Genomic DNA, 94,102 nt, shown 5'->3' on the forward strand with positions numbered 1-94,102 from the left:
CTTATAGCTACAGTCCTGAAGGCCGCTATGAACAGCTTGTCCACACTTTATCCACTAACGAATGTGGATAATCGAACGGTTGTTCTTTTTTTAGTTATCTGATAAGTTTAAAACAAGCCGCTTTCCTCGTAATTGGGGAAAATGAATAAAACATTGCCGGAAGAAGGTGTCGTGCTTGTGAACAGACTCCCCGATGACCTGCTCATCCTATCTTATGTAAAAGCCATGGAACTAGAACTCAGTTCTGAGTTTATTCACCTTCTCAAATGTGAAGTGGATAAACGCAGTTTACTTTGTTTCCTTCATTGACATGTCGCAATAGCCAAACCTTTCAAGGAAAGCGGCGTAAGTGTACTACCTATATCTATCGAAAAATCAGCTGCCACCATTCAGACAGCTGATTTTTCAACGTCCAGGAACAGGCGTTTTTGATACGGAGTGACTTTGCATTCAATGAAAAAAGCCCCCTTGCCCACGTTTGTGGACAAAAGGACTTCCAGTTCTCTGTTATACAGTGAACTGCTGAATCATTTCTTGTAAGTCTACCGCCTTATTGCTCAAATCTTGAGCCACTGCATTGATTTCCTCGATTGTTGCCATTTGTTCTTCCATCGCCGCTGCGTTCTGTTCTGTTTGGGCAGAGGCGCTGGTTGCTTGACCTGAAATTTCATTCACAGAAGCTGAAACTTCTTCAGCGCTTGCAGAAATCTGCTCTGTTGATGCGGAAATCTCTGCGATTTGACTCGACATGATCTCAACAGCTTTTACAATCTCAAGGAACGTACGGCCCGCATTTTCAATGACGTGTACACCTTGCTCCACATTCACCATGCTATCCGTGACGGATTGTTCGACGTTCTTTGTATCGGTTTGGATAGCCACCGTCAACTCGACAATCTGACTCGCGGACTTCTTCGATTCCTCTGCCAATTTGCGGACTTCATCCGCAACGACTGCAAACCCTTTACCATGCTCTCCAGCACGTGCGGCTTCAATGGCGGCATTGAGTGCCAACAAATTGGTTTGTTCAGTAATTCCTGTTATCACTTTGGTAATGCTTTCAATTTCTTCAGACTGTCGACTCAACCGTTTGATAAGCTCGGATGTCTGGTTGGATGACTGATAAATGATATCCATTTGTTCTTTCGCTGTTTCGATTGTTTGACCACTCTCAACAGCGATATTCTTTGTTTTTTCAGCACTGTCGTTCAGTTCGGCAGCCGATTCCGCAATCCGTTGGACACCTACAGCTGTTTCATCCATTGCAATTGAACTTTCACTCGCAGCAGAGGCAGATAATTGCGCACCTTGGGCAACAGAGTCGATCGACTTGGCCATCTCTTCAGAGGATTGGGATACCTCATACGTACTTGCAGACAGCTCTTCCGCAGAAGCTGTCAAATGCAAAGCGTTATCATTCACTCCGCCAATGAGTGTTCGAAGACTTTGTTTCATTCCATTGAAAGATTTTGCAAGATCATTCAGCTCATCTTTGGATTTCAGATGAATGTCCTCATCTGATAAGTTTCCAGATGCGACAACAGAAACTGCTTTGGACAGACGAATGACAGGTTTTGAGATACTACGTGTAATTGTTGTGGAAATGAGTCCAGCTAAGACTAATGCAATCACACTTGCGCCTAGTAAACCCAACTTTGCGTTTTTCGCAGTTTTAAGTGCATTCTCATTTCCTATGTTCAATTGTTCATTTTGATAAGTAGTCATCTCTGTTACAGTTTCCCTAAGTCCATTATTGATGGGGCTCATTTTAGAATCCAACAAGTTAAGTGCCCTTTCTGAGTCACCCGCTTTTTTCAATTGGACGATTTCTTGGGATGTTGCATATAATTCCGAGTTTAATTTTTCTGTCTTATCAAGCAGCCCCTTCATCTTATCTGATTTGGCAAGTTGACGGATTCCTGCGATGGATTGATTGATTGTCTCATAATGTTCGTCGAATTTATCCAAATCTTCCTGCTTCCCTAATAACAAATAGGAGCGGATATAGGAGCCTTCCAAGCCACTAGCTGCTTGGATGTTTTTCGCAAGAATCGTTTGTGCTACACGACTCTCCAGTAAAAACTTGTACTCATTTTCAATTTTAGCAATTTGATTGAAACTATATAACGATGAAAGTAGAATCACAATTAAAACAATAGCAAATCCTCCATATAACTTCTTTCCAATCGACATTGGCCATCTCTCATTTCTATAATTAGTAAAAGCATACTGTTAATTTCGGTTCCTAAAGTCGATTGTTTATATTAAAAGCATTAAGTTTGTGACATAATTATGATTTTAAAATTATATTGAAATAACTAATACTGTTCCTCTCTGCACACACACTATTTTAAAAATCCGTAAAAAAAAGGGCTGGAAATGAATTTGTTTTCCAGCTCTTTTGTCTTTTTGCATCGTTGCCTTTGAAAATGAAGGATAACAGGCAGTTGATCTCCGTTCCGGACGAGCGCTTTCCGGGGGCTTGCCCTCAGCCTCCTCGTCGCTTCGCTTCTGCGGGGTCTTCGCGCTGCGCTGATCCCCAGGAGTCGCAGTCCTGCACTTCAATCAACTGAATTTCCCATGAGACATTCAGATCTTTCAAGCAAAGAACGTAGTTGACGGACTCCTAATCTAGCAAGTATAACTAGATATAACCGAAGACTTGAGAAACTGATATGAAATCAAAGAAGTCTATGGATATGAAAAGATACAGTTGAACGCGTCTTTGCCGATGCTAAGGAGAAGCATAGTACGCGATGGATAATCCAAAACGCGCTTGCGGAGAGCGGCGACTCCAGAGGGATCAGTGAAAGCTGTCACAAAGAACAGCTTTTGCGAGTAAATGCGAAGCGTTAGGAGCACGTGTTTTCGAAGACCCTGGACGGAGCAAAGCGAGGGAGATGAGTGCTGGCTTAATTTCAGCAAAGTTCGCTAAAATACGGCAAATCGAACTCTTCGTGGTTCGATTGGCTGAGAGCAAGCCCCTCGGAAAGCGTCCGATCGCAGCGGAACTCAAATTTTCATTGTTAATTCTATTGTAAAAGAAAAAGACTATAGGCAAACCCAAGATTTCTGGAGTTTGTCTATAGTCTGAAAAGACACTGTGAGTGCGTCTCTTCTCTTATTACTTCAATTCATACTTCGCATACCCATCTTTCGTTGGTCCCACATACTGAATGCGGCTATCATCACCAAGATGCTGTTTCCCTTTTTCAGATGTTTCGAAGATCATATTCGCTCCACTCACGGATTGAATCGACCAGTTGCCATCTGCAGAAGGATCGATTGGATCTACCGCTTTCATGTAATCGACAATTGCTTCACGGTTTTCGTATTGATACGAAATCGTATCTGTCGCGTTACGTACTCCAGGGAATTCACCGCTCGCACGATAGTTGTTCGTCACTACGATGAACTTCTGGTTCGGATCAATCGGCTTGCCGTCAAACATGAGATTTTTCACTCGGTTTGCACCTTCGTTGACGACTTTTCCTGCACCGTCATATTTATTCGGCTGCGTCACGTCATACTCATATGTGACCCCATCAATAACGTCAAACAAGTACGAACGGTAGTTTTCATTCAACACATTTTGTTCACCAGATTTACTTGGATCGATCTGGTTAAATTGACCAGCTGACATTTCAAGCCATTCCTTCACATCAGCTCCTGTCATGACTAATCCTGTAATCGTGTTGTCGAACACATATAGATCTGCCATGTTTTTGATGGCAATATCTCCAGCAGGGATGTCCGTATAATAGTCGGAGCCATATCTTCCGCCTGCTTTAAATGGTGCCCCTACTGATAATATCGGCAGGTCTGCGTACTCTGTACCTGGAATTTGAGATGCAACATAACGCTTCTGCGCTTCCGTCACAATTTGAATCGATGGATCATCTTTCACAAGTGCGAAATAACTTGTGATCGGTGCTGTTGTTTTAGAAACCGGTGTACGGATATAGCTCAAGGTCCCCTCATGGGCTTCCTTGACTGCATTCATGACACGTTGGTTAACATCTTCTGAATCTTTGTGGACTGCACGGAGCGATCCTTTTCCAGAGATGACTTTCCACTTGCCGTTTTCCATCTTCAACTCGTAATCGAGCAATCCAAGGTGGGTGCCGAACTTACCTGGCATCACGACAGGAGTTCCATTCACTGTCCCTTGTGACTGATCCGCATTTTTCACGTCAGTAAAATCACCTGGGAACACTCCGTGGTTATGTCCTGTGAGAACGCCGTCGATGCCGTCAATTTCAGAAATCTGCCATGTAACGTCATCTTCGCCTTTTTCATGGACTTCATCGCCCATACCTGAGTGAGAGAGGACGAATACGACATCAGCTCCTGCCTTTTGGATTTCCGGCAAGAATTTCTTAACTGAATCTGCCCCATCTTCTACAGTGACCTTCCCTTCAAGAAGCGCGCCATCCCAACGCACGATTCCAGGTGCAACAATTCCGATAACACCGACTTTCAATTTGTGTTTCGCACCTTTGGAATCAGTTACTTCCTTATCCATGACAATGTACGGATTGTAGCGGTTTTTACCTGTTTTCGCATCGTATACGTTTGCATTAAGAACCGGGAAACCAGACTGATCGATTACTTGGTCCAGATATTCCAGTCCGTAGTTGAACTCGTGGTTTCCTAGAGTCATCGCATCATAGCCAAGTGCTTGCATGGCAGCAAATGCAGGGTGTACTTCACCCTTTTCCAACGGATCCACACTCACTTTATACGTGCCGAGTGGAGTTCCTTGGATTAAATCCCCATTGTCGAACATAAGCGTGTTTTTCGATTCCGCACGTGCTTCATCAACCAACACACCTACTTTCGAAAGTCCGTAATCTTCTACCTTCATATCCTGATAGTAGTCATAGTTCACGAGGTTCATGTGAAGATCTGAAGTCCCCATTACACGAAGGGATACTGTCGCTTCGTCAGTCCCTGGGTATTGTTGACTCACTTTTACTAAACGATTTATAATTGCACGCATTTCATTTTTCATTACTGCTTGTTTCGGTTTTGCTGTGCGGTCTGAATATCCTTTCATCAGACCTAAGCCGATGCTTTGCGCCATTTCCGGACGCAACGAAGCCCCGAAGTCACGCTTGTCCTTAAAGCGGTCAAGGAGGGACATCGGATACGTTTGTTCTGTTTTTGCAGCGCGTGCTGAAATGACAAACGCCTGTTCACGTGTCAGTGAACCGTTTGTGTCGAACTTTGTAGTTGAGCGGCCTTGAACCAGACCTGCTTTCACTGCAGCTTCCACATAAGGTGCCAGCTGTTTGTCCACATCTTTGAATGTGAGTGATGCTCCATCGTGGGTCGGTAAGTTAAGCGCTGTCACAACTTGTTTAACAAACTCCCCACGTGTTGCTTCGTCCGATTTCGCTGCACTTGCTCCTTGAGGTATTACCAAACTGCCAAGTGTCAGTAATAGGACAAGAAAACTGAATCCTACTTTTTTCAGCAAAGACATTCTTCATCTCCCTTTCAATTCATAGTTTTCATTCATTTTAAACATACCACAGTTTTCAATTAGTTCAAATCTATCAATAAGGTTTAGCGAAACTATTACATTGTATTTACAATTCACTTGTTGTTGAATGGACGCCGGTAATGGGTCCCGGTATTGAGAAACTTCGCTGAGTGTCCGAGAAACAGCTCGTTGTGTCGGACAACTCTCTTTATCTGATCGAGAATCCACCTTATTTGTCCGAGAACTTCCTAATCTGATCGACTATGTTAAAAGGACGACGCCCGCAAGCGTCGTCCTCCGCTCAAGACCTATTCAGCTCGCTACACCATGCCACGGCCATCGAATTCCAGGTTTTGTCAACTTACGACCGAAGCGGTCATAGAACTCAACATTTTCAGCGCTTGCACCGTTCACATAGCTAATCTTCAACACGTTCTCAGCTCCATAAATACGAAGCGGATTCGTTCCATCCACAACGACATTGCCTTGAACTGTCCACTTCGTATCAACAGTTAGGCCTTTTTCAGTCGGCTTCAAAATGAGTTTGTTATTCGCAAAGCCCAGTCCGCTAAGAATTGCATACTGACCAGTCAACGTAATCCCATTCGTTACGCGCGAGCGATAATCCATCGTAATGGAAGACCCCTTCGCATCGACTGTCAGACTCGGCTTCTTATAATTCAATAAGAAGTAGTACTTGGTAACCGGGACATCTTCCCACTCGAATCCATCCGGATCACTCTTCGTCTTCAACGCTAGCTGCACAAGCACCGGATCGTGGTCACTTGCTCTGCCCGCCATATCCGTATAATCCGCGTTCACATGCAGCATATCGATTTCAGCAGCATCTGCCAAATTGTTCGACACGAGTATATGGTCGAGCACTTGAGAATTCCCTTGATATACATACGAATAGCGGTCCGATTCTTCGACTTTATTGACAAGATTCGTCATCCGTTCCCCTTCGTGGATCTTCAACGCATCTGTAAACTGGAAGTCATTGAAATCGCCAAGCGATACAATATTCGCATCCGGGTTTTTCGTCTTCACATCATCAATGAAGTTATACACAAGTTGTGCAATTTGCTTACGCTGGATTTCACTTTTATACACAGGCGGCTGGACTGAACCGAACAATGGCGTGTCCCCACCTTTGGAATTCCAATGGTTGGCAATGACGATGACATCTTCACCTTGGAATGTGAACTCTGCCGCCAGCGGCTTTCGGCTGCTCTTGAATGCTTCATTTTCGGGTTCGATCCGTCCTGGGTTGACTGTCAAACTTCCATTTTCATACCCGACTGCTGTAACAGCATCCCCATGCGGTGCACCTGTCTTCAATGAAACACGCTCGGGATTGTACAGGAATCCAACTCGGATATTTGCATTCGGCTGCCCTCCGTCTTGGTTATTCACGGGGTCAATATTGACATACTCATACTTCACACCGCCTGCATCGACAATCGCTTGAATCAGGCGTTCGTAACTTTGATTGGCTTCAGGATCGCCTGCGTCCGGGCCGTTATTATCTTGAACTTCAGTCACCCCGACAATATCAGGACTTTGCATATCTACCGCGAAAGCACGCGCTAGTTTCTTCGCCTTATCCGCAGAAGTTGTCTTTGTATTGTTAGAGAAGTTCTCCAGGTTGTACGAAGCAATCGTCAACTTTTCGGTATCCTTCACAATCGTTGTCGTTTCAGGGACCGCTTTTCCTTTTACAAACTTCGCTTTCATATCATCTAACCCAACGTAAATCTTGTAGTTCTGGTAGGAATACCCGACGACTCCAACTGTCGGTCCTTTGAACATATCCCCTGTGGCCACTTCGAAATCGCGTGCTGGACCATTTGGTTCCATACGGAATTGTACGAGATCTGCATTCGGAGCGTCTTTCTTCAACAAGATGCCGCCGTTTTTCGTTTCTGTCTTACGAGTTTCCAACACTGTTGCAAGATCACCGTTCTGCTGAGGCGCGACAGCTTTCACATTGCCCACTTCCACGAGCATCGCTTCACGGCTCTCCCAGAAATCGCCTGCATATTCAGCTGGATCAAATTTTTTTAACCCTTCACTGAGAATTTTTTCTTTCGGCAGATTGGATTCATCTATAACGAACGGTGTAGGAAGTTCAACATTACGATCCACAACTGTCACGACACCTCCGCGATCTTCACGAACGTTGATTTGCGTCGTTTTCAGGTCCGTTTGCTGACGGTCGGAGAATCCATCGATCGCGTACTCACTCACTTGTCCAGTGACAGAGACGAAATCGCCTTTCTGTAAATTCCATGCATCGCGTCCACTGTACAGCACAATAGCCTCAGACGTTTTCAAATCACCATCCCGCTTGTTATCCGGTGATTGGATATGATAATACGTGGAGCCTTGCAATTCGTATTTGTATGTCACAATCCCTTGCACGCCGTCAACCACTTGGTTTGCAAATGGTGACTCATGACCCGCTCCTTGAATGTCGTGGATCTGCAGTGCATCCGTGATGGTATAGTCGAACGTTTGAACAGCACTTGCCCGTCCATCGTCCGTTTTCGCAACGGCTTTCAACTGAACGGTATCCGTGATTTTCAATGGGGTTGCATAGGTTGCGCCATTCTCGATCGGATCCGTTCCGTCCAATGTATATAAAATTTCTGCATCGACGGTTCCAGAAGTCAACGTCACATCCACGCTTTCAACGAAGGTCCCGCTTCCCGGGTTCGCTGCTACAGGCTGCACGACTGACGCGTCCTCCACAATATCCTTGGATCCCCGTGGAATCACTTGGTAGACATCGTCAAATTGCTGAACGATTCCTGTGATGGAGTCATATGTCATGCCTGACTGCAATCCAAGACTGTCGTTTTCATCCCGAACTGTGAATTCAGTTCCATCTGTGGCAATGAAGTTCGCCCAGCCGGGTCCTGCTTCCTTGTCGGATAGTGTCACATTATTCACTGTGACGAGCTGGGATTCAACCGCTTCCCCGATCGCTGCCCCTGTCACCAGTTTTGCAGTAGGCTCTGTTCCTGTAACTTTTTCAACGAGTGTCGCACCGTCCAATTGCAAGAGTCCCCGATAGTCGACAATCTTGCCTGTAACGGTCACTTCATCTCCCACGTTTGCTGCTAAACTCGTTGGACGCAGCGCAATCCCGCCAGTTTCGTCCTGGATCGAAATGGTGTTTTTCAGTTTCGCAGCGACAATGCCTTTCACTGTAGCGTTTGTTCCAGCTGGCAATGCACGTGCGTCTTTAATGGATACAACGTCTGCTGGTGCTTCAGGCTCTTCCGGGTCTGTTGGATTGGATCCGTCCAGCTCATGCGAACCTAATTTCGAAAACGTATCTTTAGGATACACTGTCCATTCTTTTGTCAGGTCAAATGCGTCATCAATGACAACGTCGCCTTTTGTAACATTGGAATTTCGAACGAGTGTCACATCCGTCCCCCAATTGTCACGGGCACCGACTTGTCCAAAAGAATCGATTGCTGCATCGCCCTTTTTTAAGACGATGGCGTCATCGCCGTTAAAATTTGTGACGCTGCCGATTTCCAAATCCGCCTTAGCTTTCAAGTCAGCGCCTGCTTGGTTATGCACAATAACATACGTTTTTCCGTTTTCCAGCGTACCCGTCAGTTCGAGTTTGTTCGAAGGTGCAACTACTCCATTCGCGTAGAGTTCTACAGAATAACCACTTAAGTCGATTGAAGCACCCGTCCCATTGTATAGTTCAATCGCTTTGTTGAAACCGGAGCCTTCCACATACTCGGAAATCAGTAAGTCTGCTGTCTTGACTGTTGCCCCTTCCACTGCGTAAACCGGAACTGCTGGTGCTATCACACTTGCTACCAGCGTTGTTGCCATTATTGAATTCAACCATTTCTTCCCCGCTCGACCGTGCATTGCCTCACACTCCTCGTTGGAATGAATCCATTCAATAGGTGAGTCTCCTCATCTATTTACAGAATTCTAGTTTCAATTCAAGCCTATCATTCCGTTGCAGAAGCGACTATGCGTCTTTGTAGGAATATTCCTAGATTTCAAGCAGGACCTGCGCTCTATTTTCGGATAGTTCAGTATAGTTATTAAGGCATAGAAAAAACAGCCTTATATGCAGACTGTTAGGGAGAAGTTCCATTATTGGATCTTTGTTATTCTATTCGCGGATACACAACAGTTCGATCATTCTCCACAATCGGCATCGCACCCCACTTTCCAAGTTCATGGGAGACCAACTCGCCCGTACCATCACTTTTCGGCACAATGTGGATAACATTCCAATCATGAACTGCAAGCCAATTGCTGATGATCAATCGATGACAACGCGCAGGGTGCCGTTCTGAACAGCAATACGCTGTACGTTTTTCAGAAGCGATTTCAGTCAGCCTCTTCACACCTTCTTGGAAACAGTTCGATAATGTATAATCCGCATAGTTATGAAAGGACTGATTTTGCCAGCCCTCATTTAGCAAAGGAGAGATAAGTTGCGATGGCTGGCGTCTGCCGCCAAGTTCTTCGATATGTTCATAATCGCTCCCTGCTTCAGGTAACCATTCAGCCATCTTGTCTTTCGCAAACCAAGGGAACTTTCGGCTGCCTGGGAAAGCCCGTACATCAATGAGTACTTCAATTCCAGCTTGTTTCAGGAGCTCGATGAATTCTTCTTGTGTGTGCGAATAGTGTCCGATCGTATAGATGTCCATTCGTGTCATCCTTTACTGGTGTTTCTTACTCTTGTGCCCTTGAGACTGGTAGTTGAAACATTGTGTGAAGTCACAGTGAAAGAATCATATTACCGTATAACCGGTAGTTTTGTCCCTTTAGCCCAATCTAGGATAAACGATTTCTGTCTCAAATTTATATTCTCCGGTAAATTATGTGACGCAAAGAAACGATGCTCCCTGCTTTCATCGCCTTTTTGCAGCAACTCTCCGGAAATTGAATGTGCACTAAAAATCACTTGAACACTGTAGACTTGGTCTCCATTGTTGTATTCGGCATAACAATCTTTTCCGGAATAGATTCCAAACAGTTCCAACCGATTGACTGACAATCCTGTTTCCTCAAGCGCTTCCCGTTTAGCAGCTTCTTCAAAGGTTTCTCCTAATTCCATGACTCCTCCAGGAATACACCAGCTATCCTCATCAATGCGGTGTTGCAATAGCAGTTGGTCGTTCTGGACAATCATTACGCCACATCCAACGGTAAAGAGCGTTTCGTGTCCGATCAACTTGCGCATATTTTGTATGTATTCCATTGGTTCTCCTCCTTAGAGACGATTGCCTGTTCTTGATAATCTGGCTGTCGGCATCATTCACCGTCCACTACATACTCCATCAACCAGCAATCCCTATACTCACCTTCGTGCCACTCACGTTCAGGAAGTAATTTCACTTTCCGAAACCCGCATTTCTCATAACAATGAATGGCCCTCCCATTCCAGGTTTGAGGATCCAACACGATACGACTTGCTTGTTTCTCCTGAATTAGCCGCTTAATCATTAGCTTAACAATCTGGGTACCGATACCTCTATTCCAATACTCAGGCTCGCCAATGAATTGATCCATCCCGAAAATAACCTCTTTTAAATCGCTACATCCATAAATCTTTCGTTCCTCTTCACCAATTTCATAAAATTGACTATACCCAATCGGTTGGTTCTCATGTAGGATTATGCATCTGGTTTCCTCCGGATTTTCATCAAAAAAGGCAGCTTCCACTTTTGATACAGAAAATGGATTGTCTCTTCCTTCATAAAATTGAAGAACTTGCGGATTGGACAACCATCTTGCAAGAATGTATTTGTCTTCCTCCATCAATTCCCGAAGTTCAATTGAATGTTTTTTCATCATCTTTCCTTCTTTCCTAGAAATGGACGCATCCATTCTTAAAAACCTAGCCTTCCGATAACAGCAAATAGCTGCGAGTTTCTTCATCCACTTCAACTAGTATGTACTCATCGCCTTCATTCGTTGAATACATTATAGAACCTATTGGTAACTTCGAAGCTATACCATCCTGAAACTCTTCTGACATCTGAGTGTTGTAAAGGATCTCCCCTATACGTTCCTTCTTTGTCAACTCCAACTCTTGAACCCATTCCACACCCGCTTGATAAATTGCTCCATCCCATTGAAGGATGTCCGCATCTGGCTCCAGTGTCAACACTTCCTTCGCATCGGGTGGTTTACTAGTTGACGTGGAAATCAGAACAATACCTGGTTCGCAACTTGTTAAGAAAAACAGGCAAAGAATGATTCCGCACCCTATAATAATGTTCTCTCCTTTTAGTGAGTAGACTACATTTCCCCGTAAACGTTACACAAAAATAGAGTGAAACTTAAATTTTGGGGAATCCGATCACTTACGCTTCCTTTTTCAACGTATATCGGCACTTCGGAAAAGCGCTACACCCTACAAATTCGCCAAACTTCCCTTTACGTTCAACGAGTTCACGAGTACATCGAGGGCAATATCCTAGGGAACCCACTTGAGATACTGTACGGATCGAGGGATTCAATTCCACAACGGATTCTATTTTTTCGCTCACACTTTTATTCAGTTTAAAATCAACTTTTGGTTGGTTAGGACGATCAGGTTTCTGCCCGGATTGTTTACTTTTCACAGATTTCAAATGCGCTGTCTTCACTCTGCGTTTTTGCTTTTTATCTGTGAAGCTCAGTTGTTCAAGTGACACATTGATATCCTTTAGTTCTGCTTCACTCAAAACGATATCCACATATTTTTTTATCACATTTTTCAACTTGTTCACCTTGATCACATGCGCAGTCTCAAATGGCTCTTTAAATTTAAGCGTCGCATCGCTTGAAAACGCGATAATCGATTGCATCTCCAGTTCTTCAATTTCTAAGTAAGTTTTCAAGGACTGGATGTGACCGAAGTTCTGCCAGATCGGATTGTACATTTTCTCTTTACGTTTATAGATCACTTGCGTCCAGTTTTTCTGACGCTCCCTCCCAAAAATCCATCCGCTATAATGCTTCGTCTCAATTACGAAAATCCCGTATGGGGAAGTCACGATATGGTCGACTTGTGTATGACCACCCTCCCTATCAGGCACATACATATCTGCAAAAACACGGTATTCGTCACCAAGCTTCGCGAGTCTTCGATTCACTCTCCACTCGCCAAAAGCTCCTCGAATAGCTGGTCGTTTGACTCGATACAGTACACGCAAAACCAACAAACCAATCAACAAGTAAAATAATGGTGACTTGGTATACATCCCTATTCCGATTAAAAAACCATCAAAAAATCCAGTCATACAAATCCCCTCTTTCTATTGCCAATTCAAATTTATTCATATTTTTTTATTTTGTAATCAATTTCCATTACTTCAATCATAAAGATTTTGAAAATAAAGTCCAGACAAATTTTAGGTTATATCTGAGATTTTAGATTTCTTGAGTTATAGAGTTTTTCATACATAGCCCACTCTCTATTGATGGAACTGTTCTGAACAACTTAGTAGAGTTAGTGGCATTCTGGGCTTTCGTCTTATTATTTTCCGGACTTTATATTTCTAACATCAACTAATCTTAAGACAAAAAAAGGAAGCCACTCCACCGAGTAGGCTTCCTTTTTTTATTCGTAAATCACTTAGATATCGTCACTACTTGGTCCCTAAAACTTTTACTTCTGAATAGGACTTGGTCTTTCCTCCATGTATTTTTAAAACGTTGACTATGTTTACTTACATTCAAGTCATATTGTAAATTGGAGTTGTATATTTCTTAATAATTCTTACGGCGATAACAATACAAAAGACAGTAACAGCAAGTATGTATGCTCAATGAACTGCCTCAACTCTTATTAATTCCTAATCTAACTGCAAGCTTCTACAAACGCATTGAATAGCCGATTAGATGGTACGTCTCCTGCACAGGCTGTATTTTCCGGATGCCATTGAACACCTATTACAAACTTATGCTTCTCACTCTCAATCGCTTCAATCACACCATCGCTCGCTGTACCGCCCACTGTAAAACCATCGCTGACATCTTTTACCGCTTGGTGGTGAAAGGAATTTACAAGGATGTTCGTTGTACCAAAAATTGTTGATATCTTGGAGTTCTCCACCAGCTCAACGCGATGTGACAAGTGATCCCTTCTCGCATTCTGAACATGCTGGAGGATGTCGCCATCCATTAGTGCGTGAATGTCTTGATACATGGTACCTCCTTGTGCGACATTCAAAACTTGGTGACCACGGCATATCCCTAAAACAGGTTTATCCGCTTGAAGGAAGGCTCGAACCAACTCCATCTCATTATCGTCTCTGCCCGGCGAAATCTCTCCAAGTTCTTTGATTGGTTCCTCATCGTAAAATAATGGATTTATGTCAAATCCACCTGACAGCAAGAGACCGTCCAAGCGCTCTACCAGACTACCTACATCATTCTTTAATCCCATAGCAAGCAATAGTGGAATCCCGCCAGCCTCAGTTACGGATTGGACATACGAATGATTAAGTAAATATTGATATTCAAAATTATGATGGCATGTAATTCCTATTAAAGGCTTCATTTACAAATCCCCTTCCCCTTCTGCTATTTCACTGAACTGAATTAGCAATCATTATGGCCCCCCGAATGAGGCGATAACAATGCAACCAATCGTCGTTTGTAAAACTTACCGTTAGTGGATTACTCCGTTCATATATAGGCACGATTTCAACCGCATCTGCATATCCGGTATTCAAAAATTCTATTTCGACTGCAAAGGGTCCATCCATCGCAAATGGAATTTGACCTCCAATATGTTCTAATGATCGCTTAGCTCCTTGCTGAATTCGCGCTTTGGCTTCCGAGGGGCTTAGATTCAAGGCTGCTGTTCGCGAAATCGTTTCTTTTACAATGACCGTCTCAATTTCCGGAATGACGGCCTTGGCTTCCTCCGCCAGTAAATTACAGCCGGACACAAAAACCGTTGGTACATCATAATAACCGGCGACTAAGGCATTTAGTCCGAATTCTCCCATCTCCACTGAATTGACCCGGATTGTTCGAATGACTTTGCCGCTAAAAGTATGATTCAGAATACCATTGCTTCCCGCTCTAGTATGATAGCCCACGAAAAGTGCGGCATCATAATCAGATGTGATACCTTCCATCATGGCAAGCTTTTTAGGCGATCCCATTAACAACCTTGCTTCACTATGTAACTGTTCAGGATAAATGTTGCGCATCGTTCCGTGTGAATCATTGACTACAATTTCAACCGCTCCTGCTTCCAGAGCCCCGCGGATGCATGCATTCACTTCGTCGGTCATTAGTTTACGGGCGTAGTCGTGCTCTTTTCCATCGCGCAATGTATGCTCGGCATGCACGACTCCGGCCACTCCCTCAATATCTGCGGAAATGTAAATCTTCATGATCCACCGCCTTTTATTCTGTTGTGCTCATGAAATACTCTAGAAATGCTTCCCCTTTTTCTGAAATACGGGTTCCTCCGCGTCCTATCCGAGCATGGATCAGCTGTTCCTCTTGCATAATCTCAAGTCGTAAACGCAATTGCTGATCAGATAATGTGATTCCTTTGGCAACCAGCCGTTCCTTGACCTTCGCTCTACCTAACAGCTCATACGATTCTTTCCCATCTTTATATATAGTCAGAATCACCAAACTTTCATCTAGGAATCCATGGGTTTCAATTTTATTCTTAATCGCCTCAATGTCACTCGAGTTAAGTGTAAAGAAAGGTTCTTTTTGTTTTTCAACAATTACTCTATGGTCATGTGCCGGTTCCGTCTCGTTCTCATTGGATGCTGACTTCTGTTTCATCGCCACGGTTACTTGTGATTTGAAGTACCGGTTCATCAGAACAATTTCAGACATAGAGGTGTTAAGCGCAGACTCAACGTGCTGGATTGTTAAAAAATCCAACGTACGTGGACCAATGTCAATTACATTCGTAAAAGCTGCCGGGACCAATTCCATCTCTCCAGGTGTGACAATCCAGTCAATGTCCGTAGGAACAGCATTCATCGGATCGTAGGTTCTATAGTGGTGTTCGTAATAGATTTTTTTTAAAGAGCTGGCTGTTTCAACTGCATGCTCGACCGTATCGTTGATAATCAGTATACGCTGGCCTTTAGAAAGCGATGATAGTTTTTCTGTTGCAGCAATGTTTACTTCTCGATTGGCTACTAGGACAAGACATGATGATGGAATGAAAGAAGCTGTTATCCCTCTCAGGACTTCCTTCGACAGCAGCACTAAATCTCCCTCAGCTACCGTTTCCATTGTAAGTTCCTGTAGTGTAATCGGATATAACTTCACTTGATCACCAAAAATATCAAATAGTTGATAGGCGACGATGTTTAAATATTCTTTTTGAATCGAGATGATATGAAGTTTTTTCATGTTAATTAATCTCAAGCTCCTCAGCATAGTGGCACGCCACGTAATGACCGGTTTCCAGTTCACGGAATTCCGGCACTTGAATTTTACACGTTTCTTGCGCAAATGGACAGCGCGTATGGAACGTGCATCCTGAAGGCGGGTTAGCCGGACTTGGAATATCGCCTTTTAAAATGATCCGTTCACGCTTAACCGTAGGATCAGGTATCGGTACTGCGCTCAATAAGGCTTTCGTATAAGGATGCAACGGTCTTCCAAAAAGTTCGTCACGCGTAGCCAGTTCAACAAGTCTTCCTAAATACATCACTCCCACCCGATCGGAAATGTGCTCAACAACACTTAAATCGTGGGCAATGAAGACATACGTCAAACCGAATTCCTCTTGCAGATCCTTCAGCAAATTCAACACTTGCGATTGAATTGACACATCCAATGCGGAAACAGGTTCGTCAGCAATAATGAGTTTCGGATTCACTGCAAGTGCTCTTGCTATCCCGATGCGTTGGCGCTGTCCTCCACTGAATTCATGAGGATACCGGTCAGCATGGTATTTATTGAGCCCCACCACTTCAAGAAGTTCCGTTACCCGCTGACTGCGGTTCGACTTATTTACATTGTGCACAATGAGAGGCTCTTCCAAGGTCTCTTTAATCGTTAACCTCGGATTCAGAGAAGCATATGGATCTTGAAACACCATCTGAAATTCTTTTCGCAGCGGACGGATCTGATCGTCCGTCATATCAGTGATGTCTTGCCCTTCAAAAATCACTTTCCCTTCAGTTATATCGAGTAATTTCATAATCATTCTGCCTGTTGTAGACTTTCCGCATCCGCTTTCCCCAACAATACTTAGTGTTTCACCTTTGTTCACTGTAAACGAAACACCGTCTACCGCTTTGACGAATTCCTTCTTTTTACTGAACAGTTTAGAAGGTAGAGGGAAATACTTTTTAATGTTTTGAACTTCCAACAAAGTTTGGTTCATCTGTCGGCACCTCCTCATGCAGCCAGCAGCGTACGGAATGATTATCGGTTAACTTATCAAATGCAGGTTCCTTTTCCCAACAGATATCCATTGCGTGAGGACATCTGGGTGCAAACTTGCAGCCCATCGGCATATGCGCAGGAATCGGTACATTTCCTGGAATCGATGAAAGCCGATCGACTCGGTCTCCGATTTTAGGAATGGATTCCAGTAGACCTTGGGTGTAAGGATGTTTAGGATTAGTGAAAATAGATACAACGTCGCTTTCTTCTACTGCTCTGCCTCCATACATGACCACAACGCGGTCACACATTTCTGCCACCACACCCAGGTCATGGGTAATCAGCAATATCGCTGTGTCCGTCGTAGTTGTCAAACTTTTCATCAGTTCAAGAATCTGAGCCTGAATCGTTACATCTAAAGCTGTCGTCGGTTCATCTGCAATGAGTACTTTCGGATTACACGCCATCGCCATGGCGATCATCACGCGCTGTCTCATTCCTCCGGAAAGCTGATGAGGAAATTCAAAAACGATCTTTTCCGGTCTTGAAATCCCGACTGCATTCAACATTTGAATGGAACGTTCACGTGCCGCCTTTTTCGAGACCTTCATATGCAAAATGATCGATTCTTCCAATTGCCGTCCGATTTTATAGACAGGGTTCAGTGATGTCATCGGCTCCTGAAAAATCATTGCGATTTCGTTGCCGCGGATCTTCCTCATTTCACGTTCGCTGATCTTGGTCAAATCCCTGCCCTCATATAGAATTTCACCGCCTGCAATTTCCCCTGGCGTGTCTTTCAACAGTCTCATGATGGATAGTGAGGTCACACTCTTTCCGCTACCGGATTCCCCAACAATACCTAATGTCTCGCCTTTTCCTACTTCAAACGATACGCCGTCCACTGCTTTGACAACCCCGGAATCGCTAGTGAAGTGTGTCTGTAAATTTCTCACCTGAAGAATCTTCTCTTCCATTCTGTGCTCCTCCTTCCACAAAACAATTACTCTTTAATCTTCGGATCAAGTGCGTCTCTCAGTCCATCTCCGAGTAAGTTGAATGCTAGTACTGTTACAAAAATCGCAATCCCCGGAAATATCGTTACGTGGGGAGCAATATTCAAATAATCACGACCGCCACTCAACATCGCTCCCCATTCCGGAGATGGTGGCTGTGCACCAAGTCCGAGGAAACTCAAACTTGCAGCTGTTAAAATGGCTGAACCGATCCGCATTGTGAAATAGACGATGATACTGGAAACCGTCCCAGGGAAAATGTGCTTCCAAATGATACGTCTCGGTCTTGTGCCGATGGATTTTGTTGCTTCAATATAGAGGGTGGACTTTACCGCAAGTGTGGAACTCCTTACAATTCGCGCAAACATCGGAACACTGAAAATCGCCACTGCAATAATGACGTTTCCTAGCCCTGGCCCGAGAATAGCGATAATCCCGATCGCCAGCAAAATCCCGGGAAATGCAAGCAGTACATCACAAATCCGCATAATAATGGAATCGATTCTTTTGCCATAGTACCCTGCAACGATCCCGAGGAACGTTCCTCCGATTGCTCCAAGTAAAACGGATGTCAATCCTACATAGAGAGATATCTGCGTTCCAGCGAGCACCCTGCTAAAGATATCCCGGCCATAGGCATCTGTTCCTGCCCAGTGCTGTGCTGACGGACCGGATAACACATTTTCATAATCAGGTTCCGTAATATCATATGGAGTGATAAAAGGTCCTATAAATGCCAGCAAAATGAGTGCCGCGACAAAGAAAAATGCGACCAATGCGAGTTTTTGCTTTTTGAACTTTCTCCAAAACTCGGAAAATGGCGTTTTGGATGGGAAGTTTTCTAAAGTCTGTTGATAGTAGGCTTCTTTATTTGATAACTTGATTTCTACCACAAAGTACCCTCCTATTCATAACGAATTTGCGGATTCAAGATTCCATAGAGTAAGTCAACAACTAAGTTAATGAGGATGAATTCCAGTGCGAAAATAAGCATCTCAGCTTGAATGACCGGATAGTCCCGATACGCGACCGAATCGATTAATAGCTTGCCTAATCCGGGCCAACTAAAAACGGATTCAATGACGACAGATCCGCCTAGTAGAAATCCGAACTGCAGGCCTGTCATTGTTACGACCGGAATCATTGCGTTCCGCAACCCATGTCCCCATGTAATTCTTCGTTCGTTCAACCCTTTAGAGCGACCCGTTCGGATATAGTCCTCCTTCAATACGTCCATCAGAGAAGATCTAGTGAAACGGGCAACAACAGCTGCCACTCCTGTCCCTAATGTGAAAGCAGGCAAGATATAGCTTTTCCAAGATTCCATACCGCCGCTCGGCAGCCACCCCAATGTCACCGCAAACAGTTGTATGAGCATTAGCCCTAGCCAGAAAGAGGGGAGAGACAGTCCTGAAACGGCTCCGAACATCCCTAAATAATCTTGCCATTTATTCCTTTTTGTCGCAGATACCACTCCGATTATCAACCCGGCGACTACCGCCCAGGACATACTCCATACTGTTAGCCAGAACGTCGGCATGAAGCGTTCCCCAATCTCGTAACTAACATCCCGATTGGTCTTCAACGACTTCCCAAAATCCCCTTGAAACAGATTTTTCATGTACGTAATGTATTGTTCCGTAATTGGTTTATCGAGACCTAGTTCTTTACGGACAAGTTCCACATCCTCAATAGTGGCGTCTTCACCCGCCACAAGTCTTGCAGGATCGCCAGGTATCATATGTACAAAAAGAAAAATGAAAATCGAAACCAATATGAGAATCGGTATAATCTGCAGTAATCGTTTTCCGAGAAATCGTAACATTCATAAGCCCCCTCTTTAGATAAAGAAGAGGCGCTCAATCAAGCGCCCCTGTATCCATCTCTTACTCGATTTCAGCTTCAGAAACACTTAGCGAACCGTCAGGCAATAAATAAACACCTTTTAGATAGTTTTTCTTTCCAGCCAACGTGTTGTCCGCAGATAAGAACACCCACGGCGCGTCATCCCAGAGTACTTTCTGAACATCTGCATATGCTTGTGCACGTTTGCCTTCGTCCGCAGTTTGTAACCCTGCACTGATCAATTTGTTAGCTTCATCATTATCATAGTAAGACACGTTATAAGATTTTGGAGGGAAGGCCTCTGCACCACCAAGCAATGGGCGAATTCCCCAGTCCGCATCTCCAGTGGATGGTGACCATCCGCCATAATACAGCTCGAGTTCAGCGTCTTCAACATTTTGCACTGACCAGATTTTATCGGACAATGTACCTGATTCCATGGGCACCACTTCAACTTCAATCCCTACCGCTGCTAGCTGTTGTTGCAAGAATTCCATTGCTTTCACTGTGCTTGAGCTATTACCGCCCCACAGTTTCGCTTTCAATCCTTCTTTAACTCCAGCTTCTTTCAATAGATCTTTCGCTTTTTCAAGGTTGAATTCATAAAGCTCTTGCTGAGAGTAGAACTGGACGTCCGGTGCAATGACCGAATCCAGTTTTTCTCCTTGCCCGTTCATCACGACCTTGATGAACGCATCTTTATTGATCGCATAATTCAAAGCTTGACGCACTTTCACATCATCATAAGGCTTTTTCATTGTGTTCATCGCCATATAGCGAACGACAATGGATGGTTTGCTGTCTACTTCAATACCATTCTTTCCATCTACTCCTTCCACTTGTTCTGTCGGAACTGGGTAGATGAAGTCCGCTTCACCAGTTTGAAGCATCGCAATACGCGATCCATTTTCTGAAACCGGTTTAAATGTAATAGAATCCACTTTCGGGAATCCTTCGTTCCAGTACTCATCGTTCTTTACAATTTTCAATCCTTCACTAGGTTTCCACTCAACAAACTTGAATGGTCCTGTACCGACAGGATTCTTACCGACTTCGTCACCGAACTCTTCAAGCGCTTTAGGACTATGGATAAGAGCTGCAGGGTGTGCGAATGTATTGATCATCGCCCCGAATGGTTCAGATAACGTGAATTTCACTTCGTAATCACTAAGTACTTCCGTCGATTTGATCAATGAGAAAAGACTGTGACGCTTTAAGCCGCTCTCCGGATCAGCTAACCGATCGAAGTTCACTTTAACAGCCTCTGCATTGAACGGAGTGCCATCGTGGAACTTCACATTTTCACGGAGCTTAAACGTGAACTCGGTTGCTTCCTCATTAGCCTCATATTCTTCAGCAAGTAATGGAACCACATTCATCTTCTCATCAAAGCCTAGAAGACCTTCCATCATTGTTTTTTCGGCAGAATTGGAAAGTGTATCATTCGTATCATGTGGATCGAGAGTGGTAAAGTTGTCCGCAACCGCAATCACTAAGTCTTTACCTTCTTTAGTAGCTTTTTTTCCGTCGCCTTCTTTTTCAGCAGCTCCTTCTTTAGATCCAGAGTCGCTGCATCCCGCTAACACAAGCAACAAGACTAATACAAATGCTGAAAGCCAACCATAGGTCTTCTTCATCTTCTTCTCCCCTTTTTGTTAGACTCGTTTATGATAAAATGCAAGACGCACTTTTCATCGAAAATACAGGTTTCAAGTGACCGATTATTTCATCGCGCGCATTTTTCAAAGCAGGCTCATGATAGGAAGATAACTGTTCCAATTGATCACCTGTTAGCAACTCCAATTGCTTAAGGACTTCTACAGCTGCCGGATAGACCGCTCTACCATTCCCATCTTCTATCTTTACCGCGATTCCTAATCCAGTTTCAAGGTCGCCGATACAATACACACCTTCCGCTCCCGCTTTCCCAAACATCCGACCTGCCATGACTTTCATGAAGTCGGTACAGAAACGATCCGTACCACCCACCATTTCAGGTTCAGCCATCATAGATGAAGTCACCGTTTCAATCGCCTGTTTCCTCTTTTCAGGAAAGCTTCCGGGCTTTGACATTTTTGCAAAGCTAAGTGCCAACCGGTCAAGCGGAATTCCGTGAACAGGAACCCCACATCCGTCAATGCCTATTTCAATCTCATCAATAGGAACTTCTGACAAATCACTGATCACTTCAAGAATACGTTGCTGTACAGGGTGGTCAATTTGGTAATAGTCATCTGTCGACTCATTCATATGCTTGGCAGTTGTCAGCATCCCACTATGTTTACCTGAGCAGTTATTGTAGACAGGAGTAATCGGCGTATCCGTTTTAATAACATTTTCATATGCAGCAGTCCATCTAGGTGGATGTGTGCCACACTTCAGATCGTCTACTTCGAGTTCCAGACGATGCAGAATATCTTTCACTCTGATCGTATGTTGGTCTTCCCCATTGTGAGAAGCGCATGCAAGTGAAATATCGGCAGCTTGCATTTTATAGTGTTCTGCAGCTCCGGTTTCAATGATAGGAATGGCTTGAAGCGGTTTCATGGAAGATCGTGCAAAAGTATGGCGTTTTGGATCTCCGCAACTGTAGAGCAACCTCCCTTTCGAATCCACTACTGCAATATGTCCGGTATGGCCGCTCTCTACGTACCCACCCCGTACCACGTCTACTAATCTTTCAGCTGGCACACGATCACTCTCCTACTATTCAATATTTTCTAATACTTTACATCATGTTACATCACATTACAACACTAATTCTGATTTTCTTAAAAATATTGTTAACTAAATGTTTTAATACGTTCTTTTAGGTTGAATTTTTAAAAGTTAATCATTTCTTTAAGTAAAGATTCTGAACGTAAAAATAGCTGGATACAGGTGAAAAACCTGCAGCCAGCTATTCTCCTACTTTTTATCAATCCAGCTTCACTCTCAACACATTCCCCGTATTCGCATCCACTTTCACTTCGTACTTCTGTCCATCGTGAGTGCGGATTTCGATTTCATAAATGACGGTTCCCTGATCGTATTCCAATTCCGCTTTCACCACATGCCCCGGCACTTGTTGCAAGGCAACCATCATGGCTTCCTCGATGGAAATTAGACGATATTGAGGATTTTGCCAATGATTTGCCCAATGGGGATTCGGTTCCACCCAATTCTGATTCGTCAATCCATCTCCTCCAGTTCCCGTTCTCTATGACAGTGTATTCATAGCTGGGCAATGTGTGCGGAAGATAGGATTACAAATTCATTTCCGAAAACACATATGCGCCATAAATTGCCGGAATGAGCAATGCGATTGCAAGACAGACGACAGCGGCAATTTTCGATTGCTGCGCAAGTCGCTCATCCTTCATTTTAAGATGCTGGAAGAAGGAAAGGATAAAATACAAACAACCGATAACGGACATAGCAGATACAACATTCAACCAATTAGCCGCACCGAACATAGTGATATTTTCCACCCCTATCACTTCACTCTCTTATGTTTTCACTCTTTATTCAGGATCGCTCCATTTGCTTTTCAATGAAATTTTTCAACACTTGCACTCCAATGACACAGTCACTTAAGTCTGTCCATTCTTCCGGATTATGGCTGATTCCCTTTTTACTTTGGACAAACAGCATAGCAGCGGGGACTTCGCGGCCGATCACCATGGCGTCATGACCGGCGCCACTCATCAGTTCCATCGGTTCCATCCCGAATTCACTGATGGACTCCTTCAGATCAGAGAGTAGTTCTTCGTTAACCAACATCGGTTGTACAGCTAACGTCTTTCGGCAGGTGACGCCGACATTGTGGTCTACTCCTGATTGTTCGGCCGCCTCTATAATAGCTTGCACTAAAGCGTCACGTGGGTCTTCGTGGATATCTCGAATATCTACCGTCAGCTCGACTTTCTGAGGAATTACATTCAACCCATTTGGAAAGACATTCAACTTACCGATCGTGGCAACAGACGTTTCACTGAATTGACGAGGCAATGACGAAACCGTGTGGATGAAATGACCCGCAGCTACCATGGAATCCCGTCGATCATCCATCGGTGTATTCCCTGCATGCCCTGCTTCTCCTTCGAACGTGACATTCATCCATACCGGTCCTGCAATCCCCTTCACTGCTCCGACTGAACAACCGTTTTTCTCCAATAGCTTTCCTTGCTCGATATGTAATTCAACAAACAATTCGATTTCGCCCATATTCCGTTTTGCGCGCCATACAGCCGGAAGCGAACTACCGTATTCTTCAATTACGGTTTCAAATGACTTGCCTTCTTTGTCCACCTTCAAGTTGGTCTCTTCTTCCGTTAACTGTCCGGTCATCGCATGACTGCCTGTTAGACCTGCACCGAATCGAGTTCCCTCTTCGTCTGAGAAAATAACGACTTCATACGCCTTACGTGGGTGATATCCAGTCTCTTTCCACGCTTCTGCCACTTCCAACGCTGCAATTACTCCAAGAGGGCCGTCAAAATCCCCGCCATTCGGAACGCTATCCACATGAGAGCCGGACATGATTGCATTTCCACTCTCCATTCCCTCCAATCGACCAATGACGTTTCCAGCTCCGTCTTCAAACACTTGCAAACCGGCTTGTTCCATCCAGGATTTCACAACTTGTTTGGCGTGCTTTTCTTCAGGAGAATAGCCAGGGCGGGTCACTCCACCTTCAGGCGATGCACCAATCATCGATAATTCACTCAATCGTTGTGCAATTCTCCCTCCATCGACACCTCCACGTGAAAGGGATTCATCATATCCGGCCGTTAATTTTGTAAACAAGCTTTCTGTTGCAGTCATCGGTTCCACTCCTATTTCCACCATTTTTTGAATTTCAATAATACGTAGACTATATCACAAAACATCCTGCTTCAAGTTGAAACCACAAATCATTCGTCCATTTTAAACAATCCGTATTCCAACCTGTAATCAGGTGTATACTAGTAATTACTAGATGATATAGACTTTTCAGAAAAGAATAGAATCTCTAGAAACTCTTTAAATTTTCCTCAACAATTCATACAGTTAGTACTATTCACCTATATATTGAAATAATAGATGTACGATACTAAATGTATTCATAGTTTGTAAATATAAGTGGTATAATTTCTACTGCAATTACAATCAGATAGAGTAACAAACACCTAAGATTTTGCCTATTCACCTCTTTAGACTTTAATATATAAGTATAAAGAATGAGACATTTGAATTTTCCTTAGATTATTTATGGGTACACATATATAAGTTATCTCTATGAAGATGAGGAGGAGATTGAATAAATGACAGATCCCCACTATATTATTGCTTCCAATAAGATGTGTAGAGAAGCAGGGATGGATCCAACGGAACTCGCTGCCCCCAAGAACTTTTTAAGCAAGGCGGAGTTTGACGAAAAGAGGAAAGCGTATAGCGAAATCCTGTCGGTTGTCAGTTTCTTCTCGAAGAAATTGCTGAACTCCTTGAAAGGCACACCCATTCTAGTCGTTGTTTCAGATGAAAACGGCTATCTGCTTTCGTCTGAGGGCGATGAGACGATAAAATCGACGAGCGACCAATTCGGCATTAAACTCGGCGCACAATTCACCTTGGAAGACACCGGAACCAATGTAGTGAGTCTTTCATTGCAACAGATGCAGCCCATCAGTCTTATTGGAGATCAACATTATCATACTCCTCTCCACGAAATCGCATGTTACGGGACCGCTTTCCACAACACAGAAGAAGATAACTTATTGGGCAGTATCTCGATCATGATGCCCATCGGCTTTCAGAATCCGCTCTATCTTTCAATGCTTGTCCAAGTGGTGGACTCAATTGAACGGGAGCTGCTTCTTCGTAAACAGAACCGTAAACTTAATATCTTGAACCAGATCATGCTGCAGAGGACAAGGAACGGGATTGTCATTACGGATGAAAACGGCATTACTACAGAGTTCAATAAGTTCGCTGAAAACATATCGAATAATAGCAGAGAGTCTGTTATAGGCAGAAACATTTGCGATTCACCGATCACAGGAGAGTATTTCAAGAAAGTTTTACATGAAGGAAAAACCTTTAACAATGAAGAGATTAAATTCAAAGACAGTAATGGCAAACAAGTCGTCTGCTTGTTTGATGCTCAGCCTATTTTCGAAGACAACAAAATGGTGGGAGCTTTCGGTCAGTTCCGAGACATCTCGAATCGATACAGCATGCAAGAAAAATATAATTACTTAGCTTACCACGATGATTTAACTCAACTTCCTAACAGAAGGTACATTCAAAATGCAATGGAAACCGCCATCGATGAAATCAATGCAGGTCATAACCGTCAACTGGCTCTGCTTTTCATCGATCTGGATCGCTTTAAAATCATTAATGATAACTTCGGTCATTCATATGGGGATGAACTGCTTCGCAAGGTCAGTGAACGGTTATCCAGCTGTCTAGGAGAAAACGACACGCTTGCCCGGATGGGGGGAGACGAATTCATTTTTCTTCTCACTGACTTTGACAGTCCTAGCTACGTCATACAAAAAGCGGAAGAGATTCTTAATCTGTTCACTGAATCTTTTCTCGTGAACAAAAAAGAATTACACACGACTGCTAGCATCGGGGTCGCAATCTATCCTGACCATCCCCTTTCCATGGAAAAGTTTTTGGTGTATGCGGATAACGCCATGTATCAGGCAAAAGCTCAAGGGAAAAATCAATTCGTCATTCATACGAGTGACTTATCAGACGAAATGATCTCGGAATCCGTTCTCGAAATCGAATTGCGGAATGCGCTTGAGAATGATGAATTCGTCTTGCACTATCAACCACAAATCCATACTGTATCCAAGGAACTGATTGGATTTGAAGCACTGATCCGATGGCAGCATCCCCGACTCGGTATGCTTGAACCTGGACGTTTCATAAGACTTGCTGAAGAAAACGGACTGATCACGCAAATAGGCGAATGGGTCATTAACGAAGCTTGTTTGCAAAACAAAAAATGGCAACATGCAGGCATGACGCCCGTCAAAATCTCCGTAAACTTGTCGACTCAGCAATTTTTGACTCGTAATCTCATTTCCTATGTAGAGGAAGTACTCGATCGCACTGCCCTGAATCCGAAGTACCTTGTTGTAGAAATCACAGAAAATATGGCGATGGAATATGAATACTCGATTTATGTATTGAAAGAACTGAAGAAACTTGGCATCGGTATCAGTATCGATGATTTCGGAACAGGATATAGCTCTCTGAACTATCTTAAAAATTTCCCGATCGATTATATTAAAATCGACAAGTCATTCGTCAGTGAACTGATGAACGATGAGAATGATGCAATCATCGTGGTTGCTACGATAACTCTCGCCCACAACCTTCACAAAGAAGTGATTGCAGAAGGTGTAGAAACACAAGAACAACTGGAATTCCTGAAAAAACATAACTGCGATATCATACAAGGGTATTTCTTTAGCAAGCCATTGTCTGCTTGTGAAATCGAGAAGGTTTACTTGTTACATTAACTAGGACAGGGAGCGAATCGCGGATGAAGAAGGTTGCATCAGTTTTAGTTGAGAATTTTAAACATTGGGGGATTCATCATGTTTTCGGTATTCCCGGTAAAGCCGTCTCCCCCATTCTTTTTGAACTCCTAAGTTATAAAATGGAATTCGTCCTTAGTAAACATGAAGGTGCAGCAGGATATGAAGCCGCGGGGTATTCACTAATGAATGACACGATCGGTGTCGCAGTAGGTACATCCGGACCCGGTGGCACTAATTTACTTTCTGCTGCCGGACAAGCGAAAGCATCCAATATTCCCCTGCTGCTCATCACGGGACATCCTTCGATGAAAGATACGGGGAAAGCAATGGGACAAGACTCCAGTATCTTCGGAACCGACCTGACAGACATGTTTCAATCGGTGACCAAGTTCAGTGCCCGGGTGGAGCGCGGAGATATGCTGAAACCATTCTTACAGCATGCGCTGGAAAAAGCAGTCGCGGGAGTTAAAGGACCTGTTCATCTCTCCATTCCGTTTGATATTTTACTGGAAGAGATCGAACCGTTTCTACTCGATTTCCCGATTTCCTATGAGCTGATTTCACCAAAAACGAGTGAAGTGGCTGGACTGCTGAATGACGCAAAACGCCCCCTACTATTCGTTGGGAAAGGCGTTCATTCCAGCAAATCTTACGATGAAGTCCAGCATCTCGCTGAGCACTGGAAGATTCCTGTCATTACGACTCCCGGCGGGAAAGGCACGTTCCCTTCCCATCACAAGCTATCATTAGGCGCATTTGGATTGGGCGGGACTCCAGAAGCATCAGCGTATCTCAGTGACGGAGTCGATTTGCTCATCGTCATCGGTTCCCAGCTTAGCGACATGTCAATAGCTGGTCTATCTGAATCCATGTATCCTGAGCATATTCTTCACTTCGACTACAATCCCACGTTCATCGGAAAATCGATTCCAGTTGAAACGACACCGATCCTCGGGGATATCAAATCGAATTTGACGGCAATCTTGAAAGACATTCCGAAAACAGATCACGATGAGTTCCTATTGGAAATCGAGAAGAGCCCGTTGGTTGAAAACACTCCAGGAAAGCGCATGTCGGCAGTCCAAGTACTGAAAGCGATGCGGAATACACTGCCAGAGGAGACCATTGTTTTCGGGGATGATGGCAGTCACTCGTTCTATGGCATCCAACACTTTGACATCTACAAACCCGGTACATTCTTCTTTGACGATATCTTTGGCGCGATGGGAAACGGCATCGGCTACGCAATCGGCGCAAAACTGGCGGCACCTGAGAAACTGGTTGTCTGCTTAGTCGGAGACGGATGCATGTTCATGCATGGCACGGAGATTTCCACTGCTTACAACTATGACTCCGCTGTGTTGTTTATCGTCGTCAATAATGGCCGATTGGATATGGTCGAAAAAGGAATGCGCAAGATGATCGGGACATCCATTGGTGGCATTTATGAAACTCCCCTGGATACAACCAAATTTGCCGAATCGATGGGCTTGGAAGCAATCACATGCTCTACACCGACAGAAATTTCCCAGTCGATTAAGCATGCATTAGTACGGATTCAAGAAACGAATAAACCATTTGTCATCGAAGCTTTGGTCGATGAACACGAAATACCACCAACTATGGGGAGACAATGATATGGAAAACAATGAGCGCTACGAAAAAGGAATACACGCTATGGAAGAATTATTTTCCGAAGAGGTACGAACAGGTATGCGACACATCCAAAAGATCTCACCTGATTTCTGGGATATGATCGTATCATCCGGTTTCGGAGATCTGTATGCACGAAACACACTTACAATGGAGCAACGTGAATACATCACACTCACGACACTGATTACTCAAGGAGCGTTTGACCAGCTCGGAGTTCATGTCCAAGCTGCCTTGAACATTGGCATGTCACAAGAAGAAATCATCGAAATCATCATTCATTGCTCAGGTTATGTCGGATTCCCTAAAGCCATTCAAGCAATGGGGATTGCTGGGGAGATTTTTAAGAATCATGATGACGCTAGCAGAAAGGATTAAGAAGTGAAAGTTGATTAAGATGTAATAAGTTACATTTCCCCAGTGGATTGGTATTTTTCAATCATTGGAGCCGGTTCGTCATCCGACATCCTATTATAGTGATTTTAATTAGAATACGAATGTTCGAAATATTCTACTTAACTGACGCAAAGAAGGTGAAACCGTTTGAGAGCGGTTTCACCTTCTATTTTAAATTCATATGGGCATTGCATGCAGTATCTAATTAAATCATTATGTTCATAGAATAACTAGTTCCTTCGTAGAAGGTGATAATACTTCACAGCTATCTTCTGTGATCAGTAGCATGTCTTCAATACGAGCTCCACCTATTTCAGGTAAATAGATTCCCGGCTCAATCGTAATGACCATGCCTGGCAGAAGAAACTTTTCAGAGTCTACAGAAAATAGTGGTTTTTCGTGAACTTCTAAACCAATCCCATGACCTGTACCAGTTCCAGAATATTGATTATAGCCAGTTTCAATTAAGATATCTCTCATATATTTATCGACTTCTTGATCCGTCAACCCTGGTTTAATATGAGTTGCACAGTTGGTGAACGATCGAAGAACAGCTTGGTGTACTTCCAACATTTTTTCGTTCGGCTGTCCTATCGATACGACACGGGAAATATCCGACCAATAACCATTGTAGTTTGTTCCGAAATCGATTGTAATCATGTCCCCATTTTCAATGACTTTGTCACTTGCTCGTCCATGGGGAAGCGATGCTCGTTTTCCGGAAGCAACAATAGGACTGAACGTAGAAGTAATGCCTCCTCTCTTTTTGATGAAGCTCTCTAATTCTCCCGCGACTTCCAATTCTGTCATGCCAGGTCGAATGATATCTAAGATATTCACAAATGCATCATCCGTAATTTCAGTAGATGTTCGAATGTTATCGATTTCTTCTTGCGACTTCACCATACGCAAGTTTTCTACTACATCATACGTAGGAATCATTTCACAACTAGCTAACTCCTTCAATTTAGAATAGTTTCCGAAATTCAGATGCTGTTGTTCGAACCCAAGACGTTTAATGCCCATCCTATTAATCTGCTTAGATACTTCATCATAAATCTTGTGCTTATGTCCTGTATGCTCAGCATGCAACACCACATGTAACCCCGATTGTTTTTTTGCTTGTTCAAAATAACGGTAGTCCGTTATAAGAAGTGCATCATCTTTGGTAATTAACACGACACCATTACTCCCCGTAAATCCAGTTACATATCTCCGGTTCCAGTCACCGTTAATCATAAATCCATCAATTTTCAGTTCATCAAGTTGGTTTTGAAGTTTCGTTATTCTACTCATTTTTTCTCCTCCATTGTCAGATTCAATAGCATTGAATTTTATTGTTAACTATTACAATAGATATACAGGAAACACTGTTGTAATAATGATTATAGAAATCCCTGCAAACAAAACAGCATGTGGAATAGCAGCATTTTTAGAAGATGACGTTGCAAACTCATTATGGTTATTTACTTCTGATACATACTGTTCCACTTTCGAAGAGGACTTTAAGAACTTATTAAAACTATAAAAAAAGAAGTCGAAAATACCTTTTTTCAACAAAAGAAGTACTCCTCCTACCATGAATACAACTAATCCAAAGAGAAAGAAGACGTCCCAGTAAACATTTTTTACATCTAGCATAAGAAATACCACCGCAATCAAACAACTACCAACCATAGTCACAAGAAAATTTTTCATCGTCTCAAACAGTCCTTTTTAAAGTTTTTAAACTAAAACAGCTGGAGCTTCTGACTTTGTTCTATATGAATCTACCTGGTCTATCGTACACGCAACCCAATGTCGATCAGTTATTTCTCTGAGTTGACAACCTTCAGAGTCGATAGCCCATTCGCCTTTAGGTATTCGGATTCTCTTCTTCTCAACCTCTGGATCTGGAACAGGTATTGCAGACAACAATGATTTAGTGTAAGGGTGTAAAGGATTGGCATACAGCTCATCACTATCTGCCACTTCAACCAGTTTCCCCTGATACATGACGCCTACGCGATCACTTATATACTTCACCATTGAGAGATCGTGGGCAATAAATAAATACGTTAAATTTTTCTCTTTTTGAAGTTTCTTAAGTAAATTCGTGATTTGTGCTTGAATAGAGACATCTAAAGCTGAAATCGGCTCGTCTGCAATGATGAATTTCGGATCTACAGCAAGAGCACGAGCGAAACCAATCCGCTGTCTTTGACCCCCACTAAACTCGTGTGGATATCGGTTCGCATGTTCTTCAGAAAGGCCTACTGTCTTTAACAATTCATATACCTTTTCCATACGATCGGCTTTAGATGTATATAACCCATGAATATCCATTCCTTCAGCTATTATGTCCGATACAGTCCATCTTGGATTCAGCGAGGAATACGGGTCCTGAAAAATCATTTGGATATCCTTGTTTAAGTTCAATGTGTTATTTTTATGAATATCCACCCCTTTAAAATAGACCTCCCCGGACGTCGCATCATATAAACGAACTAAAGTTCTTCCCGTAGTTGACTTTCCGCATCCTGATTCTCCAACAAGACCGAACGTCTCCCCTTCATATATATCAAAAGAAAGACCATCGACTGCTTTAATAACTGAGTTTTTCCCGCTTTTAAAGTATTGCTTCAAGTTTTTAACTTCAAGTATTTTTTCTTTTCCTCTATCTTTTATCGGGACTTTATCGTTGATTACTGTTTCTACACGTTGTTTTCCATCTAACATTTTTTTAGCTTTGGATGCCTTTTCATGCAATAGCCACGTTGCGGCAGAATGCGTTTCTGTTACTTTAAACATTGGTGGATCACGCAAGAAGTCTATTTTCAGAGCATGTTCGTTCCGTAAAGCAAATGCATCACCAGGCGGTGGATGTAGCAAATTCGGTGGCGAACCAGGAATGGTTTGCAGCTCTTCCTGGTCAATCGTCAAGTCAGGCATCGCGGCTAATAGGCCTTTCGTATACGGATGTTGTGGGTTATAAAACACCTCGTCCGTCTTCCCGATTTCTATTACTTTCCCTGCGTACATGACGGCTACACGATCTGCAATATTAGCAACTACACCTAAATCATGTGTGATAAAAATGATAGATGTATCCATCTTCTTTTGGATGTCTTTTAGCAATTCTAAAACTTGAGCCTGCACTGTTACATCCAGAGCGGTTGTCGGTTCATCCGCTATTAAAATTGCTGGGTTACAGGCCAATGCCATCGCAATCATTACACGTTGCTGCATGCCTCCTGAAAATTGGTGTGGGTATTGCTTCACACGTTCGAAAGCATTTGTAATTCCAACTAGTTCAAGCAAAGAGATCACTTTTTTCTCCGCTTCTTTTCTCGGTATTTTTTGATGAGCAAGGATACCTTCTATAATTTGATTGTTAATCGTCATTGTTGGATTTAGCGAGGTCATTGGATCCTGAAAAATGATGGAAATTTCAGATCCACGAAGTCCTCTTAATTCACTGCTTGAAATTTTAGTAATATCACGATTTTGGTACGTAATTGTGCCTTTGACAACCCTGCCTGAAGGTTTTGGAATTAGTCCCATTATGCTCTTTGACATAACTGACTTTCCTGACCCCGACTCCCCCACCACGGCTAACGTTTCTCCTTTGTACAAATCGAACGTAACTCCTCGGACAGCACGGACTTCCCCGTCATACGTATCGAAAGAGATATGTAAATCATCAACCGATAAGATTTTCTCCATCTTTATTCACCTCTATTTCTTCATTTTTGGATCAAACGAATCCCGAAGACCATCGCCAAGTAAATTGAAACTAATCATAATCACACTGATAATGACAGAAGAAAACATAAGCATATGCGGATATATTTTCAACATTTTGAAGCCATCGTTTACAATCATTCCTAGTGAAGCGATTGGCGGTTGGAGACCTAATCCGATAAAACTCAGAAATGCTTCAGTGAAAATCGCAGTCGGAATGGTAAACATTGTTGTAATAATGATGGGTCCTAAAGAGTTAGGGATCAGATGGCCCCAAATTAGGTTTTTATCTCTAGCACCTAATGTCCGTGAAGCTAATACAAATTCCTGGCCTTTCAATTTCAAAACCTGTCCTCTCACGATTCTTGCCATACTTACCCATCCTGTAATGACCATTGCTAATGTGATCGAGAGAATCCCCGGTTTCAATATTAAGATTAAAAGAATGACAACAATAAGGTTTGGTATCCCCATTAACACTTCAATAATCCGCTGCATCGCATTATCTATTCGTCCGCCATAATATGCAGAAATACTTCCGTAAGCTACGCCAATCACGAGGTCTAATGTTGCTGCTAAAAATGCGATGTATAATGAGATTCTCGTACCTTGCCATATCCTCGTCCATAAATCTCTTCCTAAATCATCCGTGCCGAACCAATAATACTCCGTTACATCTTTTGCTGCGTATTGGTCAGTTCCACGAATATCAACGCCGTTTACTCCTAGGAACGACAAATTCTCCAATACGGGTATTTTAGGCGGCAGATTCGTTCTCGTTAAATCTTGTTCATCAAAACCGTGTGAATTCATGTACGGACCGAATACCGAAAGAAGCATTATTAAAATAATGAGCACCAATCCTGTAAACGCACCTTTGTTCTTTCTTAAACGAATCCAAGAATCTTTCATGAATGTGGATGATGGGCGATCCGTAATACTTTTCTCTTCAAATACTTTGCCTGACTCCTCAAATAGGTCATCTGTTAAGTCAAATTCATTTACTTTCACGACGTCCACCTCCTGAAAGACGAATTCTCGGATCAATGACACCATACAAAAGATCTACAATGAGTATGACAATGATGAATAAGAAACTGTAAAATAATGTAACACCCATAATAACCGGATAGTCATTTGTTAATATGGATTTGACGAATTGTTCTCCCAATCCAGGTACACTGAATATTTTTTCAACAACCAATGTACCCGTCATCAATGACACGGTTAAGGGACCTAAAATCGTAATGATTGGGATCATCGCATTCCGCAAACCATGCTTCATTATTACCGTATATTCCTTTATTCCTTTTGCTCTTGCTGTCGTAATATATTCATTGCCAAGTACATCTAACATTTCAGTTCTCATAAATCGAGCCATAGTAGCAACTACGAATGCTGCAAGTGCAATCGTTGGAAGGATGGAGTACTCAAAACCTTCCCAGAATGCTACTGGCAACCATCCAAGTCGAACACCTACCCAGTATTGTAAGAGTCCTGCTAGTACAAAATTCGGGATGGATAATCCAAGGACGGCTACCACCATGGCTCCGTAATCAATGAATGTGTTGTGCCTCAAGGCTGCAATAATTCCTAAGAAAAGTCCGATCATCATACCCGCTACTAAGGATTGCGCACCTAATATAGCAGAAACACCTATTCGTTCGCCTATGATACTGCTAACCGACCTCCCATCGAATTGAAAGGACACACCAAAATCACCTTTGGTAATATTCCCTAGATACTTGAAATATTGAACAGATAATGGTTCATTCAATCCGTATCGCTCATTCAATACCTCTTTTTGTGTCGCAGATAATCGTTCGTCATTAAAAGGAGATCCTGGTAGCGTTTGCATTAAGAAAAATGTAAACGTCGCAATGATTAGAAAAGTGAACAACATATACCCGACTCTGCTAGCTATATATTTTTTCATGCAAGTCACCACCTATATCATAAGAATTTATCTGCCGTACCTCTCCAAGCAATCTCCTCTTGAAGAGATACAGCAGATTGTTCAGTAAACTTAATTGTCGATTGTTACCCATTGGTAAGAATACGTAGAATTCGCATGAGCAGTGAACCCTTTTACATGTGGTTTAATAAGTCGGGCAGAGCCCGCTTGATACATTGGGGAAATCGCAGCTTCTTCTCCAATCAGAATCTGCTCCGCATCCTGTAATTCAGCGAAACGTTTATCAAGATCAGTGAAATCAACCATTGCCTGTTTCACATTTTTGTCGTATTGATCGTTCTTGAATGCCTGCCAATTATAGGCACCGTCCGATAGGAATACGGATAGGAACTCAACCGGATCTGCAACATCATTTCTCCAGCCCGAGTAGGATAAGTCATAATCCAAAGCATCTTCCAATGCTAACTTCTGCTTGTTCGGCTGCTGGTTAATGGTAATGCTCAAGCCAGGCAGATTAGTCTCCAATTGGTTTTTCATGTACTCAGCTACAGACTTTCGCTGACCATCGTCGTAGCTTAGGAAGTCGAGTTTGACCTCTGTTACACCCAGTTCTTCAAGTCCTTTGTTCCAAAGCTCTTTCGCTTCTTCCGCCGTCCCTTTGTTCAAGTCACCGTAACGTTCACGGAACTCTTCACCATCCTGCGATTCCACAAAGTCCGGGAATACTAGCCAATAAGCGGGTTTCGAGCCGTTTTTCAATATCGACTCTGCTGCTTGTTCTTTATCCCACCCCATATCAATGGCTTTACGGATATTCGTATTACTCAAAAATTCGTTTTTCTGGTTCATCCGCAAAAAGTAAACTTCAGATTTTAAAGAAGTGGTATATTCTTCGTGATCTTTATATACATCGACAAATTCAGATGAGAGATTCGCTACATCGATTGTATCTGTTTCATATAGATTCACTTCAGTAGAAGTGTCCTTTGCCACTTTGAAGTTGACTTCATCCACTTTCACATCTTCTGCATTCCAGTAGTCTTCATTCTTTTTCAACGTCCACTTCTGATCGTGGTCCCATGAATCTAGTGTGAATGGACCGTTGAATACAAGATTTTCTACTTCAAGCGCATAGTTATCTTGTTGTTCTTCAGCAAACTTTTCGTTTTGTGGATAGAAAACTGGATTCGTTAGAAGTTCAGTAAAGTAAGGTACGTCATTATTCAATTCCACTTCTAAAGTGAAATCGTTCGGGGCCGTGACACCAAGTTCGTCAACTTTTCCGTACATATCATGTTCAGGATTTTGAATGTCTGCAGCACCTTTCACTGCATCCATCAAGTAAGCGTGTGGAGAAACAGTATCTGGATGTAATGCTTTTTTCCATGCGTAGATAAAGTCTGTCGCCTTAGTTGGTTCGCCATTGCTCCATAATGCGTCTTCTCTTAAATGGAACGTATATTTCAAACCGTCCTCACTCACGTCATACGTTTCTACAAGTCCTTCACTAACTTTGTCATCTGCATCTATTCTGAAAAGACCTTCAAAAATATTCTGGATCATTGTTTGAGAGAGCCCATCCATAGCACCGTTCGTTTTCAGTGTTGGGATTTCACCAGCTACCGCTAAATGGAGTACACTTTCCTCTTCCTTCCCACCAGTTGGAGAGTCACCAGATTTCGCAGATTCTTGTGTGCTCTCCCCTCCATAACAGCCTGCCAACAAAACTAGACTCCCAAAAATCATCATGTAGAACCATAGGGATTTCTTTTTCATCTTTTTCGCCTCCTAATAATGTGTATATACTTTCAAGCATGTTTAAATTCCTATACAGATCTTTGAGTAAATAATTGCTTAGTGTCCAATTACTTTTAAAAACCTAGTCTAGAAAGCTTTGAAGTTAATAATTTTTACACTTAATCTCTTATTGATTCAATAAAATGACAATAATTTCTAATTATTCTGTCTTTTCGTTCTAACGTTCTTCCGATAAAACCTCATTACTCTTCTTATAGATAAAAAACGTAATACTGACTTCTCCTTTTAAAACCTAAACAGAAAGTTATTCACTTCCCCTCTCGTCATTTAATTCTTGTACACTTTCTACAAGTACATAAAATAGTATTGCAATTTCTATGCCAATCCTTTCTAGCCATCTTGAATATTTGAATTTTCCGTCGAATTTGATAAGTCCCTATGGTATAATTAGCTCTATATTTAAAGTGTCCATTCGGTTGTATGCTTGTCAAGAGACGATTTAAATAACGGAACAAAGCATTCTATCTTAATATTGAATTGAAGCAAAAAAACTTAGATATTTCTCTTTGTTTACAAGTATTGTACCGAGCAAATAGAATACTTTAAATCTAAAACCTAGGAGGGAATAGTCATGGAGCTGGGACTTCAACAACGTCAGGAACTCAATTTATTGATGACTGCTGAACTTAGGCAAGCCATAGAGCTACTCCAATACTCCACCTATGAACTCGAGCAGTATATTCGCGAGCAAGAGCTGGAAAACCCACTAATTCAACTTAAGGAAAAAGAAGGGAAGCCTGCCTATGAAGAACGGTTGCATCGCAGATCCTTCACTTACGGGGATTCCGAACTGCCATTGGATGCAGTGCAGTGCGCAGAAGAAAATAAGCGGGAGGAATTACTGAAACAAGCAAAATTCATGTATCCGGACGCTCCAACGCAAAGTTTGTTAAAGTATCTAATCTACAATCTGGACGATAATGGATTTTTACAACTTAATGACCGTTTTTCTAAAAATGATTTGCCGTTCAATGAAGGTCAAATCGAAACAGGAATCCATCTCCTTCAAGAGCTAGGGCCAATTGGAATGGGTGCGAGAGATTTAAAGGAATGTTTGTTACTACAAATTATGTATAACTATCCAGAGAACAAATTAGCTGCCCGTTTAGTGGAGAATCATCTGACCTTGGTTGCCGATCGCAAGTGGAACGAAATCGCTTCAAGAATGGGTATTACCATGGCAGAAGTGAAAACTCTTTTTGATTTCATCCAGACGTTGAATCCGAGACCTTGCTTCTTCATGTCTGATGATTCAACAAAATATCTAACACCTGACATTATCGTTGATAGGAATGGAAATGGTTTTACTTTTCACCTGAATGACGGATATCTACCAGGGATACATATGAACAAGAACTATTCACAGTATCTTACAAACAAAAGTGATGCATCCAAATTCGTTCAGTCTCAATACAAAAATTTCCAGTGGCTTCTGAATAGTATTGAGCAACGTCGTAATACCATTATTAAAATTGTGAGTGTTCTATTGGAAAAACAGGAACAGTTTTTTAAGAACGGTTTCGATTCCATAAAACCCCTGACTCTTAAAGAAGTGGCCGATGAAATTGGAATGCATGAGTCCACGGTTAGCCGGGCGACTTCAAATAAGGTTGTACAAACGTCTTTCGGTTCCTTTGAGCTTCGACTACTATTTACGTCAAAGTTGGAAACGTCAGATGGAACTACTGTCTCCCAAACAAAAGTAAAACAATTGCTGAGAGATATTATCGCAAAAGAGAATAAGTTCAAGCCATATTCAGATCAAAAAATAGCAGAGTATTTCAAGATCGAAAAAGGAATTGAAATTTCCAGAAGAACCATTAGCAAGTATCGGGAAGAGTTACGGATCCCCTCTTCTAGCAGGCGCAAGGATATTCAAATATAGAGAACTGCAAAATAGGAGGAAGGGGCATGTAGATATCCCCTTCCTCCTATTTTTTCAACCTATTTGGATTATTCTACCGAAAAGTGACCAAACCAGTATCTATTATAACCGATAATTGCCCCACTTAATAAAATCATATACATTCCAGAAGTTTTTTCCAATGCACAGAACAATGCCGAGAGAATAGCAATCGCAAAAACAAGAGAACCTGCGTTTTTGATTATCGGCGATACTTTTTGCCGAAAGGTTAATGACAGTACTTTTTCACCGATCCACATGAGTAGTGATGTCACCATAATAGCGCTTACCATTAGTACCAAAAAATACGTTAGTCCCATAGTTCAGCTCCTTTTTTGAAAGACATTCATTTATCATAGTATATACTAAATATCGCACTAAAATCCACGCTATTCTGAAAAAACAACCTAGTCTTTCTTTAGAAAAATACTCTTGGAGAAAAATCCAAGACCATTTCGTCTGTAAGAAACTATTGTTTAATATTCACAAATACACTCTTCACTTCTGTGTAGTTAGCTAAACCGTATTCTCCGCCCATTTCACGGCCGATTCCCGATTGTTTGTAGCCACCGAATGGCATGGTTTCGATTTCGATGCCGAAGTCATTGATCCAGACAGTGCCCGCCTTTAGTTTTTTTGCTATATAATGTCCCGTTTTGATGTTCTCTGTCCAGACGCTAGCAGCCAACCCATAAATACTATCATTTGCACGTTGAATCACTTCTTCTACCGTGTCAAAAACAAATACCGATAGAACTGGTCCAAAGATTTCTTCACGCGCAATTGTCATGTCGTCTTCTACATCTACGAATATTGTCGGTTGAACGTAGAAACCTGTATCGAACGCTTTGCTGCCACCTGCGACTAGACGTGCGCCTTCTTCTTTACCTTTCTCGATGAAATCGAGGACGGTCTGCTGCTGTTTCGCTGAAACGAGTGGTCCCATGTCAGTTTCCGGATCCATTCCAGGTCCTAGTTTCAATGCGTTTGCTCGTTCTACCAATCCATTTACGACTTCCTCATGGAGTGAACGGTGAACGTAGACCCGTGTACACGCGCTGCAGTTTTGTCCGTGGTTATACATTGTGCCGTTAAAAGCCCCTTCAATGGCTTCATCCAGATCCGCATCTTCACAAATGATGCTCGGGGATTTACCGCCAAGTTCCAGCGTGACACTTTTGAGCTGATCTGCTACTTTATGCATGATCCCTTTACCGACAGCTGTCGAACCTGTAAACGCGACTTTATCTACGTCTGGATGCGTTACAATCGCATCTCCTGCTAATCTGCCGGCACCGGGTACAACATTGACAACTCCGTCGGGGAATCCCGCATCTTTGAATAACTTCGCTACGTATAAAAGCGATAATGGTGTTTCACTTGCAGGTTTGATAACGACTGTACAACCGACCGCAAGTGCGGATCCAAGTTTCCATGCAGCCATAGCTAGTGGGAAGTTCCAAGGGATGATCTGCCCCACTACACCGACAGCTTCGTGGACCGTGTAATTCAAATAATCATTGGACACGGGGATCGTTTGGCCAACCATTTTTGTCGCCCAACCTGAATAATATCTGAAATGCTGAACGGTGCCATCTACATCGTCTGCTAGTGCGACTTCGTAAGGTTTACCATTATCCAAAGCTTCCAATTGTGCAAGCTCTTCACGGTTTTCTTCCAATAGATCTGCAAACTTATAAATGAGATGGGAGCGCTCTGCCGTTTCCATCTTTGTCCATTCACCTTCATCAAACGCTTTTCTCGCGGCTGCTACTGCAACATCGATATCTTCAGGCTGCGCTTCACTGACTTGCGCAATCACTTCTTCCGTCGCCGGATTAATGACATTGAATGTTTTCCCGCTAATTGCCGGTCTGTAGTCACCGTCAATATAAAGTCCTTTTACTCCCTGCAGGAATTCTTCAACTTTCGGCTTCAGTTTATAGTCAGTCACTTTCATTCCTCATTCGCCTCCTTCTTTCAGTTAGTTACGATTTCCAAGCTTTGCAGAAGTTCTTTCAATGTTGCTTCCTCTTCATCGTTCAGTGGAAGTCTTGGTCTGCGGCAAGGTCCGCCTGCCAGACCCTGGAGATCCATTGCCCTTTTAACTATTTGAACGTATTTCCCTGATCCTTCAAGGAATGCACAAAGTGGCAGAAGCCTGTCATATAGTGCCCACGCTTCATCCATTTCATTGTTTTGAACGTGATTATACATATCAGTCACAAGACGTGGTGCAATGTTTCCGGACACGCAAATCCATCCTGTTGCCCCAACTAGGAATGATTCAATTGCAAGATCCTCGGAACCACAGAATACTTCAATGAACCCTTCACCTTGGCGTGCGATATCCCGGGTTTTACCGATTCCACCGCTGGATTCCTTGACGTGTGTAATATTTTTCACATCACGGCCCACTTTTAAAATCGTTTCCGTGCTAATGTCGACCCCTGACGTGAATGGGTTATTGTAAATCATTACTGGAAATTCCACAGATTCCGCAACTGCTTTAAAATGCTCATAGATTTCGTTCTCTTTCGGATGCGCATAGTACGAGTTGATGAGCAATGCAGCGTCTGCACTTGCTTTTTCGGCCTGTTGTGTATATTCGATTGCGTCAGCTGTTGTTTCAGCCGCAGTACCGACGATGAGAGGAATCCGGCCATTCACTTGAGCAACTGCGACTTCAACTGCTTGATAGCGCTCCTCTTTAGATAAACTCACAAACTCACCTGTACTGCCGTTAATTGCAAGACCTGCAACTCCTGAATCGATGAAGTGTTCAATGTTGTTTTTAAATCCTTCCCAATCGATTTCCTTTTCGTTGACCATTGGTGTAATGAGTACCGGGAATACTCCTTCAATTTTTACCATTATAAATTCCTCCTAATTTTTGTTTTATTATTTTGAATAACTTCCAACCGGTGTTCGTTGTTCCTTTGTTCTATTTAGCTCTTCAAGTCCTTCAATATTCTCTGATGACGATTCATCGGGTTCCGTATACCATATAAATTTGTTCGTAAATCCGTAAATGACTGAAATCAGGAGCACCAGTATGTTGAACCATAGGAACGGTAAATAACTCATTGTCGAGACTCCGAGTGCTGCAGCCATGAATACGCCGCCATCCGACCACGGGACCATCGGAGTCGTCACTGTTCCGCCCGCCTCGGTGTTTCTGGAAAGTACTCGGCGATCGATATGCTGACGATCATAGTTATCTCCAGTGATTTTACTAGCCGTGATGATGGATACATATGCGCCACCGAATAGATTTCCTAGAAAACCAGCAAGAAGAGTAGACACCGTTGTTTTACCAGGATTGTTTGCCCACTTCGCTAAGTAGTTTCCGATCGCACGTAAGACACCAATTCTCTCCATCAAACCGCCGACACCCAGTGCAAAGATGATTAGTGCGATGACATCAAGCATGAACACAATTCCACCGCGATTCAACAAGTTGTCGATGAAGGCAACGCCTGATTCAATTGTATTACCGGCGTACATAACATTGAATGCCTGTAAAAACGTTGCTCCCTGGAATAAGTAAGCCCAGATCGTCCCTAAAAATGCCCCGAATAATATAACAGGAATGGACGGCATTTTGAAAGCCAGTAACCCAATAACGACAATCGCCGGAATCAGCATATACCAACTAATGCTGAAATACTCATTCAACGAAGCCATCGTGGACGTTGCAGCACTTAAATCACCGTTTCCATTGAAGAAGAATCCAGTTACCAGGAACAATACTGCCGCTATCAACCATGCAGGCAGACTAACCGTGAGCATGGATTTGATATGCTCTATCAAGTCCACTTTCGATAGCGAAGCCGTCATCACTGTCGTATCAGATAAAGGAGATAACTTATCCCCTACGTAACAGCCTGAAATGACTGCGCCTGCAACAAGTGGTAATGGAAATCCGAAACTTGCGCCGATCGCCATCATTGCAATGCCTGCTGTCCCTGCTGAACCAAAAGAAGTTCCTGTTGCAATCGAAGTTACCGTACAGATGATGAACGCCGCCATTAAAAAGATATTAGGATCAATAATCGCAAGGCCATAGTAAATTATGGACGGTACGACCCCCCCAGAGATCCAAGTTCCTATTAAAGCGCCGACGGAAAGCAAGACGAGAACCGCTTCCAGTCCGTCACTCACACCATTCAAAAGACCTTGCTGCATTTCTTTGTAGTTATAACCGATTTTCAACCCGACCAGAATGATCAAGAACCACGTCGTCAACAGTGCTAAATGAATTGAAATATCGAACTTGAGAATGAACGTCGTCATAATCAATCCGAAACCGATTAAGACAAATAGTGTTTCGCCTAAACTAGGTAATCTTTTGTCAGTTTGCATACCGTTCCCCCCTACTTTCGTTCCCGTGTCCATCCCCTACCATTTCTTCACAATAAATTTAATCCATTTCACTTCATCCTCCCTATACCAATAAAAACCCCTCCTTCAATGGATCCTCTTGGTCAAAGATGAATTCATGGCTGCCAGTGATAAACGCTTTCGTTTCGATCGAGAATTGAGGCTTGTCATTCACGATTCTTTTTCCAATCAGCGAACTTCCGAAAACACTATAATTCTCGATTTCAGATATGCTGGAATCCTTCTGTTCAAATGCTGCTAGAATTGCAAATGTGCTGTCCACTCCAGGAGAACGCAAGATATAGCCATCTTTTTCAAACGTTACAGATCGAATCTTCCCCGGTGCAGGTGATACGGATTCGACAACGACAACTCCAACATATTCAATGTTTTCATTCGCCAATTCTGTTATCCGTTCCAATCCCCATCGATTCAATTCAGCCAGATGCTCCAATTCAATGCCGGGAATTGAATCCGGTAGCGCATAGAGCAAGTAGTTACGATCATTGTCAACGCGTATCAATGTGCGGTCCGCATTGGCTTCGATTTCATAACACGACTCGTTTTCAATAGTAACGGAAGTAACTTCCTGGTTTTTTATAAGCGCTTTCACCTTATAGATGCCTTTTATGGTTTCCACTCGATAAAGCCCTTCTACAGAAGGAGTCAAATTCCCTGTCTCAAGCAATGCCGTCACTGTCGCTAGTATCCCTTCATATTTGAAGTTACTCACGCCCTGATGATTGAAAAATAGTAACGAGAAATCGGCCACTCGAGATGGAACAACAACACATCCATGTATGCCACGATGTCCGCGCGGCTCGTTCAATAACAAATTCTTTTCGTTTGAGAAGTTATTGTTCAGCTCATCGTGTTGCGCTTGTATGCCATCTCCACACAACCTGATCGGTGATTGGGTCAATATCCTAAATGCTTCACCTGCTACATGCGTATCTATTGTGCTGTACATCTTTTCATAGTTCATGAAGACACCTCTTTCACGGACTCATGTTCCATAGGCGGGATGAGCAGATACCCTTCACGCAGTGGGTCTTTTTCGTTGTAGAAGTATCGATGATTGCCCATGATCCACGCAGAACCGGTCACTTCTGTAATGACGGCATCCAGCTCTTTCACTTTCGTTTCTTCTAGCACTTTCGCTTTGAATAATGTACCGACGATACTTTCATGGACGAATAATTCATCCATTCCAATTTCTTTGTTCTTATACAACGTTGCGAGTTTCGCAGACGTACCCGTGCCGCATGGGGATCGGTCAATCCCTCCTGGCGGCACAATGACTGTGTTTTTCATATCCGCCTCAGGATGAACGGGATCTGTGTAAAATTCGATATGCGTCAACCCCGCTATGAACGGAAACTCCGGATGCACTACTTCCTCAGTTGCATTGATGGCATTCCGGATGTCGATCGCCTGATTAATGATCGTTGTTGCATTGTTTTCTACCAATGCCAGATTCAGTTTACGCGCATCGATAATGCCATAGAAATTCCCGCCATACGCAATATCGCATTCCACATGTCCGATTCCTTCAACGTCAATTTCGACGGTCTTCAATAGGAAGGCAGGTACATTATTGAACGTCACCTCTTCGGCTTTACCGTTTTTGACCTTGATTTTGACTGCAATCAGACCAGCAGGCGTATCTATATTGATATTCGTAAACGGTTCATGGACTTCGATGAGACCTGCTTCAACAAGTGCTGTGCAGAATCCGATTGTGTCATGTCCGCACATCGGCAAATAGCCGCCTGTTTCAATGTAAATGACACCGACATCGGCATCAGGATGACACGGTTCTGTCCATAACGCTCCTGACATCACTCCATGCCCCCGCGGTTCATTCATCAAAAACTTTCGAATCCAGTCATAGTTTTCTTCCATATACAACATCTTTTCCGACATCGTTTTCCCAACTAAAGGAGGCAACCCGCTAATCAGTGTTCGAGTCGGATTTCCTCCCGTATGTGTATCAATCGTTGTAAACAGTCGCTGATAATTCATCAGATTGTCACCCTTTCTTTAAACCGGCTCAGCTGAAGCGGCTCGATTGGAATGCACGTTTCTTTGTCACTCAGCATTTCCTCAATCAGCTTACCTGTCACAGCCGCAAGACTGATTCCATCCCCTTCATGACCCGCCGCTATGAAATAGCCTGGTATTTCCTCAACTCGTGAAATGATCGGCAAGTGGTCTTCCGTCCACGGCCGCAATCCCGCATAGGTCCGGATCACTGTCATATCAGCAATTTTCGGATAAAACCGGATCGCCCGTTTCGCAATGAGTTTCGTCACTTCTTGATTCACTTTCGTATCGAAGCCACCGAATTCCCGGCTGCTTCCAATTAGGAAGTTTTGGCTTTCAGTAGGTTCGAAAACAAGAGCGACGCCGTATTTTTCCGTTTCGTCATCTACAATTCGCTCCCCGCCAAATTTCGATATGAGATACCCGAACTCCATCACTTTTCTCAAACCTACAGGTTGCTGACGTGAAGCGACAATAAGCTGACCTTTTCTAGGAAGGATCGGAATGTCGAGTCCAACCATAGCTCCTAGTTTCGGGGCCCATACCCCCCCGGCATTGACTACCTTTTTGGCGGTATACGTTCCATTATCCGTTTCAATCACAAACTGACCTGTTTCATTTTTTGATACATTTTTCACTTCTGTATTCGTATGTATTTTCGCACCGTTCTTTTCGGCACTATGAAACATGGAATACGTCATCATATATGGATTCACAGTTGAATCCGTCTTACATTCCAAGCCACCATACAAGTCATCTGCAAAGTACTTGGATTCATTGCGCAAGTCTTCACGGTCCAGCATTTTAAACTCCAGACCCGCTTCTTGCTGCTTCTTAACCCACTGATTCGCTGCTTCCATTTCAGCATCGTTTTCACATACTAAGATACTTCCTGGATTACGGTATTCAAAAGACACTTCAAGTTCTTTGTCCAATTCATGGACAAGCATCTGACTTTTCAAAGACATTTGACTATCAAAACCTGGATCTTTATCGATTGCAAGTATGTTTCCATCACATCTGGAGGAGGTACCGCTTGCTAACTCTTTCTTTTCAAGGACGGTAATATCAAGACCCGCTTTCGAACCATAATAGGCAATCGATGCCCCAATGATTCCGCCGCCAATGACGACCACATCTCGATGTTTCATATTCACTACATTTATCCCCCTTTCGCTCGCTTGTTTATATCTATTGCAAGTTGCATGCCAAAATTGAAATCCCTAGCATATTATCAATCTCTATTGAAAATTCTAATAACTAGTGTAAAATTATTTATACGTTTAAAATATTTTGACACTTGAGGTGTGTAATCTTATGAAACTTTCACAAAAACTACTCAGCAGACTAGTGAATACAGATTTTGTCATCATTGAATCAGGGGTACCCAAGAAGAAGTTATTAGAACGAGTTGCGAAAGAAATGCCCAAGAACGTATTTCGGAATACAGATGCGGGACCACAATGGGTAAAAATCGGTGATTCCTCAGACGAAGTTTCCTTTGTCCCTTGCAAGACACTGTCGGTAAACAGTACTATTGAAGATTTCCACGAGATACTTAGAACTGATGATATCGCCCTTATTTTGAATACTTCCAATGAGTACGCAGGTTTCCTGACGTACGAAGTATTTTCTAAACACTTATTCACGGAATACCAACGAGCACAAGCCTATTTGAAAACTATATTAGATACGATTGACGAATCCTGCACAGTCATTGACCAAGATGCGAATGTGATCTATTGGACAAAAGGCGCTGAAGAGATATTTTCTGTAAAAGAAAAAGACATCATCGGTCAGCCCATTACCAACTTCTTCAGTCCCGAAAGGTTGGAAATATTGAATGCGCTAAAAGATGGCAAGTCCGTTCACCATAGACAGCATCATGCCCGTCAAGATCTCGTCGTCATGATCAATTCCAAACCTGTCTATTTGAACGAAGAAATCATCGGCGCAGTCGTTTCCGAAACAGATATTACGAGTCAGATTCTATTAAATAACGAACTTTACAATACATCTGAAAAACTCTTCATCCTGGAAGAAGAAGTTAGAAAGACGTCCCCTTCGGTGAATCCATTTTCATATATAAAAGGAAACAGTCCTGCCATTAAACAAACATTGGAGATTGCCCGCAAAGCAGCCACTTCAGATGCAGCTGTTCTCATTTACGGCGAAAGCGGCGTAGGAAAAGAATTGTTTGCTAAAGCGATCCATAACTTACGGGAGCCTGAAAGTTCGCCATTCGTTGCGATAAACTGCGGGGCGATTCCGAGCGGATTATTTGAAAGTGAAATCTTCGGATACGAAAAAGGAGCGTTCTCAGGAGCTAATCAGAAAGGGAAAAAAGGAAAAGTGGAACTTGCGAAGAACGGTACTCTGTTCTTAGATGAAATCGGAGAAATGCCTCTGGAGATGCAGGTGAAAATCCTCAGGCTTCTACAAGAGAAAAAGTTTTATACAGTCGGGGGTACAAAAGAGATTGAAGTGGATTTCCGAGTCGTTGCGGCAACCAATCGTGATTTGAAGGAATTGATAAAGGAAGGGAAATTCAGAGAAGATCTCTACTACCGGTTAAATGTCGTCAACTTCAAAGTTCCTCCGCTGCGAGAACGGCCTGAAGATATCATTGAGCTGACGCACTACTTCCTGTACGAATTATCCGTGAAGTATAATCGGCCAATCCATGGAATTTCGCAAGCTGTCATGCAGGCATTGCTACAACATGCATGGCCAGGCAACATTCGTGAACTGAAGAATGCCATCGAGCGACTCGTTGCGTTTTCAGAGAACGGGGAAATTCGTGTCGATGATCTCCCGAGCGAAATGGAGAGGATTCCACAGTCCACTGCAACTGAACAGATTGTCCTCACCTCCTGCCAGTCGAGTCCTACTGAAAAGCTTTCACTGCAAGAACAATTACAATTCTATGAAAAAGACATCATCTTAAAGGAACTAAGTAAAGTCAATGGCAACAAACTTCTTTGCGCCAAAAACTTAGAAATCACGAGAGCCACTCTCTATAATCGTATGAATAAGTTAGGGATCCACTTATAGAATCCAAAACTTGGCCTCATTCTTGCATATGATTTCTGTATGCGTATACACAAAGTATAAGAATGAGGTGAGGGACTTGTCGGAAAAAGAAATGATCATTTGCAGATGCGAAGAAGTTACTTATGGTGAATTGAAGAAGACAGCTGAAACGTATAATTGCTCCGCACGAGAACTGAAACTACGCACACGTGCGGGCATGGGGTATTGCGGAGGAAGAACGTGCCGATCGATGGTGGACAGCATCGCTCATGCTTCTGTCGGAAGGGATCTTACACAAGTGACCTTAAAATATCAGCCGCCGATTCGACCGGTGAGTTTCGGCAGTTTAGGGGGAATTACAAAATGACGAGTAGAATCATTAACCATCCAGTATTGGATAAGGTAGACGATACCGATATGGTTTCTTTCAAATTTAACGATACGGTATTACATGGGTTAAGGAACGAGTCACTTGCCGCTGCATTGCTTGCGAATAATATCCGGACGTTACGTGTTCATGAAGAAAGCGGCACACCTCGTGGAATCTATTGTAATATCGGGCACTGTTTCGAATGCCGTGTCAATGTAAATGGACAGCAAGGCGTAAGAGCTTGTTTGACTCCTGTGCAAGAAGGCATGTCGGTATCGAGCGGCGAAAAATTCCTGACATCTGTGAAAGACTGGAGGTCGAATAATGAATAGAGTCATTGTAATCGGAGCGGGACCCGCAGGCTTGTCCGCCGCCATCACTGTCGCAGAAAACGGGTACGAAGTTCTAATTCTGGATGAATATATGCTGGCAGGCGGACGATTATTAGGTCAGCTCTATGAAGAAGAAAACGGTAAATGGTGGAATGGAATCATTGAATCCAAAAGTCTCTATGACAAAGCCGTTGCACTGGGCATTGAAATTCGGTTAGGCACCCCCGTTTCTAATATTGAAAAGTTAAACGGATCCTGGGTGATTTATACAGATGAAGAAACATACTATACTTCTCATTTATTGCTCGCAACAGGTGCAGCTGAAGTACCACTTCCAATACCAGGCTGGACGCTTCCAGGAGTTATGTCCGTAGGAGCTGCTCAAGTGATGACGAATGTACATAGAGTCAAACCCGGAAATCGCGGAGTGATCATTGGTGTCAACGTACTGTCATCCGCTATCGCAATGGAACTGAAGCTGGCTGATGTCGACGTTGCCTGCATCACGTTGCCGAAGATGAATCAAGTGACCAAGGAATCCGGTAATCCAATGGATGTCATGAATTCACTGCTACACGTTTCACATATGGCTCCTTCAGCTTTCGTAAAGTTCGGGAGCAAGTTGATGAAGAATGACTTCATGAAAAAAATGGGGATTACGTTTTTCCCCAAAAAAGGCGTGAAGATGTGGGACATTCCAATTATGCTGCGAAAAGCAGTCATTAATATTTACGGAAACGGAGCTGTAGAAGGCGTGACCATTGCGACGATTAGCATGTCAGGTGAAGTAATTCCTGGAACTGAAGAGAATATCAGCGCAGACTTCGTTTGCATATCTGGCGGATTGTATCCATTGGCGGAGTTGGCGGCAGTTGCTGGTTGTCCATTCTTTTATATCGAAGAATTAGGTGGATACGTTCCTCTTCACAATGAGCGAATGGAGACAGTGTTAGATGGACTCTATGTAGCTGGGAACATTACGGGAGTTGAAGGAGCTAAAGTGGCAATTAGCCAAGGCGTTACTGCGGGCCTTTCGATTACGAACAGCATGAGCGGAGGCAAACAGGAGGTTGAAATCAAGGAAGCAATTAAGAAGATTGAACATACTCGTGACAATGCGTTCATTCAATTCCATCCTGCCGTCAAAGAAGGTAAACAAAAGCTCCAACAATATTGGGAGGAATATAATCAACAAGCTAAAGTGGAAGTTCATAGTTAAAAATGCTTAATATTGAAGATGCCCTGTAAGTCTGTAAAACGACTTTCAGGGCATTTGTTTTTCTTATTATGATTTTTACGTACAGAGTATAAAAGTAATGTCCAAGTCCCTATGAACTCTTCCCTTATAACACTTTAGATTGTTACATGCTGTCCTAGTTTTTGTTCTTTTGCTGTTTCGTATACTCCGATTGCCACGGCTAGGTCGAAGTAAGCTGCCCCGACGCATTTAAAGAATGAGATTTCGTGTTCGTTTTCGCGTGCTGTTATTGTCCCTACGTAGGCGTCTTTTAGCTCTCCATGAATGTCATCATATGACCAGTCACTTTGAGCGTTTGCATAAATCAGCTCCCCTGCTTCTTCAGTGGCGCCATGGAAATCATCCACAATGACTTTGTCTGCAAGACGAATGAATGTATGATCCACTTCCCTCATATGCGGCAAATAGGAGCCTACTCCGTTCACATGTGTCCCTGGTTGAATATCATCACCATCGAATACAGGTACCTCCGATCTTGTGCTGCAATTGATGATTTGTGATTGTTTCACAACCTTAGATTTTTGTTCTTCTTGAATGACTTCGATGTTAATGCATGATGGGATTCCAAATTCTATTAACTTCTCTTTAAACTTTTCTGCATTGGAAGTAGTCCGGTTTACCAGGTTGATGGTCTTGATATTTCGTACTTCCAATACACCAAGCACTTGTTCAAAAGCCATGCCTCCTGTCCCGATGCATGTTAAAGTTTTTGCATTTTCCACAGCATATAAATCGGTTGCAATCGCGCTTAGCGCCCCTGTCCTTAAGCGTGTTAAATAGGACGCGTTGACGAGTGAGACGTGTTCACCAGTTTTCGCGTCAGACACCAGTGTCACTCCTTGAGTAGTTCTGCCTCCTGACTCCCGGTTGTGCGGGAAAATCGTCACTGCCTTCATCGCCATCAGTTCCTTATCCAAGTCCGCACTCGGCATATATAAGACGCTTGCTTCATGTTTTTTAAATTCAATTACTGTCCGTAAAGGATTTTCAACTTGATCCGCCACTTTCGCTTTTAACAGGTGTTTTAAATCTTCAACTGCCTTGTCCATTTTATACATGCTTTGGATTGTTTTTTCATCGAGTACGATCAAAACTATCAACCCTTTCTTTTATCGTATTTGAATATGTGATATACCTTATATAGTCAAAGAATTTTAGAGGAGAGTGTTTGTGATGGATCATTCCATAGGTGAAAGAATCCGTGTTATTCGGAAAGAAAACAAAATGACCTTAAAAGAGGTGGCAGATCGGACAGGGTTTTCAATTAGCTTCCTTTCACAATTGGAAAGAGGTAAAAGTAATGCCACGTTAGAATCTTTAAAAAAACTCTCATTAGCTCTAAATGTAAGTCCCGCTATATTCTTCGATGAAGGAAATGCACAAGCTAATAACGAGGCATCATCAGAAACTGAAAAATTGAATCATCATAATATCATGTACAAAAGTTTGCACCACTCATTGGAAGACTATGCTTTCCAACCTCTACTCATCAACTTGAAACCAGGACAAAACGAAGGGAATGCATTTACACATAATGGACAGGAATTCCTCTTTGTCTTAAAAGGAGTACTTACAGTTTTATTGAATAATAAAAAAATCGAATTGAAGAAACACGAATCCATCATGTTCGATTCAAATCAAACGCATTATTGGTACAACTACACAGACGAAGAAGTCATCTTCCTGTGTGTTTCTTATGACTTTCAATAATAGCCGAGGAGACAAATTATTCTCATCGGCCATCGCTTTATAATTCCTTTAATTTTTCACCATACTTAGAGTGAACGATTGCAGTTCCTGTTAAATCACCTGCAATATTATTCGTCGTGTTTCCTGCATCAACTAATGGCGAAACAGCTGCGTAAATAGCTACAATTTCTAACGGCAACCCCAATGATGTCATCAATATGGCCATCATTACAATATCCGCTCCCCTAGCCCCCGCTGTACCCATCGAAAGAGCCAGTCCCAGAAAAACAAACTGAACCAACAAGCCAAATGTTATTGGTATGTCATACAAGTTCGCTGCAAAGATCGCAGTGACACCAAATGTTACCGCCAAACCATCCATATTGATTGTCGCACCTAGGGGTAATGTGAAGCCATAAATCTTATCTGACACACCCAGCTTCTTTGATACATTCATGGAAGCTGGTAAAGTAGCATTACTAGAAGACGTTGCCGCAGCCAGCATCAATGCCGGGCTTATCGTACGTAAAAATTCCAAAGGCTTAAATTTCGTGAACAGCGCGATGAATGTCGGGTAGACAATGAATAATAATATCGCCAAGCCTATAAGAGCACTAAGCACATAGTACAATGCAGAAGAGATGATCGACATATCTGTCGTCCCTACTAATTTGGCTATAAGCGCTAGTACACCAAGAGGTGCGAGGACCATGATCATGTCTGTGACCTTCAACATTAAGGCCGCTCCTTCTTGAAAGAACAGCCGTACTGTTTTAGCCTTATCTCCCATACTAAGAAGAGCAACGCCGATAATAATAGCACCGATAATAATCTGCAACATATTCATTTCAACGAAACCACCGAATAGATTATTAGGGGTCCAGGAGACCAAGTTGTCTACGAAGTTGAATTCTTCCGGAGATATCGTTTCCCCGTCTGTCAGCATCCCTACAGAATTTTTACCTGGATTCATAACTAAGGCAACGCCTATGCCGATGGATGAAGCTATAACAGTAGTCGCCATATAATAGACTATCGTTACGCCACCTATCGATCGCAATGACTTAACACTAGGAAGATTCGTTATTCCATCTATTAATACTAGAAAAGTTAAAGGGACGATGAGCCATTGAAGCAATCTAATAAATATATCTCCGATTGGAGCAATATAGCTCACATTCTCTTTCAGAATGATTCCTAGCACAATACCGATAACCGCACCGATTGCAACTTGAACGAATAGATGCTGCTTTTTCCACCATCCCATTTAGTATCCCATCCCGTCTAATTCACTTGTCTTCCAACAAGAACCCCGTTGGTAATTCATCTTCAGGATCTGTCACAAACTGATGGAAACCGGTAATATATGCAGTCCCTTCAACTTGAGGTACAACACCTGGAATGCCTGCAATCGTCGCTTCTCCAATGATGTCCCCTTTAAATTGGCCATCCGTAATACACTCATGGATAAAGGAATCCCCATTTTTCATTTTTCCATGGGTATATAAAGTTGCTAGCCTAGCAGACGTGCCCGTGCCACAAGGAGAACGATCGACTTGCTCATCTGCAAATATTGTTACGTTTCGTAAATCCGAGTCTCCTTTTACAGGGGAGTCGGAATAGATCACTCCATAAATCCCTTTTAACCCTGGCTCATCAGGATGTACCACGTTATAGTTCGCCTCGACATAATGCTTGATTTTCGTACCCCACTTTTGTAAGTGTGGAAGATCCTTCTTGGATACTTTAAAGTTCAATTGGTTCGAATCCATAATTACATAGAATGCACCACCGAAAGCGATATCGGCGACTAAATCTTTTCCTTCGATTGTCATTTCAATCGATTTTTCCAAAACGAATGAAGGCACATTTTCAAAAGACACAGACTTCACTCTATTTCCTTCCACATTGGCATACGCGATTACTTCACCAGCCGGACTATCGATCACGAATCTTGGTCGCTCTTCAGTAACCTCGAAACGCCCTGTTTCAATCCCCATCGTGACAACGGCGATAATTCCGTGCCCACACATTGTACTCCAGCCTTCATTGTGCATGAACAGCACTCCAAAGTCTGAATCCTCTTTTGCGGGTGGTGTGATGATACATCCATACATACCGTGATGACCTCGAGGTTCATACATCAAAACTTTTCTAAACTCATCTAGATGTTCCATACAATACTCTCTACGTTCTAATTGCGTGTTTCCTTTAATCTCCGGAAAACCATCCGTAATAATTCGTAAAGGTTCACCAGACACATGCATATCCACCGTTGAAATCATCTTATTAATAATCATTTTTCCATCTCCTTATTGAATTCACTCCATTATTGAAGTGGTACTTAAATTCAGTATAATCGAAATATATCAAACTAGTCAATTTAAAATTTCATGAGTTTATGTTTATCACTTATCAATTACAGCCCAAACTTTTGTCCACTTTCCTACAAGATAGCCATTCGAATACATCTAAACCTTTTATTTGTGCTTCTTAAGATTCACTCTTGAGTCAGTTTTCACTAAAGCAAAAAATGTCACGTCCTCAATTAGGGGAATCCCAATTGAGTGCGTGACATTTTCGATTGATTACTTAATTCCTATCTTATATGACAGCATCTATAAACCCATTGAACATTGACTTTTATGCCATTCTTCAAAAGCTGGATAGAAATCCAATTATCATTCACACTCTTCATAAATTCAAAAAGAGATTGTTAAACTATTTTCCCGACTGTTTAGAATAGATTTAAATTATTCCTTGGAACCGTAAAATGAGTTCTGCAATCACTGCGGAACCGAGAAATGTCCCCAGCATAACTAATGTCGCAACAACAATTGTTTTCCACCCTAGTTTCACAAAGTCGGTCAATGAACGCCCAATTGCGATACCTGCGTATGCTAAAATCGGTGTCGCAAGTGCTAGTAGTTGGACTTCAGTCGTCCATTCCACCACTTTCTCGGATCCAGGGAACCACGGCATAGAAACGAGAACACCGATAAGGGAAATGTAAGCGATACTTGGGAAGTTCACAGGGATTAGTTCTCTTAGGATGAATCCTGCTAAACAGATGACAATGAGCGTAATCATTCCCGGAATCGCTGCAAGTGGCAGTATATCATATCCTGCCCAGTTTCCAACGAGGGCGGTGATGCCAAATATCCCAAGCAATAGTACCCATTCTTGAATGTTTTTCAGCATCAGTATCCCTCCCTGTTACGAGTCATGCGCGCATAGATTTTTTCAGTTAATGGAAGTCCGATGAAGATACTCACCCATAACCCTGTTGAAAGTGACAGCAAATTACTCGCCCCTGAAAAAGCAACGATTTGCGATTCCAATTCAGGGAATGCGGCTATTAGCGAGCCACTTGCTGCCGCCATCATACTTCCACTCCCTACACCTGACGCCATCGCAAATGATAGCGGACTTAATGGTGTTAACGTCGCAAGCAACCCAGAGATAAGTCCAAGGAATACGGCTCCGAATACTGTACCAAAGATATACATTGCCATCACTCCGCGGCCTTCAGGAGAATTGATTCCGAATTTGTCCATAATGAGTCCGACGTTCGGTTCGCGACCGATCGAGTGCGTCATTCCGACCGCTTCACGCTTCATCCCTAACCAAATTGCAACAGGTAGCGCGATTAAGATCGTCCCTAAGTTCCCGAGTTCCTGTAATAGTAATGCTGGGCCAGCAGCAATGACTTCGGGTAAAGATGGACCAATAATGACTCCGATTTTCGCGAGCAATAACGAAACACCTAGTACGATAATCGGCTCAGCATTTTTAGATTGCTTCTCTTTAACGACTGGTGAAAAAAATAGTCCTAGACCAATTACGAGTGCATACAACATCGGAAGCAACAAAATTACACCCGGTCCTACAGGAATCTTAAACGTGCCAATCAGTTCAGTAACAATAACAATCCCAAGTACGATTGCATGTAACCGCCAATCTTTCCAAATCCCAGCAAGTGAATTCTCGTTTCCATCCATCCCAATCCCCCCTTATTCTTCCCCTTACTTGCGATGAGTCAACGCCGTATTTCATGGGCAAGCAATTCTGCAACAGCGGTTGCGTCTCGCCTGTTGTCACCTTCTGAGCTCGCACGTGTAAACAACTGGAATGCTGCATCACTAATTGCAGTCGGTAGCCCTTCCGATTTCGCTAAGTTTCGATAGAGCGACAAATCTTTCCGCATATTAGCCATTGAAAACGTCACATCGTCAAAAGTTTCGTTAATAATTGTCGGTCCGAATACTTCCATAACTCTCGTTTGCCCTGACCCTTTTTGAAAGAGCTCTGCCAGCTTTTCTTTTGACACTCCTGCACGTTCCCCAGTTAACAAAGCTTCACTTAACAAGGAGATGATGCCACCGACAACCATGTTATTACATAACTTGACGATTTGTCCGGCACCACTGGATCCTATATACTCAACGTGACCGCCCATCGCTTGGAGCACAGAAGAGACTTGTGAAAACTTCTCTTCAGATCCTCCAACCATAATGGTAAGTGAGCCTGTAATTGCGCCGTCTGGTCCACCACTCACTGGACAGTCGAAATACGAGACGCCAATGACACCGGCAGCTTCCTCTAATAATCTCGTCCTTGCAACGTCATTCGTACTCATATCGAGCACGGCACTTCCGTACTTCATGTGTGGCAACGCGCCTTCTTTTCCATCCACTAACACTTTTTCGACTAACTCGGTGGATGGTAGTGATAAAATTAATACGTCACTCCACCTCGCTAGCTCCGGAACCGAAGAAGCTCCATCCGCCCCTTCATCCACTACACGTTTTACCGCTTCCGGATTCGTATCGTACACTTTGACTACATATCCTTTACGGACTAGATTCGTCGCGATTCCGTACCCCATGAGTCCGCATCCAACAATACCGATTGTTTGCACAGGATCCCCTCCTATCATTCTACCTATTTGATGGATCGCTCAGTATTTACGGTCGGATATAAACCGTTTTATAATCCGTCCAGAAATCCAACGTTGTCGAGCCTTGCTCACGTGGACCGATGCTGGACGCTTTTTTTCCACCAAATGGATACTGATTCTCAAAATAATTGGACGGGATATTCACATGGGTCACACCCGATTCAATATTGCGGATGAAGTGAAATGCCTTGTTCAAGTCGTTCGTATAGATCGTTGAAGACAACCCGAATTCGCTATCATTTGCGAGCTCCAATGCTTCTTCATACGAATCGACTACGGTCATCGCCATCACTGGACCAAATATCTCTTCTTTAAAAATAGTCATATCCTGTGTCACTCCACTGAATAACGTCGGAGCCACAAAGTAACCTTTATCCAATCCATTTTCCTTTAACTGTTCTCCGCCGCATTCGAGAGTAGCGCCCTCATCAATTGCTGTTTTTACGTAATGCAAATAAGTTTTCAACTGACTGTCATCGACAACAGGACCGTTATCCACGTTTTCAGCGAATCCATCCCCTATTTTCAACTTTCGAGTCCGCGCGACCAGTTTCTTCGTCAAATCTTCAGCAATGGAACGAAGGACAATCAGGCGACTTGTACCTGTACACCGTTGACCATTATCCAAAAAACCACTAATAACTAGGTTTTCCACGGTTTCATCGAGATCTGCATCTTCTAATACAATCGATGGGTTTTTACCTCCCATCTCGGCTTGCATTTTGGCACCTCGCGCGCTCACTGCTTTGCCGAGTGCAAGCCCTACTTGTGTAGACCCCGTAAACGACACCGCTTTAATCTTTTCATGACTGCCGATTGCGTTTCCAATCACACCACCGGGCCCAGTCACCATATTAATGACTCCCGCAGGCACGCCCGCTTGTTCGAACAACTCCATAATTTTGATGCTGATCAAAGAAGTATTGCTTGCTGGCTTGAAAATCACTGTATTTCCCGCAATAATAGCCGGAGCAATCTTCCAAATTCCAATACCGAGCGGGAAATTATACGGAGCAATTACCCCCACTACCCCAAGCGGTTCCCGAATTGTATATGCGAAAATCCCTGAATCGTGCGAAGGAACCGTTTCTCCTGTCATCCGGGTTGCTTCACCACTGAACTGTTTCATCGCTTCAATCGTTTTCCGCACTTCACCATTTGCTTCCCTGAACGACTTTCCGACTTCTTTCGTAATAATCGTCGCTAATTCCTCTTGTTGCGCTTCCAGCAATCGAATGAGTGAAAACAACACATCACCACGAGTGGGTGCGGCCGTAGTTGCCCAACTTGGAAACGCTTCTTCTGCTGCTTGAATCGCCCGCTCTACATCGGCTTCATTCGACTTCTGAAAATATCCTAATACATCTTGGTTCGCTGGATTCAGACTTGCATACGTTTCATTCGTAATCGATGAGACCCATTCCCCATTAATATAGTTATGATAAGTAGAACTCATGCATACATCCCCTTTACATATATATCTATTTATTATAATAAATCAGAATTTAAAATAGATATATGTGGGTAGCAACAAAGATTGCATTCACTTTTCGTTGAGCTCCACATAAATCCGGAAAGCAACCACAAAGTCAATCCAATCTTTTTCATTAGAAAAGTCGATCTCCAGTAATTCCTCCACCTTTTTCAAACGATAGTAAAGCGTGTTCGGATGGACATGCAGCTCTTTAGCCGTCTGCTTCTGGTTTCTATTCGACCAGATGAACTGTTTAAGCGTATGGATCAACGTGGAATCAGCGGATTGCAATCGATGTAACTTATCATTCATAAACCGTTCCAACAGTTCTTGATCCAACTCATACAGCAATCGTTCAAGTCCGAGCATTGAATACTCTACAACAGGAATTTGATAGCGTTTCGCGTATCCAACAGATCGTATTGCCTCTTTATACGATACTGACAATTCCTGAACTGACGTTTCCCGACCAATTCCATAAACGATGTCAAGATTTGCGAGTCGCAATTGACGAATGCTGGAAAGCAGCTCTTGTACTGTTTGTTCCGGACTCGCTGGTAGAATAATAATCAGTTGAAAAGCACGCGTAAAGATCAACGGATCCACTCGTTCCGACCGAAGCATTTGTTCCACAGACTTTATCAACTTCTCTTTCTCCATCAGTTGTTCCACTTGCCATAATGGCTTCTGATTTCCTTCAATAATCACACACTGTACACGCGTATCGGTTCGCCAATTCACATAATGTAGTGCCGCCTCCAATTCCCTTCCGGATAACCCCTCTAACAGATGGTTAAATACTTGCTCTCGGAAGTGAATCTCTTTTTCATACAAGGCATTTTCTTTAATGAGTTCGAGCGCAATCGACAAACTCGCTTGCTCGATTATAATTTTCTCCATTTCACTGAACTGCATAAATGGCTTTGTTAATGAAAGATAACCTAATGTATCCATACCTCTCCGAATCGGAAAGGTATGCATATTTTCCTCCACATCGAGATAACTGTGATACCGCACTGTGGAGGTAGAACTAATCATTCTTTCAAGCAGTGAGATAACAGTTTCAATTCCACGTCCTTCGATAATTAGTTGGTAGAACGTTTTGTGAATGGACATCGATTTTTCCAACAACACGTTCTTTTGTTGCAAATGCTCGTACACCTTAGCGTTATCAATTGCAATTGCACTCTGTCCTGCAACGACTTCGATCACATTCATATCTTCCGCAGTGAAAATACTGTCCCGATTATAATTATTGACTACGACAACACCCAAACAACGATTTTTATTTAAAATGGGCACACAGAACGTACTTTTCACACGACGCTGTTGAACCCCTTCGTAGTAATGCCGAGCATTTTCCTCTGTCATATTTTCCATATGTTCTTCAATTTCCAAACGAGAGGTAAACAACTTCGACTGCTGATGAACAAACACTTTCCCTGTGATCGACTCTCCTGGAGCAAATTCAACACGTGCCAATGCCTCTTCATTTACTCCTTGCCCCTTCGCAAATCGAAGCAAATTTGTCTCTTCATCATACAAATAAATGAGAATTACATCCGCCACTTCCACCAATTCGCAAGCCGCCTGAACAACATTGTGTAAAATTTCGTTCAGTTGTAAAGTCTGTGTCAGCATCTTATTGATTTCCAACAGCCTATTCGCTTTGTATAAATCCATTTCAATTTCTTTTGACATTGTCCCACCTCTTTGTAAAATGTCCGTTACCATAATCATCGGTCATTTTAATAGTTATCGCAAAAGTCTAAGCTCTTTTTATAGTAAAGAGCCTCCCAACCGATTACTCAGTTAGAAGACCCTTTCACTTCGAATCTATTACCTTTTATCAGCTGACACCAATTGCCACAGCTACAACAAGTCCGATTGCTGCAATCCCGATCCATATCAACACAAGTTTCCATATGAATTTCAGCCACCGATCATAGGGAATGCCTGCAACTGCCAAGTATCCCATAAGCGCCGCCGAAGTTGGAATTGCAGAGTTACTGATGGCATCCCCATATTGGAATGCAAGAACAGCGATTTGGCGCTCCATACCAAGCAAGTCTGCAAGAGGTACCATCAAAGGCATTGTAGTTGCTGCTTGCCCACTCCCTGAAGGAATGAAAAAATTCAGAACCACTTGGAATAGAAACATTCCCAAAACAGTCAATGTCGCTGGCAATTCAGAGATAACACCTACCAGAGAGTGGATGACCGTGTCGATGATCACTCCGTTTTCCATCACGACTAGGATCGTCCGTGCAAAACCAACAATTAAAGCACCGAATGCAACCAACTTCATACCGTCGACATAAGAAGCAAACGTCTTATTAATGCCAAGACCACCAATAATTCCGCTGATCAAACCAATCATTATGAACGAGGCAGCCAATTCATTCAAGAACCAACCCCAATTCAATACGCCATACATATTGATGGCAATTCCAGACCCTAATGTAAGTAGGACTAAAATATGTCGTTTAGTGAACGGACCGCTATCTTTGATTGAATCCGGATCCTCAGCAGGCAATTCCAGCTCCAAATCATACATGACTGAATTTGCTCGATCTTGCTTCACTTTACTCGCATAACGCATCACGTAAAACATTGCTGCAGTCAGAATGAATACATAAACGACGGAGCGGAATAAGAATCCAGAGAAAATCGGAATTTCCGCGATACCTTGTGCAACTCCTACTGTGAAAGGGTTCATCATCCCGCCGATGAATCCACTCGCAGCTCCAAGTGAAATCATCGCTGTACCAACGATAGCGTCGTATCCGAGCGCCCGCGCAATCGCAATCCCGATCGGCACAAAGATAATCGATTCTTCTGCCATTCCGGTTGTAAACCCTAGAATGGAGAATACAAACATCACAACGGGAATCAGTAGCTTCTCATTGTTCCCTAACTTCCGGACTAACTTATTAATACCTGCGTCAATCGCACCCGTAGCTTGAATCGCACCGAATGCACCACCCACCAGGAAAATATAAAAGATAATGGTTGCGCCTTTTTCCATCCCCAGTGGAATTGACTTAAAGATTTCAAAAATCGAGACTGGGTCTTGTTCGACAGAGTGATAACTCCCATCGACTACCACTTCTCGGCCGTTCACTTCCTCCCGCTCATATTCACCTGCCGGGATTAAATATGTTGCGGCTGCCATTAAGAGAATAATGGAAAAAATGATGGCATACGTATGCGGAATAACAAACTTTCGCTTCTTGCTTTCTGGCATCTCACGTTCCCCTTTAACTATGTATTCATTATTCGTCCAGTTGTCGCTTAATGGACGCTAATAGTCTAAAAATACAGGAGATGCATTATCGAGTCAATGTGATAAATCAAAAATAATGAATCATATTAAATTTCTAACAATATTTTGCAAACCGATAGCTTTTAAATTCCGTTTTTATCCTTTGACCTTTTAGTCATTAGCTCCTATGAGTTATAGTGAGATGATTGTCGAGCACGATTCGATGTGGATGTAGAAAATTTTACTTCTTAAATAAACTGCCTAAATAAAATCTACCTGGTCTAACAACAGCTCGCTGAACTTATACGAGTTAATTGGCGGGCATACTTGGCTTTAACTGTGGAAAGCTGCTATGATTCGCTTATTATCTGCCTTCATGTGATCTACTACATTTCAATCACAATCCATTGAAAAATCACGATTAACGCAAGTAAAAAAGCCCTCCAGCTTTTTAATCGGCTAGAAGGCTCCCATATATTACAGCCATAACGTTGTATCTATGGGACGATGCAATAAGTCCACACCATCAAACTCTCAAGAATTCTTACACTTGCACCAATGTATTCTCAACTTCAGAGGATACCTCTTCTGCTGACACTTCAGCAGTTTGGTCCATATAATCCAAGTATTCCAGATAATAGCGCAAAGGAATGGGATAATGCTGCAGCCCATTTTTATATTGTTGTTCAATTTGCTGTAAAATTTCATCCGTGACTTCACGCTCATCTGTATAAATGCCTCGGCGTTGAAGATTGTGGAACCGATTCACATACTGTTCAATTGTCACTTCGGAAAGCTTCTTGGAGTTCTCGACCAGCTCATGCCGGGCGGATAAGTATTCTTCAAAATTCATAACTGTCTCCTCCTTCCATTTTCAGTTATTCAAGTATAAATACCCCTATGTGAGTCATATCGGCTACAAAGCGAAATTATAAAGTTCTTAAAATAATATATTTTATGCAAATATTATTTTATGTATGAAGACTCCCCAAAACTCTTCTATTTCGGACAGGCAATGGGTCCTATATGAACTGGGAGTGAAAGACTTCCTGAACGCTGACTTTTCCTCGATGTACCGCACAATTCCTTGCACCACAACTAACTATCCTTTTCATAAATATAGATGGCATGCTCTTAAAACTAACGATAGATTGCTTCGTAGTCCTTCCATCGTTGAATAATCGTTACCTGATAATCGACCTAATACTTCACTTTCTTCTGCTATGTGACAATATCATTCGCATTCACTTTAGAAATGGGATCGGTAGAGTCTGCTTATATTTCTTCCACCACGGTGCTTTCCCTAACCACGAACTCAACTAAGGGCTCAAATATATGAAATCGAGCTCAGGTTTAACTTGATAGTGGTAAATAAAATCATTTGAATTCTTCTCTAGTCGAAAAATCCTCTCTTTTATTGCGTTCTCAATGTGTTCATTGGATGATTTTCTACCTTGCCCCTTCAACATTTGAGTTTAACTCATCCAAGATGGCGATCATTGAAAACATGATATCTTGTTGCAACACCTCATTGGATATTTCTGTTTTTAGATTTTCAAAATCTTATTGTTAAACCATTTTCATACTTTGTATAATATACCATTCGGTGATAGCAATCAATAGTTGATTTAGTTATTTATATTCAAAAACAATGAAATAATATCCTTTTAAGAGTTCTATTTACCTATTTCCTATCCACTATTACTCTACGAAAGTGAGATTCAGAAGAAAATCCGAAACTAGAAATACAGTATATACAAAGAATCCAGTTACCCGTTTTCGTTAGTGCAAACATCTCTATAGAAACTAACCCGAAATTGGTTGACCTCTTATGCATTACCCAAAATATACAAAAAAAACCTCCAGCCAATCGCTTGGCTAGAAGGCTATCCTTCACTTACTTCTTAAATTGTCATTTAAATAGTCTATTTTTGTATAGTATTGTTATTTCCTAAGTTGAAAGCGTTCCAGCAGTAAAGTTTCCTCTTTGGCTCCTTCGTATTTAAATTTGGTGAATGCGTAAAGTTCACCCAATTCCTTTACGTAGACAAGTCGATCGACTCTGCCGTATGCATTCAATGTTGCATATGGATCCAGCGTATCATTGTCATAGACCGAAATGGATTCAGTACGATCCGCGAGATAAAATTTCTTTGCTGCTTCGTTGAACGTCATCGTTCTAAAAGGTGTAGCCAGTTTACCGAGAGGAGCTAAATCCTCTGAAGGCACTGTGCTTAATGCATAAGCTGTCCCATCACCGTTGTACATCACCTTGCCTCCAGGCGTCATTTGAGTGTAACCTCTCAGTTTCATTGTATCAAAATAACGTGGATCCGTCGGTGCGCTCTCGAGTTTCCCACCCGCTAAGCTGAATGTTACAATTCTGCCTGTGTAATGGGAAGTTTCTATGGAATACAATCTATTTTGTGCTGGTGATAGTTCAATGAGTTGCTGTGTAGGTACATTTACGAAAGACAGCTTTTCGGATGTCCTCCAGTTGTACGTTTGAATTTCAGCCTGATAGCCTTGGTCCGAGCCCGATGAAATAAGGAGCGTTTCTGTATCGTCGACTGCGATATCATAAGGATCGATGTTAACGTCCACTTCTTTGATCAACGCAAGGTCATCTGAATCGTATACATTGATAATCCCTTTTTGCGTTTTCATGGAGTTAAATGGGCTTCTACTCTGAATCAGCTGAGTTACAAAAAGTTTACCATTCTTCTCTACAAGCTTTTCCGCTGGATGTCTTAACCCAATCACTTTTTTGTCTCTTGTAGCCAAGTCCAGACGAACAAGTGATTTGGATTTACTATCCAAATAATAGACAACTGGTTTATGAGGGTCTTTCTCCAAGTCAATGATTGACGACTCTACTGGTATGTCCAAGACAGTATGAGCTGGTGAACCAGTGGATGGACGGAAAATCGGCTTCATAATCCGCGCAAGGAATGCAGAAAACTGCGCACGATCGATCGGCTGCTTCGGCTGGAATGTACCATCACTATAGCCCACCGTGATATTGTTTGCTGCTAACGAAGATATGAAAGAAGATGCCCAGTAACCTGTCGAGACGTCTGTGAAACCTGACACATAGACCCCTTTCAATTTAAATGCTTTACTAATGACCTTCGCCATTTCAGCGCGTGTAATATTTCCGTTCGGGTCGAACTGCGTGCTGCTCTTACCGCTGATGATCATCGCAGATGTAGCAACCGCGATTTCGCGATACCCGAATTTGGATGGTCCGACATCATCGAACCCTGGATCTTTAATGAAGCTATTCGACTCTGGCATGCCAATTGCACGCATGATCATGACAACGGCTTGTGCACGTGTAAGTTTTACAGATGGCCGGAAAGTTCCATCATTATATCCATTGATAACCCCTAATTGAGTCAAATAGTCGATCTCTTTCTTGAAACTGGAGACATCCGAAAAACCAGTAGCTTTTGCAGAACCAGTTGGACTTGCAAAAATAACGAGACACAATACTAGAATCATTAAGACATGTAACCTTTTTTTCAATCCGCTCTTCCTCTCTCTTAAACTCAATTCATTATAAAGGCGTAGCTCTTCCAATGCTTGTATCCATTAGCCTATTTTTACACTTTAGACCTGCCTCACTCCATCATTTAGGAAAGAGCGAACATTGTAATTCGAATCCAGTTCCATTTAGTGCGATTCTTGTTGGAACATGATCACTCTCCTGTTTGAGAGACGCACACTTACTAAACTGAAAAACACAAAAAGAAGAGCCTCCATAAAATCGCTAGAGACTCCTCTTTCATCATTTTAACTCAGCTAAAAATTCACCTAGTTTTTTCACACTAGCTGTTTCATCTGTTACGGTTTCATCTAACAGCTTTTTTTGTCGATCAAGAGCACTTGTCAATGTTGTGATTTCGACTGAAACGTCCGCATTGGCTTGCTCTTTTTTCACCTTCAATGAATGGATGGTGTCGAACAGGTCTTCATGACCAACGATTCTACCAGCGCCCCACATAAGTTTTTCTTTTGGAGCTTCCATGACATAGTCTGTGAAGTAATCATATACTTCCTTATCGAAGTCATACGCGTACCAGTTGTTATCGATTTCGTATAAATACTCGTCCAAAGGAGCAGCGATATCGCCTTTCTCCAATGCAGCAATAGATGCTGCTAAGTTCGTGACGTTATTTTGTGCGTGTTCATGAGGAAAAATTGGTTCGTCCTCCCACGTTAACCGGACAAATTGGTCTTCAGCATATTTAAAGGCAGCCAGTAAACCACTGTTCAATTCACGGCTTTCCTCATAGAGTTTCTTTGCTGTATCCGTATCACCTTTTTTGAGTGCAGCTGCGTATTCTTCATTCACTTCAGCTACCTTCGTATTCACCTCTTCTGCAAGTATTGCGACACGATCGATTTCTTCAATCAAACCATCTGAATCGACCGATGCTTGTTTGAATACTGCTGTGTCGACCTTTTCTTTCATCGCGTTCAGACGAGTGGTGAAGTCCAGTGGCACAATTGCCGTCTGGTCGTAATGCATGGTAAGTAATCCATAGAGATTCAAGTGGAATTTCAGCGCCTCTGCATTGAATGCATCTTCACTATCGAATTGGGAGTGATAATGGGAGTGCATGAATTCGCTATCTTGAAAATCATTACGAAGTGCAGGGACACCTGCAATACCGAATGAGAAGTCATCCGACCACGTACGTAATGGAGAGACGACCGAAATTCCATCTTTATACACATCGGAAAGCTTTGGAACTTCCTTTGCAAACTCAGTCAGGTAGTTATTCAGCTCATAGACGGAGCGTATTTCATCTTGAGTCGTATGTTCAAATGCTGGGAGTTCAAAGTTCATATTGGCAAATGTTTTTCCAACCCATTCAGGGTGGATGTTGAAGATTTGGTTGTAAGCTCCTGTGGACCAATCGTATCGGGAGTTCGAAACGCCCCATTCTTCGGCCGCAAGCGCGTTGAAGATGATCGTCTTTTCGGGTTGATAGCCGCTGTCGATCATCCCTTTTGCGATTCCCATCAACAGACCGATTGCCGCGTTGTCATCCTGGAATCCTGCAAAATAAGAATCGTAATGCCCGGATAGGAGGATATAGGAATCGGGATCTTTACCAATGATTTTCCCGTAGTAATTGTACGATTCCCCATCCATTTTCACAGTGGATTTTGCATCGAACTTGACGGTAAGGTTCCCTGTATCACTTGCTTCCAAGGCCTTCTTTAGATTCCCTGCATCTGTTTGGGACATGGAAAACGCAGGCGCATCATCTGGTCCGCAAATATCCTGTGCATTCAACGCATCGGGATCCACTTCGCCATACCCGGCTTCTTGCACTGCAATCACCGCGGCCGCTCCTTTTAGATGAGCTTGGTACGTCGGATAGTTAATCCACCATTCTTCCCGTTGATTGATATCGATCAAAACGAGTTTCCCTTGGATATCGAGCCCTTCCAAATCGGCAGCAGTCCCTTTACCCGCATAGACTACCTCAAGTTCCTTCACACCTTTTGTGTCGAAGTTGACTTGATACCCACCTAGCACAGCAAGATGTTCTTGTCCATCCACGTCTGTAAAGGTCAAATCCGCTTTCTCGAATTCCCAGCTATCGACCTTGAACTTATCTTTTGTCACTTCAACAAGACCGATTTTCTTCATTTCTTCCCCGATTTTTTCACCTATCTTCCGTTCCGCCTCCGATCCGGCAGTACGATAGCCTAATTTCTCATTGGTTTTATATTCTTCCAATCCCTTAGTGAAGTCAAAAGCATACTCTACATCCACTGATGATAAGTACTGTTCCTTTCCATCGGTAACGGGAACCGTCTTTGCATCCTCAACTGACTCCTCCTTCACTTCAGGCGTTTCTTCTTGTGGCGTACACGCTGCAAGTGACATTCCGACAAGCATCGACAACGTCAAGCAGCTCACAATCTTTTTCATGTATCACAGTCCTTTTCGTTTTTTTATGACTAGCTTATTAAACGCTAAGAACAGGTTTTTCGCAAGACTCATTTTTGAAAAAACTAAAAGGTACCTATGCGCGAAACAAACATGAATGGGAAACAAACACGAAAGTTTCTTGCGAAGGTACCTATTAAAGATTCAGCTCTCCAACAAAACCAAATCACCTATTGTAATCTCTTTTTTCAATCCATCACTCAACTGGCTACTGCTCGCAATCGCCATTCTATAGTCGACTTTCCGAGTCATTTCTTTAGCCATCTTCTTAGCCAGACCCGCATTTCCGAAGTGGTCGTCTCTATTTTGATAAATGTCTTGGTAATGTCCATACAGCATATTTTTCGCTTCTATCGTGAGGACATATCCTTGAATATAGAGTTCGGTAATTTCCATGAGTTCTTCAGGCGTATAATCATCAAAATGTAACGTGAGCCCGAAACGGCGGCGGAGTCCTGCGTTGCTGTCCAGGAAACGGGTCATTTCTTTCTCATAGCCTGCCGCGATCAGCAAGAACTCTCCTTGTCGATCGGACATCTGCTTCAGCAATACTTCCACCGCTTTTTTACCGTAGTCATTCTCTCCGCTACCTGCGAGTGTATACGCTTCGTCGATGAACAGCGCACTTCCCATTGCCCGTTCAATCTGATCAGCTGTGCGCTTCTCTGTTTCACCGATATGAGTACCGACTAAATCGCTGCGATCCACTTCAATCAGCTCGCCTCGTTCGAGTAATCCGAGCGCTTGATAGATACCTGCAAGCACGCGGGCGACCTCTGTTTTACCTGTCCCGGGTTTTCCGATCAGCAACGTATGGTTCATCAGCTTTTCGGCTGAATGGTTTTCCCTTTTGTAATACCTCATCAGTTCAATCATTTCATCAATTTCAGCTTTCACTTTTTCCAGACCGATGAACTGATGGAGTTCCGCTCTTTTCTTCGAAAGCAGTTCCTCGTCAATGGGAACCTTGTAACTCTTAACATCCCGCTTTCCTACTGCCTGAAGTACGTCTTCTTCTTCAAAAGTCGTCAATAACTCTTCTGTCCATTGGTCCCGTGAGAACTTGGCAATTCTCAAGGACTGGGCTAGTCCGATTTGATCGTAAAGTGTGCGTGCCATTCGAGCATTACTAAATGTCTGGTCGCGCTTACGATATCGTTCAATGAACTCATTCTGAATCGCACGCTGTGCAGCTTCTGTTACAGAATAACTTCCTTCACAGTTGGATAACACTATTCGCAATAGTTCGTCAGGTGTATAGTCCTCGAAGAAAAGCTTTTCAGTAAATCGATCTTTCAGACCCGGATTGGACGTTAAGAAGCGATCCATATCCTCCGTATAACCTGCAGCAATCACGACAAATTCACCACGATGATTTTCCATCGCAGGCAGCAATGTGTCGATCACTTTTTGTCCATAATCGTTGCTTGAGTTCTTTCCTGCTATAAGGGAGTATGCTTCGTCTATGAATAGTACCCCGCCCATCGCTTCTTGGATTTTCATCTTCGTTAATTCCTCAGAACTCCCTACATGGGTTCCAACAAGATCTTCCCGCTTCACTTCAACGAGATGCCCTTTTTCCAATAGACCGAGCCACTTAAAAACCCCGCCCATGAGTCGTGCAACGGTCGTCTTCCCTGTGCCTGGATTCCCTTGGAAGACCATATGGGGTGCAACCACCTCAATGGTTGGTAACCCTTTTTCTGCTTTGAATTGATTGATTTCCACTAAGTTTTTCATATCGCGAATTTTATCTTTAATCACTTCAAGACCGATATACTCGTCCAGCGCATTCATTAAGACGTTCATCATTTCTTCATTAACAGGTGAATCTTTTGCTTTAGTTTGTTTTGCCAGTGTGCCCACGTTAACTCGTCCATCTTGTCCTGCTGAAACTGCAGGTACCGACAACTCTGTGTTTTTCAGTAATGGGTTACTGTCATCCAGTCTATCCAGATCTCCCGCACGGTTGTTGTCAAAGTGACAATCTTCCAATAGAGGAGCGGATTTCTCTACACGTAATCCCGCCTTTTTTCCATTCATCACCTGCATCGATTTAAAGATAGCCGAAGGGCACTCTTTCAAAACGATTTGGTCATCACGATGCCCGTGCACTCTAGTATCCGTCACTTCAATACGTTCCACCTGACTGAACGACACTCCAGACGAATTGCCTTCGTAAAGCTCGCACTCTGTCAGGGAAACTTCGGCAGATTTCGATGCGCTCACTTGCGGTCTTTTATGATGAAACAGAACCGTCCGCTCCATTGACACGACTGTCCCAGGACCTATGAGCACCCCATTTTTTTCTCCATTTGAAATCCTGCAATCTGCAATTTGTGCTTGAACATCGGAACCTAGTGAAATGTTGGAACCTTTCTGATCAGAGATAATACAGTTGTATACATTCAACGTCGATTCTTTAGCCGACAAGCCCACGCTTTTCCCACTTTTCACTTCAGTTGCAGAAACCGTCAATTCAGAGTGTTCCGAAGCAAAAACCTGAGCGCTCTTATGATGACTCACTCGGGAATCGGAAATCTTCACTTGACTGTCGGCAGCGTAAATCCCTTTGTTTTTTCCTTTCTCAATGTCACAATCGAGAATCGTTAAAACACTTTCGGAAAATGCAGACAGCTGCGTCATCTGGTGGTACTTCACCACGGATTCAATGATCGTACACGTAGAATTCACGCAAACTATCCCCCTGTCTTTCCCTGAGACCAACCGCGTTCGTTTCATCGATACATTGCTTTGTTCAATACAAATTAACTGATCGCTTTTTTGACCTTTGAATAGCGAGTCCGTAATCTCAGCAGAGGAATTGCTGATGCTCACTCCCTCGGATTCTCCGTTTTCGAATGTACTGGACTCGACTTGGAAGTGAGAGTCATTTTTAAGGTCGACATGAGCGAGATGCTGCATGTTGAAGTTACAGTTTTTGATGATTCCTTTTGAATGATCACTAGAAATTCCAGTTGCCTTCCCTAAATAGAAGTTCGTCTGCTCCAAAGCTAAGAAGCTGTCTTCTTCCATGGAAATTTGTGCTCCGCTATTTCCGATGATGGAACTCTTCGTAACCGTGCATCGACTGCCGCCTGTCAGGCTGATTCCCTCTTCTTGTCCACTTAAAATTCCGCAATCCGTCAGGGCAAGTTCCCCTCCATCCTGCACAGCAAGTTGTGCATTCTCGGTTGTTTCTTCTATTATACAATCGAACAGAGCGAGACACCCTGACACTTCAATGCCCTGTATATTTTTTTTGAATCCGGTATGCTCTGCCGACACGTTTGCCTTCTCATCCACTCGCATCGCTTTTCCTTGAATCTTAGAGAAAAGACAGTGATGAAGCGTTACTTGCCCTGACTCGATATGTAGTCCATAGTCAACCGGCGCCGTGCCGTTTCCGACAGTGATCGATTCAATCCGAACTTCATCCGCTGCATCGATATGTATACCGCCTGTTATGCAGACTGACCGTGCGTCCTCACTTGCACTTCGAAGGATAAGCGGCTTATCAATTTGTAAGTATTCATGGTAGATGCCATCTTCAATTTCCACCGTATCTCCGTGCAAAGCTGACTGAATTGCGGATGTGATTGTTGGATAGCTTGAATCGGGACGCACTGAAACGTTTAGGATCGTCATGTATCTTTCCTCCTTTCTTTCGTTAAGTTAACTCAGTCTGGATACACTTTTAGAGAGTACTTTTCTTCAAGTGACATGTCGAACTTTAGCTCGCTACTAGGTAACGAGCAGACATAAAAAAGAAACTGCAAAGAAACAGTCTCCTGACCACTTAATGGTTTTCGATCAATGAATTATATCCCCATTTTAACATACTAGTCAGCAGTGATGCAGTCATTGAGCCACCTGCGATAAGATAAAACACACAGCTTATCCACACAAAAAATAATATTGGATATTAAAACAAATACAACAGTTTTTTGTACTGTTCCTTTCCATTCGTTACATGAGCGTATGTTCCATAGTCACCCACATATACACTTTACTCCCTCACTCCCATAACTCCTCCATCCCCCAACTTCATAATGAATCCCAAGACAATTTCCATGCAAAACAAAAATCCCTAACCCGCTGTGACTTACCAGTGGTTAAGGATTTTGTTTTTCCATTTTCACTATACCTAAATCGTTTTACGCCAATTCAATCAGTGACTTTTTTGCTCTAGAGTCTATCATTCCTGCCTGTTGGCAATCAGCGTGTCTGCACCTTGTGTTAGCCCAAGGTGAGCCGCCTCCGTGATTTGGTTCTTTCGTAATTGCTTATCCAGCAAAGACTTGAACTTATTCAATTCATGAATGACTTTTTCATTTCGCTTCTCTTCATCTTTCTTATCTTTGTCTTTATCTTTATGCTTAGTTGCGGTTTCCTCTATCTTCTTGATCTGTTTTTCTAATTCGCTCCCCGCTTTTTTGTCTAGAATATCACCGGACTCTTCGTATTGTTCAAGTAGAGTCAACAGATCTGCAATTTCAGTGATTGGCAGTGATGCCCCTTTTTCAACAGTGACAGTTGAAGTCTTTATGGCATCTTCAACTCCGTCCTCCGACAAGGTGAATGTGATTTTGTAAGTTCCCGGTAATTGGTTGTCAAAATCCCTAGAGTCGATGACTACCGTTTGCGTCGCATCATTTCCTTTTGAATCTAATGCACGCGTTATCAGTGATCGCAAATCCAATTCTTCTCCCGCTGTGATGGTAGCGTTTTCCACCTCTAATTCAAGAGTCAACGGATTGACTGCCAAATTGTCCAGTGCTGCTGTCAGGTTAGTTACAGCCTGATCCACTTCAGCTTGTGTTGCATCCGGTTTCTGGTTCACTGCTTTCGCTTCGAGCAACGCTTTACTCAATACTTCCCAGCTTTCAGCAGTATAGTCGGCCTGCTCTTTCTTCTCGGCTTCTTCAATGGATGCGGCAAGCGCCTCTTTCGTAACCTTCTCCACGAGATCTTGGTTGTTGGAAATGTTCATCTCATAGATGAGAGGCTGGATATCTCCCCAAGACAATTTGATTTCAAAAATATGGTCATAAGATGAATTGTAGAATGTATTCAGGCTGCTATCGAGTGTCCCTAATTCAACCCATTGTTCCGTACCCACTCTTGCACTGACAGTTGCATTGGAGATATTCTTCGATCCTTGGACAATCGTGATTGCCGTTGCGTCCGTTTTTTCCGATAGACGAACCGTTAATGATCCATCTGTCCGATCCGTCATATTCGGCTTGAAAGCCGTCGTCAAATCTCCATCAAATAACCGGTCCGGACCGAATCCTTCTTCCTCAATCGGATCCGCTGCATACGTCGGGTTATTATCCGTCTTGACGAACTCTCCACCGTTAATCAGAATTTCATTGATATGCGCAAATCGAGTCGGGTAATTGGCTGTATAGATAATCCGGATGTATTTCGCTTCAATACCGCCAATTGCGTCATTTCCGAAATAGTAATTACCTGGATTCACGGAATCATGCGTGTAGCCGTCTCTGATTTTATCTGCGTAATCCGGTTTTCCGCCAGCTAGATTATCCTGCCCATCGCCCAGCGTCGCAACATCCGTCCATGTTTCGTTATCCATCGATACTTGCACTTTGGCATCGCGGATATAGTTCACGTCGTTTTCATCGTTATAGACTCGGAGACTGTTGAAAACCCGTGGCTCTCCTACGGAATAGGTGATGGTTTCACCTTTTCTTTGATAATCAGCAAAAATCGTTTTGGTTCCGTAGTTCTTATCGAACAGATTCAACAACGTGCCTTTCTTTCTGGAATCATTCTCCGAATAAGTAGGCGCAATCCCCATTGTCGTCCCCACGAACTCCGGTCCATGCAGTTCCTTGGAAGTGACATCGAATGCATCCAAGTTGAATGTGACTGCTTCGTCTGTCTCGTTGACTAAGCGTACGTAACGGGCAAGCGTCCCTTCAGCAGGCGTGACCCATTCCACTCCATTAGCTGATGCTTGAAGTGTCAATTTCCTACTAGTTTCAGTCGCAGCAACATTTGCCAACTCTTTGATACGCTCCAGTTTCACACCGATATACTCATTTGACTGTAGTGTGATGTCCTGCGTTGGACTCAAGCTCGTTTTTTCAAGCGTATGCTGAGAAGAGATCCCTTTATACGCTTCATTGTTCGTGTACGTGAACCCGGAGTCCTTCTTTGCAGCTTCCACTTGGATGCCGCTGAATTTCAGCCAGACAGGGACGTCTTTCAGGTTCTTTATCCGGACATATCTTGCTTGGATACCTGTCAGATCCTCTGCGATTTTGTCCATTCCCGACGCTTTCCCTTTATACTCTTTGAATTTTGTATACGTCACATTGTCCGTTGAGTATTCCAGCTGGTAATCCGTCCATTTATCGACGTTGTCTCTGCCGATATCGAAGGAGACTTTGCCCAGCTCTCTGACTTTCAGCAAGTCTACACCGATGTAATCACCGGCAACAGAGGTATCTTTCACAGTACCGGATGGATTGTACCAGACAAACGTCGTGTCGTTCCCGTCGAACAAATTCGCTTCCGTTCCTTGGTAGATTTTGAAATGCTCCGGCACAATTAGTGTGGATTCAAACACTTCAGTTTCGTCCTGTTGTTCGTTGACGACAATATCTTTGACCCCAAACCATGTGCCTTCACGATTTTCGGTCGCAATTAGACGAACGCCTTTTACTTTCAGATTCAAGTTGTCTTCAGCGACCTGTTTGACATGGCCATATACCTTGCCTTCGACATCGACCCACGTATCGCCGTCCACTGTATACTGCAGCTTACTTGCTGTGAAGGTATCGTTGTCATTTCCGATCCTTCCAAGTTCAAAACGTGCTGAATTGAGCGTAAATGACTTCTCATACAAAACGCCGATATACGTGCCTGCGGCGATGGAGCTCGGATTCTTGTATACGACATCCGTATTGGTGTTGTTATCCAATAGATTCTTCAAGTCCCCTGCAGGCGTATCCGTACGGTTCGTAATCACCCTCGCTGTGTTCAAGTCCGGATTCACAATGGATTGGACCTTGGAGGACACATCATTCAATAAGGTTTTGACGAATGGGACGATGTGCTGGACACCGACTTCTGCATATTGGTAATGATCGATATATCTGAATGGGTGATTCTTTGAAGAATCGAAAGCGGCTTGACCTTGACTGTAGTTTTCCCACACTGCTGCCTTATCCCCTTGCTCATGTGCAATCTCGGCTTTCAGCAAAGAAATCGCTGCATTCGCTGTATCCTCAGCACTGTCCAGCCAATAGATGATCTGATCTCTCGTTCTCGCATTTCCAGGATTCTCTCTGTAAGTTCGTGCAGCGTCCCGAATGATTTCAAACTCAGCAATCAATGCCGATGCCTTGTCTGTAATCGGTTCTTTCCCTAATGATGCTTTGAAAGCGTTCAATTTCGGAGCTAATTCAACTGATTCCTCCAACTTTGCGACACGGCTATCCATGTTTTGATTGATCATATGCTTTGACAACTCTTTCAGCGCATTCGAAGCAGCTGTTTCGTTATTGTTGGCGTGATCCACATAGGCGAACGCATCGTTCCAGTTTTGATCTGCTTCTTCAGAGCTGCTCCAAATATTCCAAGCGTAGTCGGCATTTGCAAAAATCGCCACTTTGCTCGGTTCCGATTGCTGCATCGGATTCAACACAATGCCTTCAATGTTTTCAGGATCCACATTTGGCTGAAGGAATACTTCCTGCCCACCCATGATCAGATGCTGCTTGGAATTATCCGTACAAGGCCAATTGATCCACAAATAGGGGCCTCTGCCTGCATTATTTGTAAACGTCGAAGTGAAATTATTGGAAACTTCTCCCCACACCTTCCCGCCTGTCTGAACTAAACTAACAGACTTCGGCAACTTTCTTAGTGTCTGGATTTGTGCGCTTTGCCCCCATCCCATATAGTCATTCGGACAGAAAATCATGTCTGTGACGAGACCATCATAATCGGCTTGTTTCTCCACTAGCCAATTTGTTAAATCGGTCATCAGCCGGACATACGTTTCAGCCCCTTGTGGAGGTACGCCCGCGTCATCTGCTAGAATCCCGAATTTCCTGACTCCCGAATCCATGAGCTGCGTGAACTTTTCTTTAATGATTGCTAAGTCCTGTTGATAATTCTCTTCCGTGTTAAAACGGATTGCATTATTCATGAATGGGTGCAGGGTATATACGAATCTAGTCTTACTGGCATTGCCAGCCTCAGCAAGTTGACTGAGTTTCACTAGCTCTTCTTGTGTATACAACTCTCTCCATTTCCCGTTATGTTTCGGATCGTCCTTCGGTGCATAGATGTACGAGTTCATTTTGAAGTCTCCACCGAACGTCATAAGGTCCGCACGGTCTTCATTTGACCAAGGTTCTCCGTAATATCCTTCGATGAATCCTCTGCCTTTTACATCCGCATAGTCTTTAATTGTGAGTTCTTCAATGGTGCTGTTCTGCATTTGTTTAAAAATATGTTTAAGCGTAGTCACCCCGTAGAAAGCGGAATCGACATCTTTTCCTAATACAGCAATTACGTTCTTTTTAACTGATACGATATTCGCATCCAGCTTCGCCAAGATGGTTTCGTCAGTCAACTGGTTCTCCTTGAAATAGGTGTCAACCGACTCACCTGACTGATGAAGACCGACTAAGAAGTTTGTTTTGTCTGCCACGATTTCTGCAGATTCCGAGAACTTCACTCCTTTCGAGCTCAAAAGTTCCTCTACTCTATTTTTCGTATATTGATCTACTTGCGATTCATATATGACATTCACGGAATCGCTTACATCAAAATGCTGTCCGCTATAGCTGATCTCATACGGATTTGGATAAATTGTATACGGTTTCATATCACCGGCTGGTTCAGCAGCGTGTACCACGTCAATTCCCGTTATCCCGACCGATCCGATAACAGCGCTTACAAACATGATGCAAGCTAGAGTCAAACTCCCAATGGACTTCTTACTTCTCTTCAAAACCCATTCCTCCGTTTCATGATTTTGATGCAGTTCTCAACTGGTATAGACAGCTGGTATATACCAGTTACCTAGCAATATACCATATATGCAGACAGAAAAGAATCACGAATTATAAATAATTCAGAATACACTGACCATTATAGTGATAAGTAACCAGAAATGAAACATACATACAGGTTGAAAGCAACAGTCACTGCACAATAGGAAGAAAATGACACGATTTTCGTAATGAAAAAGAACCGGAATTGCAGTCCGGTACTGAGCAGTTTGTAAACACGCGGACTCGTCGTCTCGTACGCAACCAAAAACGTCGGCTACTCAAACAGCGAAGTGCTTATGGCAGTCATGGTCGCAACAATCATCACCACGATCCTCATCCCGTTCATGGGGAAACTATCCGATAAAGTCGGACGCAAACCACTTTATATTTTCGGAACCATTGCAATGGGATTGAATGCATTCCCTTACTTCTGGATGCTGAACGAAGGTTCGAACTTCATGATGTTCCTCGCGACCATCATCGGCCTTGGCGTCATCTTGGCACCCATCACAGCAGTTCTTGGCACGATGTTCTCAGAGACCTTCGCTCCGGAAGTCCGATATACGGGAATCTCCCTCGGCTATCAGATCGGTGCAGCCTTAGCCGGAGGCACGGCGCCCTTGATCGCCGCCACACTGCTGCTGAAATTCAATGATTCCTATGTACCCGTCGCTCTCTATATCATCTTCACCACACTTATCTCACTGACTGCCATCTGGGCTGTGAAAGACCGGAAGAATCAGGAGTTGGATACAGTTCATACTGCATCTTAAATGGATGAATGAAGGAACAGAAAAAACAGCCATCGGGCAGCGTATAATCCGCTTCTGAATGGCTGTTTCATTGGGCGTTTCAACGCTTTTCACATCATGCATCATGATGTCTCTCATATGTCGGATAGCTGATGACTTCTATTCCGTAAGACTTTCCAATTGCTCGATGAGTGACTGGATTTCATAGTGCACAGTCATAGACACTTTCAGAACAGTCGTGATTGTTTGAACAAACCCGAAGGTTTCTGAAGCCAATGAAATCTTGAGTATATCTTCATTGTAGTGCCATCCATGCTATAATGAGAAGCTTAGGATAATCACTCATAATTGAACGGACGAAATAAGGAGATGTCAGAGAATGCAAAAGCGATGGACAATCGATGAGATTAAGAAGTTTGTTGAGAACAATTCGGAAAGTAAGTTGTTAACGACGGAATATCACGGGTTTTCTCAGAAATTACTGTTTAAATGTGCGTGTGGCAGTAACTTCGAAAAAACATTTACGAAATTCAACAATAAAAACCAACGTAAGTGCGACGTGTGCCAACCACCGAAAGAAGCGCGTTAACCTATAGTAAACAAACGAAGTGCTGATTTCTTTTCCAAGAAATTGGTGCTATTTTTATATTTCCTTTGTTCTTTCGCATCTCCTTTTAAACGCTTTACTTCAAAAAAACTACAGTTCGCGTCAATTAGCGTCCTTCTGTTCTTCAATAGTGCACTAGTGAAAGGTAGCCGCGCACAAAACAAACATGAAAGTTTCTCACGCAGGCACCTAACATACAATTCAGCTTTCATTACTGTCAATTTGTTTTCGTTTCAGTCCTGTAAGCTGTTCGATGCACTTGTGGTACCGCATACGTGTTTTTTTCAAATTTGTAGGAAACGAGCCGTGAAGAGGATGTGGAAGACGCTCTGCAATCGGGTATTCCAATTGACCGTCTTTAGCCATTTGACGGAGAGTCCGTCCCACTTCTTCACTGAGAGGAACAATGAAAGAAGGCTGTACAATCTTCATCTCTTCCACAAAGGAATCGATAAAATGATGTCGAACAGTACGAGGCAGAATATAATAATTCAAGTTCCTGCCGTCACGCATGAAACCATACCAAGAAAGATTGGTCAAATACACAGCATCCTGAAACTCACCGAATTCATATTCCTCAATGATGGACAGCATGAATTGGGCACTTCTCTCCTTATCCTCTTGATCATACCCGGGCATGAGCCGACTAATTCCATGGAAGTCGATGAATGGCACTCCCGTTTTCCCTGCACCATATTGACCGGGATTTATTCCGCAAAAGACGATGCGACGGCCTGTCTTGGAGTAGAACTTTTTGTAATAAGAGCGGATAAGATCCGCCTGCTCTGTAAATCCGGGCAGTATGGAAATGCCCTCTCTCTCCAACTCCAGCAACACGTTCCCCTCTTCAATCAGACGGTCCATAAAAGATAGATGCAAATCGATGATCTTATCCAAGGGTCACCCCTCCTTCTTCCAAACCCCATCATACATCATCAAAACACTTTTCGTTATCTTCTGATTTCTTATGTGGTATTCCCTGTTTATAATGGTACCAAATGTCACTATAAAATGACATGATATTTAAAATACTCTCCACTATTCATTTTTCAAGCTGCAGTATTCACTTGATTAGTAAAGGCGAAGGTGGGGCTATGCTAAGATTTTTCAAAACGGAAGAAAAATTTGAATACTAATCTATCGACAACGTAATTACTAACTTGGTGAAGGAATTAACCTCCGCGGAATCGGTTACTGGGTATTCAGATATCCCTTCCCCAAAAACTGGCTGTTTCTTGAAGACAATTTCACGTTACGGAAAAGAGGTTAATTCAGATAACAGAAGAAATACAAAAGATGCCAGGCTTTCATTGAAGTCCGATTCAATGAAATCTTGGCATCCTTTTTTCATGTCTTCCACCTATTTACGTCTTAATAGGAATAGCCTTTCTGGAAACGATACAACTCAAGCGCAGTACTGAATCATGTGGATCGCAGGAAAGCGTGTTCTGCACAGCGTGACACAATCCACACAAACTCCCATCTCTCACCTAACGATATTTTTCGGTTCGCGTCCCTCTAGAACGTCCACAATCGCCTGGGCATTCAAGTCCATCATTGCAAGTCGTGTTTTAATACTGGCACTCCCGATATGCGGAAGGACTGTAACGTTTGGTAATGAAAGTAGCGGGTTCTCTAGCGGTACCGGTTCTGTTTCGAACACATCCAGCCCTGCTGCCCAAATGGTGTTGTCCGCCAGCGCGTTGTACAAAGCTGTTTCGTCGACGATTCCGCCTCGCGATACGTTAATGAGAACCGCTGTCCGCTTCATCAGTCCCAGCTCCCTTGCACCGATCAGACCTGCTGTTTCTGGTGTATACGGTGTAAGAAGGACAACGAAATCCGCCTCTTCCAATAATCGATCCAGCTCTCTATATTCAAAGCCATGCTCCGCTTCCGCATCAGGTTTGCGATTCCGATTATGGTAAAGGACATCCATGTTGAACCCCTTCGCACGGCGCGCAACCGCTTCACCGATTCGTCCCATACCGACAATACCGAGTGTTGCACCGCCGACATCCATTCCCGTGAACCCCATCGGCGACCAGGACTTCCAATTGCCTTTCCGCAACTCACTTTCAGCAAACGTCAATTGACGTGCAGTCGAAAGAAGAAGAGCAAACGTCAAATCCGCTGTCGTCTCCGTCAAGACATCAGGTGTATTCGTCACTAAAACTCCATGTTCCTTCGCTGATTCCAGATCGATATTATTGTAACCGACCGCCATATTGGCAATAACCCTCAGCTTCTTCCCCGTTTCAATCAGCTCTCGGTCGACCGTATCAGAGATGACCGCCCATAACGCATCTGCGTCCGCCACTTCTCTCAATAAAACTTCACGCGGAACCGGCTCACTTTCCGATTCCCACATCCGAACATCGAACTTTTCTTGAAGCGGGCCTATCACTCGCTCGTCCATTTTTCTCGTTAAAAAGATTTTTGGTTTCATCGAAATCCTCCTATTCTCGCAATTGACAATAGTGTAGCACACTTACATGTTGAAAAAGAGGTTATTCATCACATACGGAGGGGGGATCATTTGCACGTCCCCCTTCTCCAAAAGAATCCGAATTTCTTTGTTCTGCATATTTCACAAGATTTTCTCTTTAAAGTGATCGAAACGAATCTAAATCGTGGGCATTGCGAGACTAGTTGTCTATGATGGGTTCTTTCCTGCAGTTGGGAGTTGTAAGGGTTTCTGCACTCGCTTTAATCCGTTGATACATACTTTCATCCGTATAGCCTTCATATGTATAGAACCACTTAAAAAGGTTGTTGCAAAAGACATCTCTGTCTTTCACAACAACCTGTTCCGTTCATTCACGACAAAGTGTTCGAAAAATCTTTTTTCCGCTTCCAGGAAGCTATGCGAATCCTTTTTTATCGTCTTCACATACTGCATATACGTTTCGTTTACCATAGGCGTCCCACTTAGTAATGCATTCGTACGTGCCGATGAGAGTGGATCTATGACCGGTAATTCATCCATCTCATTCTTCGATATCGTAATCGGCTCGCCAAGAAAGTATTGAGTGGCAATATAATAATGATAAACGCCTGCCAGCACACTCTTATGATTGGCTTTCAGACTGTGTATGTCAATCGACTGATAAAACTTCTTCAGATAATAGGTATTGTCCGTTTCGATGGCACTATAGAATAAGTACATGAGATAAATGGCTAATTCAGGAGTCGATAACTTAGACGCAGAAACACTCGAAGCCTTACTTTGAAGCGTTTTGTCCCATGTAGAAGGATGGCTTTTAGCCAACAGCTTATTTGTCATGCGATAGTAGTTAGTGAACACGGTATTGTTTTTAGCGACTTGAAGGACCGTATATCCATCGGAGAAAAAACCATTCAGTTGGTATGGAAGAGACGTTACCACAAACAACAAAAAACTCGTGGTGCCAATCACTTGAAAGAGAAAGAGATTACTGAAATATAGACTGGAAACAAGTAAACTTGCGAGCGGACCTGCAAGAACGGTATATAAGATTGACTTCTCCAACCGCTGCTCATCGTGCTCGATTTGCACATACCCTGAAACTTGCGTCCAATTTTCAGGCCACGTTACTCTTAGGTTCCCCTGCTCTGTCCGTTGTACCGCTATCACACCCGCTGAGTAAAACATAAGCTTCGATTTTGCAATAACTCCGCCCACTACATGGCCAGCCTCATGCAACGAAATGGCAATCAGTATGCCCAGTCCAGTAAAAAGAACACCCGCAAACAACTCCGATTTTTCCCAATTTATGCATGCACCCACTGTTAGCAATCCTGCAGTCGCTAACATCGTACGTGTAATTGTATTCATTGGACCAATCCCCTTTCTCTATACAATTAGTATAATGAAATTCACCAGATCCGACGTTATTCCATCGTCACCGTATAGTTATTATACGTAATCGTACACACAGATAGCGATTCCACCATTCACGTGGTCTTATCCGTTCAAGCTGTGTTTTAGCTAACCACGCTTGGACATCTCCACTTGCTAAATGGCTAAGTTTTGTTAAAGAATTTTAAATACGTATTACATAAGGATCTATAGGAAATAGCTTAATTCAGACCTTTATACGATGTTTTCAAGTTCGTGTCCCTCTAAAACATCCACAATCGCCTGGGCATTCAAGTCCATCATCGCAAGACGTGTTTTAATACTGGCACTCCGGATATGCGGAAGTGCCCTAACGTTCGGCAATGAAAGAAGCGGGTGCTATGGCGGTACCGGTTCACTTTCCGATTCCCACATGCGGACATCGAACTTCTTCTGAAGCGGCGCTACCACTCGCTCATCCATTTTTCTAGTTATAAAGATTTTCGATTTCTTCGGACTCCTCCTATTCACACAAGTGACACTAGTGTAGCATAGAAGGAAGAATGGTTGGATGGCGGCACAACTGCATGGATAGCCCCCGGTTCTTCCTGATGCAGCTGCATGAAAATAGAGATGTAGTAGTGGATAAAAATGAGGTACATAACTAAGTGAAGGAGGATTAACCTAATGCCATCATCAGTTTTCCCCAGTAGGTATACAGCCGATAACTCGGAAGACATCGTTGTCTTTATCATCGGCATGCGCATCAATAAGAGGCTTTCCATCCACAGATGGCTGCCCGTTTTTCTTGCAATGTCAGGTATGATCAAGGAGCTGTACACGCATAAAAGAGAACTTGGTTTTCAATCCGCAGAAAATCACTTCGGACTGCGTACTACCGCAATGATCCAATATTGGCGTTCCCTTGACGACCTGCTCGCCTATTCGAAAAACGAAAATCATCTGAAAGCTTGGAAAAAGTTCAACCGGATAACCGCCAATAATGATGCAGTCGGTATCTACCACGAAACGTATATTCTTTCCAAAGGACAATACGAATCCGTCTATGTCAACATGCCGCAATATGGACTTGGTAAAGCGACAAAGCACATACCTATTACAATCGATAAACAGACGGCAAAAAAGCGGCTTTCCCGGTAATGGAATGCCGCTTTTTGACGCCTGTGCACTACACAACTTCAAAATGTTCCTGAATCGTTTCTAAATTGCACGGTACATAGGCAATGCTTTTAATATCCATTCAGTTTTTCAACTAAGTTCCCCTGCTACAAGCGCTCCTCTGCGAAAAACAGCTGTCCGTTTTGCACGCCTAGCTACTGCCTCAGCAGAACATGTTGCATCGACTAGAACAAAGTCAGCTAAGTCCCCTTGGGCTGGCCATACTTGCTCTCCGGCGATCGAAAGCGGGGTAATCCCATTCGTTATAAAACGTAAAGATTGAGACAGGGAAAGTTCATTTGTCCAACGATTGATCTCTACCAATCTTCCTAGACGCTCTAAAATATCCCCATTCCCTGTCGGCCACCATGAATCGTAAATATTATCATTGCCAAGCGCCACGTTTACTCCAACCTCATCCAGCAAAGGAACTGGCGGAATGTTTCTGCCAATAGGCACACTGGAGATAATGGACACCCCCGCCTCCTTCAATAATTCTGCCACCTGTCTTGCTTCTGCAGGTGTAACATCCCCTAATCCAAATGCATGGCTGACTGCGACTTTCCCTTGTAATCCCGCTTCCATCGTCAGGGCAGCTAAACGCTTCATCGTGAAGGTTCCTAGATGTCCCGGATCATGCAGATGTAAATCGATTCCGGCATTTCCTTCCACCGCGATATCGATCAATTGAACGAGAGAGGATTCGATATCTAAGTCGACCGTTGCGGGGTCGACTGCTCCCACTAACCCAGCTCCATTGCGGACTGCTTCTCTCAAGAGTTGAACTGTATTTCCACGGAGCAACCCATGCTGAGCAAAAGCTACAATCTCTGAATCCACTTTATGCTCATAATCCGTCAAGGCATTCTGCACACCTGTTAAGTTTGCCAATCCAACTTCCGGATAGATATCGACATGAGTTCTAACCGAAGTCGAACCGTGAGATAGCAGCACATCCAATAAGTTTTTCGCTCTTTCTTCGGTACCCAAATCCATTGACGAAAGAATATTCTTTTCGATTTCGCTTCGCTCGATGACAGAAGAAGCCGGTACACAGGCACGCCAAGGTTCCCCCATATACGTCTTATCAAGATGAACGTGCTGTTCTTTGAAAGAAGGCAAGACAAGCTGCCCCTTCCCATCTATTGTTTCCACATCCAGTGGCAGCTCAGTTTCGATGTCGATGATTTTTGCAATACGCCCCTCTGAAATCTTCAGATGAAACAATTTCGTCTCTGTCGCCTTTACTCGTCCATTTTCTTTGCTGTAACCCGTTTCCAGTAAAATATTTTTTAAGATGAACATATGAATCCTCCTAATTTACGTTCTATCACCTAACAAGTATAGAAGAGATATCCAGCTTGGATACCCCTTCTGTACCTATCACTTTACGGAGACGTTATTGAGTTCCAAATAGCCGGATGGACTGATTTCAAAACCACTCACATCTTTAGAGATCACTGCTACGTTTTCGATAATCCGAACCGGAATATAAACGGCATCTTCCATTTCAATTTCCTGTGCTTTTGCATACATCTCGAGACGCTTCTCGGAATCCGATTCTTTACGGGCATCCTCGACGAGTCTATCTACTTCCGGATTGCTATAGAACGATGTATTACCGCTTGATCCTTTCGAACTTGAATGCATCAGGTTGTACTGGTTGTAGTCCGCATCCCCTGTCACGTTCCTCCAGCTGATCAGGATCATTTCTGTATTGCCTGAGTGCACCGTTTCCACAAACGTTCCATATTCCATCACTTCAATTTTGACTTTGATTCCGATTCCTTTCAGCTGGGACTGTACCACTTCCGCTAAAGCAATTCTTTCCTTACTATCCATAGTCGTCAGCTTAATTTCCAGACCGTCTGAATAACCGGCTTCAGCAAGCAGCCGTTTTGCTTCGGAAAGATTGTAGTCATAGATTTCCAATCCTTCATGGTATCCGAAGACTTTGGTACCTAATAGTGAATTTGCTTCCCCGCCAACATTGTTATATACGCCCTTCCGGATCGCGTCCATTTCAATGGCGTGTGAGACGGCTTTCCTCACTCTCACATCATTAAAAGGTTCTTTCTCAACGTTGAATGTAATATACTCGGTTCCGAATCCTTCACTTTGGTAGACTTCCGAGTTTTGAGAATTATTCACCGCATCCATTTGTGAAATCGACAGTGGTTCTGCAATATGAGCCTCTCCCAATTCAACCATCGATGTACGCGTGGACTCCTCCGGTACGACTTCGAATTCAACTCGGCTTACTTTTGCGGGTGTTCCCCAATAATCATCATTTCGATTCAATACAATTTTCTGACCAGGTGTCCACGATTCAAATTTAAATGGTCCTGTTCCACTTGGTTCCTGTATATCATCGCCGCCAAACTTCTCGATTGCTTTAGGATTAAAAATTCCGCTTTCATGGCTTGCCAGAATCGAAAGCAGTGGAGCATAGGGTTCCGACAATAGGAATTGAACCGTGTACTCGTCGATAACTTTCACTTCTTCCACCATTGAAAACACCCCTGCTTTTGGAGATCCCACTGCTGGATCCAATACACGATCGAAGGTAGTTTTGACCGCATCCGCCGTAAAGTCGGTTCCATCATGGAATACAACATCTTGACGCAACTTAAATTCCCACGTTGTGTCATCGAGCTGTTCCCAGCTTTCTGCTAGCAAAGGTTGAAGTTCCGCATTTTTATCCCGTCCGACCAATCCTTCGTAAATCTTGCCATGAGTGACACTCGCAGCATTAATGGTGGACATGAAATGATGATCCAGACTTTCCGCATCTGAAAGTCTAGCAATCACTAACGTATCTTCTGAACTAGCGCCTGTCCCTTTCGTTTTCCCTTCTTCTGTTTTTACGCCTTTCTCTCCCGTTGAGCAGCCGGCCAGAATCATAATGACCATCGCTAAAATCATTCCATTTCGTAGCCTTCGAATCTTTTTCAAATGAGTTCCCCCTTGGATGGCATTTTTGTTGTTTTGAGTATATCAAATATTCATACAATTATTTTTCAATATTTTAACTTCATTTTGCGTTATTTTTACCTAAATCATAGTTTGGGTACCTGGACCACACACAACTCGAACACGATTCCGTGAATTTTACTGCAATTGGTAAAAGGGTTGGCCTTTTCTTTATGAACAAACCGCCTCTATCCCCTTCTACTCCTCGTCCAGCTATATAATATTACTAGTGGATCGAAGAATGAGATGAAACAGTTTGCATAGAAAAAGCCCTCCGATCGGCTGCTCGATCAGAGGACATTCTTACTCTTTCATAGTCAAGTTGCCTGAATAATTTGGGGTCCAGGTACTTATCACTCTGTAGTAGGTGGATAAAAAGCCAGTGTGGACTTAACCATCCGTTCTGGCTTCTTTGTTATTTAAATTAAACGCTGTGCACGACACAACCCCAGAACAATTCCGAATAGTTTCCGAGTTGTGTGGTACACAGGCAGCCCTTTTCATGTTTGAATTGTATGGGGTCCAGGTACCTGAAGTAGCGTAAACGGAGCCCGCCAATGTAAGATAGGAAGACTACTGGTTATTGGGAGGAACGCAACATGCAACGAGAGACACTGCGTTATACAACATCTAAAATGGGAAAAGAGCAGTTTTTCCGAGCCTATCAAGAATTAGCACGTTCGTGTGAGAAACATATTCTTTTGGAAAGCGGGCGGGGCGGTAAAATGTCCGTCGCAGGTGTGGATCCGCTTGTTACCATACAGTCATTGAATGGGGATCGGCTTCAATTGACTTGGCGGGATGGACAGGAGGAAATCCGTGAAGGAGATCCTCTTGAATTGTTGACGGAATTCGTCGAAGGGTATGAAGTGGAAAGAATTCCAGGTCTTCCTGCTTTTCAAGGCGGTGTGCTCGGGTTCATAAGTTATGACTATGTCCGCCGTTACGAAACATTGCCGGATAGAACGAAAGATGATTTGGAGACCCCTGATCTATTCTTCTATTTATTTGACCAATGGGCTGTTCTGGATATCGAAAGCGGTACCACTTATTTCATGACACTATCTGATAGCGCCACGGATCCGGTCGATGTAGCAGCACAATGGGAAAATGCGGCTGCTTCCAATCCGCTTTGCACATGGACGAATGTGTCTGCAGATTACAAAAGGCCGGAACAGGTTGATGTGTCCGTATCCGGAGCAGAGTTTGAACAAATGGTGCGGGATGTACAGCAATATATTGCGCGAGATGAAGTGATTCAAGTGAATTTGTCTGTACGACAGTCCAAAACGTTGACCGTTGAGCCAATTGATTTATACGAAGCGCTCCGTGCGTTAAATCCTTCTCCCTACATGGCCGCAATTGGCGCGCCTGATTTTGCAGTTGTTTCCGGATCTCCAGAACTCCTTTTGAGAAAGCGCGGCAACGAATTAAGCACAAGGCCGATAGGAGGGACTAGACCGCGGGGGAAAGACGAAGCTGAAGACGCAGCGCTTCAGGCAGAGCTTCTGTCCAGTGCCAAAGACAATGATGAACATAAAATGCTCGTGGACTTGGAAATGAAAGACTTTGAGAAGGTCTGTATTCCGGGAAGCGTCGAAACGGATGAGTTCATGGTCATTGAAAAGTATTCGCACGTCATGCATATCGTCTCCAATGTCCGCGGTACAGCGTCTAAAGATGTATCGAATGCTCAAATTGTCAAAGACATTTTCCCGGGTGGTTCGATTTCAGGCGATCCCAAACTCAGAACGATGGAGATCATCGAAGAGTTGGAACCAGTACGAAGAGGCCTTTATACCGGCTCGATTGGCTGGTTCGACTTCCACGGAGACGCGGAACTGAATATCGTCATCCGGACGGCATATATAAAAGACGGCATCGCGTATATCCAGGCTGGAGCTGGCCTTGTTGCCGAGTCGATACCGGAAGCGGAATACATAGAGTCGTTGAACAAAGCAAAAGCACTCTGGCAAGCAAAGGAAATGGCGGAATCCTACAGTAAGAAAGCAGAAAAGGTGTGATGAGTACATGATCTGTTGGATGAATGGAACCTATCAGGAAGCTGAGGATTTGAAAATTTCCCCGTTCGATCATGGTTTCCTATATGGAGTCGGCTTTTTCGAGACATTCCGTACATACGAGAGACAAGTGTTTCTATTCGACGCCCATATGGACCGTTTGCGTGCCGCGCTTGAAGAGTTCCGGATTACGATGCCATACTCGGATCAGGAAATAAGGGACGTTGTTCATCAGCTGGATCGGGAGGCGAATGAAGGAGATGGATATTTCCGGTTGAATGTCTCAGCGGGTGTCCACGACATCGGGCTCACACCCTCTGTTTATGAAACACCGAATGTGATTCTTTTTCGTAAAGCGCTACCTCCTGCATCACGCGGAACGGAAAAACAGGGCATCTGGCTGGAAACGCCGCGCAACCAACCGGAAAGCGCAGTCCGCTATAAGTCGCACAATTTCATGAACAATGTGAGAGGACGACTGGAACTGCCTTCTTTAAAGGAGTCGGAAGGGATATTTTTGACATCAGCCGGGCATGTCGCGGAAGGCGTGACATCTAACGTATTCTGGATAAAAGAAGGACAGCTGTTCACTCCGGCTATCGGAACTGGGATTCTCCCCGGAACAACACGGGCGTTCCTACTAGAATTGGCAAAGGATGCTGGTATTCAGGTGAACGAAGGCAATTATTCCAAAGAGTCAGTAGAAGAGGCGGATGAAGTGTTTGTAACAAATGCAGTTCAAGAAATCGTTCCGTTGTCATCGATCGGTGAGTTTCCCCTTCCAGGTGCTTCCGGGCATCACTATCAGATTTTGCATGCAGCGTATGTGCAAGCTATCGCCTTTGCGTGCTTACGTTAAAAAAACTTTAGATCGGAGTAAACTGGCAGCTCTGCCTGTGCATAGCACAAATTAGAAGCGCATCAGAATAGTGTCTAATTTGTATGCTGCACAGGTTGCGGTCAACAAACTTATATTTTTTCAAGATTGAATAAATCCCATAATCCCCAGCCCTTATATATCAAGGGGTTGAAGACACAAAAAAAGAAGTACCTCCCCAAGTCTAGTATATTGGTAGTCGATTAAACATCCCAAAAAGACTGGAGGTACTCCCTTTGACCACCATTATACGACAACAAAGCCTATTTGGCATTCAAAGCTCTGCCTGTGTACGACACAACTCCGAAAAAGTTCAGAATAGTGTATGAATTGAACGGTGCACAGGCAGACATTTTTGATTTGCCAATCTATTTGCTCATTTGCTTGACTATATGGATCATCACTTCTTCATTCGATTCTTTCTCCTGGTACTTAGGTTTTGTTATAGAAGCAGTGACAGTATAAGATAATATGATATTGTCCTCATCAACCATGTCTGTCGAATTGATTTTTATGATAAATTGCTGATCATCCTTTTTAAGTACTTTCCTCACCTCATTACCAAACTGGGAGTCTACTTGGCGCAGATACTCTTGTAACTTCTTCATGTATTGAGTATTATCAATGATAGGATTGGGTTCACTAGCTATCTGGTTGTTAGCATAAGCAACTGTACTTTCCATATACTCTACGCCCATTTGCCTTAGCTTTTCCAGCTGTATTTTTTGCTCAGTTTTTTGTATTTGCAGCTTGCTACTCACGATTTTCGACATCATCACTGGAGCTAAAATACCAATTAGCAAAACTACTAGAAGAACTAATACCAGAGTATAGCCATCTTGTTTTAATTTCATCATGAATCCCCCGCATCCTTATAGCCATAAAGATCAACTATTGGTGACATCTCCCTGGTCCCCGCTGTTATTGGTGTAGAGAATATTTGAACGTGTACTCTTTCAAGTTGCAAGACTTCCGGCGTTTCGGAAACTGTCGAGACGTATGGGTAATATGTTTTTCCATTTATTTTAATCGGATCGACCTCATTTACCGATTCTTTATTAATTTTTATTTGGCGTCCTGTGTACTTAACTTTTTTTGTTTTCACGTCATTAAGTACTTTCTCTGCACTATTGATAGTTGTCAAATGAGCTTCTACCTTGGTTGTAAATATGGAGGCCTGAAAAATGAAATGCGATAACAAGGCAAACACAATAGTCAAAAGAACAAAAGAAGCTAGAATTTCTACTAAGGATAAGCCTTTTTCATTTATCACATATGTCTTAAGTTTCATATAATCATTCCTCTAAATTTAATTTGTAAATGAGGTGTTTGGATGGCTAAAAAAAGATTAGGTCAAGACGGATTATCGCTTGTCGAATTGCTTGCAGCATTAGTAATAGCAAGTCTATTGATTGTTCTTATCTCAAGTGTACTTACTTCAACTCTTAAATTCAATAACGGAACACAAGATACAATCCACTTAAGGCAAGAATCAAACAAAATCATTACACAAATTAGAAATTCACATCAAAATAATGGAGAAATTTGCTATCAAAATCTTCTAGATAATGGCGACATATCCATGAAACTAACTTTGGATCACATTAATATAGGAAAATATTCATGTTTACAAGCGGTTTCCACCAACGATTTAGCGGTCATGTTCACACTTTCTAATGAATCGGATAAAGATTATACCCTAAGTACTGTTGTGGAAGGCCGTGAAAGAACTCCTATCAGTATAGCAATCCCTGATAAGAAGGAAGATGGGGATTTCGTTGATATGTTAGATTTACATGATGTATTTGTGTACGGTTCTAATTTATTCATTTCTGGTTCTTCACCATTAAACAGTGCTACAAACGGAAGTGGTTCAGTCGTTATAAACAATTTAAATAAAAAGAACCTTGAGTTTGTAGGTGATAATAGAATATCCGTACAGAAGATTTATATCGACAAACTAGGAAACGAAGTTGTTTTTAAAAGCAGCACTCATTTAGGAGAGGCAAAAAAAACCGAACTCGTTACGATAAATGGAAATGTGATATTAAATAATGGCGGTGCGAAAATTTACGGGGACACAATATATATTAATGGAGACGTTACATTCACCGATAGTTCAGTAATTGAAGGAAAAAAGATTATTATAAATGGCAATGTTGTATTTAAAAATTGGTCTGCAGAAATGAAAGCAAACGAAATTTATATTTCCGGAGTCGTAAGAAATGAAACGTCCAACACTAAAAATATAGTTGGCACTCTTAAAGATTACAAAAATTTAAAGAAAGATCAAATCCCCGAACATCCGTCAATATCTATTCCCACATTTCGTGAGGACAGTTGGTACTCAAAAAATGGGTATGAAACTAGAACAAATGGCAATCTTTCTAACGACATTCGTATTTATTCACCAGGAAATTTTAAATTAGACAATTGGCAACCAAATAAAAAAAATGTTGTTATTATCAGTAAGGGAGATATCGAACTCAATAATTTCGGCGGGAGTGAACTGACAGGCATCCTTTTCGCTCCACAAGGTAAAGTCACCTTCGTAGGTCAGGCTTTTAAAGGAATTGTAATTACACGTGATGGGTTTAGTACTGGCAGCAATCCTTCTATCACATATATGAACATTAGAGAATTTATTAAAGAAAATGATCCTGTTCCATTCCAGTAATCTCATTAGAATTGATGCGTACAAATGGCCTATCTTGTGTATGAGATTGTTATACAGCCTCGCTTAATGGCTACCATTAACCATAAGAAGAAATAATGAGTCAGTCGCTCTAACTTAAGGAGAAGATAAAATACTCCGCCTGTGCAGGACACAACTCCGGATTAATCCTGAATAGCGTCCGAATAATTGTGTGGTGCACAGGCAGGCATTTTAAAGGGAACTCATTTCCCATAATACTCAACATACCAATCAGCAAACCGCTGCAACCCCACACTAATAGGCGTAGTTGGCTTAAACCCAACAACATCCTGAAGCTTGTCCGTAGAAGCATAAGTAGCTCGTACATCCCCAGGCTTAATCGGCTCAAAATCCTTTTGGAACACAACAGACTTACCAGTAGCATTACTCAACGCTGTTTCCAACGTACTAATAAAAGTCATCAACTTCTCAGGATTGTTATTCCCAATATTATAAACAACGTGTGCCGCTCCATCGTTCACTACAGGCGGATTAGGGATCAGCTTCTCTATCCCGTTAATGATGTCATCAATATAAGTAAAATCACGATACAAATCGTTATCGAAGTCTCCATTATTAAAGATCTCAATGGATTCCCCCGCAAAGTACTTGTCTGTAAAACCAAAGTACGCCATATCGGGTCTTCCCATCGGGCCATATACAGTAAAGAAGCGTAATCCAGTGGAAGGGATATCGTATAGGTGACTATAGGTATATGCCATTAGCTCATTGGACTTCTTTGTAGCTGCGTACAATGATACTGGATGATCGACAACATCCGTCTCTTCAAAAGGTACTTTCTTGTTGGCGCCATATACAGAACTGGAGGATGCATATATCAGATGTTTCACAGGATAGTTCCTGCAGCATTCCAGTATGTTGTAGAACCCGACTACATTCGACTGAATGTACGCATCGGGGTTTTCGATTGAATAACGGACTCCTGCTTGTGCAGCCAAATTTACAACAACTGCTGGATTTTCTTCTTCAAATATACGTTCCATAGCATTTTTATCGGAGATATCTATTCTATGAAACGAAAATAAGTCGTCTGACACTAGTTGGTCAAGACGACTTTGTTTTAACGTAACATCATAGTAATCGTTTAAATTATCCACACCGATGACCTTATAACCTAGCTCCATCATTCGCTTGGATAAATACGATCCAATAAAACCAGCAGCGCCTGTAATTAAAATCGAATCACTCTTTGATAAGAACCGAGTTTCCATTCTTCTTCACTCCCTTACTACCTTGGAACTTACTAGATCGACGTCCGACAGAATGATACTCAACGCCAGCCGCTTCCATTTCTTTCACATCATAAATATTACGTCCATCATATACTAGTGGCGTACGCATAAGCTCTTTATAGCGATCTGGGACAACCACTTTCACTTCGTTCCACTCTGTAAAGATGAAGCACACATTCGCATCATCTAACGCTTGTTCAATGTTGCTTACATATGTAATTGCACCTTTACCGGAACGGCCCTCTGGGTATCTCTTAGCAAAATTCGAAGCACCTACTGGATCATATGCAAAGATATCCGCACCTTGTTCTAGTAACAGTGGTACGTTCACCAACGACGCAGCTTCCCTTAAGTCATCTGTTCCAGGTTTAAATGTAAGACCTAGGACCGCTACCTTCAAACCATTAAATGTAATCAAGCGTTTATTTGCTTCTTTATATAGTTTAGTCTTCTGGTCATCATTCACAGAGATTGCCGATTGAACAGTTCTTAACTCATATCCATTCTCCCGTGCTAGTGAAGTCAATGCTTTTGTATCCTTCGGGAAACAAGATCCCCCATAACCAATTCCAGCATTCAAAAACTTGCCGCCGATTCGATCATCAAAACTCATGCCCTCAGCGACATCTTGAATATCCGCTCCAACCAATTCACAAAGATTCGCAATATCGTTCATATACGATATTTTAAGAGCCAGGAAGTCATTAGAAGCATACTTAATCATTTCAGCAGACCGTCTATTGACACATACAATAGGACGTCCGAAAGGTTCATAGATCCCCATTAAAATGTCTCTTGCCCAATCACTTTCAGTACCAATGATAAATCGATCCGCCTGTAACGTATCGTGTACTGCGGACCCTTGAGCTAAAAATTCAGGGTTCGAAGCCACTTCAACTTGTACATCATTAACTAAAAAGTCCTGAATGAATTGTTCCACTTTATCGTTAGTCCCTACAGGAACTGTCGACTTCACGACAACCAAGCAATCCTTTTTAATCGACTCAGCAATCTGTCTAGCGACTGTCGCAATATGAGTCAAATCCGCAGACCCATCCGCACGCTCCGGAGTCCCGACCCCAATGAAAATAGCATCTGCATCTTTATAAGCAGCGTTATAGTCCGTCGTATAACTCAATCGATCGAGAAAATAGTTTTTTTGCATTAACTCCTCTAGACCTTCTTCATAGATGGGAGATACACCTGTTTTCATCAATGCCACTTTTTCTTCATTAATATCAACACATGTTACTTGATGACCCATTTCAGAGAAAGTCACACCGGCCACTAGACCAACATAACCTGTACCCGCTACTGCTATTTTGTACATATCATTCCCCTCCCCACTTCTAGTTATAAAATGAAATAGTAAATTGACCATGGCTTGTCAACATTAAATCGGACAATTTTTATAAGGTCTCTAATCGGTACTCAATTGGCGTTAGATAATCTAGCG

The 94,102-nt window shown here is 42.9% G+C and carries 71 protein-coding genes and 1 pseudogene; 16 read left to right on the plus strand and 56 right to left on the minus strand.

Going from position 1 to position 94,102, the window contains the following annotated elements:
• Positions 1-141: 141 nt before the first annotated feature.
• Positions 142-309, plus strand: coding sequence for a sporulation histidine kinase inhibitor Sda (gene sda, locus H9659_RS11885; RefSeq protein ID WP_225217814.1), 168 nt, complete (start codon positions 142-144; stop codon positions 307-309).
• Between the two features lie 198 nt (positions 310-507).
• On the opposite strand, the gene H9659_RS11890 is transcribed toward sda, so the two are convergent.
• The 20 genes from H9659_RS11890 to H9659_RS11985 all read right to left on the minus strand — a co-directional run bounded on the left by H9659_RS11890 (position 508) and on the right by H9659_RS11985 (position 24,525).
• A complete protein-coding gene (locus H9659_RS11890) occupies positions 508-2,193 on the minus strand; it encodes a methyl-accepting chemotaxis protein (RefSeq protein WP_191690773.1) in 1,686 nt (561 codons plus the stop codon).
• 931 nt (positions 2,194-3,124) lie between these two features.
• Positions 3,125-5,488 (minus strand): bifunctional 2',3'-cyclic-nucleotide 2'-phosphodiesterase/3'-nucleotidase, encoded by a 2,364-nt coding sequence (locus H9659_RS11895; RefSeq protein WP_191690775.1) that lies wholly within the window; start codon positions 5,486-5,488, stop codon positions 3,125-3,127.
• A gap of 312 nt (positions 5,489-5,800) precedes the next feature.
• On the minus strand, positions 5,801-9,391 hold the full coding sequence (locus H9659_RS11900; RefSeq protein WP_191690777.1) for a lamin tail domain-containing protein: 3,591 nt from the start codon (positions 9,389-9,391) through the stop codon (positions 5,801-5,803).
• A gap of 248 nt (positions 9,392-9,639) precedes the next feature.
• On the minus strand, positions 9,640-10,191 hold the full coding sequence (locus tag H9659_RS11905; RefSeq protein WP_191690779.1) for a DUF488 domain-containing protein: 552 nt from the start codon (positions 10,189-10,191) through the stop codon (positions 9,640-9,642).
• Positions 10,192-10,280: 89 nt separating this feature from the next.
• Positions 10,281-10,745 carry an NUDIX hydrolase gene (locus H9659_RS11910; protein WP_191690781.1) on the minus strand — a complete coding sequence of 155 codons (465 nt, stop codon included), beginning with the start codon at positions 10,743-10,745 and terminating at the stop codon, positions 10,281-10,283.
• A gap of 53 nt (positions 10,746-10,798) precedes the next feature.
• Positions 10,799-11,341: a GNAT family N-acetyltransferase gene (locus H9659_RS11915; RefSeq protein WP_191690783.1), complete on the minus strand. Its 543-nt coding sequence runs from the start codon at positions 11,339-11,341 to the stop codon at positions 10,799-10,801.
• A gap of 43 nt (positions 11,342-11,384) precedes the next feature.
• Positions 11,385-11,654 carry a hypothetical protein gene (locus tag H9659_RS11920; protein WP_191690785.1) on the minus strand — a complete coding sequence of 90 codons (270 nt, stop codon included), beginning with the start codon at positions 11,652-11,654 and terminating at the stop codon, positions 11,385-11,387.
• A gap of 199 nt (positions 11,655-11,853) precedes the next feature.
• Positions 11,854-12,774 (minus strand): NERD domain-containing protein, encoded by a 921-nt coding sequence (locus H9659_RS15475; RefSeq protein WP_225217815.1) that lies wholly within the window; start codon positions 12,772-12,774, stop codon positions 11,854-11,856.
• Positions 12,775-13,334: 560 nt separating this feature from the next.
• Complete coding sequence (locus tag H9659_RS11930; RefSeq protein ID WP_191690787.1) at positions 13,335-14,036, minus strand: gamma-glutamyl-gamma-aminobutyrate hydrolase family protein; 702 nt, start codon at positions 14,034-14,036, stop codon at positions 13,335-13,337.
• Between the two features lie 28 nt (positions 14,037-14,064).
• Positions 14,065-14,883: a M55 family metallopeptidase gene (locus H9659_RS11935; RefSeq protein WP_191690789.1), complete on the minus strand. Its 819-nt coding sequence runs from the start codon at positions 14,881-14,883 to the stop codon at positions 14,065-14,067.
• Between the two features lie 13 nt (positions 14,884-14,896).
• Entirely contained in the window at positions 14,897-15,874 is a 978-nt protein-coding gene (locus H9659_RS11940) for a winged-helix domain-containing protein (RefSeq protein WP_191690791.1), read from the minus strand.
• A 1-nt stretch (position 15,875) separates the two neighbouring features.
• Positions 15,876-16,856: an ABC transporter ATP-binding protein gene (locus tag H9659_RS11945; protein ID WP_191690793.1), complete on the minus strand. Its 981-nt coding sequence runs from the start codon at positions 16,854-16,856 to the stop codon at positions 15,876-15,878.
• A complete protein-coding gene (locus H9659_RS11950; protein ID WP_191690795.1) occupies positions 16,822-17,835 on the minus strand; it encodes an ABC transporter ATP-binding protein in 1,014 nt (337 codons plus the stop codon). The genes H9659_RS11945 and H9659_RS11950 overlap by 35 nt, the downstream gene beginning before the upstream one ends.
• A gap of 26 nt (positions 17,836-17,861) precedes the next feature.
• On the minus strand, positions 17,862-18,758 hold the full coding sequence (locus tag H9659_RS11955; protein ID WP_191690930.1) for an ABC transporter permease subunit: 897 nt from the start codon (positions 18,756-18,758) through the stop codon (positions 17,862-17,864).
• A 20-nt stretch (positions 18,759-18,778) separates the two neighbouring features.
• On the minus strand, positions 18,779-19,699 hold the full coding sequence (gene gsiC / locus H9659_RS11960; RefSeq protein WP_191690797.1) for a glutathione ABC transporter permease GsiC: 921 nt from the start codon (positions 19,697-19,699) through the stop codon (positions 18,779-18,781).
• Positions 19,700-19,760: 61 nt separating this feature from the next.
• On the minus strand, positions 19,761-21,356 hold the full coding sequence (locus H9659_RS11965) for a glutathione ABC transporter substrate-binding protein (RefSeq protein ID WP_191690799.1): 1,596 nt from the start codon (positions 21,354-21,356) through the stop codon (positions 19,761-19,763).
• A 28-nt stretch (positions 21,357-21,384) separates the two neighbouring features.
• Positions 21,385-22,410 carry an asparaginase gene (locus H9659_RS11970; protein WP_191690801.1) on the minus strand — a complete coding sequence of 342 codons (1,026 nt, stop codon included), beginning with the start codon at positions 22,408-22,410 and terminating at the stop codon, positions 21,385-21,387.
• Positions 22,411-22,636: 226 nt separating this feature from the next.
• Positions 22,637-22,894 carry a PepSY domain-containing protein gene (locus H9659_RS11975; RefSeq protein ID WP_225217816.1) on the minus strand — a complete coding sequence of 86 codons (258 nt, stop codon included), beginning with the start codon at positions 22,892-22,894 and terminating at the stop codon, positions 22,637-22,639.
• A gap of 70 nt (positions 22,895-22,964) precedes the next feature.
• Entirely contained in the window at positions 22,965-23,189 is a 225-nt protein-coding gene (locus H9659_RS11980) for a hypothetical protein (RefSeq protein ID WP_318240727.1), read from the minus strand.
• Positions 23,190-23,226: 37 nt separating this feature from the next.
• A complete protein-coding gene (locus H9659_RS11985) occupies positions 23,227-24,525 on the minus strand; it encodes a Zn-dependent hydrolase (protein WP_191690803.1) in 1,299 nt (432 codons plus the stop codon).
• Positions 24,526-25,004: 479 nt separating this feature from the next.
• Here H9659_RS11985 and H9659_RS11990 point away from each other — a divergent pair, with 479 nt between their 5' ends.
• Genes H9659_RS11990 through H9659_RS12000 form a run of 3 tightly spaced genes read left to right on the plus strand, consistent with a single transcriptional unit; the run spans position 25,005 to position 29,273 of the window.
• Entirely contained in the window at positions 25,005-27,221 is a 2,217-nt protein-coding gene (locus H9659_RS11990; RefSeq protein ID WP_191690805.1) for an EAL domain-containing protein, read from the plus strand.
• Between the two features lie 23 nt (positions 27,222-27,244).
• Positions 27,245-28,879, plus strand: coding sequence for a thiamine pyrophosphate-binding protein (locus H9659_RS11995; protein ID WP_191690807.1), 1,635 nt, complete (start codon positions 27,245-27,247; stop codon positions 28,877-28,879).
• Between the two features lies 1 nt (position 28,880).
• Positions 28,881-29,273, plus strand: coding sequence for a carboxymuconolactone decarboxylase family protein (locus H9659_RS12000; RefSeq protein WP_191690809.1), 393 nt, complete (start codon positions 28,881-28,883; stop codon positions 29,271-29,273).
• Between the two features lie 237 nt (positions 29,274-29,510).
• On the opposite strand, the gene H9659_RS12005 is transcribed toward H9659_RS12000, so the two are convergent.
• The 6 genes from H9659_RS12005 to H9659_RS12030 form a co-directional block, all read right to left on the minus strand.
• Complete coding sequence (locus tag H9659_RS12005) at positions 29,511-30,587, minus strand: M24 family metallopeptidase (RefSeq protein ID WP_191690811.1); 1,077 nt, start codon at positions 30,585-30,587, stop codon at positions 29,511-29,513.
• 51 nt (positions 30,588-30,638) lie between these two features.
• Complete coding sequence (locus tag H9659_RS12010; RefSeq protein WP_191690813.1) at positions 30,639-30,989, minus strand: DUF3899 domain-containing protein; 351 nt, start codon at positions 30,987-30,989, stop codon at positions 30,639-30,641.
• Positions 30,990-31,016: 27 nt separating this feature from the next.
• Positions 31,017-32,996 carry an ABC transporter ATP-binding protein gene (locus H9659_RS15685; RefSeq protein ID WP_191690815.1) on the minus strand — a complete coding sequence of 660 codons (1,980 nt, stop codon included), beginning with the start codon at positions 32,994-32,996 and terminating at the stop codon, positions 31,017-31,019.
• Between the two features lie 12 nt (positions 32,997-33,008).
• Complete coding sequence (gene opp3C, locus H9659_RS12020) at positions 33,009-34,070, minus strand: oligopeptide ABC transporter permease (RefSeq protein ID WP_191690817.1); 1,062 nt, start codon at positions 34,068-34,070, stop codon at positions 33,009-33,011.
• Complete coding sequence (opp3b, locus tag H9659_RS12025; protein ID WP_191690818.1) at positions 34,012-34,950, minus strand: oligopeptide ABC transporter permease; 939 nt, start codon at positions 34,948-34,950, stop codon at positions 34,012-34,014. The genes opp3C and opp3b overlap by 59 nt, the downstream gene beginning before the upstream one ends.
• A gap of 90 nt (positions 34,951-35,040) precedes the next feature.
• A complete protein-coding gene (locus H9659_RS12030) occupies positions 35,041-36,705 on the minus strand; it encodes a peptide ABC transporter substrate-binding protein (RefSeq protein ID WP_191690820.1) in 1,665 nt (554 codons plus the stop codon).
• 613 nt (positions 36,706-37,318) lie between these two features.
• Here H9659_RS12030 and rpoN point away from each other — a divergent pair.
• Positions 37,319-38,632: an RNA polymerase factor sigma-54 gene (gene rpoN, locus H9659_RS12035; protein ID WP_191690822.1), complete on the plus strand. Its 1,314-nt coding sequence runs from the start codon at positions 37,319-37,321 to the stop codon at positions 38,630-38,632.
• Positions 38,633-38,700: 68 nt separating this feature from the next.
• Here the strand turns inward: rpoN and H9659_RS12040 are convergent, their stop codons facing one another.
• From H9659_RS12040 to H9659_RS12070, 7 genes are all read right to left on the minus strand, one after another.
• Positions 38,701-38,970, minus strand: a complete 270-nt coding sequence (locus tag H9659_RS12040) for a hypothetical protein (RefSeq protein WP_191690824.1) — start codon at positions 38,968-38,970, stop codon at positions 38,701-38,703.
• Between the two features lie 149 nt (positions 38,971-39,119).
• Positions 39,120-40,610 carry an aldehyde dehydrogenase family protein gene (locus H9659_RS12045; RefSeq protein WP_191690826.1) on the minus strand — a complete coding sequence of 497 codons (1,491 nt, stop codon included), beginning with the start codon at positions 40,608-40,610 and terminating at the stop codon, positions 39,120-39,122.
• Positions 40,611-40,630: 20 nt separating this feature from the next.
• Positions 40,631-41,524, minus strand: coding sequence for a 4-hydroxy-tetrahydrodipicolinate synthase (gene dapA, locus H9659_RS12050; RefSeq protein ID WP_191690828.1), 894 nt, complete (start codon positions 41,522-41,524; stop codon positions 40,631-40,633).
• Positions 41,525-41,551: 27 nt separating this feature from the next.
• The gene (gene nhaC / locus H9659_RS12055; RefSeq protein WP_191690830.1) at positions 41,552-43,015 is read right to left on the minus strand and encodes a Na+/H+ antiporter NhaC; all 1,464 of its coding nucleotides are present in this window, start codon (positions 43,013-43,015) and stop codon (positions 41,552-41,554) included.
• A gap of 82 nt (positions 43,016-43,097) precedes the next feature.
• On the minus strand, positions 43,098-44,018 hold the full coding sequence (locus H9659_RS12060) for a proline racemase family protein (RefSeq protein ID WP_191690832.1): 921 nt from the start codon (positions 44,016-44,018) through the stop codon (positions 43,098-43,100).
• Entirely contained in the window at positions 44,015-45,058 is a 1,044-nt protein-coding gene (locus H9659_RS12065; protein ID WP_191690834.1) for a proline racemase family protein, read from the minus strand. The genes H9659_RS12060 and H9659_RS12065 overlap by 4 nt, the downstream gene beginning before the upstream one ends.
• Complete coding sequence (locus H9659_RS12070) at positions 45,058-46,230, minus strand: NAD(P)/FAD-dependent oxidoreductase (protein WP_191690937.1); 1,173 nt, start codon at positions 46,228-46,230, stop codon at positions 45,058-45,060. Before H9659_RS12070 ends, H9659_RS12065 begins: the two co-directional genes overlap by 1 nt.
• Before the next feature lie 166 nt (positions 46,231-46,396).
• On the opposite strand from H9659_RS12070, the gene H9659_RS12075 reads away from it, so the two are divergent.
• The 4 genes from H9659_RS12075 to H9659_RS12090 are packed head-to-tail and all read left to right on the plus strand — an operon-like array spanning position 46,397 to position 50,033.
• Positions 46,397-48,133 carry a sigma-54 interaction domain-containing protein gene (locus H9659_RS12075; RefSeq protein WP_191690836.1) on the plus strand — a complete coding sequence of 579 codons (1,737 nt, stop codon included), beginning with the start codon at positions 46,397-46,399 and terminating at the stop codon, positions 48,131-48,133.
• 28 nt (positions 48,134-48,161) lie between these two features.
• Positions 48,162-48,479, plus strand: coding sequence for a (2Fe-2S)-binding protein (locus tag H9659_RS12080; RefSeq protein WP_191690939.1), 318 nt, complete (start codon positions 48,162-48,164; stop codon positions 48,477-48,479).
• Complete coding sequence (locus tag H9659_RS12085; protein WP_191690838.1) at positions 48,476-48,814, plus strand: (2Fe-2S)-binding protein; 339 nt, start codon at positions 48,476-48,478, stop codon at positions 48,812-48,814. Before H9659_RS12080 ends, H9659_RS12085 begins: the two co-directional genes overlap by 4 nt.
• Complete coding sequence (locus H9659_RS12090) at positions 48,807-50,033, plus strand: NAD(P)/FAD-dependent oxidoreductase (protein ID WP_191690840.1); 1,227 nt, start codon at positions 48,807-48,809, stop codon at positions 50,031-50,033. The genes H9659_RS12085 and H9659_RS12090 overlap by 8 nt, the downstream gene beginning before the upstream one ends.
• 134 nt (positions 50,034-50,167) lie before the next feature.
• Here the strand turns inward: H9659_RS12090 and H9659_RS12095 are convergent, their stop codons facing one another.
• Positions 50,168-51,163 (minus strand): ornithine cyclodeaminase family protein, encoded by a 996-nt coding sequence (locus H9659_RS12095; RefSeq protein WP_191690843.1) that lies wholly within the window; start codon positions 51,161-51,163, stop codon positions 50,168-50,170.
• A gap of 82 nt (positions 51,164-51,245) precedes the next feature.
• Between H9659_RS12095 and H9659_RS12100 the strand changes: the two genes are divergently transcribed.
• Positions 51,246-51,782 carry a helix-turn-helix domain-containing protein gene (locus tag H9659_RS12100; protein ID WP_225217817.1) on the plus strand — a complete coding sequence of 179 codons (537 nt, stop codon included), beginning with the start codon at positions 51,246-51,248 and terminating at the stop codon, positions 51,780-51,782.
• A gap of 37 nt (positions 51,783-51,819) precedes the next feature.
• Here the strand turns inward: H9659_RS12100 and H9659_RS12105 are convergent, their stop codons facing one another.
• The 13 genes from H9659_RS12105 to H9659_RS12165 form a co-directional block, all read right to left on the minus strand.
• Positions 51,820-53,028, minus strand: coding sequence for a dicarboxylate/amino acid:cation symporter (locus tag H9659_RS12105; RefSeq protein ID WP_191690846.1), 1,209 nt, complete (start codon positions 53,026-53,028; stop codon positions 51,820-51,822).
• 22 nt (positions 53,029-53,050) lie between these two features.
• Positions 53,051-54,061: a proline racemase family protein gene (locus H9659_RS12110; protein ID WP_191690848.1), complete on the minus strand. Its 1,011-nt coding sequence runs from the start codon at positions 54,059-54,061 to the stop codon at positions 53,051-53,053.
• Between the two features lie 448 nt (positions 54,062-54,509).
• Entirely contained in the window at positions 54,510-54,962 is a 453-nt protein-coding gene (locus H9659_RS12115) for a hypothetical protein (RefSeq protein WP_191690850.1), read from the minus strand.
• Positions 54,962-55,762, minus strand: a complete 801-nt coding sequence (locus H9659_RS12120) for a DUF3100 domain-containing protein (protein WP_191690853.1) — start codon at positions 55,760-55,762, stop codon at positions 54,962-54,964. Before H9659_RS12120 ends, H9659_RS12115 begins: the two co-directional genes overlap by 1 nt.
• 38 nt (positions 55,763-55,800) lie before the next feature.
• Positions 55,801-56,682, minus strand: a complete 882-nt coding sequence (locus H9659_RS12125; RefSeq protein WP_191690855.1) for an NAD(P)-dependent oxidoreductase — start codon at positions 56,680-56,682, stop codon at positions 55,801-55,803.
• A gap of 46 nt (positions 56,683-56,728) precedes the next feature.
• Positions 56,729-58,177 (minus strand): aldehyde dehydrogenase family protein, encoded by a 1,449-nt coding sequence (locus tag H9659_RS12130; RefSeq protein WP_191690857.1) that lies wholly within the window; start codon positions 58,175-58,177, stop codon positions 56,729-56,731.
• An 87-nt stretch (positions 58,178-58,264) separates the two neighbouring features.
• Complete coding sequence (locus H9659_RS12135; protein WP_191690859.1) at positions 58,265-59,896, minus strand: helix-turn-helix domain-containing protein; 1,632 nt, start codon at positions 59,894-59,896, stop codon at positions 58,265-58,267.
• A gap of 148 nt (positions 59,897-60,044) precedes the next feature.
• Positions 60,045-61,442 (minus strand): YfcC family protein, encoded by a 1,398-nt coding sequence (locus H9659_RS12140; protein ID WP_191690861.1) that lies wholly within the window; start codon positions 61,440-61,442, stop codon positions 60,045-60,047.
• 562 nt (positions 61,443-62,004) lie between these two features.
• A complete protein-coding gene (locus tag H9659_RS12145) occupies positions 62,005-62,313 on the minus strand; it encodes a hypothetical protein (protein WP_191690863.1) in 309 nt (102 codons plus the stop codon).
• A 1,091-nt stretch (positions 62,314-63,404) separates the two neighbouring features.
• A complete protein-coding gene (locus H9659_RS12150) occupies positions 63,405-64,988 on the minus strand; it encodes an S-layer homology domain-containing protein (RefSeq protein ID WP_191690865.1) in 1,584 nt (527 codons plus the stop codon).
• 262 nt (positions 64,989-65,250) lie between these two features.
• On the minus strand, positions 65,251-67,413 hold the full coding sequence (locus H9659_RS12155) for a M28 family peptidase (protein WP_225217819.1): 2,163 nt from the start codon (positions 67,411-67,413) through the stop codon (positions 65,251-65,253).
• 162 nt (positions 67,414-67,575) lie between these two features.
• Positions 67,576-71,079 carry a right-handed parallel beta-helix repeat-containing protein gene (locus H9659_RS12160; RefSeq protein ID WP_191690867.1) on the minus strand — a complete coding sequence of 1,168 codons (3,504 nt, stop codon included), beginning with the start codon at positions 71,077-71,079 and terminating at the stop codon, positions 67,576-67,578.
• Between the two features lie 550 nt (positions 71,080-71,629).
• Positions 71,630-76,426 (minus strand): beta-N-acetylglucosaminidase domain-containing protein, encoded by a 4,797-nt coding sequence (locus tag H9659_RS12165; protein WP_191690869.1) that lies wholly within the window; start codon positions 76,424-76,426, stop codon positions 71,630-71,632.
• 288 nt (positions 76,427-76,714) lie between these two features.
• Between H9659_RS12165 and H9659_RS12170 the strand changes: the two are divergent.
• Both H9659_RS12170 and H9659_RS12175 read left to right on the plus strand, forming a co-directional pair.
• Positions 76,715-77,242 (plus strand): annotated as a pseudogene (locus tag H9659_RS12170) (MFS transporter); the annotation flags it as partial.
• Positions 77,243-77,600: 358 nt separating this feature from the next.
• Entirely contained in the window at positions 77,601-77,810 is a 210-nt protein-coding gene (locus tag H9659_RS12175) for a hypothetical protein (protein WP_191690871.1), read from the plus strand.
• 219 nt (positions 77,811-78,029) lie between these two features.
• Here H9659_RS12175 and H9659_RS12180 read toward each other — a convergent pair whose 3' ends face one another.
• The 3 genes from H9659_RS12180 to H9659_RS12190 all read right to left on the minus strand — a co-directional run bounded on the left by H9659_RS12180 (position 78,030) and on the right by H9659_RS12190 (position 81,645).
• Complete coding sequence (locus tag H9659_RS12180; protein ID WP_191690873.1) at positions 78,030-78,725, minus strand: uracil-DNA glycosylase family protein; 696 nt, start codon at positions 78,723-78,725, stop codon at positions 78,030-78,032.
• A gap of 589 nt (positions 78,726-79,314) precedes the next feature.
• Positions 79,315-80,277 carry a 2-hydroxyacid dehydrogenase gene (locus tag H9659_RS12185; protein ID WP_191690875.1) on the minus strand — a complete coding sequence of 321 codons (963 nt, stop codon included), beginning with the start codon at positions 80,275-80,277 and terminating at the stop codon, positions 79,315-79,317.
• 348 nt (positions 80,278-80,625) lie between these two features.
• Positions 80,626-81,645, minus strand: coding sequence for a hypothetical protein (locus tag H9659_RS12190; protein ID WP_191690877.1), 1,020 nt, complete (start codon positions 81,643-81,645; stop codon positions 80,626-80,628).
• A gap of 690 nt (positions 81,646-82,335) precedes the next feature.
• On the opposite strand from H9659_RS12190, the gene H9659_RS12195 reads away from it, so the two are divergent.
• Positions 82,336-82,809, plus strand: a complete 474-nt coding sequence (locus H9659_RS12195) for a DUF4188 domain-containing protein (RefSeq protein WP_191690879.1) — start codon at positions 82,336-82,338, stop codon at positions 82,807-82,809.
• Between the two features lie 108 nt (positions 82,810-82,917).
• On the opposite strand, the gene H9659_RS12200 is transcribed toward H9659_RS12195, so the two are convergent.
• Together H9659_RS12200 and H9659_RS12205 are read right to left on the minus strand one after the other, a co-directional pair.
• Complete coding sequence (locus H9659_RS12200; RefSeq protein ID WP_191690881.1) at positions 82,918-84,132, minus strand: amidohydrolase; 1,215 nt, start codon at positions 84,130-84,132, stop codon at positions 82,918-82,920.
• 78 nt (positions 84,133-84,210) lie between these two features.
• On the minus strand, positions 84,211-85,752 hold the full coding sequence (locus H9659_RS12205) for a glutathione ABC transporter substrate-binding protein (RefSeq protein WP_404828982.1): 1,542 nt from the start codon (positions 85,750-85,752) through the stop codon (positions 84,211-84,213).
• A 647-nt stretch (positions 85,753-86,399) separates the two neighbouring features.
• Between H9659_RS12205 and H9659_RS12210 the strand changes: the two genes are divergently transcribed.
• Positions 86,400-87,824 (plus strand): anthranilate synthase component I family protein, encoded by a 1,425-nt coding sequence (locus H9659_RS12210; protein WP_191690901.1) that lies wholly within the window; start codon positions 86,400-86,402, stop codon positions 87,822-87,824.
• A 7-nt stretch (positions 87,825-87,831) separates the two neighbouring features.
• Positions 87,832-88,680, plus strand: coding sequence for an aminodeoxychorismate lyase (gene pabC / locus H9659_RS12215; protein WP_191690904.1), 849 nt, complete (start codon positions 87,832-87,834; stop codon positions 88,678-88,680).
• A gap of 386 nt (positions 88,681-89,066) precedes the next feature.
• Here pabC and H9659_RS12220 read toward each other — a convergent pair whose 3' ends face one another.
• Positions 89,067-89,555 carry a hypothetical protein gene (locus H9659_RS12220; protein WP_191690906.1) on the minus strand — a complete coding sequence of 163 codons (489 nt, stop codon included), beginning with the start codon at positions 89,553-89,555 and terminating at the stop codon, positions 89,067-89,069.
• Complete coding sequence (locus tag H9659_RS12225) at positions 89,552-89,989, minus strand: hypothetical protein (RefSeq protein ID WP_191690909.1); 438 nt, start codon at positions 89,987-89,989, stop codon at positions 89,552-89,554. Before H9659_RS12225 ends, H9659_RS12220 begins: the two co-directional genes overlap by 4 nt.
• 42 nt (positions 89,990-90,031) lie before the next feature.
• Between H9659_RS12225 and H9659_RS12230 the strand changes: the two genes are divergently transcribed.
• On the plus strand, positions 90,032-91,375 hold the full coding sequence (locus H9659_RS12230) for a PilW family protein (RefSeq protein WP_191690912.1): 1,344 nt from the start codon (positions 90,032-90,034) through the stop codon (positions 91,373-91,375).
• 221 nt (positions 91,376-91,596) lie between these two features.
• Here H9659_RS12230 and H9659_RS12235 read toward each other — a convergent pair whose 3' ends face one another.
• Complete coding sequence (locus tag H9659_RS12235; protein ID WP_191690914.1) at positions 91,597-92,625, minus strand: GDP-mannose 4,6-dehydratase; 1,029 nt, start codon at positions 92,623-92,625, stop codon at positions 91,597-91,599.
• Entirely contained in the window at positions 92,597-93,976 is a 1,380-nt protein-coding gene (locus H9659_RS12240; RefSeq protein WP_191690916.1) for a UDP-glucose dehydrogenase family protein, read from the minus strand. The genes H9659_RS12235 and H9659_RS12240 overlap by 29 nt, the downstream gene beginning before the upstream one ends.
• Positions 93,977-94,102: the final 126 nt, after the last annotated feature.

This window comes from Sporosarcina gallistercoris, from assembly GCF_014836415.1.
Lineage (GTDB): Bacteria > Bacillota > Bacilli > Bacillales_A > Planococcaceae > Sporosarcina > Sporosarcina gallistercoris.

Excerpts from the sequence above, each read along its gene's own strand:
- H9659_RS15475 (WP_225217815.1), bottom strand. The coding sequence starts at position 12,774 with ATGACTGGATTTTTTGATGGTTTTTTAATCGGAATAGGGATGTATACC.
- H9659_RS11905 (WP_191690779.1), bottom strand. The coding sequence starts at position 10,191 with ATGGACATCTATACGATCGGACACTATTCGCACACACAAGAAGAATTC.
- H9659_RS11990 (WP_191690805.1), top strand. The coding sequence starts at position 25,005 with ATGACAGATCCCCACTATATTATTGCTTCCAATAAGATGTGTAGAGAA.
- H9659_RS12105 (WP_191690846.1), bottom strand. The coding sequence starts at position 53,028 with ATGGGATGGTGGAAAAAGCAGCATCTATTCGTTCAAGTTGCAATCGGT.
- opp3C (WP_191690817.1), bottom strand. The coding sequence starts at position 34,070 with ATGGTGTCATTGATCCGAGAATTCGTCTTTCAGGAGGTGGACGTCGTG.
- H9659_RS12040 (WP_191690824.1), bottom strand. The coding sequence starts at position 38,970 with ATGGGACTAACGTATTTTTTGGTACTAATGGTAAGCGCTATTATGGTG.
- H9659_RS12000 (WP_191690809.1), top strand. The coding sequence starts at position 28,881 with ATGGAAAACAATGAGCGCTACGAAAAAGGAATACACGCTATGGAAGAA.
- H9659_RS12230 (WP_191690912.1), top strand. The coding sequence starts at position 90,032 with ATGGCTAAAAAAAGATTAGGTCAAGACGGATTATCGCTTGTCGAATTG.
- H9659_RS12005 (WP_191690811.1), bottom strand. The coding sequence starts at position 30,587 with ATGAGTAGAATAACGAAACTTCAAAACCAACTTGATGAACTGAAAATT.
- H9659_RS12205 (WP_404828982.1), bottom strand. The coding sequence starts at position 85,752 with ATGATTTTAGCGATGGTCATTATGATTCTGGCCGGCTGCTCAACGGGA.
- H9659_RS12075 (WP_191690836.1), top strand. The coding sequence starts at position 46,397 with ATGAAACTTTCACAAAAACTACTCAGCAGACTAGTGAATACAGATTTT.
- H9659_RS11995 (WP_191690807.1), top strand. The coding sequence starts at position 27,245 with ATGAAGAAGGTTGCATCAGTTTTAGTTGAGAATTTTAAACATTGGGGG.
- rpoN (WP_191690822.1), top strand. The coding sequence starts at position 37,319 with ATGGAGCTGGGACTTCAACAACGTCAGGAACTCAATTTATTGATGACT.
- H9659_RS12195 (WP_191690879.1), top strand. The coding sequence starts at position 82,336 with ATGCCATCATCAGTTTTCCCCAGTAGGTATACAGCCGATAACTCGGAA.
- H9659_RS12090 (WP_191690840.1), top strand. The coding sequence starts at position 48,807 with ATGAATAGAGTCATTGTAATCGGAGCGGGACCCGCAGGCTTGTCCGCC.
- H9659_RS11915 (WP_191690783.1), bottom strand. The coding sequence starts at position 11,341 with ATGATGAAAAAACATTCAATTGAACTTCGGGAATTGATGGAGGAAGAC.
- sda (WP_225217814.1), top strand. The coding sequence starts at position 142 with ATGAATAAAACATTGCCGGAAGAAGGTGTCGTGCTTGTGAACAGACTC.
- nhaC (WP_191690830.1), bottom strand. The coding sequence starts at position 43,015 with ATGCAAACTGACAAAAGATTACCTAGTTTAGGCGAAACACTATTTGTC.
- H9659_RS12130 (WP_191690857.1), bottom strand. The coding sequence starts at position 58,177 with ATGAGTTCTACTTATCATAACTATATTAATGGGGAATGGGTCTCATCG.
- H9659_RS12240 (WP_191690916.1), bottom strand. The coding sequence starts at position 93,976 with ATGTACAAAATAGCAGTAGCGGGTACAGGTTATGTTGGTCTAGTGGCC.
- H9659_RS12140 (WP_191690861.1), bottom strand. The coding sequence starts at position 61,442 with ATGCCAGAAAGCAAGAAGCGAAAGTTTGTTATTCCGCATACGTATGCC.
- H9659_RS11950 (WP_191690795.1), bottom strand. The coding sequence starts at position 17,835 with ATGGAAGAGAAGATTCTTCAGGTGAGAAATTTACAGACACACTTCACT.
- gsiC (WP_191690797.1), bottom strand. The coding sequence starts at position 19,699 with ATGTTACGATTTCTCGGAAAACGATTACTGCAGATTATACCGATTCTC.
- H9659_RS12235 (WP_191690914.1), bottom strand. The coding sequence starts at position 92,625 with ATGGAAACTCGGTTCTTATCAAAGAGTGATTCGATTTTAATTACAGGC.
- dapA (WP_191690828.1), bottom strand. The coding sequence starts at position 41,524 with ATGGTAAAAATTGAAGGAGTATTCCCGGTACTCATTACACCAATGGTC.
- H9659_RS15685 (WP_191690815.1), bottom strand. The coding sequence starts at position 32,996 with ATGGAGAAAATCTTATCGGTTGATGATTTACATATCTCTTTCGATACG.
- H9659_RS12030 (WP_191690820.1), bottom strand. The coding sequence starts at position 36,705 with ATGAAAAAGAAATCCCTATGGTTCTACATGATGATTTTTGGGAGTCTA.
- H9659_RS11985 (WP_191690803.1), bottom strand. The coding sequence starts at position 24,525 with ATGACTGCAACAGAAAGCTTGTTTACAAAATTAACGGCCGGATATGAT.
- H9659_RS12220 (WP_191690906.1), bottom strand. The coding sequence starts at position 89,555 with ATGATGAAATTAAAACAAGATGGCTATACTCTGGTATTAGTTCTTCTA.
- H9659_RS12080 (WP_191690939.1), top strand. The coding sequence starts at position 48,162 with ATGATTTCTGTATGCGTATACACAAAGTATAAGAATGAGGTGAGGGAC.
- H9659_RS11900 (WP_191690777.1), bottom strand. The coding sequence starts at position 9,391 with ATGCACGGTCGAGCGGGGAAGAAATGGTTGAATTCAATAATGGCAACA.
- H9659_RS12175 (WP_191690871.1), top strand. The coding sequence starts at position 77,601 with ATGCAAAAGCGATGGACAATCGATGAGATTAAGAAGTTTGTTGAGAAC.
- H9659_RS11965 (WP_191690799.1), bottom strand. The coding sequence starts at position 21,356 with ATGAAGAAGACCTATGGTTGGCTTTCAGCATTTGTATTAGTCTTGTTG.
- H9659_RS12185 (WP_191690875.1), bottom strand. The coding sequence starts at position 80,277 with ATGAAACCAAAAATCTTTTTAACGAGAAAAATGGACGAGCGAGTGATA.
- H9659_RS11935 (WP_191690789.1), bottom strand. The coding sequence starts at position 14,883 with ATGAAGATTTACATTTCCGCAGATATTGAGGGAGTGGCCGGAGTCGTG.
- H9659_RS12060 (WP_191690832.1), bottom strand. The coding sequence starts at position 44,018 with ATGAACTATGAAAAGATGTACAGCACAATAGATACGCATGTAGCAGGT.
- H9659_RS12110 (WP_191690848.1), bottom strand. The coding sequence starts at position 54,061 with ATGATTATTAATAAGATGATTTCAACGGTGGATATGCATGTGTCTGGT.
- H9659_RS11895 (WP_191690775.1), bottom strand. The coding sequence starts at position 5,488 with ATGTCTTTGCTGAAAAAAGTAGGATTCAGTTTTCTTGTCCTATTACTG.
- H9659_RS11940 (WP_191690791.1), bottom strand. The coding sequence starts at position 15,874 with ATGAAAAAACTTCATATCATCTCGATTCAAAAAGAATATTTAAACATC.
- H9659_RS12100 (WP_225217817.1), top strand. The coding sequence starts at position 51,246 with ATGGATCATTCCATAGGTGAAAGAATCCGTGTTATTCGGAAAGAAAAC.
- H9659_RS12160 (WP_191690867.1), bottom strand. The coding sequence starts at position 71,079 with ATGACGATCCTAAACGTTTCAGTGCGTCCCGATTCAAGCTATCCAACA.
- H9659_RS12070 (WP_191690937.1), bottom strand. The coding sequence starts at position 46,230 with ATGAAACATCGAGATGTGGTCGTCATTGGCGGCGGAATCATTGGGGCA.
- H9659_RS12010 (WP_191690813.1), bottom strand. The coding sequence starts at position 30,989 with ATGAAAAATTTTCTTGTGACTATGGTTGGTAGTTGTTTGATTGCGGTG.
- H9659_RS12225 (WP_191690909.1), bottom strand. The coding sequence starts at position 89,989 with ATGAAACTTAAGACATATGTGATAAATGAAAAAGGCTTATCCTTAGTA.
- H9659_RS12065 (WP_191690834.1), bottom strand. The coding sequence starts at position 45,058 with ATGAATTATCAGCGACTGTTTACAACGATTGATACACATACGGGAGGA.
- H9659_RS12145 (WP_191690863.1), bottom strand. The coding sequence starts at position 62,313 with ATGAATTTTGAAGAATACTTATCCGCCCGGCATGAGCTGGTCGAGAAC.
- H9659_RS12200 (WP_191690881.1), bottom strand. The coding sequence starts at position 84,132 with ATGTTCATCTTAAAAAATATTTTACTGGAAACGGGTTACAGCAAAGAA.
- H9659_RS11930 (WP_191690787.1), bottom strand. The coding sequence starts at position 14,036 with ATGAAGCCTTTAATAGGAATTACATGCCATCATAATTTTGAATATCAA.
- H9659_RS12115 (WP_191690850.1), bottom strand. The coding sequence starts at position 54,962 with ATGCTGAAAAACATTCAAGAATGGGTACTATTGCTTGGGATATTTGGC.
- H9659_RS12045 (WP_191690826.1), bottom strand. The coding sequence starts at position 40,610 with ATGAAAGTGACTGACTATAAACTGAAGCCGAAAGTTGAAGAATTCCTG.
- H9659_RS11945 (WP_191690793.1), bottom strand. The coding sequence starts at position 16,856 with ATGAACCAAACTTTGTTGGAAGTTCAAAACATTAAAAAGTATTTCCCT.
- H9659_RS11910 (WP_191690781.1), bottom strand. The coding sequence starts at position 10,745 with ATGGAATACATACAAAATATGCGCAAGTTGATCGGACACGAAACGCTC.
- H9659_RS12085 (WP_191690838.1), top strand. The coding sequence starts at position 48,476 with ATGACGAGTAGAATCATTAACCATCCAGTATTGGATAAGGTAGACGAT.
- H9659_RS12155 (WP_225217819.1), bottom strand. The coding sequence starts at position 67,413 with ATGAAAAAGATTGTGAGCTGCTTGACGTTGTCGATGCTTGTCGGAATG.
- H9659_RS12210 (WP_191690901.1), top strand. The coding sequence starts at position 86,400 with ATGCAACGAGAGACACTGCGTTATACAACATCTAAAATGGGAAAAGAG.
- H9659_RS12120 (WP_191690853.1), bottom strand. The coding sequence starts at position 55,762 with ATGGATGGAAACGAGAATTCACTTGCTGGGATTTGGAAAGATTGGCGG.
- H9659_RS12135 (WP_191690859.1), bottom strand. The coding sequence starts at position 59,896 with ATGTCAAAAGAAATTGAAATGGATTTATACAAAGCGAATAGGCTGTTG.
- H9659_RS11890 (WP_191690773.1), bottom strand. The coding sequence starts at position 2,193 with ATGTCGATTGGAAAGAAGTTATATGGAGGATTTGCTATTGTTTTAATT.
- H9659_RS12190 (WP_191690877.1), bottom strand. The coding sequence starts at position 81,645 with ATGAATACAATTACACGTACGATGTTAGCGACTGCAGGATTGCTAACA.
- opp3b (WP_191690818.1), bottom strand. The coding sequence starts at position 34,950 with ATGAAAAAATATATAGCTAGCAGAGTCGGGTATATGTTGTTCACTTTT.
- pabC (WP_191690904.1), top strand. The coding sequence starts at position 87,832 with ATGATCTGTTGGATGAATGGAACCTATCAGGAAGCTGAGGATTTGAAA.